Origin of the sequence: Vibrio alfacsensis (assembly GCF_019670485.1) — a bacterium.
GTDB classification, from domain to species: Bacteria; Pseudomonadota; Gammaproteobacteria; order Enterobacterales; family Vibrionaceae; genus Vibrio; species Vibrio alfacsensis.
The window spans coordinates 1,903,162-2,018,504 of sequence record NZ_AP024165.1 but is presented as its reverse complement, the minus strand read 5'-3'; the positions used below and the strand labels follow the sequence as shown (position 1 = coordinate 2,018,504).

The window sequence follows — 115,343 nt, the reverse complement described above, 5'->3', positions numbered from 1 at the left end:
GATTGTGAAATGGTAGGTGTGAAAAATGTCCGTCTAGAGGTCTATCGAGACGGTAGGATTCCAGATATCGTCTGCCAGATCGGTAGGGAAGAGTATTATGTGGAAGTTACTAATACTCATGAAACCCCACCAGATAAAATAGTGGACTTTCGAAAGCAGGGTAGGAGTGCCCTTGAGTTATTTCTTGTTGGGTTGGACTCAGATTCGCTGCTGAACAGCTATGAAAATGTAAAAGTTCAGATAACAGCATTAAATCCGCTAAATCCATTCTGGGATTTTATTGAGCAGCAAGCTGCGATGAGTATCAGCAAAGAAAGAAGTATGTTGTTGAGAAAGATAGCAAGGCATCGCAAACAAGTTCAAAGAATCACTGATAACATTTCTGATCGTGAGGAACAGGCTGAGGAAAGGGTAGCCCGAATCAAACAAAGAGTTGAAAAGTGGCAAGAAAAAGAGCGGGAGCAAAAAGAGCTCTATACGCAGATAAAGTCCCTCGCGAACGACCTTCAAGTAGCGGTATTGCGGCTTGAAGAAGAGAAGTCATCTTTAAATCAAGAATTAGAACAACTCAAGCAAACCATTTATCTTAACAAGTTAGAAGCGGGAAGAATCATTAACAATGCGAGAGTTGAAGCAGAACAACAACGTGAAAAGGTCAGAGTAGAAGTTAGAGATGATGTTCTAGCTGAGTTAGCGTCGGAAATAGAAGATGCTAGAAAGAATGCTCAAATGATTACCGAGAATGCTCTAAAGCAAGAGCTATCAGTGGTTGAAAGCGCTCAAAGAACAGCGCAACAAATATTGGATGGAGCGCATTACAAAGTCACGAGTGAGCTTGAGGCTGCACTAGATAGAAAAGGTGTATCAAGTGAAGCGTTGACCGAGTTAGAAAACCGTGTCAAATGGTTAAGGCAAGAAACGGAGAGTCTAGAGGAAAAGAAAGCTGAGCTAGAGAGTGGGGTGAATTTAGATGAACTTTGGAGTAAGCAGCAACACTTGCTAGGTGTGATTGGCAAGGAGACAAACCGTTTGAATGAGCTTAAAGAAGTTGGTGATAAGTATGTCAAGATCATTAATGATATTGCCATAGACTTTAAACAACTAGATACTGCGGAGTATGCCTCTCTTTTGCCGGAACGTATTCAAAAGAAAATAAAAACTCATCGAATGATCTTAGAGATGCAAAACTCAATAGAATACGAGCCGTTGTAACTAGCGGTATGTGCTTCGGAGTCTATGACTGTTACCAGCATTCGAGCAGAATAGAAATATTGATTAGTTCTGCTCCTACTCAGATCAGAGATAGGAGTCTTTTCTACTATACTTACCCTAGTGAGTTAAAACGGGACAAGGTAAAATTAGCTAGGGTGTATGCGTAATGAAATGCTTTTTTCTACCCAACTTGTAAGTTGAGCATAAATTCAAAGAGTTATATTTCTAGGTGTTAGGTCTCACTCGCCACATTCTAAAAGGTCTGATTTATCAGGCCTTTTTTCATTTCTAGAGCCTAGTGAGCTGCCAGAGGGCACAATGGAGCGCACAATGGCACATCAATCTTCACAATATTTATCTTGTCGGGAATGTACGTATTTAGTACATGGTAGGACAGGGACCTATTCTTTTCGTTGGAATGTTTCTGATAACGGAACATATCGACAGACCAAACTCAGCCTAATAATCCGTATCTATCTTAAGGCAATCCATTTAGCTTCAACGCTAGCATTACAAATAACGTCGACAGAAAATGTTACGCCTGAAGATGTTCAAACCATATATAGAGAGTTTAGGGAGAGGCCAATGAGGTTCCGATAGGCGACTTCTTTTGTCGCCTTGTCGTTATATTCTTCTTCTTTCATAGTTCGTCATACATAATTGACGTCTTGCTTCTGACCTGATCTTGAAGCAGTAAACTACAGAGATTGAAATGAATAAACTCATCACATTGGCGGCGATTAGTATTAGCTTCACCGCATTTGCTCAGGATGAAGAGCCCCTTAGTCCCATCGTTTATGGTTTTCACCATAATGGCAATATCATCAACCCTAAATGTATCAACTTACTCCAAGCCTGGAATAGTGAATCTCCCCAGTACGGCATTATTCTCCGTTCAGTCATTATTGATAGTTGCCAAGAGAGTAACCTTGCGTTTAAAGGGCGTGATTACCACGTATCTTCGGATGGTTCGGTTTCTTATTATGAGGACCCGGATGATGGACATTCCTACTTCAAATATAAAGTGCTGGGTAAAACGGAGCGTGGTGTTTTTGCTTTAGCCCATTCTGGATACATTGGTCTGTATCGGTTAGAGAATCAGCCCGTAGATTTTGATTTTAACTACTCAAACGAGCAAATGGTCAGTGTTTTAACTAAGTTAAGCCAATCGTGGGTGCCTTGTTTTCGATCTGCACAAGTTAAAGGAAACCAATTGCAAGTGATAAAACACGTTTGGGATCCTGCAGCATCAAGGGCGGAACAGTGCTCAGAAAAATTAGAAACGGCCACATTTGATCTTTCACATTTTTAAATAATGGCTTTGTGTGCAGAACACGATATTAAAAGAGAAATGGTAATGACTGAACCTACCCAACTTGACCCGATTGCTTCGTTTATGTCGGGTAAAACACCAGACAGCTTGGGGCGATATATCTCAGAGATCCATCAGTTTACCCATTTTTGGCTGGAGCATGATCATAAATTCATCCAAGTGTTGTTTCCGATAGATGATGGGCATAAGTTCAATCGACATGCTCCGTTGGTAACCCCTGAATCAAGGCTGGTTTTTATTAATAGTCATGCGTTACGAGAAGCGCATCTCCGTTCTTTGGATCTCATGCTTGATTACTATGGAATGCAGCGAGTCGGGTTGAGTATTGAAGTGCGAGATGAACTCGCGCCTCATTCACACGATTGGCTAAAGCCGAAAAATCATAATCAGCTTCGCATCACTCGAATGATTCGCAGTTTGTATCTGTTAGGCAATGAGGAAATTGCAGTAAGTTTCCAGCAAGTGTGCGTCCGAGAGGGGCGACGAATCGGTACGATCACTCTAGACACCATTGAGCATTGGGAACGTGCGACTCAGTTGCCGTGACCGGTGATAGATGACAAGTGTTGAAACGTTTAGCCAAACCTACTTGGCTAAACGTTGTAATTTTTTGTTAATTATGAGTATTTCAACACTCAATGCCGTACATGCTTAATCCCGCTTTAAGGTTCTCAATTATCTTTTTTCGAAGCGTTGTTGGGGTTATCACCTCGATGATATTGGCATGCTTCATTAGCCACCACTCAAAGGTGTGACTGTCACGCACATCGGCTTCTATCGTGGTATAACCGTTTTCATTTGAGAGGATTTTTTGATCTGCTGAGAGCAACGTTTCTTCGATAAGGTGTAGACCATGATAGTTTTCGATTCTCAGCACGACCTTTTGCATCTCTCCTCCAGAAAAGTGGCGCGCGTTCTTCTGTACATATTCTCGAACATCAAATTGGCTTAATGTCTTCGTACTACTAAAACCAAGCTTTAGGCTATGGATGCGGTGCAGAGCAAAAGTACGAAACTCATCAAGTGTGCCAGGAACCAGCCCAACCAGATAAAAACTATTCCCGTAGAGGAATAATCCTAGCGGAGTAGAAGTGTAATTACTCGGTGTAGCAGCTCCTCGTTTTTGATAAGTAAATGCGATGTCTTTCTTATTCAGCAGTGCCTCTTCAATAAGTTTGAAGAACGCATTGCCGACCGTTGGCGCGAGCAGTGGGTATTCACTTTGGAAATAACAAAATCGTTCACGCCACAGTTTGGTTTGTTTGGTATTAACTTGCGTAAGTGATGAGAAAATCGAATCGACATCGGAGCGTAACGTAGGCGGCAGCATCGATTTAATTTCTTTCTCTATGATCTGTAAAGAAACCACCGAAGACATACCGTCAGGCTTGATGGGATGACGGTGTCCTTTTGCGACTTGGTACACGTATGGTCTACTTGTGTCATCCACCTCAATACTCGCGTGATCGGCCACCACACTATTTATACAACGTTGAACCGTGCGCAGTTGGCTTTTTTCATCTGCTTTGTCACTTAATAACCCCGAAGTTTGCAATCGCTCTTTGATGTCTAAGCTAGAAATGCGCTCTGGGTAACAGGGAATAGACTCTAAAACTTTTTGATAACGTTGTATTTGTATGCTCATTATCGTGCCATGAAAAATTGTACGTTTAGGCGACATGAATTGTCGCTAATATAAATAGTATAGCGTTCATAGACAGCAAATAGGAGCGCTAAAAATGCAAGTTCAACCACACTTTGAGAACAACACAAACGATAACTTCGCTTTTCTTAAAGACGGCCTGGAAGAGTTGTATAACCAAGCGGTGCTAGCCGAGCGATATTACTTTACCGATCCGCAATCAAGCTTGGTAAAAATGCGTCTATTTGTTGAACTTGCATGCCATGAGCTAGGAAAGCACTTTAAACTTCGCCCACCTGTGCATGGTGATCTCTCGAACAAAATCAAAATGCTTCAAGCCTCACAGTGCGTTGAAGAGTGGGTGATTGATGAGATGAACCAGCTGCGACATGATGGCAATCGTTCTGTCCATATGACTGAAGTGAATGGCGCTTATGTTGCCAAGCTTTCGGTTGCTCGCTCACGTATGAAAAAGCACATGAATAGCCTCTATGAAATAGCTCATTATGTAGGGCAAACGGTGTTAGGCACGCCGACGCAGTGCTCTTATACATGGCAAGAGCCAACCTATTGTGACCTAAGTGAGTTCATTGTTGATGCGTTAAAAGGCTCTAAAGAAGCCAGTTATTACCTAGCCAATAAGTTCTATACCGAATTACTCGAAATGAGTATTCAAACGGGTGAGTCACGCTGGTGGCAAAAAGAGCAATACCTCGATAAGCAAGCGGATCTGAGTTACTGGCTAGAGAAAACGCACCGTCAAGGACACCCTCAAAGTTGGTTGCTATTGGCAAAATGTTACTCAAATAAGTTACTGCAAGAAGATTCGACGCGTAATGCGAAATCCTGTTTTAAGCTGGCGCTAAAAGAGGATGAGCAAGGGGAGGCCGCGTTTGAGTTTGGTTCATTCCTTATTGAGCGTGAAGAACCTAAGCTCGGGGAAAGCTATATTCACCAAGCCGCCGAACAAGGCTACCACTCTGCGCTTTCGTTCGTGTTGAGTGCTGCATTTAAAACCGGCGATGAAAAAACGTATTGGCTCGAACGTGCTCTCGAACACCGCTTGCCTGAAGCATTTACGGCCGATGTCATGCTCAAGCTTGAGGCGTATGAAATCGAGCAAACCGATGAGTCGCTTAAGGCATTGCGCTCAGCATTGGTTTCAGGCCAAGCACGTCGTGCACCTGCAATTGCGTTCTTCCAATCTTATGTGGATCTTGTCACTAACAAAGTGTCGGACACACAAAGTGCACAAAAGAAAATGATCGAGGCTTATGCGTGCATGCCAACGTATTTAGACGTAGAGCTACGTCTATTTAAACAAATTGCACATGATGCCGCTTATTATGATCAGATGCTGGATATCTATCACAAGGCATTAAAACAGGCGGCGAATGAGTTAGAAGCCGCTGATGTTAAGTACTCTATCGTAAAACAAGCGCTTGTTGTAGCAGCAGAGAAGTTTAAGGTCCGTGAGGGAGTAAAAACGCCCAAGCCCATTCCTACTTTGTTAAAAGAAGCCGCAGATGCCGGGCATGCAGAGGCTCGCCGCTTCGTGAACAGCGCAGAGGGTAAAGCGGTATTGAAGAAAATTGGTTTCACCTCTCAGGGGAAAATGCAAAAAGACGCAGCAGAAAAACAGAAGAACAAACGTAAGCGCAAGCTAGCAAAGAAAGCGAAGCGTAAGTGAGCATCATATTTTAAAAAGAACGTGAGTCATAAGATTCATCTAACAACCGTCAGTTGGCAAATACGTCAGAGAGTTACATGAGTTGGAAAAACTAAAATAATATCAAATGTTTAGTCTAGATAATGGAATGGAATAACGTGTATTTTGATGAAGATTTATTAACACCATCCCCTCTATCAGCAAGAGGTTATTTAACATATTGCGGACTTATGGAGTCTCCTCCAGAGCATTGGGAGGAGTGTGGTGATTTGTACCTATGGGAGAAATTGCGTGATTTTCTAGGGAGTCGATCTGTTCCCGAAGAGTCGGAAGAACTCCGCAACTGCGTCGCTTGGGCCTTTGAAAATTACACGGGTAAATCAATAGACTCTTGTAGTGATGTCGCTCTTTCTAAATATGTAACGCAAAATAGTGATAGCGCCATTACCGTGAGTACTGAGTTTTGGCGAGAAACGGTGATCCCCCTCTTAATTGAACGAAGCAAACAACATTTTTCAAGGGGAAGAATCGATATATCTGGAATATACGGAGAAATTAGAGATCAGATACGCGTGATCAGAACTGATGATTCAATAGTGATTAAGGTGTTAACTATTAAGTGGTCTGGGCCTCATACTCCGATTTCTGAATGGATTACATTCAAGGAGCTACCTTTAGATTGTAAAATAGAAGTTGAATACGCAAAGGTGTTACGTAGTAAGTATTTTAAATTTTGTGATTATTGTTTTACTTACAATAATGCTGGTCATATGTTCGAGAAAAGAATGTGTCAGGGTTGTGCTAGCCGCCATCGAGGTGTGGTGTATTAGGCTTTGAATTATCAATGACTAACAATTTTCATTTGCCGAAAAATCTGAGAGTAAACGAACTTGGAAACAGAAAAAGAATATCAAATTTCACGTGCAGCTGGGGCCTTACTAGGATTAGCGGTGGGTGATGCGTTAGGCACGACTTTAGAATTCAAACCGAAAGACAGTTACACCCCTTTGACCGATATGGTAGGCGGTGGCCCATTTGGTTTGAAAGCAGGGCAGTGGACCGATGATACATCCATGATGCTTTGCCTTGCAGACAGTCTGATTGAAAAAGGCTGTGTTGACCTTGATGACCAAATTCAGCGATATGTTCGCTGGTATCGCCATGGTGAAAATTCGTGCACGGGCAGTTGTTTTGATATTGGCATGACCGTCCGCACTGCGTTGGTGAGTTATGAGAAAACAGGCATCCCAGAGTCGGGCTCTACGTCTCATCTTTCTGCGGGTAACGGCAGCCTAATGCGTGTTGCACCCATTGCCTTGTTGTTTGCTCATCAGAGCGAGGAAGCGGCGATGGAAGCCGCCAAGTTGAGCTCATTAACAACCCACGGAGAAGAGCGTTGTATACAAGCGTGTGAATTGATGACACTGTTAATTCACCGATTGTTAAACAGTGAACATCTCTCTGATCCTAAAGCGTTTTTAGAATCGACACTGCCGGATTATTTAAAGTATTCAACTGATTGCCACCCAGAAATGCGCGCGATCGCTGAGTGCGAGTTTTTTAGTAAATCGAGAGATAGCATTAAAGGCACTGGTTATGTCGTTGCTTCATTAGAAGCCGCACTATGGTGCTTTACAAATAGCGATTGTTTCGAAGATGGCGCTTTACTGGCTGCAAACCTGGGTGATGATGCTGATACCACCGCGGCTATATTTGGGCAGTTAGCAGGGGCTTACTACGGAGCATCAGGCATACCATCAAAGTGGCAGAGTCAGTTAGCATGGGAAAGTCAAATTCGCGAAACAGCCATGTGGTTAATTCAACGCCCAAAAAATCAGCGCATCAGAGATTTCGTTTCTGCTGTCGCAGCACAAATTGAGATCCAAAAATCAGCAAACATAGCATTGTACTCGATGGCTTATGACTATGACTTAATGGTCATTCACATCAACTATGATGAGCCATTCTTTATGAAAGAAATCAATACACTGGAAGATTTCAATTTATGGTTGAGCGAGGCGTCATTCCGAGATTGTATCTGCTGGATGATACGCCTTGTGCGCTCGGAGCGCTTTTGGGATGGTGCGATTGAAGAAAATATCAGAAACGGCGCCGTGACACTTTGGTTAAAAAACATGTCACGTTTACTTAAGTTGGATGTGAAATAAACAACCTGAAAAGAATAACTCACGTTTTAGTATTTTTATTTTGGAGTAAAACCTATGGCACAAGCAATTGTGTTTATATGCTCTTCATGTGATGAATGCATCGAATCATGGTCTAGTGGCAATCCATACTATATTGATGAGAATGGAAAAAAGAAGTATGCCTATCACCCAAATATGGACGCATTATCACGCTGTATTGGCAGTGATGATCCTCATATTTGCCTAGGCTGTGGTCATGATTTCATGGTGGATTCACTCGCACCAACAACGGAATGTCCAAAATGCCAATCCAGTAATATCAAGTCTGAGTATGATGTAGAAGGTGAAGCATGTCCGTACTGCAAAAAAGGTGTGTTTGAGCGAGGTATTCCTCCTTTGAAAATATCGTAAAGTCATGGGGAGGGGTTAGGAAAGGTTCAATACGAACTGAATGATGGGTTGATAAGATACGTTCTTGTCATCAATGCTCGCGCCTTTGGCAATAACATCAAAAAGCCAAATAGTTAAATAAAAGAAATGCTTACAGTGGAAAGTCGTAAACCATGTACCTAATTGATGTCGATAACAACTCTATTGTTGAAGTAACAAAGAGTACCTTTAAGGAACATTCATTCACAGAGCGAAATCACTTGCAAGAGTGGATTGCTAAGCACCCTGCCTGCCTTGGTGAGGAGTTGCTGATTATTCAAAAAGAGTTTAGTGACTTTGGTGATACGAACGAGCGGTTAGATTTACTTGCACTTGATAAAGATGGAAACCTAGTCCTGATCGAAAACAAATTAGATGACTCTGGAAAAGATGTGACTTGGCAGGCTATTAAGTATGCATCTTATTGTTCTAATCTAACAAAGAGTGACATTATAACAATGTTTCAGGGTTACCTTGGCAATAATGAAGCTGAGGGGATTTTGTGTGAATTTTTGGAGTGTAGTGATTTAGATGAAGTAGAAATCAATAGAGGGAATGGCCAGCGCATCATATTGGTGTCAGCTAAGTTCCGCAAAGAGGTAACTAGTGCTGTTACATGGCTGTTGACTCACGGCTTACAAATTCAATGTTTTCAAACCTCAGTACATACAATCAATTCGCTTTTGCTATTCAACGTAGAGCAAGTAATTCCGGCCAAGGCTTCCCAAGAATTTACGATGGGCCTTCAAGCTAAGGCGGCAACTGAGAACCAAGATAAGCGTCAAGCTAAGAAATCGAGTGCTCACCGCAATGCGTTTTGGGATAACACAATGGCAATTTTGAGTGAGCGTGGTGTCAACATCTTCCATAATAGTAAGTACGCAGGTGATACTTGGATAGATACAGGTACGGGTTACCCATCTTGCAGATACACCATGTTTTACACGAAAGGTGCGATGCGAACATATGTGGGTGTCGCAAGTACCAGTGTCGAGAAATGTAATGCTATTTATGACCGACTACATAGTCACAAGGCACAGATTGAAGAGCGCATTAGTCAAGAGTTGTTATGGGTACGAGGGGATGATATCAAGCTTTCCAAAATAGGAGCAGAGCTTAAGGTTGATCTCACAAATCCAGACAATTGGGATGAAGTTGGCGAATGGATAGCTACAACCCTAATTAACCTACAGAACGGCTTTGCACCAGTCTTTAAGGCACTAAAGGAGCAGAAGTAATCGTTCCATCCCATTGCCATTTTATGCTTGTTTCATGTTTACTCACGTATGACTTGTTTCAATCTCGCAAAGGTTTTCATGGAGTCATTTGCTGGCATCAACGCATAATCAGGGTTGTTGGCTTTTAGCCAGTATCGACCCTGATTATCTTTTTGAACCACACGCAAGAGATACTGGTTGTTCCCCGATTCATCTTGAATCTCAACGGCCATAGTATTTCCGGTAATTGAGCCTGCTGATGTTGGTGTGACAAACTCTAGAAGTAGTAGGTCTCCATCAACGATTGGTGATTTTCCTCCGTTCATTGAATTACCAGATGCTCTTGCCAAAAAGTGTTTATCAGAGGTGACGTTGCTGATGTCGATAGGCATGAATTCAACGTCATCACTTGTTCCTGTCTTAAAATGACCGCAGGCGATTTTTAGGTTGGGATAATAGGGCAGCATAGAGCCATCATTCATCGCTTCTGGCGTTGGTAAAGGTTCTACTTTCTTTTGTTCTCTATCTGCATATTTTGCTAGCTGTAAATCAATCAACTCTTTTACAAAATCGTGAAAGTGCGGAACCAACTCGACTTTAACCGTAAAGTTGGCAACCAATTTCCCATCCACATTGGTAAACCAAGCATTTTCTTTCTTCGTGTTCCCACCAACAAAAGCGTTAATGGGGTTATCTCGCCAATACTTTTGCCAAGCTGGAGAATCCGATTCAAGTTGTTGAATTTTTTCCGATAGGTCAGATGCTTTTAGCTGAGGATATCTCGATAGGACATGCCAACTCTTAGTTGATAGTGCTTCAATCGACGGCGGTGTATTAAAGCCATCAAGCTCGAGATAGGCTTCCAATAGGATCGCTTTGAAGCATTTAGTCATGCTCATTTTCTGAATGGCATTTAAAAAGAACGCTTTGTGTTCGTCGACAAGCTGTTGCAATTCAGGAGTAGTGCTCATGGTGGCTACTATCTCTAGCCAACTACCATGTTGTTTATTGACCTTATTGAAGTCATAACCTGCGCGATAAAACTCAACAGCTCTGGGTCTGTGCCCTAGGTGGCTTGTCAGGTTTTCAAACTCTTCTTTAGCAGAGTAACGTAATTGCTTGGTTAACTCTTGCCAAAATTCGACGATTTGAGGATCGATATTCACGAAACAGCCTTTGCCAAGCTGGGGGCTGTCGGTATCAGATCCGCCATGCAATGAGGGTAACTTTGCATCAGTGATACCGAGGATTTCTCGTTTATTTAAAAATGAGCGATGATTACCAATGAAATCTAATACAACCAAGTGCGTTTTATTGCAGTGACGGCGTAATCCACGACCAAGTTGTTGAAGAAAAATGATATTCGATTCTGTTGGACGAAGCATCAACACCGTATCGATAGAGGGTAAATCCGTGCCCTCGTTAAACAGGTCAACTGAGAAAAGAATCTGAATTTCACCGTCGTCTAGCATAGTTAACGCTTCATTGCGGCGGACCGATGAATCACTATGTACCGATAGTGCTTTAAAACCTTGGGCAGCATAAAAAGCATTAAATTGCTCAGCCATAAAATCCGCATGCTTTTTGGAAATACAGAATGCTAGCGTGCGAGATTGTTGCTTATCTTGCCAGTGTTTAAAAATATGCTTGGCTCTTCGCGTGGTGGCAAATTGTGCATCCAGTGCTGCTGGATCAAACTTGCCATTGCGCCAAGGGATTTCTTGGTAATCAACCGAATCATCCCAGACGCCATAGTAATGGAATGGCACGAGAATTTCACCATCAATACCGTGTACTAGGTTGCGCTCAAACACCAAATTATCATGACAAAGGGAGAGAATGTTGGCTTGGTCGGTACGCTCAGGTGTGGCCGTTAATCCCAGTAAAAATCTTGCTTCAAAGTGATTGAGAATATTGAGGTAAGTCTTTGCGCTCGCATGATGAAACTCATCCACCACAATGTAATCGAAGTAGTCTGGTTCAAACTTGTTCAAGTGCTCAATACGGCCAAGGCTTTGAACTGAAGCGAACAACATCTCTTTGCTCTGCTCTTTACTTGTTCCGTTGTAATAACTTGCTGATTTCTCAGGCCACAGTTTAGCAAACGTGTTTAATGCTTGGGTCAAGATCTCTTCACGATGGGCGACAAACAGCACGCGCTTGGCATTCATCTGCTTGGCATCAAAAGCAGACAGCCACGTTTTGCCCATACCTGTGCCCATCACCACCAATCCACGCACATTGCCTTTATCACGAGTCTGATTGAGGGCTTCAAGCGCTTCTAGCTGCGCAGGGTTTGGTGAGTAAGCATCATCGTCAAGCAGAGTAGAATCTCCAACAATCGACAGCTTGGGTGGCGTTCTGCATTTGATATAGGCATCGATCCATTCATCAGTGAGTGCTATAGCCTGTGGATGGTGAAATAACTTATCAAACTGCTCACGAATATTGCGGAATTGAATCGCTGACGGAGAATCGTTAGGCTGGTGGTAATCCAAACGGAAACACCACTCATGTGCATCGGTCAGTGCTGACTTACTGATGTTATTCGAGCCAACAAAAGCAGTGCCGTTAAAAAAAGTCTGAGACTCATCACTACGCACAAAAATGTAGGACTTAAGGTGAAAACTGCGACTGTTCGCTTCAAAGATCTTAACTTCAATATAGTCTCCATTAAGCTCGACAAGCGAACGTAGAGCGATAGGATGGGTAATATGAAGATAATCCGAGGTTAAAATTCGAAGTTTTAGTGGGCGTTGATGGGATTGCTTTCGCTCAATGGCTTCGTGAATGCTTGGCAATAGTAAATCAAGTCCTGACGGCTGAATAAACGAAACCGCAATCTCGATTTCAGTCGCGTGGTTGATGGCATGCAACAGTTGCGGTAAGAGTGGATCATCATCGCCTGTTGTCAGCAGATTGTCTCGAATGGTCAGCGATTGAGTCGGCATCCGTGTTATTTCCTTAAGCTTTTACTAAGATGGCATTTAACCATTGCTCGGCTTCTCGTCCTGGTCTTGCGTCTGCACTTATCCAAGTTTCTTCAATCTTGAGTTGAGTTGAGGAAAGTGTGTCCGCAAGGGTTTGCTCGGTCATGTCAGCAAAGAATCTGCCGTTACGGATTTGTTCTGTATTGCCGTATTTGAATGAGCAGTAGAAAACGCCATCAAATTTGAGTAATTTGCCTAGGCGCGAGAACGTACGTGGAAGATCCTCACTAGGAACATGGAGTAAAGAAGCGCATGCCCAAATCGCATCGAAGCTTTCTTCCTTGGCACCAAACGATTCAAATGTCGCTTGTGTGACGGTTTGGCCTAAATGCTTGCTTGCCAACTTTACTAATGATTCGTTGGCATCAAATGACACGACGTTGTAACCCAAGTTCAGGAAGTTTTTACTATCGCGGCCCGAACCACAGCCCGCATCCAATATTTTTCCATGGTTTTCGACTAGAGATAGAAAACGATCGTAAAGTTTTTTTACATCAACGTTTACGGTTGTATCAAAGAAGCTTTGTGCATTTTCATTGTAATATTGGTTAGTGATGCTCATGGTGTGTCCTTTTATTTTGGAAGTTATTGTTCCCAGAGAGCACGGTTGGGATCATTGTCTTCGACCCACCTCTTGTTTTTCCTAGCTTCTAAATATAATTGCAGGCCGTTGTATGTCATAAATGCTGCAGGCCCACCTAAGTACTCGAATTCATCAAAATAGTCGTCTTCAAAAGCACAAAGGTGATCTAGATTTCTTACTCCTTTGGATAATGCCCACTGAATGGAAAATGCAGGTGCTACACAACCTTCAACCATTACATCTTCTATACTGACATCTATACACCTTTGTCGGAATTGTGCGTCATTATCTATTTCTTCTTGCTCTGTCTCTTGGAGAGCAACTTCTTCAAGGATATCTAATCGTTCAGAATGAGATAATCTTTTATTTAGTTTTGAAATCTTTAAGGCATAGTCAAAACGCTCTGGTTTTACGATTTCAACCAGTTTTGTTAGTAGTTCTTTATCAATGCCTGTTGCTTTTTCGTAATAGTCAATACACGAATTAAGTGACAAAAATTTGGTACCGTCAAATGTAAAGCCTGATATTTCGTCATAATTCACTAGAGGCACTTCATCAACTGATAAAGACCAACCTGAAAATGAGACTCTAGTTTTCGCTATTTCGAACATTGCCCATGCACTACGGCCGAAACCACCGAGTGATGAGCCAGAAAATTCCGTGTCAACTAGTTCTTGTTCTGTCCAATTTTCGCCAATACCAAGATGTTTTGCATATCTAGCTATAAGTATATTTTTTATATGGTCCCGTAAAGACCAAGCGCAACGGATGTCGTTTGGGAAAGTGATCCTAGAGCATTCATCACATGCAGGGATAGCAATAGGTTCATGCTCCAACTTAGGAATGAGATGAGCTGACGCTGGTAAATTTATAAAATCTTGTGATGGTTCACCGCAAAACCAGCATGTGTGGCGGAAATCGAACGGGATATCAATCTGTTTGAATAAGGTATCTTTCATCATTGCTATAAAATGGAGTAGTTAAGAGATATATTATATCGGGTCGAGTTGTTCGAAAAGCATTATGACGTACAAGTGCACATTGCTCTCACGGCAAGATCATTATAAAAGGGAACTTTTAAGCAAATAGACGATCAGAGCAACGAGTAATCACTTATTGTAGCTTAAAGCATGACTGATTCTTTTCTCTAGCATTTTGAAGCCATTGAAGACCCGCGTGTTGACCGATGTAAGCGGCATTAACTTATTGATATTATTCTTTTGGCCATCAGTGCTGTCCTATCTGGATCCTAAGGCTGGGAGCAGATTGAAGATTTTGGCACCCATCTCTTAGATTGGCTTCGTAGCTATCGCTCTTTCGAATATGGTATACCACGGCGTGATACGATCGCTCGCGTTATATGTCGTCTTAACCCAGAAGACATTGAGACCGCGTTTCGGGGGGGGGGGGAAGAGCAGTCTTATTGAGTCTACTGGGAGTGATGTCTTTGCTATCGATGGTAAAACACCTCGGCGTTCTTTTAATACGCGAGAGGCAGGAGCCACTCCATGCGGTCAGCGCTTGGAGTCGTCAGTATCAGGTAGTTCTAGGGTAGGTGGCGGTTGATCAAAAGAGCAACGAGATAACCGCCACTCCAAGGTTACTCATATTACTTGATATTGAGAACTGCATCATAACACTAGGTGCGATGGGATGTTAGAAAAACATAGCTAAACAGATTGTTAGAGGTAAAGCTAGCCCTAAAAGGCTATCAATCAGGAATGAAATCTGAGCTTGAAGCTTGGCGGAACAAATTAATGCGAGAAAGCACCACTTCTCACACCTATGACGAGTTTAGTGAAATAAGTCGTGAGCATGGTCGCGTTGAAACTCGACATTGTGCGCAGTTAATCATTGATAGAAATTGGCTAGACAAAGATTACCGTTGGGATGGTTTACAGAGTTTTATCAAAGTGACCTCGACAGTTGAATGCAAATTAAGTGGTAAACTGATACTAAGCTACCCTTACTTACATGGCGAGTTCTGTTACAGATTGCCTGCTGCTTGGTAAAGGGTGTTTTGTCAATATTGATCCTCAAATCGTCGAATTTTTGCAAGGGTTAACTAAACAATTACGTTACACCGCTAAAGAAGAGTTTGAAAACCTGACGAGTCATCTTGGGTACAGACCAAGAGTCGTTGAGTTTTATCGAGCAGGAGTCGATACTGGCTAAAAGCCAACAACCATCATTATGCGTTGATGCCTGCAAATGATTCGATGAAAGCCTTTGCGAGATTGAAACAGGTCATACGGCTGTGAAAATGTGAAACAAGCATACACGTTATGTCAAGAATTCTTTCTTGTGGAACACGCAGGATCTAGATATGGGCGCAGGACGTTATCGAGTTGCGATAGCACCCTTACCCACACCTTCATAAGCAATGACTTTTAAAGTATCTTCCGCTGTTAGGTCTTTTTTTACTTCATCAGCAATATAGTTAACAAGCAACTCGATAGTAGTATCTGATTCCAATATTTCGGTTTCATTCTTTGCAATAGCCAACTCAAATTGACCTTGTGGCGCTGTGTATTTAAATGCGTAGTGAGTTTGATCGTTGAATTTACTATCACAAATGTTCAACGAAAGGTCTGCGAGAGTTACTTGATCTTCTTTTGAACCAAGGTAAATATCTTGCCAGCGGGATGCAAATCTTGCTTCACGTTGTGCATCGCGCACGCCATTAACTATCAACTCAATTGGTGAGCGGTGTCCGTGTGCAATGCGCTGGCAGTTGCCGTCGTGTTTTTTTAACCCGTGAGAGTAATGGTAGAAAGCGCCATCGATACTTTCAGTTCTCAACGTTAATTCAAGATCATTTACATTCTGCGGTAGATGAGATTTAAGGATAGTGTAGAGGTGTTTGTTCACACTAAACATAGTGATTGTGTCTGCATCTACCAAGCAAAGCGCTTCATCTGGGCAGTGAACGTGAATTCCTTGGTCTCCTCGGAATAGGTCGACAGAGGAGTAACCTTGTTTCGTGTTGGCGACGAATATTTTTTTGTTTTTAGTGGGCACTAGCAACTTATGATCAACATACTCGTCAACCAGTCGCTTGATTTGCTTTTTTACTTGGCCGAAATCCAGTACCATGCTCATCTCGTTTAGTTCACCTGAGAGGCTGATATCTAAAATCCAACTCTCACCTACCATACCTCGCGTTTCGCATAGGTAAGAAGAGTCAATAACGGTGAGATCTCGAACAAAAAGGTTCACATCAAAATCCTGTAAAGTGGTAAGTACTCGACATTATATCAAATTGCACAGCATAGGTAGTATGATTAGTTACCAGTGTTCACTATATAGGAAGTTACTTTGTGGCTAGTTTGATGTTAAATTGGTTAGATGAGATAGGATGCTTTTCGCAAGATAGAGGTATTTGAATGAAATCTAGCAAACTGGCGACTTTGTGTTCGCGCCTGCTTGAGTTTGAGTTAAACCCGTTTCTAATAGGGGTATCGAGTGGGCAGATTGCTCCTGAGGTCGTCTCAACTAAATGGGCGGAACTAAAAAATAAAGCTCAAAATAACCAACTAGATCCTCAAGAGTTGCGAGAGTTGGTTGCGCTTTGCAAATATGAGCGGCTAGAACTTGTATTTGAGTTGATAGATGAATTAGAGAATTAAAAAAAAGAGAAGGTGCTACCTTCTCTTTTTATTATTAATCGATGTAGATGTCGTAATCTTCACGCCAACCTTTATTTACTTCGTAAATACGTAGAATGTTTGTCGCAAACAATTGTTTTTCTGATGTCGTATTTTGGAAATCATTCCATCGTCGAGTGTATTTTATCGCTAGGTCGTTACCGTTATCATCTTTTTGATTGGTTCTCAGTAAGCCTAACTCCCAGTGTTCACTACTAAAGTTACAATCATTTTTAATTATTGATAACTCTTTAATGAAAAATGCAGGGGATGGTAACTCTGATGTCAAAATTGATTCATTATTGACATTTTTCGCTGGAGTTAAGAATACACGCAGCATATGACGGCATAGATATGAAAAACCAATGATAGAGGTTCCGTGTGTAATATAGGTACGTTTCATATCTCGAGATTTTTTCGCCCAATCTTCAACAAATACAATTGCTACGGCATTCCAGAAGTTTTTAAGTACTTGTATGAATCTTTCACGAGTCACGTCATCCAGTTCTTGATATACACGTACACCAATAACACTTAATAGTTGACGCTGCACGTTGGTGATAAATTCAGTGATGGATGATTCTGCAATCATGCCATCTTTATTACCATTTGACTTAATCAAACCATAAAGTGGCGAATCTTCGTTACGGAATCCTAACTCTTCGCACATAGAAAGTGGGAATGCTTTTTCCGCCAATGCTGGTGGCTTATAAATCTCGTCGTAAAGAGCCAAGGCATTTAATTGAACAGCTGTTAGCGGTTTACCCAAATTCAATATTAGAAATTGTTGGATGTAGTCGGATTCATTTTCCGAAATAAAGATGGATACCGGTAGAGGATAACTCTCGTGGTGGCTATTTTTTACACCACCAGAACGCTGTTGCCCATCTACAATCGCACCAGGGAGTTCACTTGACGGCAGATCTGGGTCGTAAGGGACCACCAAGTGACCGAATTCAGAGCCTTCCGTGATAGGCTCAAACTTAACTGACTTGTTAAAGCCAATTACTAAGTTCGCCAGTATAGTAGAGTTTCTTGACTCCACGTAATCGGTGATGGATTCAATATGTTTCGGAAGTTCACTACGCTGGTACCCATGAATATATTCACCTTCACGAGTGATATGAACAATCTTTGCTACGTCGCGAACTTTTTTTCCCTCTATCCAACCAGTGTAGACGGTGACGCCATTAACCACTTCTTGAATAGCTTTAATTCTTAATATTTCTGACATAAATTACTTCACTACTGCTTCAAGTGATTTAATTACACGGTTTTTGTGCTTAGTAACTATCGCTAGGTTGTGGATACCACGGCGGCGGTTTGACTGATTTGATCGGAAGATAATGTTCATCAACCCTCCTTTACAAATGCCACAAGTACATTGACGCCACTTTCGTTCTTCTAGGAAAGTTCGGTACTTTGCCTCCCCACGATTTAACGTAGTGAGTTTTGATGGCGTCATTTTTGAAGGTAGGTACGCTTCATTAGTTACTTTCTCGTAAGCAACTAACGCTTTGACTGTACCTTCAAGATCTAGTGCAGTTTCATCATAGTGATGTAGCTTTTTTAGACAGTCTAATTCAAGACGCTTCACACATTCGTTGACGGATAATGCCGTGTTGGAGAGATCGATATCGTACTCGTTGTTTTCACCCATCGTTCTAATATGGTTGTGTAGTTCATCACGGTATTTTTCGATATGATCCTGAACATTCTTATGGTCGCATTGACGTGCTCGAATCATTAGTGACTCTTCGATTTTCGAGGGCTCTATTTCTTCAGAGAGTGAGTAGTACTTACCCCCTTTAAGCCCTTGCATAAGAGGCGATGTGCTGTCTGCACTCGTCACACCAGCTTTAACGTATGCCGGAATATTGTCAAAACGGCAAATACCAAGAAGATGGAACTCTGTTTCAGGGTGGCGAACTTCACTCAGGCTTTCAAGCAAATCAAGGATTTCATCTGTCTTTGCTTTGATCATTCCTCCGATTGTTATTTTTCTATAACCAATCTCTTGAAGTTCTTTTACGGAACGCTGGAACGATTCTTTATCATAACCGTGTGCTACGCCATACGCTTCAAATGCATAAGTTTTTGATTTTTCATAAAACTCTTTTGCATTGCGTAGGGTTATACCAATACGACGCTCGCATTCTTGGATTTCTTCATGTGATAGGGCCTGCTTCGCTTCTTCATCTTTTGCATAAGCAAACACAATGTGGTCGAGTGAAATGCCGTAATCAAAACCACCACGATCGTAAAACTCAATGAGTTCTTCAACGGTAAACGGTGGCTCTTTTTCTGCGTGGTAATCGAAAGCGCCACAGTCGCCCATTAGTTTGACATCTTGAAACTTCGATTTGTTTAAGCGCAAAAACTCTCGAGCACCTAGAAAGTAAAAGTCTTCAGTTAGTTCTTGCTCGTAGTATTTGCCACGCTTTTGCATTGTGCCAACACCTGCTAGAGAAATTAGCATTCCATCAAATGGAAGTTCCGCTAGGATCTCGTGGGGATAATGATCATCATCGTATTGGCGATGGTACTTCGTACGGGTGTTGTCTTTGCCGTCGAAACTTGGGTCGACAAAGTCTTTATTGTCGGGAAAGTAAAAGCGGAACTTAGTCACGATAAACCTTTTTCTGATTTAACTTGTTTGTAGAGATTCGAGAAACGCTTATCTTCACAAGCATAACCTGCTTCTCTGAAGCGCTTGTGTGCTTTTGCGATAGCTAATGGTTGCTGTCCATCAATAAGTATTTGAGTTTCAATAAATTCGATTACAAATTCATCTGTTTGTTTGGGTCTCTCTACTCTAGTTTTTCGAGTTAACTGAGCGAACTCTTTATTTAGGACGCAGATAGTATCATTGAAGTCTGGTTTTGTAAGATCTAATTTACTCAAAAACAAGTGTGATGCTATCGCCCCTATGTTTCTGTTTGTTAGGGTTAGCCCTGTATTACTTGCGTTGGGATGTTCAAGTACGTCATGGGAACATTGGACAAAACATTTAGCGTAATCATTCAACGGTTTTGGTATCGACGTTGAAATGATAGCGAACTGATCTGGTGCGCCATCGAACCTTTTTAGTGTCTCAAGTAAGTCACTTTGTATTGCTTGCAAATATTCATTGCTAGCAACCACAATGAAGTAATCACTCTGATTATTTGAGAATGTTTTCTGTAATGACAGACTGGGAAGAGCAGACTCATTAACCGCTTCCCACCAACGATTCTTTGGGGTGGGTACTCTGTTTTCATTTGCTGCAAAAGTTGCATTGTAACTTGGTAGTTCTGTTTCTCCATCAATCAACCCAAACCCAGCCGAAAGTATCTTCAGTGACAACCTATGTTTATCTGCAAGAGATCGTAAATTCGTAAACCCAGGGCCGAGATATAGATCTCTTGCCTTAGTTCTATTTTTGTTTGCCGAAAAAGATCTCTCCCATTTGTGTAGTGTTTCTTCAAGTGAAGCAGAAATGTGCTCCTTGATATTCATTGTCAGAGAAGCATCTTGAATCTTTCTTGATGTGCAAGGGATCAGTAAATGTACTTGGTTCATACGGTATCCATGCAAGTGTAATCGTTAGAGCGAATTTCTTAGGCTTGAAGTGTAGCTGAAAGGTGGGACTTCGTATATGCTTAGTTTTATCAGGAGGTGCCTATGAAGTACTTTTTCCCCGACAGTCAAGATTTTGTAAATCCGGAATTTGATTTTGTATCCGAGAAAGTAACCAATGGTCATGTGAGGCAGCGAGATGATGTATATGCCCATGAGTTACTCAAGCGTCCGTATGATGGTCTTTTGATTTCGAAAGCCATTGTTGAGGGAGTTCCTGGCAGGACAAACAAAACCAGATATTCAGATGGGCAAAAGTACCGATTATTTCGAGAAGGGGCGCATCGATTTTTTCGTCTTAGTCGTAGTTATGATGTGATGGGTGATAGTGGTGCATTTTCATATGTAGGGGAGCCAGCGCCGCCATATTCGATAGATGAACTAATTGACTTCTACGTGAAAACTGATGTCAATCAGGGGGTATCTCTTGACCATATTGTACTAGGGTATCGTGATGAACGTAGTAGAGACAAAGAATCCTTACCAAGAGACAAAGAGGCGCGTGTAGAAATGACGCTAGAGAATGCAAGCGTATTTTTTAAACAGTCTAAAGCACAAAAGTTTATACCTTATGGGGTTGCACAGGGGTGGGACGTCAAAAGTTATGTTAATTCGGTAGTTTGTTTACAAAAAATGGGTTACGAGTTCATTACTATAGGGGGGGTAGTGACATTAGATTCAAATCAAATCTGTAAATTAATTGAAGAGATTAACAATTATTTAGCGCGTGGTACAAAATTACATCTGCTTGGTATTGGTAGGCCTGAATTGTCAAAACGGTTAAAGTCTTTAGGAATATTTAGTATTGATAGTACAACCCCATTAAAGCAAGCGTTTTTAAACAAAACAAAAAATTATCGTTTTGGTAGTGAAACATACAGTGCAATTCGAGTTCCACAGTCGAGTGGAAATCAAATGGTTAAACGTGCGATTTCTTCAGGTCGAATAGAACAAAACCTAATTCATGCACTAGAATCCGAAGCAATGCAGGCACTGCGTGAGTATGACATGGGAATTCGAGACATAGATTCAACATTAGTAAGTGTATTAGAGTATGAAAATCTATTGATGAATCACCGGAATGAATCTTATTTTCAGTATAAGCGAACATTAGAGGACAAGCCATGGAAGAAATGCCATTGTGCAATATGTAAGGGTCTTGGCATTGAGGTGATGATATATCGAGGTTCTGAAAGAAATAAGCGTCGAGGTTTCCACAACTTGCATGATTTTTATATGCATTTAAGTAGGAGTTATCAATGATCAAAAAAATGGCATTAAAAGTAGAACAAGGCTGTGATGTCGCGTTATTTATAACGACAATGAATATTGTTGAAATAGAATCAATTTGTACTATTTCAAGAGTGTTTCGAACAGATAAAAATGTACTTAAAGGTTATCAAAGGCCGGAGGTGCGTCAACATATTGATAATATTGCTGCTTATATTGACTCAAAAAATTCGGTGATTCCAAACTCAATTATCATATGTCTAAAAACAAAAGTTAATATTTCATCCAAAAGTGATGGTACACATGAGTTAATGATTCCAAGAGTCCCAAGTAGTGCTGTATTGGTTGATGGTCAGCAGCGTGTAGCTGCTTTAAAGCAGTCTGGGCGAAAAGATTTCAGCTATCCAGTATGTATATTGATGAGTGATGATGCAGAGTTTGAAAGGCAGCAGTTTTTGCTAATTAACTCTGCTAAACCATTGTCGCGTAGTTTAATATATGAATTGCTTCCTCATGCGAGCGGTGTCTTTAATGAAAGCCTTACAAGAAGACGATTACCCTCATTGCTTACACAATTACTAAATTATGAGCCTGGCTCCATATTAAATGGATTGATTAAACTCACAACTAATCCAGAAGGGTTAATTGCCGATAACTCGATGATGAAAATGTTAGATAACAGTTTGAGAGAAGGCGCGTTGTATGACGTTTGTGAGTTAAAAGAAAATGCATATAGCGCAGAGCAATGTGATGAAGCAGTACAGTTGATGAGCACTTATTTTAGAGCAGTTCGAGAAGTGTTTTATGACGATTGGGGGAAAAAACCCAAGGACTCACGACTTTTTCACGGTGTTGGGATTATTTCGTTAGGGCAATTGTTTGATGAAATTTATTACTCATATTGTATAAAAAATACACCGAAAGTATTTTTTGAGTTCTGTGTAGAGAAGCTTTTTCGCATAAAACCGTATTGCTCATGGAGTCATGGGTATTGGGAGTTTGGAAAAGATTCCGATGGAGAACAGATCGTGAGAAAATGGAACCAGTTACAAAACGTAACCCAAGACATATCGATGGTTACGAGGTACTTGACCAATATATATGAAAAACTAGAAAGGGGTGTCCCAATTGTTAAAGGTCAATGAAATTTTTGAAACGATTCAAGGTGAAGGCGTATTTACTGGTGTGCCGTCAATCTTTTTAAGGTTGCAAGGGTGCCCTGTTGGGTGTGCATGGTGTGATACAAAACATACATGGGAAGTTGATTTAGAACATGAAATTTCCTTTGATGCAGTGATAGGAAAATGTACTGAAAGTGAACAATGGGGCCAAGTCTCGGTAGAACAAGTCGTGAAGGAATGTTCAGAGCGCTATAGTGCAAAGCATGTTGTCATTACTGGTGGTGAGCCTTGCATGTATGATTTGACTCGTTTGACCTCCCGATTGGAGAGTTCCGGTTTTACTTGTCAAATTGAAACCAGTGGCACTTTTGATGTTAAAGCGACTGAGGCATGTTGGGTCACGGTATCGCCAAAAATTGGCATGAAAGGTGGTTTGAACATACAAGCACAGGCAGTCGTGCGTGCAAATGAAATCAAATACCCAATAGGAACGCAAAAAGATCTCGATAATTTGACCGATTTACTATCAACATTTGAAACGAGAGAAAATGTCGTTGTAGCTCTTCAGCCTATAAGTCAAAAAAAGCGAGCGACGGAACTGTGTATCGAGGCGTGCATTCAAAATAACTGGCGATTGTCGATACAAACTCACAAATACCTGCAGATTGCATAGTCGAGGAATATAAATGAAAAAGGCAGTAGTTGTTTTTAGTGGTGGCCAAGATTCAACCACTTGTTTGGTTCAGGCATTAACACAGTATGATGAAGTTCACGCGATCACTTTTGATTACGGTCAGCGCCACAAGTTAGAGATCGAAGTTGCTCAGTCATTGTGCCAAGAACTCGGTGTCACCGCTCATAAAGTAATGGATGTATCTTTGCTTAATGAACTTGCTATAAGCTCTTTAACACGAGATGACATCCCTGTATCTCATGAGTTGCAAGCTAATGGACTCCCTAATTCGTTTGTCCCAGGGCGTAATATTTTGTTTTTAACCCTAGCGGGTATTTACGCTTATCAAATAGGTGCGCTTTCTGTTATTACTGGTGTTTGCGAAACAGACTTTTCTGGCTACCCTGATTGCCGCAATTCATTTGTTCAGGCAATGGAGGGCGCATTGCAGCAAGGTATGGAATACGATCTGTCACTAGTAACTCCTTTAATGTGGTTAGACAAGGCTCAGACTTGGGCTTTGGCGGACAAATATGAACATCTAGATCTTGTGAAGAACAAAACGTTAACTTGTTATAATGGGGTTATTGGTAGTGGTTGCGGTGATTGCCCATCATGTAAGTTGAGATCTGAGGGTTTGGAAGCATACGAGAAGAACAAAGAACGTTATTTGGGTACGCTGTAACCTCATGAACAGTATTACCCAAGAAGCGAAGATGGTGCGTCAAGCGTTGCTAGAACATGGACTTGAAACACCGATGTTTGACAATGGTTTAAGCGCAAAAGATAAGTTTGAAATCATTGAGAAAGCGACCAGAGATATACTTGGTGCGCTGTCATTAGATTTACAAGATGATAGCCTTGCTGATACGCCTAAACGTATTGCCAAAATGTACGTAGATGAGATTTTTTCAGGCTTGAGTTATGAGAACTTTCCCAAGATAACCACCATTGATAACAAGATGGCTATTGATGAGGAAATCGTAGTAAAAGATATCTCTTTTACGAGCACTTGTGAGCATCATTTAGTAACTATTGATGGAATGGCAACTGTCGGCTATATACCTAATAATAAGGTGATTGGTTTGTCAAAAATCAATCGTTTGGTTCGCTTTTTTTCTCAGAGACCTCAGGTTCAAGAGCGATTAACTTCTCAGATCTTTGTAGCCCTTAAAACCCTGCTAGAGGTTGAAGATGTTTACGTTAAACTTGAAGCAACTCATTATTGCGTAAAGAGTAGAGGGATCAGGGACACGACAAGTTCGACAACGACAGTCAAATCAGGTGGTAAATTTAAGAAGTAAAATGTAATTTGATTCTTTTAGGTTTCACGAAAAAATCCTCTCAGCGAGGATTTTTTTATGTTTGCAAACTCATAGGCGACATTGTTTGTCGCCTGTTGATTTAAGATTTACGGCGTACTTGCGGCCTTATAGATAGGGTTTGATGGAACTAGTGCCAATTACATTTATTGTAAGTGGTTTGTCATGAGATGCCTTTTTATAATTCTTGATTACGTAATGTCGTAACGAGGACTCTTAAGTCAGTGTGGAGTCTTGTGGCGTGATGGCTTTACCTAATTTTTGAGAAGGTTACGAGTGAGTGTTAAGTAGCCAAAATTAAATATTTGCTACTTTTATTGTAATTTATAAGTAACTTAGTGCGTATTAATTGTGATATATGCTAAGAATGACATTTAGTATAGTTGTTTAGTTTGAGGTATTCATGTCGTCGGTGAGAGTTGGTGCGTTGGTGAAGAGTCCGACCGCCTTTCGTGGTATTGGTAAAATTGTTTCTATTAACGCTCAAGATCAATCTGCGACAATTGGTTTTTTTGCGTCACCACTCCGCCCTTTGGCCAACACCATTGATGTGCCAGCGAGTGAGTTACGTGCAGTGACTTCTCTTGGCCTCAATACCGAGGTGTTTGTGCAGTTCCCTGGGTCTCATTCGTGGAAAATGGGGCACTACCAAGGGGAAAGACCAAATGAGCAAGCACTCATCTCATTTTCTCGAGAGATGAAAGGTGTCTATGACTTCGGTGATTTATTCATTCCGAATGCTTATCCTGCTGAGGAATTCGTTGTTGAAGAATTTCTAAAAGGGCAAGGTACTTCATCTCCTTTTCTTTGCAATGCATTAGCTAATTTCTATCAAGAGTACTTTTCTCAGCGACGCTCTTGTCGTTCAATTTCGGCGTTACTATCAAGCTCGGTTGAGTTAGAAAAACACCAACTTGCTGCTGTTTATGAGGTACTCAAAGACTCAGAAAAGAAATACTTGCTTTGTGATGAGGTGGGTTTGGGCAAAACGATCGAAGCTGGTTTTATCATTCGCCAGCATGTATTGGAGCGAGGCCGAGAATCAAAGGTACTTGTATTGGTCCCAGACGCGTTGACCCAACAATGGGAGCGAGAACTGTCAGATCGTTTCCATCTCGGATCGTTACTCAATACAGATGAAGATAATGCTGATCCAAATATTCATATTTTGACCTATACCCAGGCGCTGACGTATACATTCGAGCCAACGATGGTTGTTATTGATGAAGCTCATCAAATATCAAGCTATCCATTTAACGAAAATTGGTTAGAGAAAGAACTGTTCATTGCAATTTCAAAGCTCACCAATCATTCAGGCGTAACTCTGTTGCTAACGGGGACACCGATGGCTGGGCACGATTCGGCTTATTTGGCATTGCTGCACTTATTGAACGCCGATGACTTTCCATTGACTGATAGAACGATTGAACTGTTCAATAAGTTACTGCCGATTCAAGATCGAATTCGTGAGTTAAGCCGTATCTTTGTACCTGAGAATGAAGACTTTCTTCTTTATACGTCACTCAATGACTTATTGGATTTAGAGATTGGTGATCCTAACGTAGATGAAATGATAGAAGCGTTGCTTCCTCAGGTGAATATGTTTGCACTTGAAAAAGACCTTGAGTTACGTGACCGTCTCATCGGTGACCTGTCATCATATTTGAATAATAAGTGCCTTTTTAGTTACCGAATGATTCGTACCTCGAGATCAACAGGTTTATTGGATAATGACGTTAATGAAATTGAAAACCTGTTCCCTGGCCTAAATCCTGTTCAAACGGTTATATGGAATGCACCAAATAATGAAGCTTACCTAGACGAGCATTTTGAGCAGTATCGTTCTGAAATGGTGGGCAATGATACGTTTAAGCAATTGAATATCTCCCCGTTTAAGCAGTTAGTGGAAGCATTGCTAACCAGTCCAATTTCTTTCAAATCAGAAGTTGACCGCTATCTGAAAACCGTGACTTGTACCAGCGATGAACTTTCTCACTGGCAGTATATGCTAGAGCAATCCGATCGCGAGCAATTAAGCAAAAACAAAGCAACGGCCTTTGCGCTAACAAAATGGTTAGAGGATATGCCTGAAGGTAAGGCGGTTATTTTTTGCGGAGATTGTTTAACTGCCGACAATGTGTATCAGTTCCTTGTTGATAATATTTCAACTGGCGTAGAACGTCATCAACAAGGTAAAACTCCTGCCTTTGTTACCGATAGCGCAGTAAGAGTCTTGGTTTGTGATGAAAAAGGTGAAGATGGTTTGAACCTCCAGGGACAGCGTCGTCTAGCGATACATTACAGTATGCCAATGGAGATTAGCCGCATTGAGCAGCGTAATGGCCGCTTGAATCGATATAGTGCACTGTCGACCGGAGTGTACCCTATCGATACCATGATTCTATCGACGGAGAGACCCACACTGTATAGTAAGTGGCTCCAAGCGTTGACGATGGGAGTAGGTTGTTTTTCTCACTATCGTGCCAATATTCAAGATGAAATTGATACATTGCTAAACCAAGAAGTGTGGCCAGCGGTTTGGGAAGAGGGCTACCTTGCATTTGAAGATGCTGAAGTAAAGCTAAAAGATAAGACAAAGCAGACGTATGAGCACTTAGACATTATCGCTAAGCTTGCAACGGTAGATACCGATGCTGAAAAGGCAGAAAAACTATTGGCAGAAATGCGGCAAGATGATGAGAATTTTGAAGAGTCTTCCGCACTTACTGAGTGGATCACGCAAGGTATTTTATTCCAAAAGCTTCGCGGTGAAACCCAAGACCTTTATCGTTTTAAATATGCGTCAGGTTTAACCAAAATGCGATCGTCAACGTTAATCGACAAATGTATTGTTGGTCTTGATATTGAAGCATCAGATTACTCATCGCCAGTGACTCAAGAATTGTCCCTTTCACGAGTAAACAGTGTGAGGAATGGCAGTTACCCATTGCGATATGGGCAACCTTTTGTTGATGCGATAGCCGAGGCATCTTTACTATCACCACTAGGCAACTGTAGTGCAATTATACGTAAGCTCCCTTTCAAGCAGGAGCCGAAATTGTGTTTTGTGCCACAATGGTTGGTAGCAGGAGAGGCCGGTTCTACATCTGACCAAATCACTGTTGACGCCATATTTCCACCTGTTGTTTTTCAGGAGGTGTTTGGAGAAAGTGGTGATCTCATTCCACCAAATATGGCGACTTTAGTAAGAGGTGCGTACAGTACTAAAAATGGACAAGTTGAAATTGGGGGTAATCAAGTTCCATATAAGGACACCAATATCACTATTCAAGCTGATGACTCTAATACGGATCTATGGCAACTCATTGATCCGCTAGTGAGTAAGGAGCAGTTTATTAGTGCACTAGATTTAGTGCTCGAGAAAAGTAAGGCACTTGCTATCGAGAGGTTTGAACAACAAAGTGAATTCGAGGATGTTGTTTCTAAAGCGAAGTTGCTGACTTTGAAGTATGTATTGTTGATTGGTTCTTAGCTATGAAATTCTGTGAATTTTATCCAAATTACATGTTAGAAAACCTTAAGTCAGAGGTTGAGTTCTTCTTTGATTCTCAATTCAAGAGCCGTTTTATACAGGCATTGGATTCTCAGGAATTAACCCTGACGGAGTTCTGGTATTTAACCAAAGATTTACTGGCAACAGAAGAAGATCTAGATAGTGCGCGCTTGAGACTTGGCAAAAGGCCAAATCAAGAGGAGTTTGCCGCTGGAATTAGTGCTGGCTTAAAATTTGATCCAATTTCTGATTCTATAGCTTTGGAACCGGGTGCTGTAGATGAGTATGCTGATCCTGTTTATAAACAGGTGGTAAAGCGTTATTCCGAGCAACCACCACATGATCCTGTTTTAGACAAACTAAACCTGCCGTTTAACACTTATACAACGCCTGCACAGCGTGAGGCGGTGCGTTTGACGCTTGCTTCAAAGCCTGATGCTACAGTCATCGTGAATTTGCCAACGGGGTGTGGAAAAACTCTGGTCACTGAAACACTTACAGGGTTGAGTCGCGCGGATGAACTCACCATTGTAGTGATACCAACAACTGCGTTGGCACTTGATCAAGCCAAACGTATGAAAGCATCGATATCTCGAATGGGTTACCAACCTTGTGCTGAGTACGCATGGCGAGGAGAGTTAAGCAAAGATACGAAAGCTCAGATAAAGTCAGATATTTTATCTGGAAAGCAACGCGTGTTGTTTGTGTCGCCGGAATCTATGGTGAGTGGGATCCTGCCAACTCTGTTCAAAGCGGTTGAGTCCAAAATATTAAAGAATGTTGTGTTTGATGAGGCTCACCTAATTGACACTTGGGGGGATGATTTTAGACCAGAGTTTCAAAAATTAGGTGCATTATTAGAGGCGCTAAAAAAGAAAGGTGGTTGTTTTAGGAAAGTGTTTCTGTCCGCAACATTTACCGATCAGTCTCTTGTCACTATTCGAGCCTTGTTCGGTGATGCTCACACCAAACCGACTTTGATCAATGGTGCATTCTTACGCCCGGAACCTATTTGCTTGAAGCAAATGGTTAAAAAAGAAGACTACATATCAGCGGTGGTTAAAAAGGTAATTGGTTCTCCTAAGCCTTTGATTGTGTATGCATCTACCAAGCAAGAGTGTACTGATATCTATCAGCAACTATCGGCAAAAGGCGTCAATAGAGTTTGCTTGTTTACTGGAGATACGAGAGACACTCAACGCTCGGATATTATTGAAAAATGGGATGCCAACAACTTAGATATTATTGTAGCAACGACAGCTTTTGGTGTTGGTATGGATAAAGGTGACGTACGAACAATAATTCATGCTGGCTTGAGCCAAAATATTGATGGCTATTATCAAGAAATAGGTCGAAGTGGTCGAGATGGAAAAGCTTCGTACTGTGAAGTGATTTATCACAGCGGCCAACTTACCAATCGTAGTCGCAGTAACACAATTGGTATTGAACTGGGTTTTGAACGTTGGAACTCAATGTGGAAACAGCGTTTTGAAGTCGGTGATAACTTATTTGAGATTAAGGTAAACACTCAGGCAAGTCATATAGAGAAAAATTCTGATGCTAACGCAACATGGAACTGGAAAACGCTGTTACTTATGCAACGTGCAGGTTTGCTGCGTTTGTGTTATCCAGACGCCTCACTAGTCCCGGATAATGAAGAGAGTTGGGCTAAATTTTGGTCTGATTTTACCAACAAAGTTGTGGTAGAAGTGACCCATGATAGACATGTAATCAAGGATACATGGGAAGATTTGGTTAATGCACACCGTGCCCAAGAAAACAAAGTTCTCAACAACCGTGGGGAGTTATTGCTTGATTGGATCACTAATAAAAAGCCCCTAGGCGAAGTTTTGCAGGAAAGCTTCATGCTAGACAATTTTATGCCATTGAAAGTATGTGGTCGAAGCGATGTTGAAAATGGAAGAGCTTCTCACAAGACGTTAGTCGGCGATGTTTTTACTGTATCTCAACCAATCTGTAACTCGAACAATCTTTATCAGTTTTATTTCGAGGCGACATCAGACTTTGTCGAACGTTTGATAAATGTATTCAAACAGAAAGTAAATGAGGAAGAGGTTACAACACTAGTTTGTAGCGAGCATTTTTTACAACAAGCAAAACCTTATTTGGATAACTACGCTAATAAGGTTTGGTTCCATATTCCATTTAGTCAATACGAATGTAATGATCAAATGTTGTATGAGCATCGAAAATTCATCATACAGGATGAAACCGACATAAACTCAACATTAAAGGTGCCAATCACCTTTATGGAAAAATTTACTAATTATTATTTTGGAAACTCCGAATTAAAAGATCCGATGAACGACCACAGAAAATGGTGGGAGTCGAGTAACAACATTAAAAATATAACCACTTTAGCGAATTTGTAATTATGGCAATTATTAACAACGCACACCCAGGTAGTCATATACCGACATTACAACTAATAGATGAGTTGTTGAATAGCAGAAAATCCAAAAAAAGTGAATCAGCAATATTAGAATCAAAATTGCTCAGTTCAACGATGCCTGATGCACTTTATTTAAAACAGGGTTCTGATGGTGAATTTGAACTTAATGAAAATGCCAAGAAAAAGATGCGAGAATCTTTGTCTTTTTGGGGTAAATATGGGCTTTGGTCGGTATCTTCGTCAGAAGAGGGAAAAGCATATTCTGCAATGAGTCCTCTCTGTAACTCTTCAAACCTGCCCAAGCGCATTATAGATATTATATCTAAACAGTATATTAAAGATGGCGAACTAATTATCTCATTGGATGATTACTTCAAAGATGACGATTTATCTAAAGACTTTTCGTTGTTTGTATTGGCGATGTGCTTTTTCTTGTATCAAGAAGAGTTAACATTTGTAAAAAACACTTCATTCACAGCAACTGAAGCTTATGAATTGATGGTGAGTAGTGTTGTTCCTGATGCGGCTAGAATTACCTACAACAAAACAAATGAGTCTGCTGGCGTAATTAATTACGGACACATGCTCGGATTTTTAGAGGTCGTAGGTAGAGACACCTACATTCCAGATCCGACGAGGTTTATACAGTGGCACTTGGACAGTATTTTTGATTCCGAAAGTGAAATGTCTCTTCAAGAGTTTCTTGACCAATTAAACCGTATTTTGCCGATCTTTGATACTGGAGTATATCAAACTGAACTTTCCAATCCGCATCAGGAACCGTATCCGTATCTCAATACCAAGAGACCAGAACTCGTATCTCGTGTCGGTAATATTCGACTTTCTTCAGCAATGAGTCTTGCTCTTTTCCGTTTGGAGGCGATGAATCTTCTTCGTCTAGAAGCACGGTCAGACAGTAGTCAGCGATTTGAATTGACGTTACCGAAGTCGACGATCACAGAAGTCACGAACATCAGATTTAATAGAGCGGAACAAAAATGAGTATCCAAGCATATTGGCCAAGCCTCAAAAATATTGAAACCTGCATCCTGAGCGAAGCCGAACGATTGAGTGATAAGTTGCTTCTTGCAGTACATCACCCAATGAAGTTAGTTGTGACTTCTTACGGCTCAGAAGAAATACTTGTTAAAAGTCAGCAGGATTTGCTGGAGCAACTGTTAGCGCATAATCATATCATTCCCCTCGTCGGAGAATCTGGTAGCGGTAAGTCTCACTTGATACGTTGGTTGAACGCTGTTGCTAACAATCACCCTAAAGCAGAGCAAGAGAAGTGGCATATTATTCGGATTCCAAAGAATGCGAGTTTATCTCAAGTGTTAGAGATTCTACTTCGTGGTTTGGAAGGCGATATATTTGACAATGCGCGCGATCAAATAGGTAAAGTCGCTAATTCCCTAGATCGTGACACAACCACAAGCCTAATGTTTGCGCATATTGTCGAAGCGTTTCGAGAAGTCCCTGCACGGCTGCAAAAACAGCATCAAGCGCTCCAGTCTGAAGGTAAAATGACTCAAGAAAAAGGGCAACAGTTTATGGCAGAAATGTCATTTGCCAGTGAACTACAGCACTTTTTTGATGATCCACACATTAAAGCCAATTTCTCTGGCAAAGATTCAGCGGTTAGAGGCCGGGTTTCACGATTGATTGAAATTAAGTCTTATGCGGAACTTTTAGAAGATAATTTTCAAGTTGTTGCTGAAGATTTCAAATTCGCTAGTGGTGATGAGGTCTCAACACAATTGGGCGCGAGAGCACGTAAAGCCTATGCTAACCTGCAATTGGAATCAGATGCTGCCAAACGTCAAATGGCCGCAGAGATGACGAACAAAGCGATTGAACGAGCTTGTAAGCTAATGTTCAATCGCCTATTTCAGTTCAGCACGGGTAACTTTCAAGATTTATTCAAAGAGATCCGGAAGTATCTATTGAAGCAAAACAGGACCTTGGTCGTTCTAGTCGAAGACCTTGCGGCGATTTCATCCATCGATGATGTGCTGATAGAAAGTCTTTTAGAGCAAGATATAGATGATGGAGTACAAGTGCTCTGTCCTATGAAGTCCGTGATTGCAACGACGGATGATCTAGAGAGTTACAAGAGTCACCGAAATACAATTTGGACTCGAGGTCGTTTTGAGTGGCGATTGCCAACGGATTTCGATGTTGAGAACTTTCCTGAGCTTAAGTTTACACCTAAGGATGTCGTTGATTTTTGTGCACGCTACTTGAATGCTGCTCGTCATGGTGTCGATGCACTTGATAGTTTGATAAATATCAAAGAGATTGAGACCGAGTTAGAAGCCTGGAGTATTGACCTGGAAGAATCAGATCAAAAGGCGTTAGATGATTTTGGTTATTCTAACGTCTCCATATCCTCTGACAGTTCTGGAGAAAATGGAATTCCTCTGTTTCCATACAACAAACAAGCAATTACAAAGTTAGCTAAGAAGCATGTTTTTAAAGGAAACCGAACTCGATTTAATCCTCGGGTAGTTATCCAGGAGGTATTATTGGCTATTCTCCGCGATCATCGAGAACGTTTTATTCAAAATGGTTACCCAAGTGCTTGGTTTGAAGAGCAACTTAGTGAGTTTCGTAATGATGAAACGGCTATGGTAGTTGACCGAAACATCCAAGGCAAAGATATGGTAAGGCGTTTAATTGGCTTTATGTCTTTGTACTCGGACGCTGCTACGAGCGAAGATTGTTTCAAACAATTATCTAAGCGACAGGCTCTAGCCTTTAGTCTAGATGCTTCATTATTCTCCGAAGAAATTTCTTTGGAAGCGACTGGTCAAGCGGTAGTCAACCCGACTCCTGGTAGGCGTGAAAACGTTGGGGGGGGATCGACTAACACTGAAGACAAGAAACGTAAACAAGATGATTCGAAAACTTCAGGTGCAAAACAAGTATCTAAAGCAGAATCACAGCATGATGAAGTTGTTAAAATAGTAAATGCATGGTTCTCGGGAAAATCAGTTTTAGAGCAAACACCTAGTAATGCATTGCGACTAGCTCTTTTTCAAATGCTTGAACAACAGAAAGGGTTTGCTGACTATTCGGTAAATACAAACAACGTATGGGGTGGAAAAAACCAGAGTCTATTGAACGCTTTCTTGAAGCAAGGCGCATTAACCTTAATCTATTTACCTGGTTCTCGCTCAAACCATCAAAACTCAAAAGTAAATGCTTTTGGTGATAAAGAGTTATCGCCATCTCTTGATGCCTTGCTGTTAAAGAAGCAAATGATAGCTATTATGCGCTATGCAGTTGAAAATAAATTAGATAATAATGATAAAAACATTCAAAGGCCTGGTTGGTCATACGAGCAAGGACTAGAAGACTACGCACTATACATGCAATTTGCGCAGAAATGGGTGCCAGTCGCTATGGCAAGGTGTTTGGAGTTAGCAAAGCAAACGGCGCACACTCCAATTAGCAATCATGTCGCGTTAGCTAATAGCATGGGATTTGAATTATCAGGTATCGACAAGGCACTAAATCAGTTAGTAAAAACGTCGAGCCAGATTAAAAGTGAACTGCCACCGGCAATCAATCCACAACATAAAGCTGTATTCGACACATGGCTGATAGAGTGGGATGAATTGCGAACCAAGTGGCTAAACACCATGTTAATAGGTAACAATGCCGTACATCCTGTTACTTTCGCCAATGCATTTCGTAATAGAGACAAAGTCGTTAGGTCGACCAGTGAGTTAGCCAATGTTATTCGAGAAGTAAAGGTCACCAGTACTTCATTAAGAGAGTATTTGGAGGGTTCTGAAACGAAAGAACAACTTCGGGAATTATTAGAACTACTGGACATCAGTTATAAAAATATTCCAGCAGAGATGATGCCTAGTTATGACGTGAGCATAAAAACCGTGCGCTCGAGAGTTAAGCAATTGGGTGAAATAGTGACCTCTCAGACGCCTAAGTCGGTCATTGCTCTAAACCAAACTCAAGATGATCCTGTGAAATTATTAAATAAAATCAGTGGAGTAGAACTGGATCTTTGGATAAAAGTGCTCAATGACTGGAAAGCAATATCTCCAAAAGTAGATAAAAACATCAGAGAATTTAACGCTAAGAATGGCGTCAGCCAAATCGAAACCTACAAAAAAGTGATAAATGATCGTCTTTCATGTGTAGAAAAATCTTTACAAATTTTAGGAGTTGCGCATGAGTCTTAAACGCCAAATAGAAGAACTTAACGAGCAAATTGGGTATTACCATAACAGTGCAAACCTGGAAGACCAGATGAACGCACTTAAGACGATCTCTACGCGCATCGCTAACCCCTCTAGCCGAATTGAAGAAGAGGCTAAGAAATTAGAGTGCCTTAAGTTGATTGATGGGGTTGATCTCTATTGTGAGGGCGGAGAGTTAGCGCTAGAGACGGCTAGAGAACGATATTTGGCATTTAAGACCCTTTGGGGAGAGATTGAAGACCAAAGCTTGGCTGATGAAGCAAACACTCTTTATGAAATGACTCAGGCTGTTAGCAAGACTGCTAACTTATTCTCTGAAAATCACCAGGTTATTTGGCAAGAGTGGGCGGAAGAGCAAAATAGCTTAACGAATGTCAATGATGTGATTTTAGAACAACAGAAAGTCCCTCATGGTAATTTTGAACTCTACAACAATTACAAAAGATCAAAGAGAGAGTTTGATAGTCAAATAGGTAGCTTCACTTTTGATCAAGGGCAGTTAGCCAGAATTCAGCAGTTTGCAAAACAGTGTGTAGAATTCAAATCTCAAATGAATACCGAGGCTTTGCCTGGAGGTGTAAAAAAACTATTTGATGCCCTACAAAATCCTGGTGCAGTGGCGTTTGTATCTATGCTGACCCCAGAAGTTATGGATTGGTTAGAAAAGAACAATAAACTCGATACATTGATGGTAAAACAAAGATAATGACCACGATCGATAAAGATAAGCTCATTGAAGCATTAGATAAAATAGAAGACAAAGAATCTGAGTTATTGGCTTGGGGGGACGTTGAAGTATTCTCTACCCGCGCGGAAATTGAGTCTAGCCTTAAAGATGTCGGGGTTTCTGACTATTATGTGAACGATTATTTTGACGCTCTTGTAGAGCGTCGTTTTATCTTTCCGATTGATAATGATGGCTATCGAACACGAATGGCAGAGACGGTGCGCTTGCAAGTGTTGTCTCGCCAGTGGTTCTCTAAACAAGAAATTGAGGACGCTAAACCGCTAATATCGGACTTTCGTTTTTTAAAGCGACCGCGCCAATATCCAAAGCGAGATAACGATGCACAAGCTTTAATTACTCAATGGGAGCAAAAGAATCTATTTCAGTCATCGAATGAGAAAGCCATTCTTAGTAGTTTATTGAAAAAAGGAGATGACTGGTTTCAGTTGTCAGGCTTTCAGGTGCGCTCGACAGAGCGCATCCTTACAAAATATGAGCAGCATAGGCGTAAAAGGGCTTATCATCCTAGCGCGACGATTGTTTGTGCTGGCACAGGTAGTGGTAAAACACTCTCTTTTTACCTACCCGCGATGACTAAACTGGCAGCCGATTTAATTAATGATGATGATCGACGAGTACGCATTCTTGCGATTTATCCTCGTAAAGAACTTCTGAAAGACCAGTTTTCGGAAACCTATCGAGAAGCACGTAAGTTGGATGATTTCTTAGAATCCAAAGGTAAGCGAAAAATCACCATTGGCACGTTTTATGGTGATACGTTATCTGAGCGTTATGCAGATGATGGTGCGGTATTTGGGCCAATGGTTTGCCCAAAACATGACTGTGGTGGCATCCTAAAATTTAATAAGCAATCAAAACAGGTGGTTTGCTCGACCTGTCATGCGATTCTTTCTTCCGAGGAAGTCATCACCACACGAGAAGGTGCTCAAAAAAATCCCCCTGATATCCTTTTTACAACAACAGAAATGTTGAACCAGCGTCTTAGTGACAAGAATTTCAATCAGCTTTTTGGTGTAAACGAAAGTAACATTGCTATACCTTTGGTTTTGCTTGATGAGGTGCATACTTATGAAGGTAGTAGCGGAGCGCAAACCTCATTTCTATTGAAACGCTGGATGGCATTTAGTGGTATTAAGCCCCATTTTGTTGGTTTATCTGCAACGCTTGCTGATGCAAAGAACTTCTTTGCGGATCTTACTGGCACCTTGCCCCAAAATACCGAATTGGTTGAGTCATTTGAGCGAGAGATTGAGGAAGAAGGTGCTGAATATCTATTAGCACTTCGTGGAGATCCTGCCTCTCAAACAGGTCTTCTTTCTGCAACAATTCAGGCTACGATGCTTGGAAGTCGTATGCTGGATACCCATGTCGGTGTAAAGAGAAATATATCGGACGATGTATTTGGTCAAAAGGCTTTTGTGTTTACCGATGATCTTGATGTTATTAACCGTCTTTACAACGATTATTTGGATGCAGAAGGTAAGCAAGACTTTTTTGGACAATTACGGCCGAGCTTAAGAAATGAAAAGCCGTTAGCTTATTTACGTTCTTCTGAAAATACGAATTGCTCACTAGCGCTTAAGCGTCAACTTGGGCAAGACTGGTCTGCTACTGAAGGAATTGGTCACAATCTTGAACAAGCTAACATTGTTGAGCGCACATCAAGTCAGGATAGTGGTGTTAACCAAGGTGCAAATGTGGTTGTTGCAACCGCTTCATTAGAAGTTGGCTATAACGATCCTACAGTAGGTGCTGTAATTCAACATAAAGCGCCAAGAAACGTAGCATCTTATCTACAACGTAAGGGACGAGCTGGGCGTCGACGCGGTATGCGACCGTGGATGTATACTATTTTGTCTGATTTTGGCCGAGATAGGATTGCCTTTCAGCAGTATGAGCAACTCATTGACCCTAAAGTCAGTACCACTAAGTTGCCGACAGAAAACTCGCATATTCATAAGATGCACGCCTCTCTTGCTACATTGGAGTGGTTTGTTAAAAATGACTCTCAGCTAAAATGGTTAAATATTTGGAGCGCATTAAAAGACCCGCAGAAAAATGCAGAAAGGCTCGAGAAATTACACCGCGCAGTGAGTGAATTGTTGGGCAACCCTTCAAAGATAGCGCAATTAACCACCCACATAAAAAATACGCTGGGGCTGAACGATGAGCAAGTTAAAGTGGTTATGTGGGCTCCACCTCGTTCAATAATGATGTCTTTTCTTCCTGAACTTGAACAAAATCTCGCATATAGTTGGGGAGCAAGAGGTCAGTATTGGCAGGGAATAGGTGATGGTAATTCAGGGCCAATGCCTAAATACATTGCATCTCAGTTGTTTTCTGGACTCAACACTCAAGGCCTATCGGTTGTACTGGATCGCTCGACTAAGAATGAGCAATGCTATAAACGAGAGAACATGGCTTTCTTTCAGACTCTTAAGGAGTTTGCTCCGGGGCGAATGTCTAAACGTTACACGGTTAAGGCGTTGAATGTACCGGACTGGTTGGTACCTGTAAATTTCGAACCCACGCCCGGTCAGAAAGACATTTTAGGGTTTGATATTGAAGATGCTTTCGGTGACGTAAGCAAACAAGTGTTGCAAGATTATGTCGAGTTTGATGGCAACCAAATAGCAGTTTATCAGCCTAGGTTCGTTAAAACCACGCGAGCGATGAACAAAACGCTTACTAATAAAAGCAGTAGCATTCTTCAGTGGCATTTTGATATTCGTGAGCCTTCGATCAGTAATTTGACACCGGTACCGAAAAATAGCGAATGGTTTGAAGTGTTGAAGTCTATCGACTTTTTTACACATGACAACTCCACGTCAGTAGAATTGATTCGATTTTGTACAGGAGCAAAAGCAAGTATTCCATTTGCTCAAAAAGGTCTAGATCCAGCAAACATATTTTTTCAATGGCAACAGAAAAATGCGCAAGTTGCTATAGGAACTAAATTGTGGGTCGATAGTGCGAAATTTAGTTTTGAGTTTTCTGAGGAGAAAATTCAACAGTTGCTCTCGCATAACGATAACCAGAAAGGTCTTTATTATCAGTATTTACATGACACTTTTCTAAATTCAGACCAGTTCGAACATGAGTACTTCTTGGCGAACTGGATATTTGAATGTGTTATGTCGGCATTGTTTGTAATTTGTCATGAAAGAAAATTAGCACTGAATGATGCCTTTGAAGTCCTTTGTTCATCTACTGGTAAACAATTGTTGCTTGAGGTGGTGAATGGTATGTTCCAACGTCGTAGCACAGAGGTTGGGGATGAAGAGCAAGGTTTGCATCAGCGTCTATCAGACTATTTTGAAAGTGATTCCAACATGGCCGCAGTTAGGTGTGCACTTGACCTTGATCCTTGTTACGGGCAATCGGAGCACTATTTTGAGTGGGGCAAAAAGGTTCTAGGGCAGACTTTGTGCGGCGGTATTAATGCGATGTTCTTGAAGTTGGTATCTGATGTTTCGGAGCAGTCATTTAATCTCGATCATAGTTGGGATGGGGATAAGTTAAACATCTGGTTGAATGAAAACGAAGTCGGTGGGATTGGTTATATCACTAAGTTCAGAGAGGCATATAGGGAAGATCCACTTCGTACGTTGGGTTGTCTAAGTCATGCGTTTGAGACTGGAGAGTATGAGCAGGTAAACTTTGATCTACAACATTTCTTGTTAGAGTTATCTCAAAATCAAGTGTTGCAGCAGGGTGTAAATAATATTCGTTCGGCGAATAGTTTAGATGACCGTTCACAAGCGACAAAAGCGCTGAAGTTGCAAATCTCTCGATTAGGTATCTTACCGTCACATGCTTGGAATAGTGTGCTTTATTCTCGCATCCTGAAAAAAGGTGCTAATTCTTCTACGGATCAACGTCTTGTAGATTTGCTCGAGGAATGGAGTAATTATGAAGCGTGTGTAGATATCGAGATTCCATTGCATATTGTTGCTTATCTTGCGGCGCGTAACATAGGAGGTACGCATAGCGACATTTATAGCAATAAAAACCGTATCCAGTCTCAATTATGGCAGCGTGGTGCAATGATTCGAGAGCAAGAGTTAGGTTTTTATAACCAGTTTAGCGCAGATAAAAATAAGACTGAACGCCTTCTATTAACTCAAATTATCACGGCGAAAGATGTTATGGTCGATTTCGATCCTATTGGAACTTGGCGTAACAAACTATCAGCTGAGTTAAAATTATCAGGTAAGTGTATCTTGGTATTTAACGGTGGGGACAGGTCACAAGTAAAATCTGTGCTTAGTGAGTTAAATGTTAGCATGATTGAATACAATAAGATGATGTTCTATCCACGAATAACGAAAGTTCAAGCTCGTTTATCAGCAATGCATATCACGGTTGAAGTGAGGGATATCCTCCAATGATGATTCAAACAGAGCGCTCTATTGAGACAAAAGAAGCGATAGGTCGAGCCCATGTCAAAGATCTTCTCACCTCTATATTGGTGGGCGAGGCTTTAAACCCTGGAGAGATCTATATATTAAGCCCATGGATTTCTGATTTTCCTGTTTTAGATAATACATCTGGCAATTTTGATTCGATAAACCCTGCTTGGGGACATCGCCAAATTTATTTTTTTGAATTGTTGCAAAATTGTGTTGAAGCAGGTGCGACGCTAAAACTAGCCATTCGTGAAAACAGAGACAAAATATATTTGTTAGAGCAAGCGTTAAAGAACTATCCGAGCCGATTTGTGGTTGCTGAACATAAAGACTTACACGAAAAGGGCTTGCTCACGGATTCATGTTTGATACGTGGTTCGATGAACTTTACCTTTTTTGGTGCAAGTATCAATTTCGAAGGAATTACCTACACCACTAACCCGAGTGCGATTGCAGAAAAGAAAAACACGTATGAAGATTTGTACTTCTCCAACCTTGTTGCAACGGTAGATGAGGAGGAAGATGATGACTGGTTATTCTAATCAAATATTACAAGGCTTTTTCAAGGGGGAGAATAAGATCATCCCTAACAGTCAATGGCATGAAAAAGTGAACAATGCACAGGCTCAACTGGAAAGTGGCAGTGCGATCAAATATATGGTCGGCTACCCTCAAGGTTCATCACCAAGTTTTTACATACTGTGTGATAGTGAAGAGTTAATGGAGCATACCAAAGATTGGTTAAATTGCGCTTTACCCCGCTATTACTGTCAGTTTGCACGCCCTTGTAAAACAGCAGAATATGACTTTGAAGGTGTATTACTTCAGCATTGGCAACATGGATTTCTCAAAGTTACGGTTTGGGGACGAGAGAGTTTAGGTATCGATCAAGCCAAATACCGTATGTTTTTGCCAGAAGCGATGAAGCAGAGTCAAGAGGCGTTGAACAGGTTGATTACTCGCTATCTGAGTTCCCCTGTGATAAATCGCCAGACCTCAAAACCAATTGGGATGCTGGTGAAAGGCTTCATTGATGCATACGAAAATCATGATCATGCATCGATGGTTGAGCACTATGATTCGATTGCGAGCAGTGAAGACATTGAGCGCCGCAACAAAGATACGTTAAAGTTCATGTTGCTTGAGGCAGAAGAGAAATGGGAACAGATCATTGAATTTGCTCGTCAAAGAAATGTATCTGCTCAGGTTATTTCGAGTGGTGTCAGTGTCGCTATCATGCACGCTGTTATTTCACTGTCTACCGCGAGTGATAAAGGGATAAATTCGTTTGAGTTGGATTGGCCGTCAATGTATGAAAGATCCATTGAGTTTTTGCCCATTTTTACCAAACCACCATTATTTGAAAGCGAGAAACAGTGGAAATTATGGGCAGTGTTGGTTCATCTATTTAAGATAGAGCAGGGGTTTGATAAAGCAAAACCTCATCTAGATGAAGAATGGTTGAATACACTTATTGAACAAGATACCAGTGTCAATGCTCTGCCGATACATATTGAGACGAAGTTAGATTTAACCACACAGGTTCATGACCAAGAGTCTATATTATTTGTACTTAATTATGCACAAACGTGTCATGAATGCGAGGTGATGCAGATTTATGAATGGCTAGAGAGTGCTCCTATATCTCTAAAGATTAATCTTAAACAGGATTGTTTATACTATCGTTTGTGGTCTAAATTAGAAGAAAGTGCTTTAGCCAGTCTTAGGTTGCAAAAAGGCATATAAAATAAAAGTGTTGTTAGCAATAACCTAGTCCTAGATTGTATTTGACATGACGAATTCCAACGAAAAAGTCCATGTCCCTAGAGGCGAAAAAACTCAATATTGATGGATAAATGTGTTTAAAATGTGACTTGTGTAGCAAAGGCTAAAAAGTATAAATATGAGGATAAATTATTTTTCAAACTCCGTTTATTCTTTTAATATTAATAGTTTACCGTTGTGGTTCGCCGTCCTCACTCACTGCTACATTCAAGCTCCTAGAAATTCCTAGGGGCTTTACTCGTTTTATAACTCATGAACTCAAACAAATCCTAAATAAACTTAAATACAATCATTGGAACGTACATACAAAGCGTTTCAGCTAGGTTCCCAATGCATGGCGCTCTGTACAACAGCCTCTTCCTTGAGGCTATTTTTACTTTATAGAGCTCGAATTTTAGCGATTTCTTCACCAGAAATGCCTAAAGATTCAAGAAATTTCTGGTGCTCATTAGGTTCAAGTTCCTCAAACTTTTGATGCCACTTGACCATATCAGTGTCAGTGAATCCAGCGGCAACCATGATTTCTACCCAGCGTTCTTTATTCACAATCTTTTCCTCTAATAAACTTGGTTCTTGAAGCAATAGAACGACAGCTTTCTGCTGTGCTCGTAGGTTTTGGATTTCTCTTTCCAGTTCATTGAAGTGATCTTTCAATATCTGGGCTTGAGACTCTCCATCTCGGTCTATTAATGTGCGAATACTAGAAACTGGCACCCCGTATGAGCGATAGGAGGTGATCGCTTCCAAGCGTTTAATCTCTTTTTCGCCATACCAACGATATCCATTCTCAGAACGAAAAGCTGGTATCAATAGTTTTTCTTTTTCGTAATACAAAACAGTAGTACGAGATATTCCGAACTGTTTAGCGATTTGAGTGACAGTTAGCATATATGCTCCATTGTTTGACCGAATGCGCATCTTGAACCCTAACCCTATAGACGGGTCAATAGAATAATTGTACATTTCTTTAGTGTGCCATGTTATGCATAATCATTATTTCAATTGGATTCTCAGTTCTTATCATTTTTACTGCTTGTTTTATAAAAAATACCACTTGATTCAAGAGAGTGTCGTTAAGAAAAGGAACAATTATGAATCAGAGATACAAAGGATTTATAAGGATAAAGCGAGGAAATAAAAAGCTCGTTTTGCAAGTATGTACAGTAGAATGGCATGGACCTCATGAACCAATAGCAAACTGGATAACAGCTAAGACTCTAGATGCTTGTATTGAACTTTTTGATTTAGACCAAGAGATTGAAAGGCTATTATCTGATATCAAGTACTTTGGCTTTTGCATTAAATGTAATGACTACTTTCCTGCAGGTACTATGCATTCGGATACCCATTGTCATGGTTGTGCTGAAAGGTATTTAGGTATCGATCATTAGGTCAATATTTCGTAGCACTAAGTATATCTATGGTGTTTATTGATAAAGTAAATATGCAAATTTTGTCAGTTAGAAGCACTTTCATTAAATCAGATTACTTAAAACTAAAATGTATTTGTTTACGACGCTATAAAACTAGCGTTGGCACGCTGGGGGCAAAATGAATTTATTTAAGCTCTCTCGATTCAGGTTGAGGCGGTCATTCGAAAGAGTGACCACTCGAATAAAACCTTATTCGGGAGTAAATCATGAAAAATGTAAAACGATCCATACGTCGACATCATGCGGAAAGACTGAAGAGTAATAGAAAAATGTACTGGGGCAAAGCTGCAAATAGCTCTAAGCGTTTGCTAGGGCTTTGTATATCGACTCCGTGTGTCTGTTCATGTTGGATGTGTGGTAATCAACGTAAACATTATGGTGCAAGCATTAGTGATAAAAAACGGAACTCTATTTATGAAAGTTCGTTTGTAGTATCACGTTTGAACTGTAGATTTACTGATCATGCAAATGATGATCATGTCCGTTAGTTTTCATTTAATTTCCTTATCTTTCGTTATCTTGTTTTTGTGACCCAGATAGGTTGCAATGCGAAAGGTTTTAGCCGATGATTATTCACGTAATGCGCCTGATGTAAACTAAGTGAAAGTTGTATATCTTGCAGGAAGTTTTATTCGCTGATGATGCCGCCGCAACGTATTTTGTTTATACGTCAGATGGTTAGGGTCGAGCGGAAGATCTGGCTGCTTTTGATTGTCGGCGTTTGTTGACGAGCTATCTGAAAAGGCTCGAAAATCGATAGAGAAAAATATGAAAATTGCTTTAACCATGGAAAATAGCCAAGCGGCTAAAAATGAAATCATTTTAAACGAACTACGTCATGTTGCTGCTCAAAGTGGTGACGAAGTATTTAACGTAGGTATGTGTGACGCAGAAGATCACCACCTAACCTATATTCACCTAGGTATCCAAGCGTCTGTTTTGCTTGCTGCAAAAGCAGTGGATTTTGTATTCACAGGCTGTGGCACTGGTCAAGGTGCTTTGATGGCTTGTAACGCTCACTCAAACGTTGTGTGTGGTTATGCACTTGAGCCGTCGGATGCTTTCCTATTTACACAAATCAACAATGGTAACGCGCTATCTCTTGCGTTTGCTAAAAACTTTGGTTGGGCAGCGGAACTCAATGTGCGCGGCATCTTTGAAAAAGTGATGATGTCTGGCTGTGAACGTGGTCAAGGTTACCCAGTAGAGCGTGCTGTACCTCAACAGCAAAACGCAGCCATTTTGAATGATGTGAAAGCAGCTGTTGGCAAAGATTACTTAGAAGCGTTGAAGTCTATCGATGTTGAACTAGTAAAAACAGCGTGTGGCGGTGAGCGTTTCCAACAATGTCTATTTGAAAACGCACAAGATCAAAACATCGTGGATTACATTCGCACTGTATTAAACTAATTCAGCGTAATCTCCAATCAATATTTAAGACCACTCGAAAGATTGGTCTTTTTTTTGCTTGGAATCAATACTTAGCCGATCTAACTAAGTTTGTTTCATTGGTTAACAGTTTAGATAATTAGCCCTTTATTTTCTGAAGCTTACACAACAACTATCAATTATTTTTGATAGCGTTTACCATGAATGAAAACTCACAAACTGAACGTTTATTATGGTATTACCACCTTGCCCAAATTGTCATTCTGAATATGTTTATCCAGAACAAAATCAACTTGTTTGCCCAGAGTGTGCTTATGAATGGAATCCAATACAAGCAGATGAAGAAGAAACAGTAAATGTTAAAGATGCCAACGGAGTTCTTCTGCGAGAGGGGGATAAAGTGACTTTGGCAAAAGACTTGAAAGTAAAAGGCAGTTCTTTGATTCTAAAAATAGGGACAAAAGCGGTCATTCGTCGAATCAAAGAGGGCAAAGATCATCAACTTGATTGTAAAGTTGATGGGGCCGGCGAGATGATGGTGACCGCACAATTTGTGAAAAAAGCGTAGTTTGAAATCAATTTTTATGCTCAAAGGCCCATATCTGTGATGCGGGCTTTTTTACATGACGTAAAGCAATCGTAATGTAAAAAAGCGACAGCATTAGAACAAACATCGGAGAGTGACATTTTTTAAGGTCATTTTAGCGATGCCGCTGAAAGTCAGGCTGCATTGCTCATCAAGGTAATACACTCGGTTATGTCGAACCATTACGGGTTTATCAGTTCCGAGAACAAGGTAATCTCGCCCTTTGGATTTAGAGTACTCATAATGGTAACAATGCGTTTTATAGTCCAGTTCGGATGCACCTAATCGCGAGTAATGGATTTTCGATTGAATATAATTTTGATGCAGCTCTGTATAGTTTGTCCAACGATGATTGAGCGCTTCTACTTTGCCAAAGAGCTTGACGGATATTGTCTGTTCAGCAAGCAATAAGGCGACATTAAGTATCAGAACTAACACCATGAGCAAAATTTTATGGGCATTGCAGAAGGAGCTGATCTTTGTGGTAAATGCATTCATGGTTATCAATGGTTACGATTACGTTGCCGTTCTCATCCTTTTTAATCTCTGAGTAAGGGCTTGCATGGAGAACACGCTCGAAATCCATTTTATAGTAGAGCGCTTGGGCGGTATGCCAAACATTAAACACGGTGACGAGCGTGAGTACTAAAGCCACAGCGCGCCACCGATTACTGTGACTCTTTTTCACGCCTTGGCTCTGTGGCTGCGGCGGTAGACTTTCTACGTTATTGTCAGCCAGAGTTTTTGGCGCAAACTCAAAGTTAAGTGAGTAGCCAATACCTGGTTTGTTCACCAGAATGTTTTTTTGGTTATCTTCTAGTACTCGCCGAGTGCGGTTAATGAGCTGAGGTAAACTCTCTTGAGAGATATGCTCATTGCCCCAAACTTTCTTGATAATCTCAGTGTTGCTTATAGTGTTTGGATGCGCGTCAACCAGGCACGAGAGCAGTGCTTTCTGCTTGTTGGTAAGCGTTTTTGGGTCTTCACTGTGATCATTTTGAACCAGTGGTTTTAAGTAATGAGTCGTCCTGTCCCAAGTAAAATTCCCTAGCACTAGAATATTGTCGATACACATAACAAATTGATTTTGTATTTCGGGGTTTTTAGGGGAGGGCGGATTATAAGCAGTTGAAGTGATAAATCAATGCAAATTGTTACAAAATATCTTTGTTTCAATGTCGCTTTTGCATATCACATTGGCTTTATTGTATTGAGTGGGCTTGTACTCTGAATGCATGGTATTGCCGGTACTTATCGTTCCTTTGGGTTGTTACTAGTTGCTTGAATTTGTCTAGAAATTTATGCCGTTTTTATTACGAAAAATCATGTTTTCTGTGTTCACAGAATGGAAAAATTACCAATAAAAATAAGTGCTCTTTGAGACATCAATAGCAGCTTTGGTACAAACAGTTTTATCTATCGTAAAGAGCGGTAAATTTTGTTGTATGTACAACATCTAGTCACTATTATCCCGACTAATTTTGCAGGCCTTTATATTGGGCTCGCGTATATACACAAGAGAGAAGTTTCATGACACGTAGAACTACGCTATCTCTGCTCATCGCTTCTAGCCTACTGTTGGTTGGATGTGAGCAGAGTCAAGAGGACCAAGCCCAGATGGGACCGGCGCCGACACAAGAAGTGACGGTAATGACAGTAGAACCTGTTCGTCAAGCACTTACGGTTGAACTACCAGGCCGCAGTCGTGCTTATATGGAAGCAGAAGTTCGCCCACAGGTAACGGGCATCATCTCTGAGCGTAATTTTGTAGAGGGTGGCGTGGTTAAGAAAGGCCAATCTCTATACCAGATTGATGATTCGACATTCCAAGCGGATTTACTGAGTGCTGAAGCGGAGCTCATCCGCGCGCAAGCGGCAGCAGAATCTACGCATTCAACGGTGAAGCGTTACCGTGCTTTGATCACGAAGAAATCAATCAGCCAACAAGACTTAGATGAAGCAGAAGCGGCTTACAAAGAAGCAAAAGCACAAGTGCTAGTAGCAAAAGCAAGAATTAACACAGCGAAGATCAACTTGTCGTACGCACAAGTTAAAGCGCCAATCGGTGGTGTGATCAGCAAATCGAATGTGACTGCAGGTGCACTTGTGACGGCTAACCAAGCGGCAACACTGACGACAATCCAGCAACTTGATCCGATCAATGTGGACATCGTTCAATCGTCTTCTCAGTTGCTTCGTTTGAAGTCGGCACTATCACAAGGCCAACTACAAGAAGATCAGTCTGCACAGGTCACCCTGAAACTGGAAGATGGCTCAACGTATGCGCACAAAGGTATCATGAAATTTACCGAAGTTAACGTAGATGAAAGCACCGGTAGTGTAACGCTACGCGCTGAGTTTGCGAATCCAGACGGTTTGTTGCTACCTGGTATGTTTGTACGTGCAACGGTGACATTAGGTGTTGATCCTGATGCCATCCTAATTCCTCAAAATACCGTGACGCGTGACTCTACGGGCAAAGCGTCTGTATTGACTGTCGGTGTCGACAATAAAGTTTCTGTTACCCCAGTTACGACGGCGGAGTCAATCAATAACCAATGGCGCATTACAGATGGCCTGAAACCTGGCGATAAAGTGATTACTACGGGAATCCAAAAAGTGCGTCCAGGTAGCCCTGTAACGATTCAAGCAGGTCAGCAGGTATAATCATGGCTCGTTTCTTTATTGATCGCCCTGTATTTGCATGGGTACTTGCGATCTTGACTATGTTGGCCGGTGTAATGTCACTGTTCAACTTGCCAGTGTCGCAATACCCAACGGTGTCACCTACGACGATCTCAATTAATGCTCGTTACCCCGGTGCGTCTGCAAAAACAGTTGAAGACTCGGTAACTCAGGTTATTGAGCAGAACATGACGGGTCTTGATTACCTACGTTACTTGAACTCAAGCAGTGATGCGTTTGGTAACGCAACGATTACGCTGACGTTTGATAGCGAAGCTGATCCAGACATCGCGCAGGTTCAGGTGCAAAACAAACTGCAATTGGCCATGACTTCACTTCCAATGGAAGTACAAAGTCAAGGTATTGTGGTGAACAAATCGAACACCTCATTCTTGATGGTAGTGGCCGTTTACTCTGAAGATCCAGAGTTTACCGGTAATGACATCGGTGATTTTGTTGTCACTAATATTCAAGATCCAATCAGTCGTGTAAGCGGTGTGGGTCAGGTTCAGGCGTTTGGCTCTCAATATGCGATGCGCATATGGCTAGACCCGTTCAAATTGACGCAATTTAACCTAACAGCGATTGATGTTGCGAACGCGATCCGTGCACAAAACGCTCAAGTGTCTTCTGGTCAACTTGGCGCAGCTCCGGCACAAACTGGTCAATTGCTTAACGCGACGATCTCATCGGCAAGCCGTCTAACCAGTGAAGCTGAGTTTAAGAACATTATTCTTAAGTCAGAAGCAAATGGTTCGAACGTATATCTAAAAGACGTTGCTCGTGTAGAACGTGGCGCAGAAAGCTATGACATTAATGGTCAATACAACGGCTTCCCAGCCGCAGGTTTGGGTATCTCTCTTGGTACTGGCGCTAACGCGTTAGAAACGGCAGAAGCGGTCAAAGAGCGTTTGGGCCAGATCAGCGAAACGTTCCCAGAGGGTCTAAAGATTGCGTATCCATTCCAAACGACACCATTTGTGGAAGCGTCTATTAAAGAAGTAGTGAAAACTTTGTTAGAGGCGGTGGTACTGGTATTTTTGATCATGTACCTGTTCTTACAGAACTTCCGTGCAACGTTGATTCCTACGATTGCGGTTCCTGTGGTATTGCTAGGTACATTTGCGGTGCTTTACGCGACGGGCTTTAGTGTCAACACGTTAACCATGTTTGCGATGGTACTTGCGATCGGCCTGCTGGTGGATGATGCGATCGTTGTGGTTGAAAACGTTGAGCGTGTTATGCATGAAGACGGGCTAGAGCCGAAAGAAGCAACTAAGAAATCGATGGGCCAAATTACGGGCGCATTGGTTGGTGTTGGTTTAACGCTTTCTGCGGTGTTTGTACCGATGGCATTTATGTCGGGTTCAACGGGGGTTATCTACCGCCAGTTCTCGATCACTATCGTGGCGGCAATGACGTTGTCGGTATTGGTTGCGATCATCCTTACCCCGGCTCTGTGTGCAAGCTTATTGAAAAAAGGCGATGCGGAGTTCTCTGAGAAAAAAGGCTTCTTTGGTTGGTTCAACCGTAAGTTTGATTCGATGACGTCGGGCTATGAAGCTGGTGTCGCGAAGATGCTTAAGCGTACTGGTCGTATGCTGATGGTTTTCCTAGCAATGAGTGTGGGTGCCGGCTGGTTGTTCTCAAACCTACCGACATCATTCTTGCCAGATGAAGACCAAGGTACGGTGTTCTCGATGGCGATTTTGCCACCGAACTCAACACAAGAGCAGACAGAAAAGACACTAGATAAAGTGCGTACCTACTTCTTGGAGCAAGAGAAAGACAACGTTCAGTCGGTGTTCTCAGTTGCAGGCTTTAGTTTTGCGGGCCAAGGTCAAAACATGGGTATGGCATTTATCGGTCTAAAAGACTGGTCTGAACGTGAAGCTCCAGGTTCTGACGCTGCATCGCTGACTGGCCGTGCAATGGGGTACTTCTCAACCATCAAAGAAGCAATGGTGTTCGCATTCTCGCCACCAGCGATTCAGGAGTTGGGTAACTCAACGGGCTTTGACTTCTACCTACAAGATTCACGTGGCTTAGGCCATGATGCGCTTGTTGCTGCTCAATACCAATTACTTGGTATGGCCGCGCAAAATCCGAAGCTTGTGGGTGTTCGTCCAAATGGTCAGGCTGATGCGCCGATGTATCAAGTTCATATTGATCACGTCAAGCTCAGTGCATTGGATGTAAGCATTAATGACGTAAACCAAATCCTGTCATCTGCATGGGGTGGTGCTTACATTAACGATTACATCGACCGTGGCCGAGTGAAGAAAGTGATGGTGCAAAGTGATGCTGAGCATCGCATGCAGCCTGAAGATTTCAACTCATGGTACGTTCGTAACGCACAAGGTGAAATGGTACCATTCTCTGCGTTTGCAACCGGTGAATGGACATATGGCTCACCACAGCTACAACGTTTCAATGGCTTGCCAGCAATGAACATTCAAGGTGGTGCCGCGCCAGGCGTGAGTACTGGTGAAGCGATGGAAGAAATCGAAGCAATGGTTCAGCAACTGCCTGTAGGCTTTACGGTTAACTGGAACGGCATTTCTTATGAAGAACGCCTGTCTGGTAACCAAGCGCCAATGCTATACGGTTTGTCGATTCTGGTTGTCTTCCTTGTACTTGCTGCATTGTACGAAAGTTGGTCAGTGCCACTGGCGGTAGTATTGGTTGTGCCTTTGGGTGTTCTTGGTGCCGTACTTGCGGTGATGGGACGTGGCATGGACAACGACGTATTCTTCCAAGTGAGCTTGTTGACTACCGTTGGTCTAGCGACGAAGAACGCGATCCTTATCGTAGAATTTGCGAAAGAATACTATGAAAAAGGTGCAGGTCTTATTGAAGCGACGTTACATGCAGTACGTGTTCGTCTGCGTCCAATCATCATGACTTCGCTTGCATTTGGTCTAGGTGTTGTGCCACTTGCAATCAGTTCAGGGGTTGGCTCAGCGGGTCAAAACGCAGTAGGTACAGGTGTACTGGGCGGTATGATCAGTGCCACGATACTGGGTATCTTCTTCGTTCCGGTGTTCTTTGTTGTGGTAGAGCGTTTGTTTGATCGCCGCGCGCAGAAAGAAGCACAAAAAGAACAAATGGCATCTAATTCACAGCCTGCTGTGAGCCAAGAGTAAGGCTTAGCTCAATAGACTAAGTTATACTATTGCTAATAAGCACAAGAAAAGGACGTTTCGGCGTCCTTTATTTTTGGATTCAATTGGATAGTTTGCGTTTGAGGTTTAATTTTACGTCATTCTGAACAGCGAGGGACGAGCGTGATTCAGAATCTGCTCACCGAGTGCTGTAACTTGATGTGAACTATTGAGTGAGAGCGTGTGGCAATTAGATTGCTGATCTCGCTTAGGTTCGTCGGAATGACGGGGTGTTGCTCTCTCGGTTATGCTTATCGTCATTCCCGAAAGCGACGAATGAACGCAGTCAGGAACCTCTTGCCAACGCAGGAGTGCCCAAATAAACACTAAGCCGAAAACAGAATAGGCAAACATGAAAGAAAAGAAGATTTCTCCGATCTCTATTTTGGATCAAAGCCCAATGTTCGTCTGTGGTGTGATGCAGCGGATGTACCGAAATCGTGCTCAATCAGAATTGTCACGCCAAAACTTGATTACTTTAGAAATGGCAAGTGCATTGGCAGCGCTGGAAGAATTTCAGCCAATGAGCCAACAAGAACTAGCGGATGCGGTTCTCACTGAACGCAGTGTTGCGAAACGTATGGTTGATAACTTAGAAAAGCGTGGGTTTGTTCAAGTATCAAAAAGTGAAGCGAACCAACGGCTCAAAATTCTGACTCTAACTCAAGAGGGAACAGAAGAAGTAAGAAAAGTGCATCGGATTATGAACCAATTACAAAAAGACTTTTTTTCATGCTTATCTGATAAAGAATCGACAGAGTTCTTCCGTTTAGTAAGAAAGATGACATTGGCGAACCATGTATAGATAAATATAGTCACGATGTCTCACCCGAACAAAGACTTATATTAATCCATACGTTTTTAAAATCACAATACCTAGGGTACCAGTCACCGTGGAAAGCACGGTGGTTAGAGCGATGATGTTCGCTGCTAAGACAGAGTTACCACCCATCGAACGTGCCATAACATAACTTGCCGCTGCAACTGGAGAAGCGTTCATAAAGAACAGAATGCCAAGCTCAATCCCTCTAAATCCGACTAAATATGCGCCGGTGGTAATTACGATAGGGGCAACGATCAGTTTGTAGCTGCTAGCAAACCAAGACGGTCCTTTCTCTTTCTTCATCAAACTTAAATCGAGTGAACCACCTGTACACAAAAGGGCGAGGGGAAGCGTCATCTTCGACAGATAATTACCCGCATCAATCGCTACATCCGGAACTGGGATAGACAGAAGGTAGAACACCATGCCAGAGACAATCGCGATGATCAGTGGGTTGCGGGTTAAGGTTCTCACCATCATTTTGGCGGCTTGAGATCCAGACGTTTCCCCTTTTGGAGACAAACAAATCACGGCTTGCACGTTATAGATAAAGGTGGTCACCGCAACATAAAGCGCAGCCAGAGCCACGCCTTGAGAGCCGTAAGCATTCGCTACATACGCAATGCCGATGATGCCCGTATTGGCGCGAAAGCCGCCTTGGATTAAAACGCCTTGGTCGGGTGACGATTTGAAGAACAGTTTGACGGAAACATAGGTGAAGATGAAAAACGCGATGCTGGCAACAATGCCGTAATTGACGAAGCCGCTAGCTGCTGAAAAGTCATGTTCAGAGACGACGATACTCAAGAACAACATCGCAGGTAGCGTGACCTGAAACACCAGTTTAGAACCGACTTCGATAAAGTTGTCGTTGATAAGCCCAATGCGCTTGAAGATTACGCCCAATACCAGCATTAAACAGATGGGACCCGTGATCGACAATGAGAATTGCAACTGATGTAAAACAGCATCCATGAGTGTATCCGCAGCAAAAGAAAAGCGTTTTATAATTGTCATACAATTAAACCACAACTCAATCTTGGGAGACAGTAGGGGGTGAAATTTTCTTCAGTTATTGTGGGGTTACTGGTGAAAGGAGAGGGAAACCAGTCTGGCATGTATCACCAGACTGGAAGTAAACTCTAAAGCAAAATTACTTTTGAGCGTTTGAAAGAAGGTAATCAGGACCCGCTGTTTCCGCCGTTACCACAGATAGCTTGCTCGTATCCGCACCAACGCCTTGGTATTGGGTAAAGCCTTTCACTTGCTCGTTTTCTGGTAGCTCTACCGAGTAAGAAGCGATTTGCTCTGCGTTCGTCACCGCGCCGACATATACTTCGTTGTTGTAGGTAGGATTCACCAGCGGCAACTCTTCTGTCGCGCGTACACTCACGAATTGCTCTTGCTGGTGGTTATCAACCACGTTGCTATCGAAGTGAACGTCCACACCAGTGAAAATGTTCTTCACTTCACTGTTGTTGAACAGGCTCACACGGTGCGTTTGGTTGCCGTAGACAATGCCCCATTCCGTATCCACAAGGGTGTTATTGCGAATGGTGATGTTCTTTGGTGTCCATTGTTTGTTGAGCTCTTTGCCTTTCACCGCTTGGTTGAGCTTCTCGCCGTTTGCTACATCAATGATGCCGGTATTGATCACGATGCCGCCACGTAGATCTGCATTGCCTTCAATCTTGCCATCACGACCGCGCGTACCAGTGATGTAGTTATTCTCAATCACGTGGTCTTCATCGTAAATACGCATACCGCCAGTAAGCAGTTTTTCGTTGCCCAGAATCACGTTGTCTTTCACCACATTCGCTTTACCGTGACGAAGAGAAATCAGAGACGCACTTTCAAAGATGGTGTTGCCAGAGATTTCATTGCCGCCTGACTTAATCGAAATCAGCTCACGCTCACCATCCATATCAATCATCAAGTTGTTGGTGAACTTAGAGTTTGATGCCCATTGAGAAGATTTAGAGTCACCAATTCGAATCGCTTCCCAACTGTTGCCGTTGTAGCGAATTGCTTCTTTGATGTCGAATTCATTGAACTGGTTTGGTTTCTGGTCCAAGAAAATGTTGTTAGCAATAAGGTGATTATCTGGTGTGTCGTCTTTTTGTACACCAATTAACGTGCCGCGCTTTTGCTTACCCTCAAAACGGTTATTGATCACTTTGCCATCTTTACCCCAAAGTGAAACCCACAAGTATTTCGGGTATTCAGAGCGACGCTCGTCCGGTTGGTATTCGTAAGCGTGATTGAAGTAGTAGAACGTAGAGTTTTGTAACGTGTTGTTGTTACCCATCATACGCACGCCACCGAAACGTTCAGCTGGGCCGCCTTTGGTAAACACCAAACCGTCGACAGTGATGTTGTTACCTTCAAGGCGAAGCTGAGCCAAACCTGTTAGCCAAACGCTACCAGGTTGCTCTGCCCTAATGGTAATGTCGTGGGCTTTTACCGTGACTATCTCAAGATCCGCGTATTTACCCGCGGGAATCGTAATTGTTGTACTGTCTTCGGCATTCTCCATTTGTTGTTTCAATGCTTGCACGGCTCCTGCGGATTGCACTTCAAGTGTGCCGCCATCTACGGTATTCAAGCGATCCGTAGCAAGCAAGTAATCGCGAGTGATGTCGTTCACTGCGGTTTCAACAACAGCGGGAGCCGCAGCTTCCGTGGTTTGAGAAGGTGAAGTGTTACAACCTACTAGGGTTAGGGCAGAAATGGACGCGGCAACCACGCCAGCAAGCATTGTTTTTTTCATAATTTATCTCTTTGTAGAAGCACAAAAAGCGGTTGAATACTCAACCGCTTGTTTCTCATTATGAGTTCTCCGTTACCGGAGTCTCCTTAGAAGCGCGTTCTGCGTTGCCATCGACTGCTCTCATCAGCGCCACGCCGACGCCAAGAACAATCACACCACAGAACACGAAAATCATGCGTCCCCAGAATGGGTTAGGCAGTAAGAACATCGCCATCACACCCACACCCGAAACCGCGATTAACGAACCCAACATTTGGCGTTGTTTGTTATCCAGTTTTTTCTGTTCCGTTGAGTCAGAAACTAACGGTGTTGCTAAGTTATTGAAGAAGCGATCAACGTCTTGTTGGCGTTTATCTTCAAGTGGTTTGTAGAACAGTGTCGACAGAGCAAAGAAGCCTGCGGTAAATACCAAGTGACCAATCAAACCAACCGCAACTTTTAGATCTGACCATTCGCGACCTGTTAGAGGTTGAAGATCAAACCAGTTTTGAACCATTTCTGGTGTGATGACAAAACCAACCGTGTAAGACACGATGCCACCTACTACCAATGTGCCCCAGCCAGCCCAGTCCGGCGTTCTCTTGATGAAGAAGCCACAGAACGCAGGGATGGTCATTGGGAAGCCAATCAACGCGCCAACGTACATCATGGTGTCGAACAGGCTCAGACCTTTTAGCGAGTTGATGAACAGAGCAATCAAGATGATCGCGATGCCGAAGAAAGTAGAGGTGATTTTCGATACAATCATCAGCTCTTTTTCTGTCGCGTTCGGGCGCAAGATCGGCAAGTAGAAGTTCATCACGAAGATGCCTGAGTTACGGTTTAAACCTGAGTCCATTGATGACATCGTCGCTGCAAACATCGCTGAAATCAGCAGACCAACCATGCCCGCTGGCATGTATTGCTCAACAAAGTACAAGTAAGCAAAATCACCTGCTTTTGAGCCTGCTTCTGGGTAGTGCGCTGCTAGGTCAACACCTTGGCTAGCAATGAACCAAGATGGGGTAAACCAAATAAATACGCCCACTGTCATTAGTACACACGCAAGCAATGCGGCTTTCTTCGCGTTCTTAGAGTCTTTTGCCGCGAGATAACGGTGGCAGTTCAACATGTTGTTGTTGATAGAGAACTGCTTTAAGAAAATGAACACTGCCCAGATACCAAAAATACTGAGGTAGTTCAGGTTGTTACCCGTTACGAAAGACCCGTTTTCTTGAACAGGGAAGTTCGCAATGATTTCCGTAATCCCGCCCCCTTTTACTACTGCTACCACAGCACACGTAACCGTAACTGCCATGATGATGACCATCTGCATAAAATCAGATGCGATAACCGCCCAAGAGCCACCTGTTACGGACATCATCAGTACCACTAAACCCGTGATCCAAATGGTGGTCGTCATATCGAAACCGAAAATGCCCGATGCGATGATCGCTAAACCATTCAGCCAGATACCCGCAGAAATAACGCTGCTTGGCATGCCGGACCATGTGAATACTTGCTCGTTAAAGCGACCAAAGCGCATGCGAATTGCATCAATCGGTGTGATAACGCGTAGCTGGCGGAATTTCGGAGCGAAGTATAGGTAGTTCATCAAGTAACCGAATGCATTCGCTAGGAAGATAGTCGCTACTGCGAAACCATCGGTGTACGCTTTACCTGCTGCACCAGTAAATGTCCATGCACTGAACTGGGTCATAAACGCCGTTGCGCCTACCATCCACCACAGCATGTTGCCGCCCCCACGGAAGTAGTCACTTGTGGTACTTGTAAACGTTCTAAACATCCAGCCTATCGCAATGAGGAATAGGAAATAGATGCCAACAATCAGGGTATTGAGTTCCATTTTTCGACCTTCTCATAGTCATTGATTTCTGGCACTTATAATATCCGTTGAATTTTTTATTTGTACTACAATAACTCAAATATGTGATGGGATGATTAATACTGAAAATCGACAATTTCTATTCACTTAAATTTCACAAGATAGGCATTGTAGAAATCTTTGATTTAAATGGAATGAAATCAATTATTTAAATTGATACCGATGTTTTTTATTATCGAATAAACTGTTTTTGTTGTCGTTACAATAATTAAAATTGATTATACATTTTCATTTGTTTGTATGATTATTTCTTTGTTAAATTCGTTGGTTATTTAATGTTTTAAAGCAATGGACTTAACAAAAAAGCAAATCTATAAGTGTTGAGAATAAGGAAAGAATGAAGCGGCTGAATGCACCGCTTCATTGGTAGAAATTAGCTTTCTGTTATGGTTTCTGAAGCTTGCTCAATTTTGTCGTCAACCGCTTTCACTAGCAGTAGACCAACAGCAAGTACAATCACACCGCAGAAGACGAAGATTAGGCGTCCCCACATAGGGTTAGGTAGAACAAACATAGTCATAACACCAACACCTGCGACTGCAATCAGTGAACCAAGCATTCGGCGTTGTTTGTTGTCCAGCTTCTTTTGTTCTGTTGATTCAGCAACAAGCGGTGTTGCTAGATTCTCAAAGAACTTATCTACGTTCTTTTGACGTTCCTCTGAAAGAGGTTTGTAGAATAGAGTTGACATAACAAAGAAGCCTGCGGTGAAGACAAGGTGCGCGATCAGGCCAATAGCGACTTTCAAGTCAGACCACTCGCGGCCAGTTAGTGGTTCTAGATTGAACCAGTTTTGCACCATTTCTGCGGTGATAACAAAGCCGACGAAGTAAGAAACGATACCGCCCACAACGAGCGTGCCCCAGCCAGCCCAATCTGGTGTCTTTTTAATAAAGAAGCCACAGAAAGCTGGGATGGTCATTGGGAACCCGATCAGTGCGCCAACGTACATCATGGTGTCGAACAGGCTAAGCCCTTTAAGCGAGTTGATGAATAGAGCAACTAGGATGATGGCAATCCCAAAGAAAGTCGACGTGAGTTTAGACACTACGACTAGCTCTTTTTCTGTCGCTTGAGGACGCAGAATTGGTTCGTAGAAGTTCTTAACAAAGATACCTGAGTTACGGTTTAGACCTGAGTCCATAGAGGACATCGTTGCGGCAAACATAGCGGCAATCAGTAGACCAACCATACCTGCTGGCATGTATTCTTGGACAAAATAGAGGTACGCAAAATCACCGGCTTTAGAGCCTGCGTCTGGGTATTGCGCAGCAAGATCAATACCTTGACCTGCGATAAACCAAGATGGCATAAACCAAATCATTGGTCCAATTGTCATTAAGATACATGCTAATAAAGCCGCTTTTTTGGCATTTTTTGAGTCTTTTGCTGCAAGATAACGGTAAGAGTTCAACATGTTATTGGTGATACTGAACTGCTTGAAGAAGATAAAGAATGCCCAAATTCCGAAGATACTGAGGTAGTTTAAATTGTTGCCAGAAACAAATGATGCGCCCTCTTCGACAGGGAAGTTATTCATGATTTCCGTAACACCACCTCCTTGAACGATAGCAACAACAGCACACGTTACCGTTACCGCCATGATGATTACCATCTGCATGAAGTCAGAAGCAATAACCGCCCATGAGCCACCTGTCACTGACATCACTAACACGACAAGGCCGGTGACAATGATTGTGGTTGTCATGTCAAAGCCAAAGATTCCTGAAGCGATGATCGCTAAACCATTCAACCAGATTCCCGCAGAAATCACGCTGTTTGGCATGCCAGACCAAGTGAACACTTGCTCATTGAACTTACCGAAACGCATCCTAATTGCTTCAATTACTGTGACAACACGCAGTTGTCGGAATTTTGGTGCGAAGTATAAGTAGTTCATTAGATAGCCGAACGCGTTTGCTAGAAAGATGACAGCAACTGCGAAACCATCTGCATACGCTTTGCCTGCGGCACCAGTAAATGTCCATGCACTGAACTGTGTCATAAATGCAGTTGCACCCACCATCCACCAAAGCATGCTACCGCCACCTCGGAAGTAGTCACTGGTGGTACTTGTAAATGTTCTGAACATCCAACCTATTGCAATCAAGAATAGGAAGTAGATGCCTACAATCAGGGTATTGAGTTCCATCTTTAGACCTTTTTGATAGTTATTTAATGTTTGAGGTAATACTAACTACCAGTTTGCTCATTTGTAGTACAATAACTCAAAATCGTGATATGTAATGCGAAATGGTAACTTTGAATAATCATACAAGTGATCGAGATCGGATATTGACATTGCACTCAAAATAACGAGCTCTGGACCTGCGAGCATTATCCTTATTTCGTGCACGTTTCTTATTTCAGTTGGTTGACTACAAATATTGCATGGTGAAATTGCGTGCATTCAAGTTGGTATCAGGAAATAGAATTCAGGTCGAAACCGTTGATATGAGGCTGTTTTGTATGATTTTTAGATAAAAAAACGCCCACAGCATGCCTGTAATGCGTGGGCGAAAAACGGTGTTAGTACCGTTTGAGCCAAGGGCTCTGCTGGATTGCAATAGAACAGTGAAACGAGGTTCTGGATGTAGCTGAAAGATACTCGAGGGGTATATCTCTCAATGTTGCTAAGCACGTTACACGGTAAGATCTTCGACAATCAATGCAAAGTTCAACAAAGCTAGGCCCTGTAAAGTATTGTTATGATAAGGGAGCAACGGCAACAATCTACGTTGGGGGATCGTTATTCATAAATGCTTGGCAGTTATGATGGTTATCTGCTTCGCTGTGAACTACTTAATCTGTGCCGTTTTACTTATGCCTGTCGTTTAGAGCTTCTAATAATCACGTCTTCAACCTCAAAGCGATGAGCTATGTATTTCATCCGCCTTAATCTCAAAAACTTGAAATGATTTTATTGTATTACAAATTAAAATGCATAGATTTGGTGTAAAAATATGCGATAGAGCACAATTTTAACTTAATCTTCAGAGCGGCATGATGAGCTATTTTTAGTTAATTATATATTAATCAAAAGCTTAGTTGTTGGTGCTATATTTGTAACAAAGTTTTATCGACGTAATAAGTCATACAATTAGATCTAATTCACAGAACCCTCAACATCGGCTAGTTAGTATATTTGTAGTATTTTAACTCAAAACTAAAGGCCGATAATAATGAAAACCCTACGACCTCTACATCTTGCTACCTGCCTCAGCGCCGTTCTTTTTAGTGCTCATTCTCTTGCTGCGGATTTCGTGTTCCTTGATCAAGCCACACTGGAGCAAAACCGCACCGTTTTACAGTCTGATAAGGCTAGTGATTCAATGAAAGATGCGTACAACCGTCTGATTGAAGAAGCAGAACTGGCGATGAAAGATGGCCCTTTTTCTGTGGCTGACAAAGGCATGACGCCTCCGAGTGGCAGTAAAAATGACTACATGAGTATCAGCCCTTACTGGTGGCCAGACGAATCGAAAGAAGACGGCCTTCCTTGGATTCGCCACGATGGCAAAACCAACCCTGCATCGAAAACCGCTGAAACTGACTCAAAACGTATTGGTCACTTTACGCGCTCTGTTCGTGCTCTGGCTTTGGCTTACTATTTCAGCCAAGACGAGAAGTACGCAAAACAAGGTATCGAGTACGTTCGTACTTGGTTTATGAATGACGAAACTAAGATGAACCCGAACGTAAATTACGGTCAGGGTGTCCCTGGTCGTGCAGAAGGTCGTCGTGGCGGCATTATTGATACGCGTACTCTGGCTGATCGCATGTTGGATTCAATCGCAATCCTATCGCTTTCTCCTGCTTGGACAGATAAAGATGAGCAGAAAATCACACAATGGTACGGCGAATACCTAGATTGGTTGATCATAGATGACCTCTCAGGTGGTCCAAAAGGTGAAGCTGCAGCGGCAAACAATCACGGCACTTGGTATGACTTCCAAGTCGCGAGTATTGCTTACTTCTTAGGTAATGAGCCTCTAGCAAAGCAGATGGTTCAAAAGGGCAAGATGCGTGTAGATACCCAGTTCGAAAAAGACGGCTCTCAACCTCATGAAATCGAACGTACTCGGGCTTATCACTATCACTATTTCAGCCTAGATCCATTGGTCGGCATCGCTCAAATCGGTGACAAGGTGGGCATCGATCTATGGCACTACGAGAACAAGAAAGGTGGCTCATTAGCGCAAGGTATTCAGCTAATGGCGACTTATCAAGACCCTGCGTCTGACTGGCCTTACACCGCAAAGGACAACCCACGCCGCGTAGAGCGCATGACACCGATTTACCTAAAAGCTGGTGTGGCGATGGAAAAACCCGAGTGGGTGAAACTGGCAACAGAAACCGACTTTAGCCACTTCACAGTGAAGAAACACTTGGCAGAAGTTTGGGCGCAGCGTGATATCGAATTGCTTTACCCAAAACAATAAAACCTTAAAAGGGCGGCGTGAATTGGCGTCGCCACTTTGAACCCCATTTATTTACAGTGGAACATTCCTATGACATCTAAAAAACATATTGCTTTAGCGATTGCGACAACCCTTTTTGCTGGCAGCCTTTCAGCTGCATCTCTCGATATTCGTGAGGAATATAAACACGATTCCGAGGAATGGGCGGGTCGTGTAAAAATTGGTGGCAGCACTGGTAACCACTATTACGGCGTAGAGATGAAGCACACTGGTAATCTAAGTGAACTTCAACGTGGTGATAGTGAATTTGAGTACGGTTACCATTTTAAACTCGATGAAAACTGGCGTATAACAACCTCAATGCCAATCACATTTGGTAATGAGGCGGTAACGTACAAACCACAAGTTCGTGTTCAATACAAATTTGATTCTGGTATTACTACGAAACTGCGCTACCGTCATGAATTTCGAAACTATGCCTCAGGTAAGAGCGCAGAGGGCCGTGACGGAAAGCAACATGATTCGTTAAATGCGAGCAAGATTACCGGTAATATTGATTACAATTGGAATGCTTGGCAATTTGGTTTTGAAGCCAACTATAAAGAAGACTTCTTTAATGATGAATGGAAAGTGGGTAACAGAGACGGCAAATACGAGTGGGATTACAACGTGAAAATTGGTTACAAAGAGCAAGGTTGGGATTGGCGTCCATACGTAGAGTTCGGTAACGTTCAATGCAATAGCTCGTGCGATGATAAAGCATCACGTCAGCTACGTAGTCGTGTCGGCATCACGTACAGTTTCTAAGTCAGTCGTTGCCATTTTAGGTTCAAGTTTTAGTAGCCAGCGAAATCGCTGGCTACTCTTGTTTTAATGAATGTTTTAATGAATGTCTTAATGAAATGACGATTAGAATGAAGTAGAGGAGGATATATTTCTTAAGCCAAAGCGCGTTTCTTGGCTCGTTTCCCCTTGAATAATCGTCCCCATTTGATTGGCATCATTGGTAATACAATTAACAGAATGCCAACCGCAGTGAATAAATCTGGAATTTCATCAAACCACATGACACCAAATAGGGTGACAAATGCTAATCCTGAATATTCCGCTAAAGCGATTTGGCTTGCTGGTGCACGCTTAAATGCTTTTACGACTAGTGCATGATATGCCAGGACAAAGAGATTAATCGCGACAATCCACATTAAGTGCTGCCAAGTGATGGATTGCCATTGAGGGTAAGCGAGTACCAAAGCAATCGGCAGCGTCATAAGCGTGGTCCAAAATAAAGTACATACTAAAGGTTGGTTCTGTGGCATTCGACGAATCAGAACATTCCCTGCTCCGATAGCAAGCGCACTGCCTAATGCAATCACTGCTGCCCAGTGAAAGTGTTCAGGCCGTAAAACGATCAGCACCCCGCCAAAGCCCACTAATGTGCCAATCACTTTTCCTTTTGAAGGCAGCTCTTTTAAAAATATGACGGAGAGTGGTAGCACGAGCAATGGACCTACATAGAAGATGGCATTCGCTGTCGCCAGTGGTAAGTGTGTAATCGCGACCATGGCACAAGCACTGCCAAGCAGGATTAACTGAGCTCGCCAAAACGTGATCCAATCGCAACCCATTTGACGTTCTCGTTTTTCTAAACGAAACCAAAGCGGTAACAATAGGAGTAAGCTAATAAATTGACGAATAAAGACGTATTGAAAAGTGGGAACTTCGCCATTTAACATTTTTAATGACACGTCAGAGAGTGACGCAACCAAATTTGCCGCCACTAAGAGCAAAATGGCGCTAGAAACATCAGTTTTTTTCATAAGGGTGTATTGCTCGTAAATTAGAGACTCAGTCGATAAAGGGTACCGATGGTGGTTTGTCCTTGAGGGGTAATTCGAGTTTTTTGCGCCAACAATAATTCTGCCGTGGCAACCGCATCGACTAGTGCATTGTGACCATTGTATTCGGGTAAACCATAGCGTGCGCGTGTCGCAGAGAGGGTGACATCGATTTCGTCACGCGGGTTGAGCGCTTTTTGGAGGTGTTTTTCAATACACATCGTGTCGATCCAAATCAAAGGTGGTTCGCTGAGCTTAAATACTCGATGTAGGTATTGACTAATGAACTTAGTTTCAACGACACAAGCGTGAGCAACTAAGATCTTGCCTTTTGCAGCATGGAAGAACGTGCGCATTGCATCATGGATAGAAACACCCTCGGAAAGCATCTGAGGTGTAATGTGGTTGATGACGGCCGTTTCTGGTTTGATCTGTGAATCACTGTTGATGTACATATGTTGGCTAGTGGCAAGATCCACTTTGCCTTTAGTGATGTCTACCCAACCAATCGATAAGATCAAATCCTCTTCGCTGTCTAACCCTGTAGTTTCTAAATCCAGCACGATATAGTCAGCGTCCTGAGCGTATTGTGTAGCGTCCAAATGTGGTGTTTGAACCAACGCTCTGATGTAGTCTGGCATCGTTGTCTGTTTTGCGTATTGCTCGCGTTTTCTATTCAGGCGCGAGCAGGGATGAAAGCGCGCTAAGATTCGCTTCATTAGCGGCTCCCAAAGCGTACTTTTGCCGCTTCCTGTAAGTCTGCAATAATACGGAATGCGTCTTTCAAGTGCTGGCGTTCAAAGCTACCAAAGGTATTTGGGTCGATGTGGTTATTTGGCTCTTCACCTCGCTTAAGTGCCTCTAATTGATGTCCAAAACGAAAAGATAAGATGAACTGGTACGCATTCAGAATGTTTTTGTAAGCATCTTCACTCAGCACTCCCGCTTCATTTGCCGCTTTGAAACGCTCGTCGGTCGCAGTTAAATCACATTCGACCGCCAAACCATAGATTCGCGCTAAGTCTATGATCAGGTTGATGGCGTACTTCTTCACATCTAACGTTTTTTTGTTCTCGCCGGACTTTTCTAAAACCAGGCTGTTGAAGATACCTAATGGCGGGTTGGTATTGACGGCATCATTGACCAACATCGATAGGAATTCGCGATTGCTGCGAATATTCGTGTGCAGCTCATCTCGTAAGATGCGTTCGTAGTCTCTATTACCATGCAGTGTTCGGATTTCCAAAAATACACTGATGTTCAGTAAGCGTTCGTATTCTGGGTTTGCCACCCACTTTTTGTAGTACCTCTTCCAGACACTCAGTGTTTGGCACCACTTTGGTGTTGCTGCCATGAACTTGCCTGGGCACAAAGGGTAATCACAACTGGCCAAACCATTAGTGACGATCATTGCAAGATGCTTAAAGTAAATCCGGTCGTTTTCTGTTGCATGGTCAGCAAGCACAATCGCACTGTCTTGGTCAGATAACATGTGGACTTCATTGCGAGCATGGGAACCAGCTACAATCCAGGAGAAGTCACAAGGTGGAGGCCCAAGCTTATCTATGGCAATTTGAATTAAACGGCGTGTATAGGCATCCATGATCATGGTCATCACTTTGCCGATGGCTTCTGGTGAAACGTGCCCCTCAACGAGTGCTTCAAAGATTGCTTGGCGTTCCGGCGTAAAGCTTGAAAGAGATGCCACACTACCAGCGTATTTGATTTTTTCAATCAGGAAGATAGCTTGCACACGGTGATTTTGTACAAGATGTGTCGTGGTTAACACGCCAACGACTTTGTTGTTCTCAACTAACGGTAAGTTGCGAATATTGTGTTGCATCATTATAGATGCGGCATGCAAGACAAGATCATCCGGTTTGATGGTTTGCGGATCGTGCGTCATGACGTCAGAAATAGGGCGGTCAGTACTAACGCCTTGTGCGATGACACGTTTAGTCATGTCACGGTCGGTAATCAAGCCAACGATTTTGTCGTCCTCATAAACGACGGCGCAAGGTGAACACTTGGTGAGCATTTCATTAGCGACAGTTTGTATCGAGTGTTCGGCTTTCACGGTAGCAACACGAGCGCTAGCAACCTCGTCTACGCGGCGAACGAATAAGCCTTTTTCTTTATTTGACCACACGACATCCAGCGCAGATTTCAATCTAACTTGAACTTGAGACGCAAAGTGCTCGGCACACTCTGGGTGAGCTTTAAACAATTGTTTTAGGGCAGAGTTGGGAATGACATACACAAGAGAATTTTCAATCGCAATCGCACGATAACCTTTACTGCTATCAATGTGGCTTCCAAGAAAAGTAAAGCCGAAAATGTCTTCAGGACCTAACTTCGCGCGTAGAATGCCATCCGTTTTTCTCTGTTCCATAGAGCCGGTTCGAATGATGTAGAGGGATTTCTCTTCACCTGTCACACATTGATCGATGACTTCGCCTTTTCCAAGGTAGATGATCTTTACATGCGATGCCAGATCACGTAGTGCTGATTTTGGAATTTTATCGAATGGGTCAATCTGCCCGATAAATTGCAGTATGTTCGGTAATAAAGGATCAGTCATAGTACACGCGATTGGATGTTAACTTGTATTATTATATCTCTAACAGCGTTCGCAAAACAACCTGTAAAAGAGGATTGGTTCGGTTAGAGGATTTTGTTGGTTTTGGCTTACGTACTTGTAGGGATGCCTCGAAAAAGTGCACAGAATAAGGACAAAAAAAGCACGTCATCAGGACGTGCTTTTGAAAAATAGAATACGTTAACTAACTAACTAACTAATTAACTACTGCGAGTCGATGTTTAGAGTCTAGCAGGTGATTAGCTGACGCTTGACGGGCCTTATCTGCATTGCCTGCCATAATGGCATCATAGATCTGACGGTGTTCTTTGATGCAAGTGCTGCCTTCTTCAGAAGAGTGCGCAATGAAGTTTATAAACATTGTCGTCAAGATATTGCCAAACGGGAGATAAAAGTCATTTCCTGTTGCGTTGAAGATTAGGCTATGGAAACGAATATCGACCGTCATCCATCTTTCTTGATCAAAGACATCCGCCTCCGAAATCTCAACCATTTGTTGGAAAGTTTCAGATAATTCAATGCGTTGGTCTGCTGTGGCATGAATTGCGGCCAGTGCACAGGCTTCAGGTTCGATTGCTCGCCTTAAACCTAAGAACTGACTACAGAATTGGTCGGTGTCTGCTAAGCCATCCATCCATTCAATGAGTTGAGGATCTAAGAAGTTCCAGTAAGCACGGTTGATAACACGAGTGCCTACTTTTGGTCGAGATTCAAGCAATCCTTTAGATGTCAGGAGTTTTACCGCCTCACGTAGCGCAGTGCGGCTAATGCCAAATTGCTCACAAAGGGCCATCTCGCCAGGTAGGATTGAACCTTGAGGAAGCTTACCAGACAAAATGCCACGTGCAATTTCACGGGCTACTTGCACATGAAGGCTTCGCTTAGAGCCTGAAATAGAATGAAATTCGCCAGACATAATCTTCACTTAATTGATAAATATGTATTATTTAATCCGTACTATAGCACCCCTCGCCGTACCTACCAAGCAGATGTTTCCGTAATATAAGAATGCTCACAAATGACGATTCAACAGTGCGTTTTAAGTTTGTTTGTATTCAATTTAGTGTAGTTCATTGTTTCATTACCCTCCTTTTTCTTTCTGATTATTCATACAAATTGTGGCGTTGAGTTTTTCTCTGTTGTGATCGATAACACGTATTCAATCAAATTTGGCGCGGTTTTGTCTGCTATGACTCAATTATCAAAGTGTATGGTTGCGACAAAAGAGTAATATTGTATTATTTATTTGCAAATTAATCAGTGTTAGGGCACTGCAAGAAAAATTATTAGGAGCGCTAAATGGCACAGTTTTCTCTTGTAGAAGATTCACATCGTAAGATTCATGTGCAAGTTGCCAGGCAAATCGCCCGTAAAATACTGTCAGGTGAGTTAAATCAGCACGAAAGGCTGCCAAGTGAAATGGATCTCTGCGATGCATTTGGTGTTAGTCGTACAGCCCTACGTGAGTCAACCAAATTGCTATCTGCAAAAGGGCTTATTGAGTCTAAACCGAAAGTGGGTACGACAGTTTGCCAGCGTAACAATTGGCACTTTTTAGACCCTCAGCTCTTAGATTGGATCCGAGATCTTGAGAATACTGAACCATTTTTGGCTCAGTTTTTAGGGTTACGTAAAGCCATAGAACCAGAAGCTTGTGCATTGGCTGCAAGTAATGCGACAGCAGAGCACAGAAAGGAATTGTCTGTCATTTTTCAGCGTATGACTTTGGCCGCTGAACGTTATGATTATGATGATTGGACGGTTAATGATCACTTATTTCACCAGACAATTTTCCTTTCAACGGGGAATCAATTCTATATTCCGTTTAGTAATATTCTCTCTACCATTTTTAAGCTGTTTATCGATCATTCAGCCGAAGGTGGTCGATTTTGCATTGAAGAGCATCGCGAGATATATGATGCCATTATGGCGGGAAATGGAGATCAAGCTCGCTTGGCATCGCACACTTTGCTTAATGACGAAAACCAAAAACTGTCTCAGGTTGTCAATGCTTGATAACCCTATATGTGTTTGATTTTACATTAAGCACATAAGAAGAGGGCAGAGCTAGCATTCTAGTGCTGATGACAACGGCTTGTTGTGATGGTGGTTATCGATGATAGCGGTCTTCTATTACAATTTTTAAAGGTCTAGCATGGCTTCCCAATCCTACGTAAGAAAAAATTTATCTCTCGCTTGGCCCTTGGCTTTGAATGCATTGTTAATGCAATCGATGCTAATGATCGACACTTTCCTTGTATCACCTCTCGGTGAAATTTCCCTTGCTGCAATGGGTATTGCGACCACTATCGTGTCTTTTGTGCTAGGGATTCAAATGGCATTGGCGAATGGTTCTCAATTGGTACTTAGCCGAGCGGTAGGTTCCGGACAACATCTTTCGTTGAACAAAGGTTTTTGGGCAGGCTTAATTATCAACGTTTTGGTCGCGGTCTTATTTTGGACGCTAATTACCGCCTTTGACAAAGTGTTGATCAGTAAGTTGACTGATAATGTTGCTCTGTATGCAGAGACGGAACGTTACCTAGCGGTTGCAAAGTTCATCATTATTTTCAATGCGATAACCCAAGTAATGATTGCGTTGTTTAATGCGTTAGGTAGAACTAAAGTGCCGTTTAAAGGTTACTTAATTGAGTTACCTGTAAACATGGCAATGTCTTATGCCTTAATTCATGGTTTGTTCGGCTTTGAAGGTATTGGTGTTCAAGGTGCAGCAGCAGGCAGTTTAATCGCTATAATGGTGCGACTTTTGTACTTGACCTTGTGTATTAAGTTAGATGATTCCATTGTCTTGTCGATCCAAAGTTTGGATGCGTCATTGAAGAGTAACACGCTCAACCACTTCAAAGAGATTTTCCCCGTTGCAGCAAACGTGACTATGCTGCAAACCGGTGCGACTATTTATATGCTGTTATACTCGCAGCTTACCTTGAATGCTTATGTCGCCATGACAATTGTGATGCCTTGGATTAAAGCAGGCACACAGTTCATTACTGCATGGGCGCATTCTTCAGCGATTACGATTAGCCAAGCGATTGGGTCTCGACAAATGGATGAACTACGCAAGAACGTCGATATCAGTATCGATATGGCTGTAATAATCTCATTTGTATCTGCCGCATTCTTTCTCGCTCTGAGTTTTGTTCTACCGGACTTATATCCAGATTTGGACCCAAGTACGTATGTCTCGCTTGCTTCCATTGCACCGTTATACATTTTGTTGCCAATTGTACGTGGTTATAACACGGTACATGGGCATGTTTTACGTGCATTAGGCAAGACGACAGAAGTATTCAAGATTAACTTCACAGGCCAGTGGATTATTTCCATACCTCTGTGTGCGTTGATCATTCTTCATTGGGACCTTTCTTTTTTCTGGGCGTTCGCTGTCATGCCGTTTGAGGAGATAGTCAAAGCATTGCCATTTAGGCACTTGGCGCGTAAGTCTCTGAATGAGTTTGATTTAAAGAAAGCTGAAAACTTGATGTATGACTAGATGATTAGGGTTTTATCGTCGTTCAATCCCCCTATGACTGAGTGCATCGGAAGGGGGATATTGATTTAGAATCGAATTATGAGTTTAACCAGTCATTGGCTACTTTAATGATGGCTTTACGCACAGCCATAGGTTTATTGAGCGCAACAAGAGGGCGATGAGGTTGCTGCGTTGCAAAAATCACGAAGTCTTCAGGTTGTAAGTCAACAAATCTCTCTTCGGTAATATCTTCGCTAAACGCTACGTCATTACTTTCGAATTTATCTTCGGCGATACTGTTGAACGGCTTGAAACTGTAGCCAAATCGCTCTTCACCGGAAAGAAGGATTTGCACATCTAGGTATTTGCGATGGCATTCTGATTTTCGTTCTTCAAGTGATTGAGTATGATCATCAACAACAAAAAAGAAGACATCTTCGCCTTCTAGATTGTATTTACCATTTTCGACGTTGTTTTTCAGTTGTTGTTTAACACTTGCGATAACTTCTAACAGTTTTTCAGATAGCTCATGACAGTTATCTAGGGTGGATAAATTTCCTTTAATCACAATGATCCTCATTCATCATTTTATTGGCCACAAGACGATATGTCGGCGACCTATTCTTATTTATGGTGTTCGGTTGTTATATGAGTGCTGGAGAATCCACTGTTAGGATAGGTTAAGCACATCACAAGGCCAATACTATTGTATTACAATAAAGGTTGATGAGTTACATCAATATGTATGATGCATACCTCAAATAATCAAACTTATTAACTAATTAGCCTGCTAAACAGACTGATAAGTAAGCGTCCGTATTTGCATTCGTGCTTTAGATCAAAAAAGCCGGACATGACGTCCGGCTTTGAATTAGTTCCCGATTTTTACATTAATTTTTAGTGACTAGCTAAAGATTAAATTTGTGCGAATGCGCCGTCCCAAGTGTAAGTCACACCGTCGAACTCAACGCGATGTGCCGCGTTTTGCTTGTTTTCGTCTAGGTTGCAGATAGCGAAGTGGTAAGTATTGCCTGTTGTCGTTTGCAGGCGAATCACGGTACCCACTTCGTTGTTGCCAACGACGGTTACTGACTCTACTAGACCACGAGCGCCAACCGATGCTTCGATAGACTCATTAAAGTAACCGTGTGTCTCTAATACAGAAGCAAACACGTGGTTCTGACCAGATTGACGTAAGATCAGTGCTGGTTCGCTCTTCAAGTTGAAGTCTGGATCATTTGCGCCAGTGCGTGCGAAGAACACTTCACCGCCGTTTGCTGCACTAGTGATTAACGAGTAGTAGCTGCTGTCGTGCAACCAACTTACAAGCGAGCTGCCTTGCACTTTACCCGAACCCACATTCCATAGATGCTGGTAGCCGTTGTCTTCGCCCATTGGACGCAGCATGCTTTCTACATCGTATTCAAAATCCGTACGGATGATTTGACCAGAGTAGTGTACTGGCAAGTCATATTGGTGCTCTTGGTCTGCTTCGATGCGATAAACATCAATCACAAGCGGTTTTTCGAACTCTGGCAATTCAGCAAGAATGATGCTGCGCTGCATGTCTACGCCGTTGTAGTAACCAGAAATACGACCACTCATGCCTTGCAGTTTTTCGTCATCAGCTTTGAAGAAGTGCTTAGAACCGAACTTGGTTTCTGCTAGCGCTGTGTCGAAGTTGTTTTGTGTCTTTTGGTCAACCGTTACTGTGTTGTGCGCGACCGTTTGCTTACAGTAAGACTTGTTCTCTGGGATGTAACGACCGCCAAATTTAGGCTCAACGTTTACCCAGCGACCAAAACCGTAATCGTGCAGCACTTCATGACCGCGGTTAAACACGCTCAGGTGCAGACCATCGTAGTGACCGTGGTCTAGCGCTGAGTGGTACTGGTGATCGCTACCGTGCTGACCAAACCAGATAAGCGCCATCGTGTCGTCGTCTTGCTCGTCACGGTGACGAAGAATGCTTACGCCGCCTTTTTCGCCCTCTGGACCGTCAGTTACGAATAGGCTACCCCAGTTGAATGGTTTGATGTTGTCTGTTGCTGCAACCGCGTCAGACAATGTTTTGCCTGAGATATGAACCCAAACGTCTTGCTGGTGGTCTGCCATGCCAAGTAGCGTTTCAGACTGCTCGTAACGGTGGAAACATACCGATGTTGCCATGATTACGCCTTCATCGTTGATCGAAATCGTCTTCGATGAATCGTTCAGTGCAGGCAAAGTACCATCTGGGAATGCCGTCTTAAATACGGCGTAAGACGTGGTCTTGATGACCGAGTCGTTGAACTCGTAAATACCAAGCTCAGGCTGACGACGTTCAATCGCTTCTGCAAATAGGTAGATTGGACGTAGCGAGAACCGGTGGTAGTAAGGACCTTCCATGTAGTAGCCGTCTGGCGAGAACAGTTGGTCTAACTGAGCTAGGAAGCCGCCGCTGACTTTGTCCAGTTTCAAGCCGTAAAGTGCTTTGTCTACCGCATCTTGATCGTTAATTGCGTAACCACAGATACCGACGGCTGCTACTGCCCAAAGACCATGGTTGTGTACGATGTCGAAGTCGTGACCGTAAGTGACTACGAACAGCTCAATCATTTGTTTGAACAGGTCGTTTTCAATCAGCGTTTTTTGCTCTTCTTCCAACGTGTGGTAAACGCAGCTGTACGCACAAGAGGCGTATAGCATCCACATGTTCTCGTTCAGAGTTTGGTGGAAGATCTTACCCGGAGGGTTAGAGTCACGGCTGGTGTTGCTTTCTAGCGTCGGGTAAACTTTCGCGTAAGCCGTTAGCATGTCCACGATGTAATCGCGGTACTTCTGTTCGCCAGTGATAAGGAATAGGCGACCCGCTAGATCAATGTGGATGTAGTTTTGCTTGTGACGGTTGTGCTCGTAACCGCCGCCTTCGCCGTGACCTGGAACTTCAATACCTACCTCGGCCATGTAAGCGTCAGTTTGTTTGATGTCACGTGCTAATGCATTTCCTAATAGGCTATCCGTGCCAAGTGCTTTGCTTAGTTCTGCCGCTTCTTCAAAGTTCATTAATAGCGGTTGGTAAGACTGGGTTTGGTAGCTCATTATTATTTCTCCTGCCCGAATGCGTTCACTTCTAGAGAATAGAAGCCATTCCAGCTGTAGGTTTTACCGTTCATTTCTACTTGGTGTGGGGTTTGGTCGTCAGCGCCTAGCACATTGCTGATCATCACAGTAACTAGTGATTTTTCAGTGGTGATTTCTACAATGCTGCCAACGGCGTTGTAACCCACGACGCGGATATCTTTCACCTGACCACGTGCATTCACCGATTGCTCAAACTCTTCGTTGAAGTAGCCGTGTGTTTCTAGCACAGAAGCAAATAGCGTCGATTCGCCTTTGCTGCGCAGAATGAATGCTGGTTCGCTACGTAGGTTAAAGCTTGGGTCATTGGCGCCAGTGCGAGTGAAGATTACTTCATTATCGCCGTTCTGTTTCGCGCTGCTGCTTGTGCCTAACCAAGTGTAGTAGGTGTTGTTTTGTAGCCAGCTAACCAGTGCCATATCTTGCACTTTGCCGCTCGCTACTTTCCAAAGGTGTTGGTAACCGAAGTCATCGCCGAGCGTGTTCAGTTCACCAAAGCTTTGGTAATCGAAGTTAGTGCGTACGATTTGACCATCGTATTGATGAGAGTAGTCGTACTGGTGCTCGCCTTCACTTTCAATGCGGTAAAGGTCTAGCAATAGCGGTGCTTCAAGCTCATCTAGGTTAAGCATGAACACACTGCGCTGCATGTCTGTATTCGGGTAATGGTCGTTCGCAAACGCACTCATACCGTTGATTTCAGTGCCTTCTACTTTGAAGAAGTGAGGCAAACCGTGCACTGAATCAGCGCGGTCTACATCGAAACCATTCTGACATTGCTCATCAATCGTTACCGCGTTGTGCGCGATAGTTTGACGTGCGTACGATTTGTTTTCGTCTAGGTAACGACCGCCGAATTTAGGCTCAACGTTTACCCAGCGACAGAAGCCGTATTCACGCAGTACTTCTTGACCACGGTTGAAGAAGGTAATGCCAAGCGTATCGAAGTTACCATGTCCCATGCCGTGTTGACCGTAGTTCATCACAAGCTGTGACACATCACCGGTTTTATCCTGCATACGGATAAAGCCTTGTGCTCCGTTGTTACCAGTTGGACCTTCGTTGAGCTCCACACTCGGCCAGAAAGGCATGCCGATTTCACGGTCTGCGATTGCTTTATCGTAAGCTTGAGAAAGCTCAAGACCGCATGGGTGCATCCAAACGGCGTTTTGAATTTTCGCCATACCTAGGATGTTGTCATCAAGACTTCTGTCGCCTTGGAAACCATAGTGCTTGCTGTATACGCTTACTGCAACTTGAACGCCCATGTCGGTAATGCTCATGGTACGAGATGCGTCGTTTAGGGCAGGGAACTCACCATTCGGATAAGCGGTTGCCAGCATCGCTTGTACTGTGTTGCCAATCACTTTGTCTTTGTAGTTGTAGATGTCTACTTCAGGCATGTGACGGTGTACGACTTCTGCAAATACACAAGTTGGACGAATCGCATAACGATGGTAGTACGGGCCTTCCATGTAGTAACCAGAAGGGGCGAACAACTGTGAGATTTGCGCTAAGAAGCCGCCGGTATCATCACGGTCTTGACCGTACACCGACATCTCTAGATATTCAGGTTTGCCAATGGCTAGACCACAGATCCCAACAGCCGCAACTGCCCAGATACCGTGGTTGTGAATACGGTCGAAATCGTGCGCGTATTTCACTGTGAACATGTCTAGCATTGGTTCGAAAATACGCTCAACAACGGCTGTGCGCTCTTCTTCTGTCATCACTGATGCCACGCAAGAGTATGCAAGGCTAGTAAACATTAACCAACAGTGTTCATTAAGGATCTGGTGGAAAAGACGACCTGTTGGGTTAGTGTTTTTCTGAATGTGGAAATCAAAAGTTAGGTATTTCTCTGCGTAAATAGCAAGAAGATCTTTAACGAACTGCGCGTACTTGTCTTCTTGAGTGATCAAGAACAAGCGACCCGCTAAGTTCATGTAGGTATAGTTTTGTTTGTGGCGGTTGTGCTCGTAGCCACCCGCTTCGCCGTGACCTGGTACGTCTAGAGGCAGACGCATAAAGGTTTCAAGTTCCTTGCGATTCGCTTCAATGGATTTGCCCATTAAGCTCGGCTTTCCTACTTCCTTTCTTAGTAGTTCGACTTCTGCTTCAGTCAACAAAATCGGTTGTGTAGTCATTTTCTTTACCACCCTCAGATGAAGTGTGTTGTTTTCTTAAACTTTCAATAAAGTAATACAATATTAAGTTTGTTTGTAGGTTTTGTGGTGAAAAGAGAGAGTAAAATCACGTTGATTAATATAAACCATTGATTTGCAATGGTGTAAAAATCCTTTTTATGACTGATGCTTGTGCGTTATCAATCGATAAGTGAAATGATTTAGATCGTTCCATTTGACGAATGTCACATATTTTTAGATATATTGTATTACAAATGAGGCTGATCGGATATGCTCGTTACCAATTCAGCAGCGAATCCTTTCTCTTTGATTTTGGCTTTGAATAAAAAGTACATAGGAGAAGAGAGTTTAGCAGGGTGAGCTTTAATAGAGACTTTTTAGGAGTATGACGATGAATTCTTTTTTTGTTTTAGACGAGCACCCATGGGAAGAGTTAGGTAGCGGTATCAAGCGTAAAATAGTTGCTTACACTGACGATCTAATGGCAGTTCATCTATGCTTCGACAAAGGCGCAATTGGCGCTCCGCATACTCACGACATTCACGATCAAATCGGTTACGTAGTACGTGGCAGCTTTGAAGCGGAAATTGAGGGTGAAAAGAAAGTACTAAAAGAAGGCGACGCATACTTTGCTCGTAAGCACATGATGCACGGTGCGGTAGCACTAGAGCAAGACAGTATTCTTCTAGACATCTTCAACCCAGCTCGTGAAGACTTCTTAAAATAATCTATAGCGCAACCTCAGTTGCTAAGGTGACAACATGAAATCATTAAACATCGCGGTCATTGGCGAATGTATGGTTGAGCTACAGAAAAAGGAAGGTCAGCTAAAACAGTCATTCGGTGGTGATACGTTGAATACCGCACTGTATTTATCTCGTTTGACCAAAGCTCACGATATTAAGATTAGCTATGTGACCGCACTCGGTAACGATCCTTTTAGCCAAGAAATGCTTTCAGCATGGCAAGAAGAGGGCATCGATACTAGCCTAGTTCTTTCAGTTAAAGATAAACAACCAGGTATTTACTACATCGAAACGGATGAAACTGGTGAACGTTACTTCCACTATTGGCGTAATGAAGCGGCCGCGAAGTTCTTATTTGAACAGAATGAATCTCCGGTACTGGTCGACACCCTTTATTCTTACGATGCGGTTTATTTGAGTGGCATTACATTAGCGATTCTTACTGAAGAGGGTAAGGCGCAACTGTTTGGCTTCCTTGAACGTTTCAAGGCGCAAGGTGGTAAGGTTATTTTCGATAACAACTACCGTCCGAAACTATGGGAAAGCCGTGAAAATGCCATGTCTTGGTATCTCAAAATCCTTAAGCACACAGATATTGCTTTGCTCACATTTGAAGACGAGCAAATGCTTTACGGTGATGAGCATTTAGAACAGTGCATCGAGAGAACCTCTGCACTGGGCGTGGATGAAATCATCATCAAACGTGGTAGCAAAGATTGCTTGGTTGTGGCGAATGGCGAAGCGCAATACGTGGCGCCAAATAAAGTCGACAACGTGATTGATACAACAGCGGCAGGTGACTCTTTCAGTGCAGGCTTCTTGGCGAAGCGTTTGACTGGCGGTAATGCAGCTGAATCGGCTTACTCTGGTCACTGTATGGCTGGCGCGGTTATTCAACACAAAGGTGCCATCATTCCACGTGATGTGATGCCAGATCTTCCTTTGTAATTCTTTTGCGGATCGTTGAGTAGTCGGCGCTCCGTAGTGATTTATCGAACTCAAGTTAACGACGACGAGTACACTCTTATGACGACATTAAACGAACAACTAGCAAACCTAAAAGTAATTCCTGTTATTGCCATCAACAAAGCAGAAGATGCGATCCCTCTTGGCCGCACTTTGGTTGAAAACGGTATGCCTTGCGCTGAAATCACGTTCCGCACAGAGTGTGCTGCAGAAGCGATTCGTGCTATGCGCGCTGAGTTCCCAGAAATGCTGATCGGTGCAGGAACGATTCTAACTAACGAGCAAGTTGACCAAGCGATCGAAGCTGGCGTGGACTTTATCGTAAGCCCTGGTTTTAACCCTCGCACGGTTCAATACTGCCTAGACAAAGGCGTGGCTATCGTACCGGGCGTAAACAACCCAAGCCTTGTTGAGCAAGCAATGGAAATGGGTCTGCGTACACTTAAGTTTTTCCCTGCTGAGCCATCTGGCGGTGTTGGTATGCTCAAGGCACTAACGGCCGTTTACCCAGTGAAATTCATGCCAACAGGTGGCGTTAGCCTAGGTAACGTAGACGAGTACCTGTCTATCCCATCAGTACTGGCATGTGGCGGTACTTGGATGGTGCCAACAAAACTTATCGATGAAGGTAAGTGGGATGAACTGGGTACGTTGGTTCGCGATGCAGTCGCTCACGTAGCATAATTACTGTTGTAAGCTTAAGAACATACCAAAAGCATATCAAGCGAGCCCAGAGGCTCGCTTCAGATTGATGACGAACCCCGCTTTTTAAGCGGGGTTCTTTTTTGGAAGCGACCGTAGGTCGCGATCGCGATATTTTTTGTTATATCGTGCGCAGAAGTTTCCATTCATTACATAGGCATACAGAAGCAAGTATTTGCCTTATTTCTGCCATGTTTAAGCCCATTTTTCGTAGATAACTCATCACCAACGCTATCTTCTTGATGTTTTGAGCTGCTGCTGCCAACCAACATTGCATTTGCACATTGGCTAGACCTCGAAAGCGAGCATAACGATGACCATGATGTTGCTTGGCGTCTGCGAAGCTCCGTTCTACGGTTTCACTTCGACGTCGATAAGTCTTTTTTCCGTAGGAAGAGAGCCGCATTTGATTTGCTCTCTCTACTGCATCGCTATAGATATGCCGAGCAATCACTTTCTTCATGTTTTTGCTTTGAGTGCAGTCATTCCTCATTGGACAGAACGCACACTCTTTGGGGTCTGAATGGTATTCTCGGTAGGCATCACGTGATGTGGTTTTATAAAGCAACTCCTGACCATTCGGGCATTGGTAGCTGTCTCTTTGTGCGTCGTAAGTAAAGTGTTTCTTTTTGAATGTATTTTTCGTTCTCGATGGGCGTCGATAACCGAACACGCCAAGAATACCTCGACGTTCAAGTGACTCCGCCACTGGGGCGGTAAAGTAGCCTGCATCCAGTCCAACAGCTATCGGGTTCAATTGGAATGTGGCAAGCGTGTAATCTAAGCGTTGAACGTAAGGTTGTGAGTCATTGATGTTACCTGCAGTGGTATAGGTATCGAGGATAATTCCGTGTTGACCATCAACGGTTCTATGGTCGAGATAGAAGAAGCCTTGTGGCTTATTATCACGAGTCATGAAGCCACTCTCTGGGTCAGTAGTACTGGTTTTAGTATTCTTTGTTTTTGACTCTGATCCGCGAGCCTTAAGCGGCTTCTTGCCCGCTATTTCTCGGTCTAACGTGACGTCTTCATCCAGCATATCAAGATAGGCACTCGCGCGAACCGCCGTGACTTTATTGGTGTGTTTATTCTTGTTGGCGTTCGCTTTGAGATGAGTACTGTCCGTAAAGAGCTCTTGACCCGCGACCAAACCTTTCGATATGGCTTGCTCTACGATATTAATAAAAATACGTTCGAATACATCCGTGCCATTAAAGCGACGAATGCGGTTTTGGCTGAGAGTAGATGCGTGAATGACTTTCTCTGTTAATGACATCCGTAAGAACCAACGGTAAGCGACATTCACTTCAATTTCTTTAACGAGCTGACGCTCACTTTTTATGCCAAAGATGTAGCCAAGTAAGATGATTTTGAAGAGACGAACAGGGTCAACAGGTGGACGCCCATTATCTTTACAATAAAGATGAGCGACTTCATCACGAATGAATTCAAAGTCGATAGCATTATCGATTTTACGCACTAAATGGTCTTTAGGAACCAACTGTTCCATCGTTACCATTTCCAGTTCGTATTGTTGCGGAGTCGGTTCTTGAAGCATGTCGGAGTATCCATATTTCGATACCCCTATTAGATCAAAGGTCTAGCTTGAAAGCTAGACCTTTGTCAGCAGTCTGAAGCGAGCCCAGAGGCTCGCTTTTTTTATCTGTACTAGAATCAATGCAATTCATCATAAATAACCTGAATAAAACTTAATTATATTTGTAATACAATATTTGTTTTGCCATGGCGGTGATATTGATTATTTAAACGTTAAGCCTTTATTTTACTTCGCAAGCCTCAATATTCATTAGCACGATAACTTTTGTTTGAGATCACAATAAAAGATTATTGTAGTACAAATGAAGATTAAAGTTGAGTAATCTAGGAGTCAGTTAATGATGATACTTAAAAGGCTGAAAAAATGACTATTGATACTCTTGTTGTTCTTGCCTACTTCTTCTTTTTAATCGCAATAGGTTGGATGTTCCGAAAGTTTACAACATCGACTAGTGATTACTTCCGAGGGGGCGGTAAGATGTTGTGGTGGATGGTAGGTGCTACCGCCTTCATGACGCAATTTTCAGCATGGACGTTTACAGGTGCCGCAGGACGCGCATTCAACGACGGTTTCGTTGTTGTCATCCTATTCTTAGCCAACGCATTTGGCTACTTTATGAACTATATCTACTTTGCTCCCAAGTTCCGCCAACTACGTGTTGTAACGGCGATTGAAGCGATTCGCCAACGTTTTGGTAAAACTTCAGAGCAGTTCTTCACTTGGGCTGGTATGCCTGACAGCTTGATCTCTGCGGGTATTTGGTTAAACGGTTTGGCTATCTTTGTTGCAGCGGTATTCAACATCCCAATGGAAGCAACCATCGTAGTAACGGGCTTAGTTCTGATGCTTATGGCGGTTACAGGCGGTTCTTGGGCGGTTGTCGCGTCTGATTTTATGCAGATGCTGGTTATTATGGCAGTAACCATTACCTGTGCGGTCGCGGCTTACTTCCATGGTGGTGGTATTGGCAACATCGTATCGAACTTCCACGGCGACTTCATGCTGGGTAACAATCTGAACTATGTCAGTATCTTTATCCTTTGGGTAGTGTTCATCTTTGTTAAACAGTTCGGTGTAATGAACAACAGCATCAACGCTTACCGCTACCTATGTGCAAAAGACAGTGAAAACGCGCGTAAAGCAGCAGGCCTTGCTTGTGTGCTAATGATTGTCGGTCCTATTATTTGGTTCCTTCCACCTTGGTACGTAGCGGCATTTATGCCTGACTTCGCAGAGCAGTACGGCTCAGTAGGTGGAGACGCAGCTTACCTAGCATTCGTACAAAACGTAATGCCAGCAGGTATGGTAGGTCTTCTGATGTCAGCAATGTTTGCGGCGACCATGTCTTCAATGGACTCAGGTTTGAACCGTAACGCAGGTATCTTTGTGATGAACTTCTACAGCCCGATTGTACGTCCACAAGCGTCACAAAAAGAGCTGGTTATCGTGAGTAAAGCAACGACTATCGTGATGGGCTTCATCATCATTGGTATCGGTCTATTCATTAACTCGCTGCGTCACTTGAGCTTGTTCGATATTGTACTGAACGTGGGCGCATTAATTGGTTTCCCAATGTTGATTCCTGTACTACTTGGTATGTGGATTCGTAAGACGCCGGATTGGGCGGGTTGGGCAACACTGGTTGTTGGTGGCTTTGTTTCTTACATCTTCGGTATTTCGCTACAAGCAGAAGACGTCGAGCGCCTATTCGGTCTAGAGCAAGCGTTTACAGCACGTGAGTGGGCTGACCTGAAAGTTGGCTTGAGCTTAGCCGCACACGTTGTCTTCACCGGTGGCTTCTTCCTACTGACAACACGTTTCTACAAAGGCCTATCACCTGAGCGTGAGAAAGAAGTGGCTCAATTATTTGAGAACTGGAACACGCCGCTTGTGGCCGACAGTGAAGAGCAACAGAACCTAGATACAAAACAGCGCGGCATGCTTGGTAAGCTTATCAGCGTAGCGGGCTTTGGTATCCTAGCAATGGCTCTGATTCCAAACGAGCCTACAGGTCGACTACTGTTCATTTTGTGTGGTGCGATGGTTCTCTCGGTGGGCGTCTTGCTTGTGAATGCAGCGCGAGGGCCTAAGAACCCAAAGTTAGCTAACGCGAAGAGCTAGCTTTTACTCAACGGATTCTAGTTAATAAAAAATCCCACAGTGATGATGCTGTGGGATTTTTTTATTTGTTTGTTTACTTCTCTTCACAGAGATAGCTATTTGTCTCTTTCATCAATTTGGCTAGTTGGAATGAGGGATGGGGAGCACTGCGGTTTCAAACTGCTATCAATGGAGAAGATTTTATTTGGTTTGAAACCGCAGTGATGCAGCGTTTTGCTGAACCACTCACTCCAGAAAGTTGGAAGAAGCCATGAATGACCCCCAGGTATCGTTCACAGTAAACGTCGACACCATGAGAGAGCATTAACTTGTAGAGCTGTTCGCCCTCGTCACGCAGTGGATCAAACTCAGCGGTGATGATCGTTGTTTTAGGTAAGCCGCTAAAGTCACTGCTTAAAAGGTTAAGCTCCGGTTCGGTCGTGATTCTGGATTCTCTGTTTGTGTATAAATCGAAACCAGAAAGAAGCATGTTGGCGGTAATAATATAGTCGCTCCCATTTTCACGGTAGCTTTGTGAGCAGCCCTTAGGATCTAACATTGGGTAGATAAGAATTTGTTGGCTCGGATACCAATCCTGTAAAGTCTTGAGTCTAAGCGTTGTCGCTAATGCTAATTGGCCTCCAGCGCTATCGCCGATAAATACTATTTGTTCGGTATTCCCACCATATTTATGGCCATGTTCTTTGATGCCGAGCACCGCCTGGTAAACATCATCATGTGCCGCAGGATAGGTATGTTCTGGCGCAAGTCGGTATGTAATACAGATAACGATGGTATTAGAAAGCAAGGCGATTTGTCTGAGCTGAGTCTCATGCGTTTCAATACCACCACTAATAAAACAGCCACCATGAAAGTAGATGGTGATGGGTAAATTTACTTCGCTCGTTGGCTTATAAACTTTAACTTGAATGCCATTCATCACATCTAAATATTCACTGTGCAATGTTGGGCTCTCACCTGCTAAAACAGTACTGCCAATATAACCCGTGCGACGTTCTTCAATGGTTTGGTTTGATGGGCAAGGTTTTCCATTCGCTTGAAATTGTTCAACAAGCTCGCGGATGCCAGATTCTAGGTAATGCTTCATGATAAAATTCTACAACAAATAAACTGGCGAATAATAGACGAACTTAAAAATCTGTATATATATACAGTTCAAATGTGTGATGTCATCGTTAGAGCAAAGAAAATAAAGATTTGAAGATCGAGAGGCGGGTACAAAAGAGCCTTGCTATGGGAGAACATAACAAGGCTTTAAAGTAGGTTTAGAAAGGGTAATTAAGCTTCTAGCTCTGCAAAGTAGTCAAAGATAACTGGAACGTCATTTTGACCAAGGCCTTGGTCTACTGCTGCTTGTAGACTCTTAGAAGTGCCTTCAGCGATGAGAGATTCAGTACCAAGGTCTTTAACCATTTCTAGGAAGTAACCTAGATCTTTATTTGCGTTTGCGATTGAGAAACCTAGCTTCTCTTCACCGTCTACAGCGTAGAACTTACAGAACTGCATGAAAGGAGAATTCGAAGGGCCTGCAGACATGATGTCGAACAGCTGTTGACCGTCTACGCCAGCGCGTTTAGCAACCGCGAATGCCTGAGACATTGTTGCTACGGTTGTCATCCCCATGAAGTTATTCACGAGCTTGGTTACATGACCAGAACCCAGCGCACCCAAGTAGAATACGTTCTCGCCTTGATCATCTAATACCGGCTTAACCTTGTTAAATGTTTCGATGTCACCTGCAGCCATGATGTTTAGTAGGCCGTCTTTAGCGTGAGCCGGAGTGCGGCCAAGAGGAGCATCAATCATGCCTGCACCTTTCGCAGCAAGATCAGCACCGATCTTACGAGTAGAAGCAGGGATAGATGTACCGAAGTCGATCAAAGTCGCGCCTTCTTTGATGCCTGCTAGGATACCATCTTCACCGTAAACGATCTTTTCTACAACGTCAGATGTTGTTAGGCATAGCATCACGATGTCACTTGCTTGAGCAAGCTCTTTTGGTGTGTTTACTGTTTTAGCGCCACGAGCAACGCAAGCAGCAACAGCGTCTTTATTCAAATCCATTACGTTTAATTCGTAACCACGGTTTTGTAAGTTCTCAACCATGTTTCCACCCATCAGACCTAGGCCGATGAAACCAATGACAGGTTTTGTCATATCAGACTCCAAATATCGTATTGTATGATTATATGCTTTTATCTTAATGTCTCATCCAGAATTTGCAAATACAAAATGGTGATAAGTGGTAATAGCACTAAATTTATCATACAAATGAGACTTTGATCGCCTTTAAGCGGGACTTACTTGGCAAACTGGTATGTTTTAGAGCGACCGTAGTGAAAGAATAGTCAGATAGAAATGGTTGGTCAGTACGTTGTAATGCTGAAAAATTGCAATTAATTTGTATTACAAAATGGCGGTGTTATCTTGATGTAATCCTGTGAGAGATGTTCTTAGAGGCTTAAAGTTGAGATTTAATCATCCTGTACTAATGTTAGGTCATTGGCATTGAGAGCGATCGAGATACATGGTTGTATCCATTTGAACCATGCACTTAATCTTCAGTTATGTAAAGGGTAGGTAATCTCACACACGTTGAAAATGTAGCACGTATTACTAAAGCCGAGCTTGAAATGCTCGGCGTTGTATTTCTGAAGAGTGGGTCTTGATTACATAGCGATCAAGTAGGCTGTGACTAGGCTGGAATACCACTATGAAACTTAAAGTCAGAATCCGGTGTTGAGATCAGCTCTGCTTCTATTTGTCCAAAGTAAGCGACTCTTTCACTGATGTCTTTACCAGCAATTTGTTCTGCAAGTACTAAGTAATCTTGGTAATGCCGAGCCTCTGAACGAAGTAGAGAGACATAGAATTTAGCAATGTCTTCATCCATATGCGGGGCTAGTTTTGCAAAACGCTCACACGAACGTGCTTCAATGTAAGCACCGATAATGAGTTTATCAATGAGAGTGTCTGGCTCATGTGTTTTCATGTGGGAAATGAGCGTCTTTGCGTAGCGGCTAGCTGGAATGTTTTTGTATTCGACTCCTCGGCTATCCATGATTTCTAGTACTTGATAGAAGTGATGAAGTTCTTCTTTGATGAGTAGAACCATCTTATCGATCAGTTCTTGGCTATAGGGTGAATCAGACTTAGCTATGATCGATTTTGATATATTGCTTTTACCTTTTAACGTCGCTAACGAACCTGTCTTGCGGTAAGCGAAATCTTCATAAGGTTTGAACCAATCGAGCAGGGCATGTGAGCTTGCTTTGTCGACTGCGTATTTACGAATGAGGAACATAGCAGATTGACCCGCTTTTAGTTCGCAAAGCAGATGATCGAGTAAAATGGTAGGCAGGTTTTCTGGTTTTTTGGCTTGTTCAACCCATTCATCTGGGGTGCTGCACTGTAAGAATTGGTTAATTGGAGCCAAAAGGTCCTGATAGGCGTCGAGATTAATCATTTAATTATTAGTACTTTACATTCGAATTTGGATTGTCCTACTTGTGTCCTATCCACGAAGACACAAAACTAAGATATAAAAAAGGCTGCAAATGCAGCCTTTAATCGGATAGGACAGAAAGCTTGTGTGGAGTTTACCACTTTTTCTTTTCACCGAAGAGTGCTTCCATATCACTGTCTCGCTCTTTGTCGGCAATTTGTTGCATTTCAGCATCACTTTTGTCTTGGCGTCGTTTATCTAGGTCACCAAGCATTTCTTCAAGTTTTTGTTTTGCTCTGATTGAGTAAGGGTCATTTTTCGTGCTTAACGCATCAATGCCTTTGCGCAGCAACTGTAGTGCGGTGCCGGGTTGGCCTCTTGCAATCGAATCGTTAGCGCGCTTAATGACATTTTCAATGTTGATACGAATTTGAATGGTTTCAAGACGTCCATTTTCGATGACGTAAGTTTGCGTATCAATACGACCTTTATTGTGCTCATTGCGAATGGTATCACGCAGACGCTTAACCAGTTTAAGCATCATGATGGCTTGCTTATCGCTGCTCGGCAGTTTGAACTTGGTGCTTTCGCCATCTTGACCGTTTTCATTGAGCTGTTCAATTTGCTGTTTTAAGTTCGTGATACGCTGGGACAATTGCTTATTCTTTGGATCAAGGTCAAGCATGCTCTCCAGAGCATCGAGAATGCGATTGTTTAGACACAGCAGTAACTCCTTGCTAAAAGGAATATGGTGTGCATGGCCAATCAACTCTTCTGTACCATCAATGAGGGCCACATAGCGCGCCGACTCCTGTCGTTTCGCGGTTTCGATCTTCAACTTGTACTGCAACATAATGTTATAGCCAAGGATCAGGACCAGTAGTATGGCTACCAAAGCAATTATTAAACCAATATTCATGTCTTTGCGTCTGCTTGTTACTTTACGGCGAGCGGTCAAGAATACATGAAACTTTACTTACTCGGCAGTAAATTTATTTGATTATTTTGCTCTAAACACGTTTTGTTACATCAATGGTTAAATTGCCATAGAAACATGATGTGTTCATCTGAATTAACAAGTGCAGCGGAATGCATAAGTTAGGAAGCTCTGGTATGTGTTTAAGCTATAAGTTAGAAAATACTGTTCATATCGTTGCTAAAGCGTTATAACTTATCATTATATCGTAATTGGCTACGTGTGCTTTGTGCACCTCACTCCTTACGATAGCAGTCGTCTTTGTTTTGATTATGAGTAAGGGATTACGATGAAACTGCAACAACTGAAGTACATTGTTGAAGTTGTGAACCATAACTTAAATGTATCTGCTACGGCAGAGAGTTTATATACCTCACAGCCGGGTATTAGTAAGCAAGTTCGTTTACTTGAAGATGAACTCGGTATCCAAGTCTTTGAGCGAAGTGGAAAACACCTCACTCAAGTAACGCCTGCGGGTGAAGAGATCGTTCGAATTTCTCAAGAGATATTGGCACGAGTAGAAAGTATCAAAGCAGTGGCAGGTGAACACACTCATCCAGAGATGGGTACTCTTAATATTTCAACCACTCACACTCAAGCGCGTTATGCGCTGCCGGATGTGATTAAAGGTTTTACTGCGCGCTATCCAAAAGTCTCGCTTCACATGCATCAAGGCACACCGTCACAGATGTCGGAAGCTATCGCTAAGGGAACGGCGAATTTTGCGATTGCGACAGAAGCCCTTCATCTGTACCAAGATGCAATCATGTTGCCTTGTTACCACTGGAATCGCTCGATCGTTGTGCCTAAAGATCACCCACTTGCTAAGAAAAATACCATTACGATTCATGACTTGGCTGCTTATCCATTAGTTACTTATGTGTTTGGCTTTACGGGGCGCTCGGAATTGGATACTGCATTCAACCGTGAAGGTTTGACTCCTCGTGTTGTATTCACAGCAACAGACGCTGACGTTATTAAGACTTATGTTCGTATGGGTATTGGTGTTGGTGTGATTGCAAGCATGGCGGTTGATGAAGATCAAGACAGCGATCTGGTTGCTATAGATGCAAGCCATCTTTTTGGTGCGAGTACCACGAGTATTGGTTTCCGTCGTGGCACATTCTTACGCTCTTATATGTATGACTTTATGGAGCGTTTTGCACCTCACTTAACGCGCCCAGTCGTTGAGCAAGCGACCTCTCTAAAATCTAATGCAGAGATAGAAGAGATGTTTAAGGATATTGAGCTTCCAGTCAGATAACACTTCATTCAATTTGCAATTCCTCCTACAATCCAACACAAGTTGTAGGGGGAGTTATGAAAACGCGATTTCAATTCATTAATGATTGCTTAATTGAGCATCAATCATTGTGGCGATTTGAGCCATTCAAAAGCAGCATTGAATCATCATTACCATGGCAAGCAAAATACCCGCAACTTTGTCACTGGCTAGAATCATTGATCCCCTCTCAAATAGAAACGCTTAAAGCAAATCCCGAGCAGGTATTGGAAAAAGTAAGCACTTTGATGCCTGAAATCAAATTGCTTACAGAGATGACACTTCTTGAGCGTCTTCCTTTAAACGGTCTGCATTTAGAACGCGGGTTAGACAGTGGTATTCCAGGTCGTAAACTCGAACAAATTAGTGCGATGGGAGAGGCGGCCATTCAGCAGCATCAAGGTGAAGAGTGGCTTGAGTGGTGTTCTGGGAAAGGATATTTAGGGCGAATTCTGACCACTCAAACGGGTGAACCTGTCACGAGTTTCGAATTTCAACAGGCGTTGTGTGAATCAGGCCAACAGGCGGCAGACGAACATGATTGGAAGATGACGTTTATTCAAGGTGACGCATTTGATTTGCAAGCCAAGGCGGTGTTTAAACCCAATCATCACGCGGTCGCGCTGCATGCGTGTGGTGATCTGCATGTTCGCTTAATGCAGTATGGCAGTGAATGCGGCGTGGCAGCGATGACCATTTCGCCGTGTTGTTATCATTTGATTCAAGGTAATCACTACCAAGCTTTGTCGCAGCAGGGTAGAGCGTCATCTTTGTCGCTTTCCAAGTCAGAGCTTCGCATTCCATTGCAGCAAACCGTCACAGGGGGAGAACGCGTCCGTCGTCATCGTCAGCAAGAGATGATCTTTAGATTGGGATTTGACTTAATCTCACGTCGAGTTTTGGGGTTTAAGGAATACCAAGCGGTTCCAAGTATTCGTAAGTCCCAATTAAGTGATGGGTTTGAGTCATTGTGTCATTGGGCGGCAGAGCAGAAAGGCTGGACGTTAACCGCAAATGTAGATTTTGACCAATTTGAGAGAGAAGCCGAGCAGCGATTTTGGCACATGGAGCGCATGAGCTTGGTCCAACTTGTGTTTCAACGTCCACTGGAAATTTGGCTTGCATTGGATAAAGCACTTTATCTTGAAGAACGTGGTTATCGTGTTAGATTAACAGAGTTTTGCGCTAAAAGTGTTACCCCTCGCAATATTTTAATTACCTCATATAAGAAATAGTTATTATTTATATTTAATAGGTATAAATGAAAAACCCACTTAAAAGTGGGTTTTTGTAAATAAAACGTGACAATTTGTATGCTATTTTGTCATTAGTTGAACATTGCGATGGCTTGTGCAGGCTCTACATACTCAAGATCAAAGCTCTCTGCAACTTCTTTGCAAGTCACTTTTCCATGGATAACGTTGAGACCTTCAAGGAAGCCTTGATCTTCTAGTAGTGCTTCACGGTAGCCTTTGTTTGCAAGCCTAACAATGTAAGGAAGTGTCGCGTTGTTGAGCGCAAATGTCGAAGTACGAGCAACCGCACCCGGCATGTTGGCAACACAGTAGTGTACGACTTCGTCAACGATGTAAGTTGGATCGGCGTGGGTTGTTGCATGAGAGGTCTCAAAACAACCACCTTGGTCGATTGCAACGTCAACAACGGCGGCGCCTGGTTTCATTTTAGCGATGTGTTCTTTGGTTACTAGCTTAGGTGCCGCAGCGCCTGGGATAAGAACCGCGCCAATAACGAGGTCTGCTTCTAGAACATGCTTCTCGATAGCGTCTTCAGTAGAATAAACCACTTTAGCGCGACCTTGGAATTCTTCATCTAGTCTGCGCAGTGTATCGACGTTGCGGTCTAGGATAGTCACGTCTGCACGCAGACCGACCGCCATACGAGCCGCGTTCGCACCAACGACGCCCCCGCCAACGACGACGACTTTTGCAGGTTCAACACCAGGTACGCCACCGAGTAATAAACCTCGGCCACCATGGGATTTTTCTAGCGTTTGCGCACCGGCTTGGATAGACATCCGACCTGCCACTTCTGACATTGGTGCTAACAGTGGCAAACGACCCATATTATCTGTTACAGTCTCATAGGCTATACAGACAGCTTTGCTCTTGATTAGCTCATCAGTTTGTGGAAAATCTGGTGCTAGGTGTAAATAAGTAAATAAAATCTGCCCTTCGCGGAGCATTGCTCTCTCGACTGATTGAGGTTCTTTTACTTTTACAATCATGTCTGCTTTGGCAAAAACGTCAGCAGCAGTAGGAAGAATGGATGCGCCTACAGCGATGTAATCATCGTCTGAAAAACCGATGCCGGCACCCGCATTGGTTTCAACATAAACTTGGTGACCATGTGAGATAAGCTCTCTCACGCTAGCTGGGATCATGCCCACTCGGTATTCGTGGTTTTTGATTTCCTTTGGTACGCCAATGATCATCCTGTATCCTCTTTCTAAAATGGTTGTATTAACTGTTTGTAGGGTGTTATTGTCGAATTAACAACTAGTATAGTTGTTGAATTGTAAAATTTGGCACTAAATATTAAAAAGTTGTAGTATATTTTTTTGCAAGGAAGTAATAAGGTGGAATAAAAAATGGCAGACAACTATAAAAAGCCGTCCAAGGAACTAGACCGTATCGACCGCAACATTCTTAATGAACTGCAGAAAGACGGTCGTATTTCAAACGTTGAACTTTCAAAACGTGTAGGACTTTCTCCAACGCCGTGTTTGGAGCGTGTGCGTAGGCTTGAGCGTCAAGGCTATATTACAGGGTATACTGCGTTACTAAATCCGCAGTTTCTTGATGCATCATTGTTGGTGTTTGTAGAGATAACACTTAACCGTGGTGCGCCAGATGTATTTGAACAGTTCAATGCAGCGGTTCAAAAGCTTGACGATATTCAAGAGTGTCACCTTGTTTCCGGTGACTTTGACTATCTTCTAAAAACCCGCGTATCTGATATGGGGGCTTACCGTCGACTATTGGGTGATACACTGTTACGTCTACCGGGCGTAAACGACACTCGAACCTACGTCGTTATGGAAGAAGTTAAGCAAACTAACCAACTTGTGATTAAAACGCGTTAATTTATTGCAAAGAAAGCGGAATAACCTACCGCTTTCGCGATAGATTCATTGGGTTTTTCTCTTTGATATGGTTAAATCAATTTACCGAGCGGCTGATGCCGCTCGGAATGTTTTGTTTATCCCTATTTCATTCCCATATTCAAGTTGATTTATGTTCAAAGAGAACGCAAAGAAAGTCGAAACCATCATTAAAACGAGTGAAGAGCCTCAGTCTTCACGTCTAAATGGCTTCCAACGCTTAAAAGAGTGCTGCTTTATCGTTGGCGTTCTTAGCTCAATATTGCTTGCCGTTGCGCTATTTACTTTCAGTCCAGCCGATCCATCATGGTCTCAAACCGCTTGGGGCGGAGAGATCAATAATGCTGGTGGTCTATTTGGCGCTTGGTTAGCCGATACCTTATTTTTTACCTTTGGCTCTCTCGCATACCCATTACCAGTGTTGCTTACTATCGCTGCTTGGGTGATTTGCCGTAAGCGTTCAGAAGACGATCCTATTGATTTCATGCTTTGGGGAACGCGTCTACTTGGTTTAACCATCCTTATTCTGACAAGTTGTGGCCTTGCAGACGTTAACTTTGATGATATCTGGTATTTCTCTTCAGGCGGCATTGTTGGTGACGTTCTGACAAATCTTGCGCTTCCAACATTGAACGTGTTAGGTACCACGCTTGTTCTGCTCTTTTTGTGGGGGGCAGGCTTTACACTCTTTACCGGTATCTCATGGTTGACGATTGTGGAGTGGTTAGGTGATCGTGCGTTAAGTGTGATTGCAGCAGTGACAAACAAAGCGCGTGGAACAGAACAAGAAACGTTAGAGCCTCAACTCAATGCATTTGCAGAAGATAGAGTTATCACGAAGCGAGTCGATGATGAGCTTGATGATGAACCATTGCCACATATGACGGCTTATGAGGTCGAGGAGCCAAAAGAGGCTTCTACGACGCATGAATACCCAATTTATGTGCCTCAGCCTGCGAGCGTTAATTCTGCGCAGAAAGCGACGGCACACGTCCCTCATCAAGAACCTACGGTTGCTCCTGCATATCACGCTATTGCGGGGAATGTAGACCCAAGCATTGAGCGTACTAAGCAACTTAACGTCACGATTGAAGAGCTTGAAGCCGCCGCGCAACAAGCGGATGACTGGGCAGATGAGTCGCAAGCTGTAAACGAATTTATCGCGCCGAGTATTACACAGCAACAATCGGTTCAATCGACGTCCGCTCATTCTTCACTGTATGTGGAGCCAGCGTCAGTTCAACAACGCACCGAACCGTCGTCAATGAACGAGACAATGGAAGTTGCTCAACCAACATCATTTGTTCCGTTGGGTGATGAACGAAATGAAAATGAGCCAGATTACTCTGACTATGATCAGTATGAAGCGGAGCAAGCCTATCATGGGCAGCATGCACAGCTTCAAGCTACGCAACAACCGTTTTCGCCACAGCAATCTGTTGAAACGCAATCTGTAGAACAGCAATCTGCGCAACAGCATGACCCCGTTATTGATCCAGAAGCATTAACTCAGATCAGTGAGCAAACAGAACCAAGTCATCATATTGAACCAACGATATCAAATTTAGATGTGTTAGATGATGAAGACGACGTGGTTACTGAGCACCAAGTGCAGCCAGGTGCAGTCGCTACTCAACCTTTTATCGCCGACACTGAACAAGTTTCAGAATCGCAATTACATACGTCATTGCCGTCTTCTGAGCAGTCTGTGCAATCAGCAGTGACTACACCCGTTACGCCAGCGTTTGAACCTATTCAAAATGCGGTAGAAATCGAAGAGGTTCAAGAGGGCGATCAAGATGTGGCGGCATTTCAGAATTTAGTCTCGAATGCGCAAGCAAAAGTAGTCGCTAAGCAAAACCCATTCTTAGTACAGAAAGAACATAACTTGCCGGTGCCTGAAGAGCCATTACCGACGCTAGAGCTCTTGTATCATCCAGAAAAACGCGAGAATTTCATTGATCGAGAAGCGCTTGAACAAGTTGCACGTTTGGTGGAAACAAAGCTGGCCGACTACAAGATCAAAGCGGATGTGGTGGGTATTTACCCAGGGCCAGTGATCACTCGCTTCGAATTGGACTTGGCTCCAGGCGTGAAAGTAAGTCGAATCTCAGGCCTGTCTATGGACTTAGCTCGTGCGCTGTCTGCAATGGCAGTTCGTGTCGTTGAAGTGATTCCGGGTAAACCTTATGTTGGTTTAGAATTACCAAATATGAGTCGTCAAACGGTCTATCTTTCTGATGTCATCAGTAGCCCACAATTTGAACAAGCGACATCACCTACGACGGTCGTTCTTGGTCAAGATATCGCCGGTGAAGCCGTTATTGCGGATATCGCTAAAATGCCTCACGTACTCGTAGCGGGTACAACCGGTTCAGGTAAGTCGGTAGGTGTGAACGTTATGATCTTGAGTATGCTTTATAAGGCATCACCAGAAGATCTACGCTTTATCATGATCGACCCGAAAATGCTGGAACTCTCAATTTACGAGGGTATTCCTCATCTTCTTGCTGAAGTTGTAACCGACATGAAAGACGCCTCCAATGCACTGCGTTGGTGTGTGGGAGAAATGGAACGTCGTTATAAACTGATGTCAGCACTGGGCGTACGTAACGTGAAAGGCTTCAATGAGAAGCTGAAAATGGCCGCTGAAGCTGGTCACCCAATTCACGACCCATTCTGGCAAGAGGGCGACAGCATGGACACTGAGCCACCGTTGTTAGAGAAATTGCCTTACATCGTGGTAGTGGTTGACGAATTTGCCGATCTAATGATGGTTGTGGGCAAGAAAGTTGAAGAACTGATCGCGCGTTTGGCACAGAAAGCACGTGCGGCAGGTATTCACTTAATCCTTGCGACCCAACGCCCATCAGTGGACGTTATTACCGGTTTGATCAAAGCAAACATTCCAACACGTGTTGCGTTTACGGTATCAACCAAGACCGACTCGCGCACCATCCTAGACCAAGGTGGTGCAGAATCATTGTTGGGTATGGGTGATATGCTTTACTTACCACCTGGTTCTAGTCACACAACGCGTGTGCACGGTGCGTTTGCTTCAGATGATGATGTTCATGCCGTAGTGAATAACTGGAAAGCGCGTGGTAAACCAAACTACATCGATGAGATTATCAGTGGCGATCAAGGCCCTGAGAGTTTACTCCCAGGAGAGCAAATGGAATCCGATGAAGAGATGGACCCATTGTTCGACCAAGTTGTTGAGCATGTTGTTCAGTCTCGAAGAGGCTCTGTATCAGGTGTGCAACGTCGCTTCAAAATCGGTTACAACCGCGCCGCTCGCATTGTAGAACAACTCGAGGCACAAGGTATTGTTAGTGCTCCTGGTCATAACGGTAACCGTGAAGTTCTAGCGCCAGCGCCACCAAAAGATTAATGAACTTGTCTAACTCACCTCAGTCAAAATGAGGTGAGTTATTTCGGTCTTTGGCCCAATGATAGGTATTTGAATGAAAAAACGATTTTCAGCGACACTTTTCTCCGCATTTGTATTGAGCTTGTCTCTTTTCTCTACAGCACATGCAGCTTCAGCAAAAGATGAACTCAATAAGCGTCTAGCGATGAATGAGGGTTTCAGTGCAGACTTCTCGCAACAGGTGATCAGCCCAGAGGGTGAAACCATCATGGAAGGGGAGGGCTCAGTTGAAATCGCTCGTCCGAGTCTGTTTCGTTGGAGCACAACTTTCCCGGATGAGAACTTGTTGGTATCCGATGGTAAGTCGTTGTGGTATTACAGTCCGTTTATCGAGCAAGTGAGTATCTACGATCAAGCGCAAGCGACCGAACAAACACCTTTTGTTTTGCTTACCCGTAATCGCGCTAGCGACTGGGATAATTACACGATTTCACAAAAAGGCGATCAATTTACCCTTGTTCCAACGGCAATTGACTCCACGCAAGGTCAATTTCAGATTAATATTGATACAAAGGGTGTGGTTAACGGGTTCAAAGTGATTGAGCAAGATGGCCAAAAAGGCCTGTTTGAGTTCAGCAACGTAAAACTCGGTAAGCCTAAAGCAGACAGATTTACATTCACAATCCCAGATGGTGTGGAAGTGGATGACCAAAGGAACTAATTGCTAGTGAGTAATTACACATTAGATTTCTCGGGGGACGAAGATTTTCGTCCCCTTGCTGCTCGTATGAGACCGGAAACCATTGAACAATACATTGGCCAGCAGCATATTCTTGGGCCGGGTAAACCACTGCGCCGTGCGTTAGAGGCTGGGCATATTCATTCTATGATTCTTTGGGGCCTCCCGGTACTGGGAAAACCACTCTTGCGGAAGTCGCGGCAAATTATGCCAATGCCGAAGTGGAGCGTGTTTCTGCGGTAACCTCTGGTGTGAAAGAAATTCGTGCTGCTATCGAGAAAGCACGTGAAAATAAAATGGCAGGCCGTCGTACAATCCTATTTGTGGATGAGGTGCATCGCTTCAATAAATCACAGCAAGATGCGTTTTTGCCGCACATTGAAGATGGCACGGTGACTTTTATTGGTGCGACAACAGAGAACCCATCTTTCGAATTGAATAACGCGTTATTGTCTCGCGCCCGTGTTTATAAGCTCACATCGTTAGACAAAGATGAAATCTTATTAGCGCTCAATCAAGCTATCAATGATAAGCAGCGTGGCTTAGGTGATACGCCAGCCCACTTTGCTGACAATGTACTTGATCGCTTAGCTGAATTGGTAAACGGTGACGCTCGCATGTCACTTAATTATCTTGAGCTACTCTATGATATGGCTGAAGACAATGCGCAAGGCGAAAAAGAGATCACATTAAAGTTGCTTGCGGAAGTGGCAGGTGAAAAGGTGTCACGTTTCGATAAAAAAGGTGACATTTGGTATGATCTGATTTCTGCCGTACATAAGTCGATTCGTGGCTCTAACCCAGATGCGGCGCTTTATTGGGCGGCGCGTATGATAGCGGCAGGTTGTGACCCACTGTATATCGCACGTCGATTACTCGCGATTGCATCTGAGGATGTCGGCAATGCGGATCCTCGTGCAATGCAAGTGGCACTCTCTGCATGGGATTGTTTTACGAGAGTTGGTCCGGCTGAGGGCGAGCGAGCCATTGCTCAGGCGATTGTCTACCTCGCATGTGCACCAAAGAGCAATGCGGTATACGTTGCGTGGAAACAAGCGCTCACAGACGCTCATAACCTCCCTGAATATGAAGTGCCGCATCACTTACGAAATGCCCCAACGAACTTAATGAAAGACATGGGGTATGGTGCTGAGTATCGTTACGCACATGATGAACCGGGGGCGTACGCGGCTGGTGAGCAATATTTACCACCAGAAATGGGCGAACGTAAGTATTATCAGCCAACAAATCGTGGTCTAGAGACCAAAATTGGCGAAAAGTTAGATTACTTGGCTACTTTAGATGCAAATAGCCCACAAAAGCGCTATGAAAAGTAGGCGTTTTTGGATACATTTATTCGATAAATTTTAAAGCGTGCCTGTTCGGATAAGGCGCGTGATTTCACAACAAAAAGCATAGGATTAACAATGCTGGATTCTAAATTACTTCGTACAGAGCTGGATGAAACAGCTGCTAAACTGGCGCGTCGTGGCTTTAAGCTAGACGTAGAGACTATTCGTAAACTTGAAGAACAACGTAAGTCCATTCAAGTAGAAGTTGAAAATTTACAATCCACGCGTAACTCCATCTCCAAGCAAATCGGCCAGAAAATGGCGGCTGGCGATAAAGAAGGCGCAGAAGAAATCAAGAAACAAATCGGTACGCTAGGTAGCGATCTTGATGCGAAGAAAGTTGAGCTTGACCAAGTTATGGCTCAACTTGATGAGTTCACTCTTTCTGTACCAAACATCCCTGCAGATGAAGTGCCAGATGGTAAAGATGAAAATGACAACGTAGAGATCTCTCGTTGGGGTGAGCCAAAAACTTACGATTTCGAATTGAAAGACCACGTTGACCTAGGTGAAATGGGTGGCGGTCTAGACTTTGCAAGCGCAGTTAAAATCACTGGCGCGCGTTTCATTGTGATGAAAGGTCAATTTGCTCGTCTACACCGTGCAATCGCTCAGTTCATGCTTGATCTTCACACAGAAGAGCACGGCTACACAGAAATGTACGTACCTTACCTAGTTAACTCTGACAGCCTATTCGGTACTGGTCAGCTGCCTAAGTTTGGTAAAGATCTTTTCCACACTGAGCCACTAGTTGAAAAAGTGAACGATGAAGAGCCTCGTAAACTGTCTCTGATCCCAACAGCAGAAGTGCCTGTAACTAACCTAGTACGTGATACGATTTCTGACGAAGCGGATCTACCGCTTAAGATGACGGCGCACACGCCATGCTTCCGTTCTGAAGCGGGTTCTTACGGTCGTGATACTCGTGGTCTGATTCGTATGCACCAGTTCGATAAAGTTGAGCTAGTACAAATCACTAAGCCAGAAGATTCAATGAACGCGCTAGAAGAGCTAACAGGTCACGCTGAGAAAGTTCTACAACTTCTAGAACTTCCTTACCGTAAAGTGGTTCTATGTACGGGTGATATGGGCTTTGGTTCTCACAAAACTTACGACCTAGAAGTGTGGGTTCCTGCTCAAGGCACATACCGTGAGATTTCTTCATGTTCTAACATGTGGGACTTCCAAGCTCGTCGTATGCAAGCACGTTTCCGTCGTAAAGGCGAGAAGAAACCTGAACTTGTGCACACGCTAAACGGTTCTGGTCTAGCGGTAGGTCGTACCATGGTTGCAATCCTAGAAAACAACCAAGAAGCAGACGGCCGCATTGCAATCCCAACAGTACTTCAGAAATACATGGGCGGCGCAACGCACATCGGTTAATTTATTAATCTTCAGAACACCAAAACCCAGCCTCCGTGCTGGGTTTTTTGTATCAGTGTTGAGTTAAGATTAACTATTACAAATAGGTAATAGTGTTTTTAAATTTGCTCTAATTATTTTGCTATTTGTAATCGATATAATCATCCACCTTACCACGGTAAGTAGATTTTCTCATTCAAGTAACGAGGAGGGCTTATGGCCGTAGGGTGGGCAAATGACGATAGCGTCAGCCAACAAATTCAAAATACCATAGACGATGAGATATCACGTGTTCGGGGCAGTATCCACCAGGGCGAAAGTGCCCAATACTGTGATGAATGCGGCGATAAGATTCCTGATGCGCGTCGAACTGCAATGAAAGGTGTTCGTTTATGTATCGAATGCCAATCCACACTAGAACTGGTGTCTGAGCGTCATGCATTATTCAATCGACGAGCGAGTAAAGACAGTCAACTTCGATAGTTGTAATTATCTATTTAACAATCAGACAAGTGGCCTGATAAAAAACGGTTTGAGTGACATGCTCAAACCGTTCTTGTTTTAATCTTTTCTACATATTCTTTGAATTTAAAGAGAACGAATTAGGCAAAGCAATCTTCACGTTGAAGTGCTGCATCAATGGCATTCACCAACTTCTCAATGTGGCTCGGATTACTGATGAATGGCGGCATCATGTAAATCAGTTTGCCAAATGGACGAATCCAAACACCATGCTCAACAAAGAAAGCTTGGATGGTTTCCATATTCACGGGACGATGGGTTTCCACAACACCAATTGCACCAAGCCAGCGCGTATTCTTAACTAAATCGTATTGCTCTAACTTCGGTAATAACTCAGAAAACAACATTTCAATTTGTTTTGTTTGGTGTTTCCATTCCCCTTGTTCTATGAGCTCTAAACTTGCTGTCGCTACGGCGCAAGCAAGTGGGTTACCCATAAAGGTTGGGCCATGCATGAAGCAACCAGCCTCGCCCCCGCATACTGTGTCTGCCACATGCTTACTAGTAAGTGTGGCGGAGAGTGTCATATAGCCGCCTGTCAGCGCTTTACCGATACACAGAATATCAGGCTGAATATTGGCGTGCTCACAAGCAAACAGTTTTCCTGTACGACCAAACCCGGTGGCGATTTCATCCGCGATCAGTAATAGCCCGTGTTTATCACAAAGCCGACGGACACCTTTCAAGAATTCTGGGTGGTAAATACGCATTCCACCGGCACCTTGCACGATAGGTTCTAGGATTACGGCAGCAAGTTCATGGCTGTGCTGTGTGATCTTCTGTTCGAAATCTTGTAAGTCTTCTGGTTGCCACTCATCCCAATACCCGCATGCAGGTGACTCGGCAAAAATATGCTCAGGTAGAAAGCCTTTGTAGAGCGAATGCATGGAGTTGTCCGGGTCGGTGACCGACATGGCCGCAAACGTATCACCATGATAGCCGTGTCGCAAAGTTAGAAATTTTGGTCTGCGTTCGCCTTTCGCATGCCAATATTGCAGTGCCATTTTTAAGCTTACTTCCACGGCAACAGAGCCAGAGTCCGCAAGAAACACATGCTCAAGGTTACTTGATGTCAGAGAAAGAAGTTTTTTGCACAAGTTAATGGCGGGTTGGTGGGTAATGCCGCCAAACATCACGTGAGAAACCTGATCAATTTGTTGATGAGCGGCTTGGTTTAAATGTGGATGGTTGTAGCCGTGAATGGTTGACCACCATGACGACATGCCATCTATCAACTCTGTTCCATCCTCTAGTTTTAGGTACACGCCATGTGCGGAAGCAACAGGGTAGCAGGTCAGAGGTGTTAGTGTTGAAGTATAGGGATGCCAGATGTGCTGGCGATCGAACGCGAGATCCATGTGCTATTCCAATAATGTGTAGATTAAAAAATAAACAAACGTAAACTTTTCAATTTGTTGTTGTGTTGACAGTTTATCGAGACTCAGTAGACTGTCAACACAACAACAAAAGTGACTAAAGGAATACACGTGGAAGTTCGTCATAACTGGACGCATGCTGAAGTACGAGAACTGATGGAAAAACCTTTCATGGATCTTCTATTTGAAGCTCAGCTTGTTCATCGCCAATATCAACAAACCAACCATGTTCAAGTAAGTACGCTCCTATCAATTAAAACCGGTGCCTGTCCGGAAGACTGTAAGTACTGTCCGCAAAGTGCTCGATACACCACCGACATAGAAAAAGAACGTCTAATGGAGGTTGATCGCGTGTTGGATGCCGCGCTAAAAGCCAAGAATGCTGGGTCGACGCGCTTCTGTATGGGTGCTGCGTGGAAGAACCCTAAAGAGCGTGACATGCCACATTTGACAGACATGATCAAAGGCGTGAAAGAGATGGGTTTAGAAACATGTATGACCCTTGGTATGTTAACGCCAGATCAGGCGAATCAACTTGCGGCGGCGGGTCTTGACTACTACAACCACAACCTCGACACCTCGCCGGAGTTTTACGGCAACATCATTACCACACGCACCTATCAAGATCGTTTGAATACCCTGTCTCATGTTCGTGATGCGGGTATGAAGATCTGTTCCGGCGGTATCATTGGTATGGGAGAAAGTGCGAATGATCGTGCAGGTTTGTTTGTCGAGTTGGCGAACTTGCCAGTGCACCCTGAAAGTGTCCCAATCAACATGTTAGTAAAAGTCAAAGGCACGCCTTTAGAGAAAGTCGAAGATGTTGAGCCGTTTGATTTCATTCGGTTAATTGCTGTCGCCCGAATCATGATGCCTCAATCGGCTGTTCGTTTATCCGCAGGTCGTGAAAATATGAACGAGCAAATGCAAACACTGTGCTTTATGGCTGGAGCAAACTCGGTTTTCTATGGTTGTAAGCTGCTGACAACACCAAATCCATCAGAAGATAAAGACATGATGTTATTCAGTAAACTGGGTATCAACCGTCAAGAGGTCTCCCAAAAACCGGATGAAATTGAAGAAAACGAATTGCTGGATCGCGTGGTAGAGCGTGTCGCAGCAAGACCAACAAAAGACGATTTGTTCTACGATGCCAGCGTTTAAGAGTCGTATTGAGTCTGCACTTGCTGAACGAAAAAAATCGGGGCTTAACCGAACCATGAATGTGGTGTTTTCTGGTAACCAATCGATTTTGGAAAATGATGGAAAACGCTACATCAATTTTTCCAGTAATGACTATTTAGGATTAGCGAATGATCAGGCGCTCGTCCATGCATGGCAACAAGGACTCAGTGTTTACGGAAGTGGCAGTGGTGCATCACCCATGGTGACAGGATTTAGCGCATCTCATAGTAATCTTGAAGCGGCGCTTACCGAGTGGCTTGGTTATGAGAGGGCAATCCTATTTGGCTCAGGCTTCAGTGCCAATCAAGCTTTACTATTTACGTTATTAGATAAATCTGACGTACTGATACAAGACCGATTGAACCACGCCTCTCTGATGGAGGCTGGTGCGTTATCTCCAGCGAAGATGAAGCGCTTTAAACACAACGATATAAAACACCTTGAGTCGATGCTTGATGGCGAAAGTAATCATCTGGTTGTGACGGAGGGTGTATTCAGTATGGATGGGGATTGCGCCCCCCTCAAAGGCATCGCTGCTGTCACTCAAGCGCCCAATAAGTGGTTAGCGGTAGACGATGCGCATGGTATCGGAGTGTTAGGAGAATCGGGAGGTGGCTCCTGCGAGTTATCGAATATCAAACCCGAGATCTTAGTCGTTACTTTCGGTAAAGCCTTTGGCATGTCGGGTGCGGCAATTTTGTGTGATGCAAGCACTGGGGACTTTTTAACGCAGTTTGCAAAACACCATGTGTATTCTACCGCGATGCCACCGGCCCAAGCCTACGCGCTGATACATGCCGTGAGTATGGTTCAGCAGCAGTCGTGGCGTCGAGAGAAGTTGACGGAGCTTAGCCAATATTACCAAGAATATTTGGGGGAATTATCCGGTTTTGTCGACACGCAGACTCCCATCAAACCGTTTGTTATTGGTGAGCCGGAATTAACATTGAATGTAGCAAAATTATGTCGAAATAACGGAATATGGGTCACGGCTATTCGTCCTCCCACTGTGCCAAAAGGCACATCAAGACTTCGTATCACGCTCACTTCAAATCACAGTAAAGAACAAATAAAAACGCTTTCAATCGCCTTAAAGCAAGCATTAGGAGAGCGATAATGGAAAATGCACAACGTATAGTATTTGAAAATTATCATATGAATAAAGAAGCCATTGCCACATCTTTTGGTAAAGCTGCCGAAACGTATGATAAGCATGCAGCATTTCAACGCGATGTGGGATGTCGCTTGCTCGATAAACTTCCGAGCGATTTGTCCAATAAGCGGATTTTGGATTTAGGCTGTGGCACTGGTTATTTTTCTCATCTTCTGAGAGAACGCGGAGCAGAAGTTGTTTGTGCGGATATCTCTCAAGCGATGCTCGATAAGGCAAAGCAGCGTTGTGGTGAGGAACGAATGCACTATGAACTGGCTGATGCAGAGAATTTGCCGTTTGATGATGATAGTTTTGATTATGTATTTTCGAGTCTTGCGCTTCAATGGTGTGTGGATTTGAGTTCCCCTTTAAGAGAAATTCGCCGAGTCTTAAAGGAGGGAGGGCAGGGATACTTTACGACATTATTGGATGGTTCCCTGTATGAGTTGCGTGAGGCGTGGTCAAAAATTGATGCATATCAACACGTGAATAACTTTGTTAGCAGCAATCAGGTAAAAATTGCGTTAGCGCAATCTTGGTGCCACAACCATCATCTAGACTTGACCACCATCACAGTTTGGTATGATTCAGCGTTTTCTGTAATGCGTGATCTCAAAGGCATTGGTGCAAATCACGTAAGTGGACGCTCACATGGTTTGACAAGTCGTCGCACATTATTACAAGTTGAGCATGCGTACCAAGCATTTAGAAACGATCAAGGTCTTTTACCTGCAAGTTATCAGGTTTGTTTTGGAGTAATACATCTATGATTGATGCTTTTTTTATTGCTGGTACGGATACTGATGTTGGTAAAACGGTAGCGTCGAAAGCTATTCTGCAAGCATTAGCAGAAAAAGGATTAAATACTATTGGTTACAAACCAGTAGCATCAGGCAGTGATAAAACTGCCGAAGGTTTACGAAACTCTGACGCGTTGCATTTACAAAACGCAGCTACGTTAGAGGTGGCTTATGACGATGTGAATCCATACGCTTTGGAATTACCAGCTTCTCCTCACATCGCAGCAAAGCACGAACATGTAGAAATCAAATATGAAGTGCTGAGTGAAAAGCTCGCTCAACACAAAGAACAATCAGACATCGTTCTTGTTGAAGGTGCTGGTGGTTGGCGTGTACCTGTATCAGATACAGATAGCCTTTCGACTTGGGTACAGCAAGAACAGCTTCCGGTCGTTCTGGTTGTAGGTATCAAGCTGGGTTGTTTGAGCCACGCACTGTTAACCGCAGAGATCATCAAAGCGGATGGTTTGAATCTCGTTGGCTGGGTGGCAAACCGAGTAAACCCTGGTACCGAGCATTATGCTGAGATTATCGATATGCTAGAAGATCGCCTTGATGCCCCTAAACTTGGCGAAATCCCTTATATTCCAAGTGCGAAGCGTAAAGATCTAGGCAAATACATTAACGTTGAGCCGTTGCTGAACGCATAAAGGCTTCGCGATTCAATAAATACAAAAAGGGCTGCGCAATGCAGCCCTTTTCTCATGGTGCGCCGAGCATGGCGTTGATCTAGGAGGTGAAAGTCCTCTACGGGCTCAGTCGAGCGAGAACCGTTAGCCTATGCAAGGGTGTTCACTGTGAGGTGAAATCTGAAGGAAGCAAATGGCAAAACTTGGTTGTGACGAACAGAAATCTGATAGTAGGTCACTACAACTTGGGCAACCTAGCCATAGATAGAATAGCCCAATGCCTCGGCGGGAAGTGTGTAGTGATAAATCAGGCACGGCCAAGGGAAAGAGCAACGTCTTACCTCGGGAGATCTTATTGTCTGTCTCGATAGAGACTAATGCAGTAGTGATGCTGTGTGACGGGCAATAAGAAGTCAGCAGAGGGCATAGTACCTTGAGACTGTACAACTTAAGGGAAGGCCTGAACTGAATATATCAAGAAGCAGTCACTAGACACTCAATCATGTGGAGTCATAGCAAGATGGACATCATCTCTACGTCCCAATGGGCGATACCGCAAGTAAAGCTCACGGTGACGAAGAATGACAAGCATGGTCGGCGTAGACAGGAGGACGAGTCTTGGTGACCTCAACTTCGTTGATGGAACAAATCTGTTCCTCAACCAACCTGAATCAAGCTCTACGAAGAGTGAAGAAGAACAGGGGATGTGCAGGTGTCGACAAACTCGACATAGATGCAACTATCTTTAAGCTTCGACAAGCTTCAAACGGGCAAGCGCTTCGCCAGAGTCTTCTGGTTGGAAGCTACCAACCTCAACCCGTTCTTGGTGTGGAAATCCCCAAACCTAGTGGTGGCGTCAGGCAACTAGGTATCCCAACAGTGCTCGATAGAATTGTCCAACAGGCAATCACTTCAGTGCTGTCAGATATCTATGAAGCTAAGTTCTCCAATAGCAGTTACGGATTTAGACCCAACCGCAGTGCACATCATGCGCTAGCGGCAGCCAGTCGCTACATCCGAGAGGGGCGAGGTTATGTAGTAGATATCGACCTAGCGAAATACTTCGATACCGTTAATCACGATAGACTGATGCACAGACTGTCAGAGGATGTCGCGGATAAACGAGTGTTGAAGCTCATCAGGTCATATCTACAGGCAGGCATAATGCGAAACGGTTTAGTCGAACAGAGACAACGAGGGACACCACAGGGTGGCCCATTATCTCCGTTGCTATCCAATATCGTATTAGATGAACTGGATAAAGAGCTAGAGCGTAGAGGGCATAAGTTCTGTCGATATGCAGACGACTGTCAAATCTATGTTGGTAGTGAGGAAGCCGCTTATCGAGTTAAAGAGTCGATAACGGAGTACTTGGAGCAAAAACTGAAACTCACGGTAAACCGAGAGAAAAGTGCAGCAACAAGAGTGACAGAGCGAGCTTACCTAAGCCACCGCTTCGGGATAGATGGGGCAATCCATATATCGAAGCCAGCGCAAACTCAAATGAAGACGCGAGTGCGGCAGATAACGAAGCGAAACCGAGGTCGAGAGTTAAAGGTGATAATCGCCGAGTTAACTCAATACCTAAGAGGTTGGCAACACTACTTCAAACTCGCCATACGGAAGAGCAGCATGAAGCGCTTGGACGAATGGATACGGCGACGGCTAAGATGCTATCGACTTAAGCAACGCAAACACAGATACGGCATAGCGACATGGTTACAGCGACAAGGTGTAACAGAGCGTAATGCGTGGAAGTTAGCGATGTCAGATAAAGGTTGGTGGCGGCTAGCATTAACGCCGCAGACAAATCACGCTATGCCAACAAAATGGTTCGAGGAGTTGGGTCTGTACTCGTTGCGAGATGGGTATGAGTCACTAAAAGTATATTCGGAACCGCCGTATGCGACCCACGCTTGTACGGTGGTGTGAGAGGACGGAGGCCGTGAGGCCTCCTCCTACTCGATTAAACTTTTGTGTCTAATCGTAAGATCCGACGCTCAGTTTATTTTTCTTGGCTAAGCCCCATCAAAGCTTGCTGTGTTTCAGCAACGCGCTTTGACATGTGAGCGTCAGTTGAAATACCAAGTTGTTGTTTTGCCTCATCCTCTGAGATACCTAGATGACAACAAAGTAGATCGATAGCCATTTGATAGTCGTTAGTTTCTACCATGATTTTTCCCTCAAGACATGGAAGTTTGGAGCTGCTTTATTGTCCTTAAAGCTCGCCCCGTTTCGTTCATCTAAGCTGAATCTAGCACGTACAGATAGTCGCACAATAAGACCAAAGTCTATACTGGCACTAACATACTGTTTTTAGAGCGAGTTAATTTTAAGTTTTATTTCATTCTCGAAAACAAATGTTGCAATTTATTGCTTAACCTTGTTTTTAACCACGTTAGACTATATCTATAACGCAACGAAGCTCGAATCCATTTTGAGCTTCATAAAACTATAAGCTTCCTCGGAGAAAAGTAATGAAGCGAATTATGTTATTCCTAGCAACTAACCTAGCCGTTGTGCTTGTGCTTAGTGTTGTTCTGAATATTGTTTACGCTGTAACTGGAATGCAACCTGGCAGCCTTTCTGGCTTGTTAGTGATGGCTGCGGTATTTGGTTTTGGTGGTGCATTCATCTCTTTGATGATGTCAAAAGGCATGGCACTACGCTCTGTTGGCGGTATGGTTATCGAAACTCCGCGTAATGAAACAGAACATTGGTTGCTAGAAACAGTCGGTCGTCAAGCTCAACAAGCGGGTATCGGTATGCCGACGGTTGCTATTTATGATGCAGCCGACATCAACGCATTTGCCACGGGAGCAAAACGTGATGATTCATTAGTGGCGGTTTCAACCGGTCTTTTGCATAACATGACGCGCGATGAAGCAGAGGCGGTATTGGCACACGAAGTCAGCCACATTGCGAATGGTGATATGGTAACCATGACGCTGATGCAAGGCGTGGTAAACACATTTGTTATCTTCTTGTCTCGTTTCATCGCAAACATCGTTGCTTCGAATGATGATGAAGAAGGCCAAGGTACAAACATGATGGTTTACTTTGGTGTCTCTATGGTGCTTGAACTGGTATTCGGTTTCCTAGCGAGCTTCCTAACCATGTGGTACAGCCGTCATCGTGAATTTTACGCAGATGCGGGTGCGGCGAAGTTGGTAGGTAAAGAGAAAATGATTGCTGCATTAGAACGTTTGAAAATGAGCCATGAATCTCAACTCGATGGTACTATGATGGCATTTGGTATCAACGGTAAACGCTCTATGACAGAGCTTTTAATGAGCCACCCTCCATTAGACAAGCGTATTGCGGCATTACGTAGCCAGCAGTACTAAGATACTTTTTGCAAAGTAATCGCCTATACTAACTAATAATATTCTGAAAAGGCTTGGTTTTTTAACCAAGCCTTTTTTGTATCTGTTGATCTCTGAGCGACGCCACTGCGTATCAAGTTACAGAAACAAAGTTATACAAAAATAATTTTGTACAACTTTATTAGCTAAACTATCTTGTACATATAATAAATTTGTACAACTACTGGCAAAAAGTAGGAGCATTGAAATGGATATTCAATCAGTTGGCAATATTTACCAGAATTTAAGTAAGGCGAATTTGCACTTGCTTGAAGAGGTTTATCATCAAGATGTCGTGTTTGAAGACGCCGCTCATCGCCTCGAGGGATGGCCTGCGTTGTCTGATTATTTTCAATCTTTGTACACCAATGTGATTCGTTGTGACTTTACTATTCATGACCACCAACAGGTTGGTGATACTGGATTTTTAACGTGGACGATGGATCTTCAGCATCCCAAACTTCAAAAGGGCGCCCCGATTTCAGTGAATGGGGTATCGCATCTCAAATTTGATGAGGGTCAGGTGATTTACCATCGAGACTACTTTGATTTGGGAGAAATGCTGTATGAAAACCTCCCTTTGCTTGGATCGGTAGTGAAAACCATTAAGCAGAGGTTGGGGCAATGAGTCGTGCGATCCTCATTACAGGCGCGACCTCTGGGATCGGGAAGCAGCTTGCTGTGGACTACGCTAAACAGGGATGGAAAGTGCTTGCTTGTGGGCGCAATCAACAAGTGCTGTCTGAGTTAGAAGAGACATCACATAACATCGTCTCCTTGCGTTTCGATGTGACCGACTATGACGAGACGATAAGAACGTTATCCACCTTACCATTCACACCAGATACTTGGTTTTTTAACGCAGGTGACTGCGAGTATATGGATAACGGAGTCGTAGATGCGAAACTTATGGCGCGAGTAATGAACGTGAACGTCATTGGCATCGCAAACTGTGTTGAAGCATGTCAATCCCAGTTTCAACGAGGGCATCGCGTTGTTATTGTCGGCTCTATTGCGTCGGAAGTGGCTTTACCTAGAGCAGAGGCATATGGCGCATCGAAAGCAGCAGTAAGTTACTTTGCCCGAACCTTGGCTGTCGATTTGAAGCCTAAAGGTATCAACGTTGTGACGGTTTTTCCTGGATTCGTTGAAACCCCCCTTACCGACAGAAACACATTTGACATGCCAATGATCGTTTCAGTTGTTCAGGCGTCAGAAGCAATTCGAAATCAACTCAACGCCAACAAGAGTCACATTTATTTCCCCGCGAGATTTACCGGTATTTTACGCTTGATCTCGTTGCTTCCCTATAGCTGGCAAGCCCGGTTAACCGCAAAACTCGTATCCTAAGAGGAAAAAGCATGAATACAGTAGAAAGAAAGAAAATTGCGATCGTAGGAACGGGTATATCGGGCCTAACATGTGGCTATTACTTGCACAAAGCCCATGACGTAACGTTATTCGAAGCTAATGATTATATTGGAGGGCATACTGCGACAGTGGATGTTAACGTAGACGGTCGGGATTACGCCATTGATACAGGCTTTATTGTGTACAACGACCGTACTTACCCCAACTTCATTCGCTTGATGAACGAGATTGGCGTAGATGGGCTGCCGACTCAAATGAGCTTCAGCGTGAGAAATGACAGTAACGGTTTAGAATATAACGGTCATACGGTGTCGACCTTATTCGCACAAAAACGTAATTGGGCGAACCCCAAGTTCTATCGGTTTATTTTTGAGATTCTGAGATTCAATAAGCTAGCTAAAGCTTTCGCAAGTGAGGGAGCTTCGAATTCTCAAACGTTGGGAGAGTTCTTAGATGAGCATCATTTCAGCGAATTTTTTACTGATAACTATATTTTGCCGATGGGGGCTGCGATTTGGTCTTCGACATTGGCAGACATGCGTGCGTTCCCATTAATGTTCTTCCTGCGCTTTTTCCTCAATCACGGGTTGTTGGATATCACCAATCGTCCTCAATGGTATGTCATTAAAGGTGGCTCCCGATCTTACATTCCGCCTTTGACTCAAGGTTTTGCTGATAACATTCGTCTGAACAGTCCGGTTGAGAAAGTCGTGCGCAACGAGAAAGGGGTTGGTGTTCAGGTTCACGGTCAGATGCACTGGTTTGACGATGTGATCTTCGCTTGCCACAGTGATCAAGCAATGCGAATGCTCGGTGACATTAGCCCGGTGGAGCACGGCATTTTAGGTGATATGGCTTATCAAGCTAATGAGGTCATCCTGCATACTGATACAAGCGTGCTCCCTCAACGCAAGGCTGCTTGGGCTTCTTGGAACTACCGACTGGACGGGAGCAAGGATGAGCAGAAAAGATTACCGTCTTTGACTTACAACATGAACATTCTTCAGCATATACAATCCGAGCACACTTTCTGTGTCACGTTAAACAGTTCTGAATCCATCGAATCAGGCAAGATCCTCCGTGCTTTTACGTATCATCATCCCGTCTTCACGACGGAATCTATAGCGGCCCAACAGCGGAAAAAAGAAATACAAGGCGTGCGAAACACGTGGTTTTGTGGCGCTTATTGGTACAACGGTTTTCATGAAGACGGTGTACGAAGCGCCGTTGACGTAGTGAAAGGGCTAGAAGACAAGTACCGCGAGCAAAATATCGTTCCTTTTGAGAAAGGTGCTGCGTGATATGGAAAGCCAAATGAACAGCCGATTGTTTATAGGCAATGTTCGCCATCGCCGATTTACTCCTGTCAATCATGAGTTGAACTACTCACTGTTTATGCCTGCCATTGATTTGGACGAGCTTGATGCCCTAGAGAAGAAAGTCTGGGGTTTTGGGTCACACTGGTGGCACTGGGCACGCTTTAAGCGAAGTGATTATATTGGCAAGGGTTGTGTTAAGTCGGCAGTGCAAAACAAAGTTGAGCAACTGACAGGAGTCCGCTGTACGGGCAAAGTTATCGCAGTATGCCACCTGCGTTATCTAGGGCTCTATTTCAGCCCGGTGAATTTCTACTACGTTTATAGCAAGGAAGACGAATGGAAATATCTTCTTGCTGAGGTGAGTAATACCCCTTGGAATGAACGACATTATTACGCGATAGCGGCAGATAAAGAGGATGAAGAGTTTGGCTGGGAACAAGATAAAGCGTTCCATGTATCGCCATTCAATCCGATTGACCAACTTTACCGCTGGAAGATTAAACCTTTGACAGACAAGCTGAATGTGCATCTTGAATGTCACAAGGGGGAAAAACACTTCGATGCGACGATGGCGATGAAAGCCAAGCCACTTTCTAGCAAAACCTTATTGAAATGCTTGATCGTTACGCCAATCCAGACGGTAAAAGTAATGGTTGGCATTTATTGGCACGCTCTTAAATTATGGATTAAAGGCGCACCGTTTTACTCTCATCCTAAATGTGAAAATTCGGATGAAGCAGAAAGCAATGAAACGGTCGTCGATGATAAAAAGAAAAAGCATAAGGAGAACTCTGCATGTTAAACACAACTTCTATGGCAATGCCGCGTGAACTAACAACGACACAAAAAGCGGCTCGCGGAGTTCTATTTCAATGTTTACACAAAATGGAAATAGGCTGCCTAACAGTTATTGAAAGCTTTAAAACAGAAACGACGGAGCGCAGTGAACGCTTTTCTACACCAAACGGGGAATACAAAGGAGACCCGATAGCTGCGACGATTGAAGTAAAACACCCTGGGTTTTACTCAAGAATTCTTCAAGGTGGAAGCATCGCAGCAGGAGAAGCGTACATGGATGGCTGGTGGGACAGCCCAGATTTGACCGCTTTGATGAAACTGATGGCGCTGAATATGCAGGCACTGGACCGTTTAGAGGAACAGGGGAGCTGGCTTACTCGAATACTGTATAAATTTAGCCATTGGACCAATCGCAACTCACAAGAGAATTCACGCAAAAATATTCATGCGCATTACGATCTGGGTAACGATCTTTACAAAGCGTTTCTTGATAACAACATGCTTTATTCTTCCGCTCTTTATAATCAGTCCTCAGACTCTTTAGAGCAGGCGCAAATCAACAAGATGGACCGTTTGTGTCAACAACTCGAATTAAACGCAAATGATCATGTGATAGAAATTGGTACAGGTTGGGGCGCGATGGCTATTTATATGGCAGAACAATATGGCTGCCGCGTGACGACAACGACGATTTCAGAAGAGCAACATGCTTATGCGGAGCAGCAGATTATTGAGCGAGGGTTATCCGATAAGATTACTTTGTTGAAAGAAGATTATCGAGATCTCACTGGAACCTACGATAAATTGGTATCGATAGAAATGATCGAAGCGGTTGGGAAACAGTTTCTCCCCTCTTATATTAAGAAGTGTGAATCTTTACTTAAATCGGGTGGTTTGATGGCAATACAAGCAATTACCATTGCCGATCAACGATACGATTATTACAGTAATAATGTCGATTTTATTCAAAAATATATATTTCCTGGCGGGTTCTTACCATCCGTTACTTCATTGACACAAGCCTCAACCAAATACAGTGATTTAGTAGTACGGGACTTGTTCGATATAGGTTTAGATTATGCCAAAACACTCAACGCGTGGCATTACCGCTTTAACCAGGCGGAAGCCGAAGTACGCTCATATGGCTATGATGATCGCTTTGTGCGAATGTGGCGCTATTACTTAAGCTATTGCGAGGGCGGCTTTTTGGCTCGTACCATCAGTGCAGTACACATGACATTTCAGCGCCCTTAGTCGTCATGAAATTGTTGCTTGCTTCGACATGGTTCCAACTCTGCTGGTTCGCCGCCGTGCTTGGAACCTATCAATGGCAGTGGCTAACGTTGATACTTACTTTGGTGACCCTCATTTACTGCATGAGAGCGGATGCACATTCACTGAAAAGTATCAGTTTTATCACGGTGGCTGGTTTGGTGCTTGATACCATAAATCAACAATTCTCAATTCTTGTTTTTTCAACTCAATGGCTACCGGTTTGGCTGTTATGCCTTTGGGTCATGTTTTCTTGGTATTCGTACCAACTCAAGTCAATTTTGTACCGTTTCCCCAAACCCTACGTATCACTAATAGGCGGTATCGGAGGAACGATGAGCTATTTTGCTGGTTTTAAACTCCAAGCCGTTGAATTTGGATTCAGCACGAGCGTTACTCTCGCCATTTTGTTTGCACAATGGTGTGTGATAGTACTTGTGATACTCAAGGTGTACGGAAATGAAGAGCTTGAAAAGAAATTGGAAACAGAAACTGACTGATGGAATGTTGTTAACGTTATTACTTGGTGTGACGTCTTTACAAGCCCAGACTCTCTCGGACAATCGCCAGCAGAGCGTTCAACCTGATTGGCAACAATGGCAAACCGTTGGTGAAGCACAATTAACGTGGTTCATTTTTGATGTATACAAATCAACATTGAAAGCGCCAGATGGTCAGTATCGGGTATCGAGCGATGTATCGCCACATGCCTTTGCTTTAGAAATCAATTATCAACGTGACATAAGTAAACAACAACTTTTGGAAGTGACGGACGAGCAGTGGCAGAAATTAGGCTTTACTCAGGCTTATCGCCAGCAATGGATCTTAGAGCTCACGGCCATGTTCCCAAACATTAATAAAGGCGATGAGCTAACGTATTTAACGGACGGTAAAACTGGGCAACTTATTTACCGTCAATCGGGTAGCAAGCCCTATCAAACAGTGGGTTATGTGAATGATGAGCGTCTCAATGATGCCTTTCTTTCCATTTGGTTATCGCCACAAACTGAATTCCCAAGACTTCGTCAACAACTCATCGGGCAGGTTAGGCAGTGAAAATACTTACACGAATGATCAAAACATCGATTGTCGCCGCTGCAACATTGCTTGGCGCTTGTTCTGCCGACATCGATAATTACCAGGCAGCAACACCAGCATTTGATTTGTTTGGTTACTTTGAGGGCGATGTAAAAGCATGGGGGATGGTGCAAGATTACACCGAAAAACAAACTCGTCGCTTTGAAGTTGAAATTGTAGGCACGGTTGATGGCAGAGAGTTGACGCTCGTGGAAGACTTTGTTTTCGATGATGGTGAACTGGATCAACGTATTTGGGTGATAACCAAACTTGAAAACGGACGCTATCAAGGTAAAGCCGATGACATCATTGGTGTCGCTACCGGTAAGGAGATGGGTAACGCTCTTCAGTGGCAGTACGACTTTGAGTTAAAGATGGATGATTCGACTATCACCGTATCGTTTGATGATTGGCTCTATCGTCAAGATGAGCATCATGTATTTAACCTCACCAAAATTAAAAAGTTTGGCGTGGAAGTGGGGACAATAACGTTATTTTTCCAGAAACAGCGCTAATACCATGCACGCTCACCCCATCTTGATGTACGAAACAAAAAAGGTTGACGTTTTCACGTCAACCTTTGTTTTTTAAGCTAGTATCCAGTAATTATAGCTTGTCGGTAAGCTCGATTGCTTGGCCGATGTAGTTCGCAGGCGTCATCTCTTTCAGACGTGCTTTTTCGTGCTCAGGAAGCTCTAGACCGTCGATGAAATTACGCATTGCTTCGCCATCTACACGCTTGCCACGAGTTAGCTCTTTTAGCTTCTCGTAAGGTTTTTCGATACCGTAACGACGCATTACTGTTTGTACAGGCTCTGCAAGTACTTCCCAGTTTCTGTCTAGTTCAGCCAGAAGCGCTTCGCGGTTCACTTCTAGTTTGCTGATGCCTTTAAGCGTAGATGTGTAGGCGATAATTGCGTAGCCAACACCCACACCGAGGTTACGTAGAACAGTTGAATCCGTAAGGTCACGCTGCCAACGAGAGATTGGCAGTTTTTGTGCTAGGTGACCAAATACTGCATTCGCAAGGCCTAGGTTACCTTCTGAGTTTTCAAAGTCGATTGGGTTAACTTTGTGAGGCATTGTTGAAGAGCCAATCTCACCAGCAATCGTTTTTTGCTTGAAGTGACCCAGTGCAATGTAGCCCCAAACGTCACGGTCGAAATCAATCAGGATTGTGTTGAAACGAGCAACCGCGTCGAACAGTTCAGCGATGTAATCGTGTGGTTCGATTTGAGTAGTGTAAGGGTTCCAAGTCACGCCTAGAGATTCTGTGATGAACTCTTCAGAGAACTTATGCCAATCTAGCTCAGGGTAAGCTGAAAGGTGTGCGTTGTAGTTACCTACTGCACCATTGATTTTCGCTAGAATTTCAACGTTTTCGATTTGCTTGAATTGACGCTCCATACGGTACGCCACGTTTGCCATTTCTTTACCCATCGTAGATGGAGATGCTGGTTGACCGTGTGTACGCGATAGAAGAGGGATGTCGCGGTATTCAACAGCAAGAGCTTTAATTGCATCAATTAGGTTGCGAATTTCTGGAAGAATCACAGTCTCACGCGCTTCTTTAAGCATTAGAGCGTGTGAAGTGTTGTTGATGTCTTCAGAAGTACATGCAAAGTGGAAGAACTCGTTTACAGCGTGTAGTTCAGGAACGTCAGCTACTTTTTCTTTTAAGAAGTATTCAACCGCTTTAACGTCGTGGTTTGTTGTACGCTCGATCTCTTTGATGCGTAGCGCGTCTTCTTCAGAGAAGTTTGCAGCAAGGTCGTCTAGGAATTGATTTGCTTCTGCGCTAAATGCAGGCACTTCTGCAATTTCAGCAGTAGCAGCAAGCTTCTGAAGCCAGCGGATCTCAACGATAGTACGGTATTTCAATAAACCGTATTCACTGAAAATTTCGCGTAACGCAATTGTCTTGCTTCCGTAACGGCCGTCTACTGGTGAAACAGCAGTCAATGCTGACAGTTCCATGATGTTCTCCTGAATTGGGTTTCTAAATTTCGTGAGCTTTATACCAATAACTGTGGCAATTGTCACGAATATTGCGCAATCGTTTGCGCGAGATTTGTTTTAGTCAAAAAAATGAGCTCGCGTTTACCGCGAGCTGCTTGTTCTGAACCGTCTTACATGCGAGCAAGGAGTATCTGAGCTTGCTCGACCATCTTTTTGCGGCCGAAGATCAAATGGCGACGTTTGCCACCAACTTGGCGCCAAAGTACTGCGCAGCGAATACCTGATAACAACAACGCACGAACTTTGTGTTGGTTAGAGGTTTGTTGCAGTACAGATGGAGTACCGGTTACTTGAATACGCGGGCCGATAGGGCTTACAACATCCAAGTAAATGCTTGCTAAGTTGCTGATCATTTGATCATCTAGCAATTCAAAATGTTCCGTTTGACGCTGGGCCATTTTGATGCGGTCGCCAAGTTGTGACATCGCATCATTGCGGCTTGTTAGCTTGCGTTCTAATGCCATTAAGCTAATGATGTAGCGAGTAACTTCACTTCCAGCTGGAGTGCTATCAATCCCTTTCACTAAGCATTCAAGCCCCAGCTTTAAATCGGCCTCGCGACCGAAAACACCGATAGTGTTCGCTGGGTTTGTATTGATAATGGCTTTAATTGACGTTTCAAAGGCATCTTGATCACAATGTCCGTTTTTCGCTGCTTGTTGAACCAATGCAACAGCTTGGCAGATACCTGCAAATGCGATAGTACGGTCATAAAGTGTATTCGCCACGTAACGACTCCTAAGCTTGAGAATATTTAATACGTTGCTCGATAATGCCGCCACCTAGGCATACGTCACCGTTGTAGAACACTGCTGATTGACCAGGCGTAACAGCAATTTGCGGTTCATCAAAGATCACTTTAATGTTTTCATCATCGACAGGGATGATTGTACAAGGAATATCTTCCTGACGGTAACGTGTTTTCACTGTGCACTTCATAACATCGCGAATTGGCTCACGGTCGACCCAGTGAAGTTGTGATGCAAGTAGACCTTCTGATTTCAACATCGGATGATCTTTACCTTGTACGGCGATCAAAACGTTACGTTTTAGGTCTTTTTCACCAACGAACCACGGATCTTCGTTACCGCCACCGCCTTTACGGCCACCAATATGCAGACCTTTACGCTGACCTAGCGTGTGGTACATCAAACCTTGGTGTTGACCAATAATTTCCCCCTCTGGTGTTTCAATGTTACCAGGTTGAGCAGGCAGATATTTACCAAGGAACTCAGTGAATTTACGCTCACCGATAAAACAGATACCCGTTGAGTCTTTTTTCTTCGCTGTAATCAGGCCTTGCTCTTCTGCGATTCGACGTACTTCAGGTTTCTCTAAATCGCCAACAGGGAATAGACTGCGAGCAATTTGCTCATGGCTTAGTGTATAGAGGAAGTAGCTTTGGTCTTTGTTGCTGTCTAGGCCACGTAACATCGCTGGTTTTTCTTGTTCTTCACCAACTGAAGCGTTTTCCGGGAATGAGCGACGCACATAGTGACCCATTGCAATGTAGTCAGCATCAAGTACTTCATCAGCAAATTCTAGGAATGCCTTGAACTTGATTTCTTTGTTACAAAGAATGTCTGGGTTTGGCGTACGGCCAGCTTTGTACTCAGCAAGGAAGTACTCAAATACATTGTCCCAGTATTCTGCAGCAAAGTTAATGGTGTGTAGGTGAATGCCTAGCTTGTCACATACTGCTTGAGCATCAGCAAGATCTTCTGCTGCTGTACAATATTCTTCGTTGTCATCCTCTTCCCAGTTCTTCATGAACAGGCCTTCCACTTGGTAGCCTTGCTGCTTTAGAAGATACGCAGAAACAGATGAATCAACGCCGCCGGACATACCGACGATGACTTTCTTTTGACTGTTATCAGACATTACTAAACACCACTTAAATAAACGGGACGAAGATTCTAACAGAATCCACAGACCGGTGACAGATCCGAGATCGAAATCACACTTCGATTTGCTACATTTTAAGCTAATAGCATCACGAGTTAGTAATTTCATAAGTATAGGGAGGGTATATATGGCATAGTTGGCAAAAATCCAAGAGGAAAATTCAAATGACGGAAGAAAACCAATTTATGCAAGAAGCCGAGTTGATCGAAATTATTGAGAATCAACTGGAAGACGGCAATCCACTAAAAGTAAAAGAAACCCTAATGCGCTTAATGATGACAGGTACTCCACGTGAAGATGCAGTGGCGATGATGGCTTGTGCGATGTCAATTGAGGTATTTGATGTCATGAAAAATGACGGTGAATTTAATTTAAAACGTTATACAGAACATCTAAATCAATTGCCTGATTTGGGCTTTATGGAAGGCGAATAACGGGCTCGAGAACAAAAATATAAGCGGCAAACGTTTGCTATAATTGCTTTTATTGCTGCTTTATTGTCAGCGGTATAGAATCCGTTCTCCTTTT

General features: G+C 43.2%; 90 protein-coding genes and 2 pseudogenes (1 of these 92 running past the window's edge). 60 read left to right on the top strand and 32 right to left on the bottom strand.

All coding sequences use genetic code 11. The features are described 5' to 3' along the window. From VA249_RS09280 to VA249_RS09270, 3 genes are all read left to right on the top strand, one after another. Positions 1-1,212, top strand: partial view of a hypothetical protein gene (locus tag VA249_RS09280; protein WP_221067793.1) — the 3' portion only. 282 nt of this gene lie to the left of the window's left edge; only the last 1,212 of its 1,494 coding nucleotides appear in the window; the start codon falls outside the window, past its left edge; the stop codon is at positions 1,210-1,212. 712 nt (positions 1,213-1,924) lie between these two features. After that, a complete protein-coding gene (locus VA249_RS09275; protein WP_221067792.1) occupies positions 1,925-2,524 on the top strand; it encodes a hypothetical protein in 600 nt (199 codons plus the stop codon). 45 nt (positions 2,525-2,569) lie between these two features. Next, a complete protein-coding gene (locus VA249_RS09270) occupies positions 2,570-3,091 on the top strand; it encodes an opioid growth factor receptor-related protein (protein ID WP_221067791.1) in 522 nt (173 codons plus the stop codon). A gap of 82 nt (positions 3,092-3,173) precedes the next feature. Here VA249_RS09270 and VA249_RS09265 read toward each other — a convergent pair whose 3' ends face one another. Continuing rightward, positions 3,174-4,190 (bottom strand): helix-turn-helix transcriptional regulator, encoded by a 1,017-nt coding sequence (locus tag VA249_RS09265; protein ID WP_221067790.1) that lies wholly within the window; start codon positions 4,188-4,190, stop codon positions 3,174-3,176. A gap of 94 nt (positions 4,191-4,284) precedes the next feature. Here VA249_RS09265 and VA249_RS09260 point away from each other — a divergent pair, with 94 nt between their 5' ends. From VA249_RS09260 to VA249_RS09240, 5 genes are all read left to right on the top strand, one after another. Then, the gene (locus VA249_RS09260) at positions 4,285-5,877 is read left to right on the top strand and encodes a DUF4145 domain-containing protein (protein ID WP_221067789.1); all 1,593 of its coding nucleotides are present in this window, start codon (positions 4,285-4,287) and stop codon (positions 5,875-5,877) included. Positions 5,878-5,999: 122 nt separating this feature from the next. Continuing rightward, positions 6,000-6,686: a hypothetical protein gene (locus VA249_RS09255; protein WP_221067788.1), complete on the top strand. Its 687-nt coding sequence runs from the start codon at positions 6,000-6,002 to the stop codon at positions 6,684-6,686. A gap of 60 nt (positions 6,687-6,746) precedes the next feature. Further along, positions 6,747-8,024, top strand: a complete 1,278-nt coding sequence (locus VA249_RS09250) for an ADP-ribosylglycohydrolase family protein (RefSeq protein WP_221067787.1) — start codon at positions 6,747-6,749, stop codon at positions 8,022-8,024. A gap of 54 nt (positions 8,025-8,078) precedes the next feature. Then, positions 8,079-8,414 (top strand): hypothetical protein, encoded by a 336-nt coding sequence (locus tag VA249_RS09245; protein WP_221067786.1) that lies wholly within the window; start codon positions 8,079-8,081, stop codon positions 8,412-8,414. A gap of 239 nt (positions 8,415-8,653) precedes the next feature. Then, positions 8,654-9,670 (top strand): DUF4268 domain-containing protein, encoded by a 1,017-nt coding sequence (locus tag VA249_RS09240; RefSeq protein WP_221067785.1) that lies wholly within the window; start codon positions 8,654-8,656, stop codon positions 9,668-9,670. Between the two features lie 38 nt (positions 9,671-9,708). On the opposite strand, the gene VA249_RS09235 is transcribed toward VA249_RS09240, so the two are convergent. Genes VA249_RS09235 through VA249_RS09225 form a run of 3 tightly spaced genes read right to left on the bottom strand, consistent with a single transcriptional unit; the run spans position 9,709 to position 14,181 of the window. Then, the gene (locus VA249_RS09235; protein WP_221067784.1) at positions 9,709-12,600 is read right to left on the bottom strand and encodes a DEAD/DEAH box helicase family protein; all 2,892 of its coding nucleotides are present in this window, start codon (positions 12,598-12,600) and stop codon (positions 9,709-9,711) included. A 13-nt stretch (positions 12,601-12,613) separates the two neighbouring features. Next, complete coding sequence (locus VA249_RS09230; protein ID WP_420864275.1) at positions 12,614-13,195, bottom strand: class I SAM-dependent methyltransferase; 582 nt, start codon at positions 13,193-13,195, stop codon at positions 12,614-12,616. A 29-nt stretch (positions 13,196-13,224) separates the two neighbouring features. Continuing rightward, positions 13,225-14,181, bottom strand: a complete 957-nt coding sequence (locus VA249_RS09225; RefSeq protein ID WP_221069912.1) for a P-loop NTPase family protein — start codon at positions 14,179-14,181, stop codon at positions 13,225-13,227. 204 nt (positions 14,182-14,385) lie between these two features. Here VA249_RS09225 and VA249_RS09220 point away from each other — a divergent pair. After that, positions 14,386-15,171 (top strand): annotated as a pseudogene (locus VA249_RS09220) (ISAs1 family transposase); the annotation flags it as partial. Between the two features lie 391 nt (positions 15,172-15,562). On the opposite strand, the gene VA249_RS09215 reads toward VA249_RS09220, so the two are convergent. Beyond that, positions 15,563-16,441, bottom strand: coding sequence for a 6-carboxytetrahydropterin synthase (locus VA249_RS09215; RefSeq protein WP_221067782.1), 879 nt, complete (start codon positions 16,439-16,441; stop codon positions 15,563-15,565). Positions 16,442-16,608: 167 nt separating this feature from the next. Between VA249_RS09215 and VA249_RS09210 the strand changes: the two genes are divergently transcribed. After that, positions 16,609-16,851 (top strand): hypothetical protein, encoded by a 243-nt coding sequence (locus tag VA249_RS09210; protein ID WP_221067781.1) that lies wholly within the window; start codon positions 16,609-16,611, stop codon positions 16,849-16,851. 34 nt (positions 16,852-16,885) lie between these two features. On the opposite strand, the gene VA249_RS09205 is transcribed toward VA249_RS09210, so the two are convergent. From VA249_RS09205 to VA249_RS09195, 3 genes are read right to left on the bottom strand one after another with little or no spacing between them, the layout of a single operon-like run. Next, positions 16,886-18,103 (bottom strand): DGQHR domain-containing protein, encoded by a 1,218-nt coding sequence (locus VA249_RS09205; RefSeq protein WP_221067780.1) that lies wholly within the window; start codon positions 18,101-18,103, stop codon positions 16,886-16,888. A gap of 3 nt (positions 18,104-18,106) precedes the next feature. Continuing rightward, a complete protein-coding gene (dpdA, locus tag VA249_RS09200) occupies positions 18,107-19,498 on the bottom strand; it encodes a tRNA-guanine transglycosylase DpdA (protein WP_221067779.1) in 1,392 nt (463 codons plus the stop codon). Beyond that, a complete protein-coding gene (locus VA249_RS09195; protein WP_221067778.1) occupies positions 19,495-20,430 on the bottom strand; it encodes a DUF6884 domain-containing protein in 936 nt (311 codons plus the stop codon). Before VA249_RS09195 ends, dpdA (VA249_RS09200) begins: the two co-directional genes overlap by 4 nt. A gap of 102 nt (positions 20,431-20,532) precedes the next feature. Between VA249_RS09195 and dpdA (VA249_RS09190) the strand changes: the two genes are divergently transcribed. The 13 genes from dpdA (VA249_RS09190) to VA249_RS09130 all read left to right on the top strand — a co-directional run bounded on the left by dpdA (VA249_RS09190) (position 20,533) and on the right by VA249_RS09130 (position 41,892). Then, positions 20,533-21,750: a tRNA-guanine transglycosylase DpdA gene (dpdA, locus tag VA249_RS09190; protein ID WP_221067777.1), complete on the top strand. Its 1,218-nt coding sequence runs from the start codon at positions 20,533-20,535 to the stop codon at positions 21,748-21,750. Beyond that, entirely contained in the window at positions 21,747-22,862 is a 1,116-nt protein-coding gene (gene dbpB, locus VA249_RS09185; protein WP_221067776.1) for a DGQHR domain-containing protein DpdB, read from the top strand. Before dpdA (VA249_RS09190) ends, dbpB begins: the two co-directional genes overlap by 4 nt. After that, positions 22,846-23,511 carry a 7-carboxy-7-deazaguanine synthase QueE gene (gene queE, locus VA249_RS09180; protein WP_221067775.1) on the top strand — a complete coding sequence of 222 codons (666 nt, stop codon included), beginning with the start codon at positions 22,846-22,848 and terminating at the stop codon, positions 23,509-23,511. Before dbpB ends, queE begins: the two co-directional genes overlap by 17 nt. Positions 23,512-23,524: 13 nt before the next feature. Continuing rightward, positions 23,525-24,196, top strand: coding sequence for a 7-cyano-7-deazaguanine synthase QueC (queC, locus tag VA249_RS09175; protein WP_221067774.1), 672 nt, complete (start codon positions 23,525-23,527; stop codon positions 24,194-24,196). A 4-nt stretch (positions 24,197-24,200) separates the two neighbouring features. Continuing rightward, positions 24,201-24,815 carry a GTP cyclohydrolase I FolE gene (gene folE, locus VA249_RS09170; RefSeq protein WP_221067773.1) on the top strand — a complete coding sequence of 205 codons (615 nt, stop codon included), beginning with the start codon at positions 24,201-24,203 and terminating at the stop codon, positions 24,813-24,815. A 421-nt stretch (positions 24,816-25,236) separates the two neighbouring features. Then, entirely contained in the window at positions 25,237-28,326 is a 3,090-nt protein-coding gene (gene dpdE, locus VA249_RS09165; RefSeq protein ID WP_221067772.1) for a protein DpdE, read from the top strand. A gap of 2 nt (positions 28,327-28,328) precedes the next feature. Next, positions 28,329-30,740: a protein DpdF gene (gene dpdF / locus VA249_RS09160; RefSeq protein ID WP_221067771.1), complete on the top strand. Its 2,412-nt coding sequence runs from the start codon at positions 28,329-28,331 to the stop codon at positions 30,738-30,740. A 2-nt stretch (positions 30,741-30,742) separates the two neighbouring features. Continuing rightward, positions 30,743-31,762: a protein DpdG gene (dpdG, locus tag VA249_RS09155; protein WP_221067770.1), complete on the top strand. Its 1,020-nt coding sequence runs from the start codon at positions 30,743-30,745 to the stop codon at positions 31,760-31,762. Further along, on the top strand, positions 31,759-34,971 hold the full coding sequence (gene dpdH / locus VA249_RS09150) for a protein DpdH (RefSeq protein WP_275946574.1): 3,213 nt from the start codon (positions 31,759-31,761) through the stop codon (positions 34,969-34,971). The genes dpdG and dpdH overlap by 4 nt, the downstream gene beginning before the upstream one ends. Then, positions 34,961-35,695 carry a protein DpdI gene (gene dpdI, locus VA249_RS09145; RefSeq protein WP_221067768.1) on the top strand — a complete coding sequence of 245 codons (735 nt, stop codon included), beginning with the start codon at positions 34,961-34,963 and terminating at the stop codon, positions 35,693-35,695. Before dpdH ends, dpdI begins: the two co-directional genes overlap by 11 nt. Further along, positions 35,695-40,128 carry a protein DpdJ gene (gene dpdJ / locus VA249_RS09140; RefSeq protein ID WP_221067767.1) on the top strand — a complete coding sequence of 1,478 codons (4,434 nt, stop codon included), beginning with the start codon at positions 35,695-35,697 and terminating at the stop codon, positions 40,126-40,128. The genes dpdI and dpdJ overlap by 1 nt, the downstream gene beginning before the upstream one ends. Continuing rightward, positions 40,125-40,688: a phospholipase D-like domain-containing protein DpdK gene (dpdK, locus tag VA249_RS09135; RefSeq protein WP_221067766.1), complete on the top strand. Its 564-nt coding sequence runs from the start codon at positions 40,125-40,127 to the stop codon at positions 40,686-40,688. Before dpdJ ends, dpdK begins: the two co-directional genes overlap by 4 nt. After that, the gene (locus tag VA249_RS09130) at positions 40,669-41,892 is read left to right on the top strand and encodes a hypothetical protein (RefSeq protein WP_221067765.1); all 1,224 of its coding nucleotides are present in this window, start codon (positions 40,669-40,671) and stop codon (positions 41,890-41,892) included. Before dpdK ends, VA249_RS09130 begins: the two co-directional genes overlap by 20 nt. 417 nt (positions 41,893-42,309) lie before the next feature. Here VA249_RS09130 and VA249_RS09125 read toward each other — a convergent pair whose 3' ends face one another. Next, complete coding sequence (locus VA249_RS09125) at positions 42,310-42,819, bottom strand: MerR family transcriptional regulator (protein ID WP_221067764.1); 510 nt, start codon at positions 42,817-42,819, stop codon at positions 42,310-42,312. 203 nt (positions 42,820-43,022) lie between these two features. Between VA249_RS09125 and VA249_RS09120 the strand changes: the two genes are divergently transcribed. The 3 genes from VA249_RS09120 (at position 43,023) to VA249_RS09110 (ending at position 45,321) form a co-directional block, all read left to right on the top strand. Further along, positions 43,023-43,322, top strand: a complete 300-nt coding sequence (locus tag VA249_RS09120; protein WP_221067763.1) for a hypothetical protein — start codon at positions 43,023-43,025, stop codon at positions 43,320-43,322. 810 nt (positions 43,323-44,132) lie between these two features. Continuing rightward, positions 44,133-44,774, top strand: coding sequence for an RpiB/LacA/LacB family sugar-phosphate isomerase (locus VA249_RS09115; RefSeq protein WP_221067762.1), 642 nt, complete (start codon positions 44,133-44,135; stop codon positions 44,772-44,774). A 211-nt stretch (positions 44,775-44,985) separates the two neighbouring features. Then, positions 44,986-45,321, top strand: coding sequence for a zinc ribbon domain-containing protein YjdM (locus VA249_RS09110; RefSeq protein WP_221067761.1), 336 nt, complete (start codon positions 44,986-44,988; stop codon positions 45,319-45,321). A gap of 469 nt (positions 45,322-45,790) precedes the next feature. Here VA249_RS09110 and VA249_RS09105 read toward each other — a convergent pair whose 3' ends face one another. Continuing rightward, positions 45,791-46,414, bottom strand: coding sequence for a winged helix-turn-helix domain-containing protein (locus VA249_RS09105; RefSeq protein ID WP_221067760.1), 624 nt, complete (start codon positions 46,412-46,414; stop codon positions 45,791-45,793). A 455-nt stretch (positions 46,415-46,869) separates the two neighbouring features. Here VA249_RS09105 and VA249_RS09100 point away from each other — a divergent pair, with 455 nt between their 5' ends. From VA249_RS09100 to VA249_RS09090, 3 genes are all read left to right on the top strand, one after another. After that, entirely contained in the window at positions 46,870-48,006 is a 1,137-nt protein-coding gene (locus VA249_RS09100) for an efflux RND transporter periplasmic adaptor subunit (protein ID WP_221067759.1), read from the top strand. 2 nt (positions 48,007-48,008) lie between these two features. Next, positions 48,009-51,170: an efflux RND transporter permease subunit gene (locus VA249_RS09095; protein ID WP_221067758.1), complete on the top strand. Its 3,162-nt coding sequence runs from the start codon at positions 48,009-48,011 to the stop codon at positions 51,168-51,170. A 370-nt stretch (positions 51,171-51,540) separates the two neighbouring features. Continuing rightward, on the top strand, positions 51,541-51,993 hold the full coding sequence (locus VA249_RS09090) for a MarR family winged helix-turn-helix transcriptional regulator (protein ID WP_221067757.1): 453 nt from the start codon (positions 51,541-51,543) through the stop codon (positions 51,991-51,993). A 36-nt stretch (positions 51,994-52,029) separates the two neighbouring features. Here VA249_RS09090 and VA249_RS09085 read toward each other — a convergent pair whose 3' ends face one another. From VA249_RS09085 to VA249_RS09070, 4 genes are all read right to left on the bottom strand, one after another. Next, a complete protein-coding gene (locus VA249_RS09085; RefSeq protein WP_221069909.1) occupies positions 52,030-52,986 on the bottom strand; it encodes an AEC family transporter in 957 nt (318 codons plus the stop codon). Between the two features lie 178 nt (positions 52,987-53,164). Continuing rightward, positions 53,165-54,781 carry a polysaccharide lyase 6 family protein gene (locus VA249_RS09080; RefSeq protein ID WP_221067756.1) on the bottom strand — a complete coding sequence of 539 codons (1,617 nt, stop codon included), beginning with the start codon at positions 54,779-54,781 and terminating at the stop codon, positions 53,165-53,167. Positions 54,782-54,839: 58 nt separating this feature from the next. Then, entirely contained in the window at positions 54,840-56,627 is a 1,788-nt protein-coding gene (locus VA249_RS09075; RefSeq protein WP_221067755.1) for a sodium:solute symporter family transporter, read from the bottom strand. A 412-nt stretch (positions 56,628-57,039) separates the two neighbouring features. Continuing rightward, complete coding sequence (locus tag VA249_RS09070) at positions 57,040-58,818, bottom strand: sodium:solute symporter family protein (protein ID WP_221067754.1); 1,779 nt, start codon at positions 58,816-58,818, stop codon at positions 57,040-57,042. A 1,030-nt stretch (positions 58,819-59,848) separates the two neighbouring features. Between VA249_RS09070 and VA249_RS09065 the strand changes: the two genes are divergently transcribed. Both VA249_RS09065 and VA249_RS09060 read left to right on the top strand, forming a co-directional pair. Continuing rightward, entirely contained in the window at positions 59,849-61,108 is a 1,260-nt protein-coding gene (locus VA249_RS09065) for an alginate lyase family protein (RefSeq protein ID WP_221067753.1), read from the top strand. Between the two features lie 69 nt (positions 61,109-61,177). Further along, on the top strand, positions 61,178-61,894 hold the full coding sequence (locus VA249_RS09060; protein ID WP_221067752.1) for an oligogalacturonate-specific porin KdgM family protein: 717 nt from the start codon (positions 61,178-61,180) through the stop codon (positions 61,892-61,894). Positions 61,895-62,025: 131 nt separating this feature from the next. On the opposite strand, the gene VA249_RS09055 is transcribed toward VA249_RS09060, so the two are convergent. From VA249_RS09055 to VA249_RS09040, 4 genes are all read right to left on the bottom strand, one after another. Continuing rightward, on the bottom strand, positions 62,026-62,904 hold the full coding sequence (locus tag VA249_RS09055; RefSeq protein ID WP_221067751.1) for a DMT family transporter: 879 nt from the start codon (positions 62,902-62,904) through the stop codon (positions 62,026-62,028). Positions 62,905-62,924: 20 nt separating this feature from the next. Then, positions 62,925-63,641: a 3'-5' exonuclease gene (locus VA249_RS09050; protein WP_221067750.1), complete on the bottom strand. Its 717-nt coding sequence runs from the start codon at positions 63,639-63,641 to the stop codon at positions 62,925-62,927. After that, the gene (locus VA249_RS09045; protein WP_221067749.1) at positions 63,641-65,503 is read right to left on the bottom strand and encodes a putative nucleotidyltransferase substrate binding domain-containing protein; all 1,863 of its coding nucleotides are present in this window, start codon (positions 65,501-65,503) and stop codon (positions 63,641-63,643) included. Before VA249_RS09045 ends, VA249_RS09050 begins: the two co-directional genes overlap by 1 nt. A 214-nt stretch (positions 65,504-65,717) precedes the next feature. After that, entirely contained in the window at positions 65,718-66,437 is a 720-nt protein-coding gene (locus tag VA249_RS09040; RefSeq protein ID WP_128810602.1) for a FadR/GntR family transcriptional regulator, read from the bottom strand. A gap of 383 nt (positions 66,438-66,820) precedes the next feature. Between VA249_RS09040 and VA249_RS09035 the strand changes: the two genes are divergently transcribed. Together VA249_RS09035 and VA249_RS09030 are read left to right on the top strand one after the other, a co-directional pair. Continuing rightward, the gene (locus tag VA249_RS09035; RefSeq protein ID WP_221067748.1) at positions 66,821-67,537 is read left to right on the top strand and encodes a FadR/GntR family transcriptional regulator; all 717 of its coding nucleotides are present in this window, start codon (positions 66,821-66,823) and stop codon (positions 67,535-67,537) included. 208 nt (positions 67,538-67,745) lie between these two features. After that, positions 67,746-69,035 carry an MATE family efflux transporter gene (locus VA249_RS09030; protein ID WP_242598068.1) on the top strand — a complete coding sequence of 430 codons (1,290 nt, stop codon included), beginning with the start codon at positions 67,746-67,748 and terminating at the stop codon, positions 69,033-69,035. Positions 69,036-69,111: 76 nt separating this feature from the next. Here VA249_RS09030 and VA249_RS09025 read toward each other — a convergent pair whose 3' ends face one another. From VA249_RS09025 to VA249_RS09015, 3 genes are all read right to left on the bottom strand, one after another. Beyond that, complete coding sequence (locus VA249_RS09025; RefSeq protein WP_221067746.1) at positions 69,112-69,582, bottom strand: NanQ anomerase/TabA/YiaL family protein; 471 nt, start codon at positions 69,580-69,582, stop codon at positions 69,112-69,114. A gap of 347 nt (positions 69,583-69,929) precedes the next feature. Further along, positions 69,930-72,095, bottom strand: a complete 2,166-nt coding sequence (locus VA249_RS09020) for a heparinase II/III domain-containing protein (RefSeq protein WP_221067745.1) — start codon at positions 72,093-72,095, stop codon at positions 69,930-69,932. Positions 72,096-72,097: 2 nt separating this feature from the next. Continuing rightward, on the bottom strand, positions 72,098-74,281 hold the full coding sequence (locus VA249_RS09015; RefSeq protein ID WP_221067744.1) for a heparinase II/III domain-containing protein: 2,184 nt from the start codon (positions 74,279-74,281) through the stop codon (positions 72,098-72,100). 391 nt (positions 74,282-74,672) lie between these two features. Between VA249_RS09015 and VA249_RS09010 the strand changes: the two genes are divergently transcribed. The 3 genes from VA249_RS09010 (at position 74,673) to VA249_RS09000 (ending at position 76,677) form a co-directional block, all read left to right on the top strand. Further along, positions 74,673-75,008: a cupin domain-containing protein gene (locus VA249_RS09010; protein WP_221067743.1), complete on the top strand. Its 336-nt coding sequence runs from the start codon at positions 74,673-74,675 to the stop codon at positions 75,006-75,008. A 34-nt stretch (positions 75,009-75,042) separates the two neighbouring features. Beyond that, a complete protein-coding gene (kdgK, locus tag VA249_RS09005) occupies positions 75,043-75,975 on the top strand; it encodes a 2-dehydro-3-deoxygluconokinase (protein ID WP_221067742.1) in 933 nt (310 codons plus the stop codon). A gap of 78 nt (positions 75,976-76,053) precedes the next feature. After that, the gene (locus VA249_RS09000) at positions 76,054-76,677 is read left to right on the top strand and encodes a bifunctional 4-hydroxy-2-oxoglutarate aldolase/2-dehydro-3-deoxy-phosphogluconate aldolase (protein WP_005388506.1); all 624 of its coding nucleotides are present in this window, start codon (positions 76,054-76,056) and stop codon (positions 76,675-76,677) included. Positions 76,678-76,816: 139 nt separating this feature from the next. Here the strand turns inward: VA249_RS09000 and VA249_RS08995 are convergent, their stop codons facing one another. Then, entirely contained in the window at positions 76,817-78,253 is a 1,437-nt protein-coding gene (locus VA249_RS08995; RefSeq protein ID WP_221067583.1) for an IS1182 family transposase, read from the bottom strand. Between the two features lie 363 nt (positions 78,254-78,616). Between VA249_RS08995 and VA249_RS08990 the strand changes: the two genes are divergently transcribed. Beyond that, entirely contained in the window at positions 78,617-80,374 is a 1,758-nt protein-coding gene (locus VA249_RS08990; RefSeq protein ID WP_128810610.1) for a sodium:solute symporter family transporter, read from the top strand. A 154-nt stretch (positions 80,375-80,528) separates the two neighbouring features. Here the strand turns inward: VA249_RS08990 and VA249_RS08985 are convergent, their stop codons facing one another. The 4 genes from VA249_RS08985 to VA249_RS08970 form a co-directional block, all read right to left on the bottom strand. Then, a complete protein-coding gene (locus VA249_RS08985) occupies positions 80,529-81,461 on the bottom strand; it encodes an alpha/beta hydrolase (RefSeq protein ID WP_221067741.1) in 933 nt (310 codons plus the stop codon). Between the two features lie 191 nt (positions 81,462-81,652). Further along, a complete protein-coding gene (locus VA249_RS08980; RefSeq protein ID WP_128810611.1) occupies positions 81,653-82,531 on the bottom strand; it encodes an NAD(P)-dependent oxidoreductase in 879 nt (292 codons plus the stop codon). Positions 82,532-83,069: 538 nt separating this feature from the next. After that, the gene (gene miaE, locus VA249_RS08975) at positions 83,070-83,840 is read right to left on the bottom strand and encodes a tRNA isopentenyl-2-thiomethyl-A-37 hydroxylase MiaE (RefSeq protein WP_221067740.1); all 771 of its coding nucleotides are present in this window, start codon (positions 83,838-83,840) and stop codon (positions 83,070-83,072) included. Between the two features lie 133 nt (positions 83,841-83,973). Then, positions 83,974-84,738, bottom strand: coding sequence for a DNA repair protein (locus VA249_RS08970; protein WP_128810613.1), 765 nt, complete (start codon positions 84,736-84,738; stop codon positions 83,974-83,976). A 346-nt stretch (positions 84,739-85,084) separates the two neighbouring features. On the opposite strand from VA249_RS08970, the gene cysB reads away from it, so the two are divergent. Together cysB and VA249_RS08960 are read left to right on the top strand one after the other, a co-directional pair. Then, a complete protein-coding gene (gene cysB / locus VA249_RS08965; protein ID WP_221067739.1) occupies positions 85,085-86,059 on the top strand; it encodes an HTH-type transcriptional regulator CysB in 975 nt (324 codons plus the stop codon). A gap of 56 nt (positions 86,060-86,115) precedes the next feature. Further along, entirely contained in the window at positions 86,116-87,312 is a 1,197-nt protein-coding gene (locus VA249_RS08960; RefSeq protein WP_221067738.1) for a methyltransferase, read from the top strand. Between the two features lie 92 nt (positions 87,313-87,404). Here the strand turns inward: VA249_RS08960 and ald are convergent, their stop codons facing one another. Beyond that, positions 87,405-88,529, bottom strand: coding sequence for an alanine dehydrogenase (gene ald / locus VA249_RS08955; RefSeq protein WP_221067737.1), 1,125 nt, complete (start codon positions 88,527-88,529; stop codon positions 87,405-87,407). A 156-nt stretch (positions 88,530-88,685) separates the two neighbouring features. Between ald and lrp the strand changes: the two genes are divergently transcribed. The 6 genes and pseudogenes from lrp (at position 88,686) to VA249_RS08925 (ending at position 96,507) form a co-directional block, all read left to right on the top strand. Continuing rightward, on the top strand, positions 88,686-89,180 hold the full coding sequence (lrp, locus tag VA249_RS08950; RefSeq protein WP_005437169.1) for a leucine-responsive transcriptional regulator Lrp: 495 nt from the start codon (positions 88,686-88,688) through the stop codon (positions 89,178-89,180). Between the two features lie 151 nt (positions 89,181-89,331). Continuing rightward, positions 89,332-92,592 carry a DNA translocase FtsK 4TM domain-containing protein gene (locus VA249_RS08945; protein ID WP_221067736.1) on the top strand — a complete coding sequence of 1,087 codons (3,261 nt, stop codon included), beginning with the start codon at positions 89,332-89,334 and terminating at the stop codon, positions 92,590-92,592. Between the two features lie 73 nt (positions 92,593-92,665). Further along, a complete protein-coding gene (gene lolA / locus VA249_RS08940; RefSeq protein WP_221067735.1) occupies positions 92,666-93,292 on the top strand; it encodes an outer membrane lipoprotein periplasmic chaperone LolA in 627 nt (208 codons plus the stop codon). A 6-nt stretch (positions 93,293-93,298) separates the two neighbouring features. After that, positions 93,299-94,647, top strand: a pseudogene (locus tag VA249_RS08935) (replication-associated recombination protein A). Between the two features lie 90 nt (positions 94,648-94,737). Beyond that, entirely contained in the window at positions 94,738-96,045 is a 1,308-nt protein-coding gene (serS, locus tag VA249_RS08930; protein WP_221067734.1) for a serine--tRNA ligase, read from the top strand. Positions 96,046-96,240: 195 nt separating this feature from the next. Then, positions 96,241-96,507: a DksA/TraR family C4-type zinc finger protein gene (locus VA249_RS08925; protein WP_221067733.1), complete on the top strand. Its 267-nt coding sequence runs from the start codon at positions 96,241-96,243 to the stop codon at positions 96,505-96,507. A 119-nt stretch (positions 96,508-96,626) separates the two neighbouring features. On the opposite strand, the gene bioA is transcribed toward VA249_RS08925, so the two are convergent. Further along, complete coding sequence (gene bioA, locus VA249_RS08920; protein WP_221067732.1) at positions 96,627-97,904, bottom strand: adenosylmethionine--8-amino-7-oxononanoate transaminase; 1,278 nt, start codon at positions 97,902-97,904, stop codon at positions 96,627-96,629. Positions 97,905-98,033: 129 nt separating this feature from the next. On the opposite strand from bioA, the gene bioB reads away from it, so the two are divergent. From bioB to ltrA, 5 genes are all read left to right on the top strand, one after another. After that, complete coding sequence (gene bioB / locus VA249_RS08915; protein ID WP_221067731.1) at positions 98,034-99,086, top strand: biotin synthase BioB; 1,053 nt, start codon at positions 98,034-98,036, stop codon at positions 99,084-99,086. Next, positions 99,073-100,224 (top strand): 8-amino-7-oxononanoate synthase, encoded by a 1,152-nt coding sequence (gene bioF / locus VA249_RS08910; RefSeq protein ID WP_221067730.1) that lies wholly within the window; start codon positions 99,073-99,075, stop codon positions 100,222-100,224. The genes bioB and bioF overlap by 14 nt, the downstream gene beginning before the upstream one ends. Next, the gene (bioC, locus tag VA249_RS08905) at positions 100,224-101,030 is read left to right on the top strand and encodes a malonyl-ACP O-methyltransferase BioC (protein WP_221067729.1); all 807 of its coding nucleotides are present in this window, start codon (positions 100,224-100,226) and stop codon (positions 101,028-101,030) included. Before bioF ends, bioC begins: the two co-directional genes overlap by 1 nt. Then, complete coding sequence (gene bioD / locus VA249_RS08900; RefSeq protein ID WP_211916348.1) at positions 101,027-101,710, top strand: dethiobiotin synthase; 684 nt, start codon at positions 101,027-101,029, stop codon at positions 101,708-101,710. The genes bioC and bioD overlap by 4 nt, the downstream gene beginning before the upstream one ends. Before the next feature lie 618 nt (positions 101,711-102,328). After that, positions 102,329-103,621, top strand: a complete 1,293-nt coding sequence (ltrA, locus tag VA249_RS08895) for a group II intron reverse transcriptase/maturase (RefSeq protein ID WP_221069908.1) — start codon at positions 102,329-102,331, stop codon at positions 103,619-103,621. Between the two features lie 73 nt (positions 103,622-103,694). Here ltrA and VA249_RS08890 read toward each other — a convergent pair whose 3' ends face one another. Beyond that, the gene (locus VA249_RS08890; protein ID WP_010449198.1) at positions 103,695-103,862 is read right to left on the bottom strand and encodes a hypothetical protein; all 168 of its coding nucleotides are present in this window, start codon (positions 103,860-103,862) and stop codon (positions 103,695-103,697) included. 304 nt (positions 103,863-104,166) lie between these two features. Here VA249_RS08890 and htpX point away from each other — a divergent pair, with 304 nt between their 5' ends. The 9 genes from htpX (at position 104,167) to VA249_RS08845 (ending at position 111,406) form a co-directional block, all read left to right on the top strand. Continuing rightward, complete coding sequence (gene htpX, locus VA249_RS08885; RefSeq protein ID WP_128810625.1) at positions 104,167-105,036, top strand: protease HtpX; 870 nt, start codon at positions 104,167-104,169, stop codon at positions 105,034-105,036. Between the two features lie 226 nt (positions 105,037-105,262). Continuing rightward, on the top strand, positions 105,263-105,682 hold the full coding sequence (locus VA249_RS08880; RefSeq protein WP_128810626.1) for a nuclear transport factor 2 family protein: 420 nt from the start codon (positions 105,263-105,265) through the stop codon (positions 105,680-105,682). Further along, positions 105,679-106,404 (top strand): SDR family oxidoreductase, encoded by a 726-nt coding sequence (locus VA249_RS08875; RefSeq protein ID WP_211916350.1) that lies wholly within the window; start codon positions 105,679-105,681, stop codon positions 106,402-106,404. Before VA249_RS08880 ends, VA249_RS08875 begins: the two co-directional genes overlap by 4 nt. 11 nt (positions 106,405-106,415) lie before the next feature. After that, on the top strand, positions 106,416-107,726 hold the full coding sequence (locus VA249_RS08870) for an NAD(P)/FAD-dependent oxidoreductase (protein WP_221067728.1): 1,311 nt from the start codon (positions 106,416-106,418) through the stop codon (positions 107,724-107,726). A gap of 1 nt (position 107,727) precedes the next feature. Then, positions 107,728-108,546, top strand: a complete 819-nt coding sequence (locus VA249_RS08865; protein WP_221067727.1) for a DUF1365 domain-containing protein — start codon at positions 107,728-107,730, stop codon at positions 108,544-108,546. After that, positions 108,540-109,796, top strand: a complete 1,257-nt coding sequence (locus VA249_RS08860; RefSeq protein ID WP_221067726.1) for an SAM-dependent methyltransferase — start codon at positions 108,540-108,542, stop codon at positions 109,794-109,796. The genes VA249_RS08865 and VA249_RS08860 overlap by 7 nt, the downstream gene beginning before the upstream one ends. Before the next feature lie 5 nt (positions 109,797-109,801). After that, on the top strand, positions 109,802-110,314 hold the full coding sequence (locus VA249_RS08855; protein ID WP_221067725.1) for a DUF2878 domain-containing protein: 513 nt from the start codon (positions 109,802-109,804) through the stop codon (positions 110,312-110,314). Then, positions 110,274-110,870: a chalcone isomerase family protein gene (locus tag VA249_RS08850; protein WP_221067724.1), complete on the top strand. Its 597-nt coding sequence runs from the start codon at positions 110,274-110,276 to the stop codon at positions 110,868-110,870. Before VA249_RS08855 ends, VA249_RS08850 begins: the two co-directional genes overlap by 41 nt. 14 nt (positions 110,871-110,884) lie before the next feature. Beyond that, a complete protein-coding gene (locus VA249_RS08845) occupies positions 110,885-111,406 on the top strand; it encodes a DUF3833 domain-containing protein (protein ID WP_221069906.1) in 522 nt (173 codons plus the stop codon). A 91-nt stretch (positions 111,407-111,497) separates the two neighbouring features. On the opposite strand, the gene purB is transcribed toward VA249_RS08845, so the two are convergent. The 3 genes from purB to mnmA form a co-directional block, all read right to left on the bottom strand. Then, on the bottom strand, positions 111,498-112,868 hold the full coding sequence (gene purB, locus VA249_RS08840) for an adenylosuccinate lyase (RefSeq protein ID WP_211916356.1): 1,371 nt from the start codon (positions 112,866-112,868) through the stop codon (positions 111,498-111,500). A 152-nt stretch (positions 112,869-113,020) separates the two neighbouring features. Then, positions 113,021-113,638 carry a high frequency lysogenization protein HflD gene (gene hflD, locus VA249_RS08835; protein ID WP_128810630.1) on the bottom strand — a complete coding sequence of 206 codons (618 nt, stop codon included), beginning with the start codon at positions 113,636-113,638 and terminating at the stop codon, positions 113,021-113,023. Positions 113,639-113,648: 10 nt separating this feature from the next. After that, positions 113,649-114,791: a tRNA 2-thiouridine(34) synthase MnmA gene (mnmA, locus tag VA249_RS08830; protein ID WP_128810631.1), complete on the bottom strand. Its 1,143-nt coding sequence runs from the start codon at positions 114,789-114,791 to the stop codon at positions 113,649-113,651. A 188-nt stretch (positions 114,792-114,979) separates the two neighbouring features. Here mnmA and VA249_RS08825 point away from each other — a divergent pair, with 188 nt between their 5' ends. Then, a complete protein-coding gene (locus tag VA249_RS08825; protein WP_221067723.1) occupies positions 114,980-115,249 on the top strand; it encodes a hypothetical protein in 270 nt (89 codons plus the stop codon). Positions 115,250-115,343: the final 94 nt, after the last annotated feature.

Bases quoted from the DNA above. Each gene is read 5' to 3' on its own strand.
- VA249_RS09105 (WP_221067760.1), bottom strand. From the start codon at position 46,414: ATGTGTATCGACAATATTCTAGTGCTAGGGAATTTTACTTGGGACAGG.
- VA249_RS09130 (WP_221067765.1), top strand. From the start codon at position 40,669: ATGATGACTGGTTATTCTAATCAAATATTACAAGGCTTTTTCAAGGGG.
- VA249_RS09020 (WP_221067745.1), bottom strand. From the start codon at position 72,095: ATGAGCTACCAAACCCAGTCTTACCAACCGCTATTAATGAACTTTGAA.
- VA249_RS09030 (WP_242598068.1), top strand. From the start codon at position 67,746: ATGCAATCGATGCTAATGATCGACACTTTCCTTGTATCACCTCTCGGT.
- bioF (WP_221067730.1), top strand. From the start codon at position 99,073: ATGCCAGCGTTTAAGAGTCGTATTGAGTCTGCACTTGCTGAACGAAAA.
- VA249_RS09035 (WP_221067748.1), top strand. From the start codon at position 66,821: ATGGCACAGTTTTCTCTTGTAGAAGATTCACATCGTAAGATTCATGTG.
- VA249_RS08855 (WP_221067725.1), top strand. From the start codon at position 109,802: ATGAAATTGTTGCTTGCTTCGACATGGTTCCAACTCTGCTGGTTCGCC.
- VA249_RS08865 (WP_221067727.1), top strand. From the start codon at position 107,728: ATGGAAAGCCAAATGAACAGCCGATTGTTTATAGGCAATGTTCGCCAT.
- VA249_RS09270 (WP_221067791.1), top strand. From the start codon at position 2,570: ATGACTGAACCTACCCAACTTGACCCGATTGCTTCGTTTATGTCGGGT.
- VA249_RS09115 (WP_221067762.1), top strand. From the start codon at position 44,133: ATGAAAATTGCTTTAACCATGGAAAATAGCCAAGCGGCTAAAAATGAA.
- mnmA (WP_128810631.1), bottom strand. From the start codon at position 114,791: ATGTCTGATAACAGTCAAAAGAAAGTCATCGTCGGTATGTCCGGCGGC.
- VA249_RS09205 (WP_221067780.1), bottom strand. From the start codon at position 18,103: ATGTCAGAAATATTAAGAATTAAAGCTATTCAAGAAGTGGTTAATGGC.
- VA249_RS09055 (WP_221067751.1), bottom strand. From the start codon at position 62,904: ATGAAAAAAACTGATGTTTCTAGCGCCATTTTGCTCTTAGTGGCGGCA.
- VA249_RS08980 (WP_128810611.1), bottom strand. From the start codon at position 82,531: ATGACAAAACCTGTCATTGGTTTCATCGGCCTAGGTCTGATGGGTGGA.
- VA249_RS09015 (WP_221067744.1), bottom strand. From the start codon at position 74,281: ATGACTACACAACCGATTTTGTTGACTGAAGCAGAAGTCGAACTACTA.
- VA249_RS09100 (WP_221067759.1), top strand. From the start codon at position 46,870: ATGACACGTAGAACTACGCTATCTCTGCTCATCGCTTCTAGCCTACTG.
- ltrA (WP_221069908.1), top strand. From the start codon at position 102,329: ATGGAACAAATCTGTTCCTCAACCAACCTGAATCAAGCTCTACGAAGA.
- lrp (WP_005437169.1), top strand. From the start codon at position 88,686: ATGGCAGACAACTATAAAAAGCCGTCCAAGGAACTAGACCGTATCGAC.
- VA249_RS09120 (WP_221067763.1), top strand. From the start codon at position 43,023: ATGAATCAGAGATACAAAGGATTTATAAGGATAAAGCGAGGAAATAAA.
- dpdK (WP_221067766.1), top strand. From the start codon at position 40,125: ATGATGATTCAAACAGAGCGCTCTATTGAGACAAAAGAAGCGATAGGT.
- VA249_RS09245 (WP_221067786.1), top strand. From the start codon at position 8,079: ATGGCACAAGCAATTGTGTTTATATGCTCTTCATGTGATGAATGCATC.
- serS (WP_221067734.1), top strand. From the start codon at position 94,738: ATGCTGGATTCTAAATTACTTCGTACAGAGCTGGATGAAACAGCTGCT.
- VA249_RS09195 (WP_221067778.1), bottom strand. From the start codon at position 20,430: ATGAACCAAGTACATTTACTGATCCCTTGCACATCAAGAAAGATTCAA.
- VA249_RS09090 (WP_221067757.1), top strand. From the start codon at position 51,541: ATGAAAGAAAAGAAGATTTCTCCGATCTCTATTTTGGATCAAAGCCCA.
- VA249_RS08875 (WP_211916350.1), top strand. From the start codon at position 105,679: ATGAGTCGTGCGATCCTCATTACAGGCGCGACCTCTGGGATCGGGAAG.
- VA249_RS09050 (WP_221067750.1), bottom strand. From the start codon at position 63,641: ATGAAGCGAATCTTAGCGCGCTTTCATCCCTGCTCGCGCCTGAATAGA.
- VA249_RS09065 (WP_221067753.1), top strand. From the start codon at position 59,849: ATGAAAACCCTACGACCTCTACATCTTGCTACCTGCCTCAGCGCCGTT.
- dpdA (WP_221067777.1), top strand. From the start codon at position 20,533: ATGAAGTACTTTTTCCCCGACAGTCAAGATTTTGTAAATCCGGAATTT.
- htpX (WP_128810625.1), top strand. From the start codon at position 104,167: ATGAAGCGAATTATGTTATTCCTAGCAACTAACCTAGCCGTTGTGCTT.
- miaE (WP_221067740.1), bottom strand. From the start codon at position 83,840: ATGATTAATCTCGACGCCTATCAGGACCTTTTGGCTCCAATTAACCAA.
- folE (WP_221067773.1), top strand. From the start codon at position 24,201: ATGAACAGTATTACCCAAGAAGCGAAGATGGTGCGTCAAGCGTTGCTA.
- dpdJ (WP_221067767.1), top strand. From the start codon at position 35,695: ATGACCACGATCGATAAAGATAAGCTCATTGAAGCATTAGATAAAATA.
- VA249_RS09265 (WP_221067790.1), bottom strand. From the start codon at position 4,190: ATGAGCATACAAATACAACGTTATCAAAAAGTTTTAGAGTCTATTCCC.
- VA249_RS09275 (WP_221067792.1), top strand. From the start codon at position 1,925: ATGAATAAACTCATCACATTGGCGGCGATTAGTATTAGCTTCACCGCA.
- VA249_RS08880 (WP_128810626.1), top strand. From the start codon at position 105,263: ATGGATATTCAATCAGTTGGCAATATTTACCAGAATTTAAGTAAGGCG.
- VA249_RS09045 (WP_221067749.1), bottom strand. From the start codon at position 65,503: ATGACTGATCCTTTATTACCGAACATACTGCAATTTATCGGGCAGATT.
- VA249_RS08870 (WP_221067728.1), top strand. From the start codon at position 106,416: ATGAATACAGTAGAAAGAAAGAAAATTGCGATCGTAGGAACGGGTATA.
- dpdE (WP_221067772.1), top strand. From the start codon at position 25,237: ATGTCGTCGGTGAGAGTTGGTGCGTTGGTGAAGAGTCCGACCGCCTTT.
- VA249_RS09095 (WP_221067758.1), top strand. From the start codon at position 48,009: ATGGCTCGTTTCTTTATTGATCGCCCTGTATTTGCATGGGTACTTGCG.
- VA249_RS08960 (WP_221067738.1), top strand. From the start codon at position 86,116: ATGAAAACGCGATTTCAATTCATTAATGATTGCTTAATTGAGCATCAA.
- VA249_RS08925 (WP_221067733.1), top strand. From the start codon at position 96,241: ATGGCCGTAGGGTGGGCAAATGACGATAGCGTCAGCCAACAAATTCAA.
- VA249_RS08890 (WP_010449198.1), bottom strand. From the start codon at position 103,862: ATGGTAGAAACTAACGACTATCAAATGGCTATCGATCTACTTTGTTGT.
- VA249_RS09070 (WP_221067754.1), bottom strand. From the start codon at position 58,818: ATGGAACTCAATACCCTGATTGTAGGCATCTACTTCCTATTCTTGATT.
- VA249_RS08985 (WP_221067741.1), bottom strand. From the start codon at position 81,461: ATGAAGCATTACCTAGAATCTGGCATCCGCGAGCTTGTTGAACAATTT.
- dpdF (WP_221067771.1), top strand. From the start codon at position 28,329: ATGAAATTCTGTGAATTTTATCCAAATTACATGTTAGAAAACCTTAAG.
- dpdI (WP_221067768.1), top strand. From the start codon at position 34,961: ATGAGTCTTAAACGCCAAATAGAAGAACTTAACGAGCAAATTGGGTAT.
- queC (WP_221067774.1), top strand. From the start codon at position 23,525: ATGAAAAAGGCAGTAGTTGTTTTTAGTGGTGGCCAAGATTCAACCACT.
- VA249_RS08860 (WP_221067726.1), top strand. From the start codon at position 108,540: ATGTTAAACACAACTTCTATGGCAATGCCGCGTGAACTAACAACGACA.
- kdgK (WP_221067742.1), top strand. From the start codon at position 75,043: ATGAAATCATTAAACATCGCGGTCATTGGCGAATGTATGGTTGAGCTA.
- VA249_RS09225 (WP_221069912.1), bottom strand. From the start codon at position 14,181: ATGAAAGATACCTTATTCAAACAGATTGATATCCCGTTCGATTTCCGC.
- cysB (WP_221067739.1), top strand. From the start codon at position 85,085: ATGAAACTGCAACAACTGAAGTACATTGTTGAAGTTGTGAACCATAAC.
- VA249_RS08825 (WP_221067723.1), top strand. From the start codon at position 114,980: ATGACGGAAGAAAACCAATTTATGCAAGAAGCCGAGTTGATCGAAATT.
- dbpB (WP_221067776.1), top strand. From the start codon at position 21,747: ATGATCAAAAAAATGGCATTAAAAGTAGAACAAGGCTGTGATGTCGCG.
- VA249_RS08845 (WP_221069906.1), top strand. From the start codon at position 110,885: ATGATCAAAACATCGATTGTCGCCGCTGCAACATTGCTTGGCGCTTGT.
- VA249_RS09260 (WP_221067789.1), top strand. From the start codon at position 4,285: ATGCAAGTTCAACCACACTTTGAGAACAACACAAACGATAACTTCGCT.
- bioC (WP_221067729.1), top strand. From the start codon at position 100,224: ATGGAAAATGCACAACGTATAGTATTTGAAAATTATCATATGAATAAA.
- VA249_RS09210 (WP_221067781.1), top strand. From the start codon at position 16,609: ATGAAATCTAGCAAACTGGCGACTTTGTGTTCGCGCCTGCTTGAGTTT.
- VA249_RS09010 (WP_221067743.1), top strand. From the start codon at position 74,673: ATGAATTCTTTTTTTGTTTTAGACGAGCACCCATGGGAAGAGTTAGGT.
- VA249_RS09080 (WP_221067756.1), bottom strand. From the start codon at position 54,781: ATGAAAAAAACAATGCTTGCTGGCGTGGTTGCCGCGTCCATTTCTGCC.
- VA249_RS09060 (WP_221067752.1), top strand. From the start codon at position 61,178: ATGACATCTAAAAAACATATTGCTTTAGCGATTGCGACAACCCTTTTT.
- VA249_RS09110 (WP_221067761.1), top strand. From the start codon at position 44,986: ATGGTATTACCACCTTGCCCAAATTGTCATTCTGAATATGTTTATCCA.
- VA249_RS08990 (WP_128810610.1), top strand. From the start codon at position 78,617: ATGACTATTGATACTCTTGTTGTTCTTGCCTACTTCTTCTTTTTAATC.
- VA249_RS09125 (WP_221067764.1), bottom strand. From the start codon at position 42,819: ATGCTAACTGTCACTCAAATCGCTAAACAGTTCGGAATATCTCGTACT.
- dpdG (WP_221067770.1), top strand. From the start codon at position 30,743: ATGGCAATTATTAACAACGCACACCCAGGTAGTCATATACCGACATTA.
- VA249_RS09235 (WP_221067784.1), bottom strand. From the start codon at position 12,600: ATGCCGACTCAATCGCTGACCATTCGAGACAATCTGCTGACAACAGGC.
- lolA (WP_221067735.1), top strand. From the start codon at position 92,666: ATGAAAAAACGATTTTCAGCGACACTTTTCTCCGCATTTGTATTGAGC.
- bioA (WP_221067732.1), bottom strand. From the start codon at position 97,904: ATGGATCTCGCGTTCGATCGCCAGCACATCTGGCATCCCTATACTTCA.
- VA249_RS09085 (WP_221069909.1), bottom strand. From the start codon at position 52,986: ATGGATGCTGTTTTACATCAGTTGCAATTCTCATTGTCGATCACGGGT.
- VA249_RS09000 (WP_005388506.1), top strand. From the start codon at position 76,054: ATGACGACATTAAACGAACAACTAGCAAACCTAAAAGTAATTCCTGTT.
- VA249_RS09255 (WP_221067788.1), top strand. From the start codon at position 6,000: ATGGAATGGAATAACGTGTATTTTGATGAAGATTTATTAACACCATCC.
- VA249_RS09040 (WP_128810602.1), bottom strand. From the start codon at position 66,437: ATGTCTGGCGAATTTCATTCTATTTCAGGCTCTAAGCGAAGCCTTCAT.
- VA249_RS08970 (WP_128810613.1), bottom strand. From the start codon at position 84,738: ATGAATATTGGTTTAATAATTGCTTTGGTAGCCATACTACTGGTCCTG.
- VA249_RS09075 (WP_221067755.1), bottom strand. From the start codon at position 56,627: ATGGAACTCAATACCCTGATTGTTGGCATCTATTTCCTATTCCTCATT.
- VA249_RS08945 (WP_221067736.1), top strand. From the start codon at position 89,332: ATGTTCAAAGAGAACGCAAAGAAAGTCGAAACCATCATTAAAACGAGT.
- VA249_RS08850 (WP_221067724.1), top strand. From the start codon at position 110,274: ATGAAGAGCTTGAAAAGAAATTGGAAACAGAAACTGACTGATGGAATG.
- bioD (WP_211916348.1), top strand. From the start codon at position 101,027: ATGATTGATGCTTTTTTTATTGCTGGTACGGATACTGATGTTGGTAAA.
- VA249_RS08995 (WP_221067583.1), bottom strand. From the start codon at position 78,253: ATGCTTCAAGAACCGACTCCGCAACAATACGAACTGGAAATGGTAACG.
- ald (WP_221067737.1), bottom strand. From the start codon at position 88,529: ATGATCATTGGCGTACCAAAGGAAATCAAAAACCACGAATACCGAGTG.
- dpdH (WP_275946574.1), top strand. From the start codon at position 31,759: ATGAGTATCCAAGCATATTGGCCAAGCCTCAAAAATATTGAAACCTGC.
- purB (WP_211916356.1), bottom strand. From the start codon at position 112,868: ATGGAACTGTCAGCATTGACTGCTGTTTCACCAGTAGACGGCCGTTAC.